This is a genomic window from Paenibacillus sp. NMA1017, assembly GCF_058895805.1.
Window position 1 is genome coordinate 57,672 of the sequence record NZ_JBZXYR010000008.1, and the last position, 115,343, is coordinate 173,014.

Consider the following 115,343-nt stretch of genomic DNA (forward strand, 5'->3'; position numbering starts at 1 on the left):
AGCAGCATAACGACAGCCAATAGTGTGAGTAATTTCAAGTTCGTTTTCATGTTGTTTTTCCGACTCATTTGATGAGGAACCTCCAAAATTAGTTGTGATCGGGAAGATAGAAATGAGTTACAATACAGCCGCTTCGCGTGCAGATTGTTCTTCCGGTCGCTGTTGAAATAGGATTCTCTCTGATTTATAACACAATTTATAGGTTAGAATCCCATTTCAAAGGCGAACGCTGACGCTTCTCTAGAACAATTCTGCCCGCTCCGCTTTTGAGGTACTGTAAAGTCATTTTTATTTCCCATAGTGGGTAGTGTAAGTGTAGCGAAAAGTTACATTTCTGCCCTATCGCTTGTCGATCCGGCGGGATATGGTGCTTCCGGTGAACTGGATCGTTTGTACGAAAATAATCATGACGACGATGGTGAACGCCATCAAGCCTGTTTCAAAACGCTGGTAACCGTAGCGGATGGCAAAATCGCCTACCCCGCCGCCGCCCACAATGCCCATCACCGTGGAGTAGGAGATGAAGCTAATGGTGGACGTGGTCAAACCCAGTACGAGCCCGGAACGAGCTTCCACGTACAGAAATTTAAAAATAAGCTGGAGGGTGGATGCCCCCATAGAAGTAGCGGCTTCAATAACACCCTTGGGCACCTCAAGCAATGATTGCTCCACCAGCCTCGAATAATAGGCGATGGCCACCACTGACAAGGGAACCGTAGCAGCCATCGTACCCAGCGCCGTCCCTACGACCAGACGTGTAAATGGAATCATAAATACGACGAGCAGCAAAAACGGGAACGAGCGGATGACATTGACCACACTGTTCAATAGGGTGAACAGCAGTCGATTTTCATATTTTTGCCCTTTGCCGCACAAATACAAAATCGTTCCGGCCGGAAGCCCTAACAGTACAGCTGCTGCGATAGAAATCCCCACCATGATAAACGTCTCTCCGATGGCTTTCCATATCTCAGACTGATATTGCGCAATGATGCTCAGCATTTCATTCATCAGCTTCACCTGCTTCCGCGGTTGAACCTACCGCAGCGTCAGCTACACGTTGCGTGGAAAGCAGCTGCCCATCCCGCATTTCTGATACACGGGTACAAATATTGCGTACCACGTCCATATCGTGCGTTACGATTACAATGGTAACTCCCAGTTCACGGTTGATTTCCCGTAACACGCCCAGAATATCCGCAGTCGTCTGCGGATCAAGCGCCGAGGTTGGCTCATCACACAGCAGCACTGCAGGTCGATTCGCCAGCGCTCTGGCGATCGCCACACGTTGCTTTTGGCCTCCGCTCAGTTGTGCCGGATACTGTTCTGCTTTATCAGCTAAACCGACGAATTGCAGGCATTCGCGCACACGTTCTGCTCTCTCTTTTTTCGCGACACCTGCCAGCTCCAACGGCATTGCCACATTTCCACTGACCGTTCGATTGTGAACAAGATGATAATGCTGAAAAATCATCCCTATGGATCGCCGCGCTTCACGGAGACGTTTTTCCGGCATGCGAGTCAGATCTTCCCCGTTCACAACCACGTTTCCCTCATCCGGCCTTTCCAATACATTCATTAACCGGAGCACGGTAGACTTACCGGCACCGCTGGCACCTATAATACCGTGGATTTCCCCCTCCTCCACTTGAAGGGACACGGATTGAACCGCATGAAATTGGCCGCTTGAGGTGGTATAATGCTTGCTTACCTGATGCAGCGAAATCATGAAACCTGGCCTCCTGATGATCCATTTCTCAGGGAAAATGTAATAAGCCCGCCAGCCCAGGCGGGTCTGTACGAGCCGTCAATTCCCATTGCATTAATATACCACAGAGCAGAAAACGGGCAAAGCCTTTTGACAACAATTAACGTACATCCCACACCCCCACATAAGGAAAGTGGATACCGAGTCCCCAAGCCAGCGTAAGTATGACAACAAAATAGAATATGAATACAACATCTACAGCCGAATAGCCAATCGCATAATAATATGTGCGTTTGGTTTCATTGGTAAAACCCTTGGCTTCCATAGCAATAGCAATGCGCTGAGCACGCCGAATACTTTGAGCGAGTAGCGGAATCGCATACCTGCGAAGCGTGGCATACATATTCCATTTGGACACATGCTGATGTAAACCTCGAATACGGTGGGCTTGTCTCAATGCCTGAAATTCCTCCACCATCATGGGCATCAACCGCATGGCTGCCAAAAAGCTGTATGCATACTTCGGAGGGAGCTTCCATTGCTGCATCAGTGAATAAAAAAGGTCCACTGGACGAGTCGTTAAACCAAACAGCAAACCTACCGCAGCCATACTCAGCGCACGAAAGCCCAGATGCATGCCTCGGTAAAAGCTTTCCTGCGTAATATGGATCAGGCCCCATGTCCACCAGGTCGTCACCCCTTTGCCGAACATCATCATGCCCGTTGAAGTTGAAATAAACACCAATATAAAGGGAGATCCATACAGCAGCAGCCGCTTCCATGGATGGCCTGACCAGACAAGCAGCAGTAACATAGCACACGCAACATTAAACATGACATTCGGATTATGGATGACTATAACGACCACAAACAGGATGGAAAACATCACGAGCTTTAGGCCCGGATTCACGCGATGCAACCATGTTTTATGATGGGGAAAGGACAGGTTCATACTGTAATTCCCCTTTCTGAATCCGCCATGTATCGGTACAATATCGACGGACAATTTCCGGGTCATGGGTGACCATCACAATGGCCGTGCCTGCCGCTCTCAGCTGCTCCAACATATCCAGCATGACAAAGGTATTACGCGCATCATGCCCAAAGGTCGGTTCATCGAGCAGCAGCACTTCCGGCTCACGAATCATAGCCGTAGCAATACTCAACCGCCTTTTTTGGCCTAACGAAAGCTGATACGGATGACGCTCGTCCAGCCGCTCCAGTCCGAACTGTACAAGCATCCGATCGACCCGTTCCCGGCACTGTTCGGCGCTAAACAAGCTCTTGGGTAACGAATACTCTAGTTCCTTTCGTACGGTGTGTGCTACGAATTGCAGCTCGGGATTTTGAAACGCGAACCCGATACGCTCTGCCAGTTGTTCCGTACTGCCTGCCTCAACTCCGCACACGCTATAACGTCCCTGTGTGCGAAGTAAGCGCATCATGGAGAGCAACAGCGAGCTTTTGCCAGCCCCGTTTTCACCGACCACGCCAATCCAGTCGCCAGACTTCACCTGCGCATGCTCCACATAAATCACTGAACTTAAACTGCGGAGGCCGCTAAAATGTTCTAGCTCCAGCAAATTAGTCCCCGCACCATTCTGTTGCGTCACTGCTTCACTCCAACGTGGCGAAGACGATTCATTCCATACTCCCGGATACCACACGCCGTACTCGGACAATGCCTGCCGATGCACATGAAATACTTCTTCGGCCCTTCCATCCGCAATGATCTCCCCTTGAGCAGAAAGCACCACAATCCGATCCACATCATGGACAATTTCATTAATTTTATGTTCCACGATCACCAGTGTCTGGTCTACCGAAATGTTGCGAATGGTATCCCACACCTGTGTAGTGCCTTCCTCGTCCAACAAAGCCGTCGGCTCATCCAGAAAAAGCACTTCTGGCTCCATAGCCAGCACAGACGCAATCGCCAGCCGCTGCTTCATTCCCTGTGACATGCTGCCAATGGGCATATGTATATCATCCGTCGATAGACCAACCTGTATCAGCAGCTCGCGAATACGGGATCGCATTTGCTCACGAGGAACCTGATTATTTTCCAACACAAAAGCCAGTTCCTCGTCTGCATAGGACATACAGAACTGCGTATCAGGATCTTGAAATACAATACCTGAGACACTTGGGATTACAGCAGCATCGCATTTCATAGGCACTTCTATCGTGCGTGGAATCAGACCACTTAACACTTGGAGCAGCGTTGATTTACCGCATCCACTCGGCCCCAGTAGCAGCAGCTTTTCCCCCTTGCGGACAGACAAAGACATATTGTGAAAAAGCAGTTCTTGCTCACCGGGGAATTTCAACCGTAGCCGGGTGATCGAAGCCACCACATCTTCGGTTGCCCGGCTCATCAATCCAGCCCCTTATAATCTTGTTCCGTTGCAGGCCTCAAACTTCGCGTGACTCCGGTTACCTCCAATGCCTTAGCCAGATAGAACGCGAATACCCCGGCAATCACAATACTGCCAATCATCCGAAATCCAATATACAAAACATAGTTCCAGGTCGATAGCTGATCAATATACCCGTAGCTGAAGTCTAGAATCAGAGAAGTGACAGCCGCCCCAGCCGCAGCTAGCGAAGCAACCCACAAGTTTGCGTTCCGATACAGAAAAGCTGCAAAAAACAGCTCCGCTCCCAAGCCTTGCAGCAGGCCATAATACAAAGTGGACATGCCCCATTCGCTTCCCAAAAAAGCACTGACCGTTGCCGCTGCCACCTCTGCCAAAATTGCAACACCCGGCTTGCGAATGATGAGATAAGCAAACGTGCCTGCCATAAACCACATGCCATACATCAGTTGCTCGGCGTGTAGACCAAATGGCTTCATCAAATCATAGGCAGGCCCCCATATTTTGTAGATCAACCCGAACACAACAGCGATCACAATCGTGACCAAAATATCCGTCAGTTTCAACCCTTTGGACGCTCTTACAGCAGTATTCATTATTGCGTGCTCCCCTTTTTCCTTATAGTTGGCCTCTTGGCCATAAAAAAAGCTTGCCTGGAGCTGAATCTCCAGGCAAGCTTTATGCGCAGTAAAAGGTAAAGCACCATACAAAACATCATTCGTCGATATGCCTTATATAACCAGTAGTCTAAACTACTACACTGATACCAAGCCAAGTCAGGGTCAAGGTAAAATGCTAGGACATACATTGAATCTATCGACAACCGCAAAAAAAAGCGGCATTCCTGTATAGTGTTCTTGGTTTCTCTACGCTGGCATTACCCAGATCAGATTTCACGGTCAGTGGCAAGGGCCACCCTCTCAGCCTGACTTTCTCAAGCTCCCGACAATGCTTTTTTAATTCACTATAATATATACCACATCTATGGCTTTGACAATCCTATAATCCGAAGAAACGCTTAGCTGTTTCCGTCGTCGCAATTTCGATCTCCATCATGCTACGGCCTGTGCACTCGGCAATCGTAGCGGCGATGTGAGCGAGATACATCGGCTCATTACGCCCTTCTTTGGGCTTCACGGGCAGATTACGCGGGGTCAGAAATGGAGCATCCGTTTCAATCATCAACCGGTCTAGCGGAATATCCCTAACCAGCTCACGCAGATGTTTGCCACGCCGTTCGTCGCAAATCCAGCCGGTGATCCCGATATACAGTCCCATTTCTACATACGTATGCAGTTCCTGTTCCGTGCCGGTAAAACAATGCACTACCACTTTATCGACAAGCCCTTGATACTCCCGCAGCATAGCGGCAAAGTCCTCATGTGCATCTCGTTCATGCAGAAATAACGGCATATTCAGCTCACCCGCCAGTTGGATTTGCTCCCCAAACCATCGGCGCTGCACATCACGCGGCGAAAAATCACGGTTATAGTCCAGTCCGCATTCCCCTATGGATACGACCTGTGGCTGACTCGCCAGCTGGCGGAGCTGCTGAATCGTATCTGCGCTGCAGTCTTTGGCATCATGGGGATGCACGCCAGCCGTCGTATACAGCTTGCCCGGATAACGGGCCGCATACTGAGCAGCCTCCCGACTGCCGCGGACACTGGTTCCAGTAATAATCAAAGGTGTAATCCCTACAGCCGCGGCTCTCTCTACCACCTGTTCCCGATCCGCATGAAACGAACGGTGCATCAAGTTCACACCAATATCAATTAACGGTGTACCCCTTTCCATCTCAATCCCTCCTTCGCAAACTACAATCTCGGGTCAATCGGCTCCGATTCCAGAGATAGCGCGGCAAGGACGCATTCATGAATACGATCTACCGTATCCTTACGGACAAAACGTTCCACGCCTTCCATACCAAGCGCTCCTTCCATCAGGGCATGACGCTCCTTTTTGTTCGTTCGACGCTGCTTCAGACGCTTTAAATTCTCAGGGGCAAGATAATCCATACCGTAAATGATATGCAAATACTTGCGGCCTCTCACCTTGATTGCAGGCTGAATCATCTTGTCCCGATTTTTCATCAAAAAGCGTTCCGGCTTGATCACAATCCCCTCATGACCATCCTCTGTCATCTCGTTCCACCAGCGAATAACCGCTTCCTCGCTTGCTTCGTCCGTGATGACGCGATACTCTGTCTCCATAAACAGGGAAGACAGCCCAGCCAGTTCTCTATTTTGCTCCATATGCCAAATATGAGAATGGTCGAAAAAAGTCTTTCCGCTGTGTGCCAGCGTATGAAACGGTGCGATACGAATTTCATCCAGACCGTCCACATCCCAGCAATATTTTTGAAAAGCCTCTTGAAACGTTACGGCATTCGCATACTTCTGTTCCATTTCCTCCAACCAGTCTCCAACTTCTCGACCTGCAACCTTCGCCTGCTCCAGCTTGTCTACCAGCTTACTGCGATCCAGCAGAGCTGCTTCCCCCACATGCGCATACTGTGCAGCAATCAGTTCCCGAGCCTTGAGATTCCACGGCACAATTTCCGCATCCAGCAACACAAAATCCGTCTGGTTCCGTTCAAAATATCCAGCAGTCCGTAGATCCACATTCAGCTTCTCTAGCACTTGCTTTCCAAGGCCTGGTTCAAAGAAAGGGCGCCCGCTTCGGCTGTAGATCGTGCCCAATGTCGGGTATCCTACATACTCGACAGCAGCCTGTTCGTTCTTGAATAATAGCAAAATAGCCCGGCTACCCATATGTTTTTTCTCGGCCACCATCGTTTGTACGCCTTGCCCGCGATAATAAGCCAGCGCCTCACGTGGATGCTCCAGATATCCTTCCTCTGCAGACACCGCTGGAGCAGGACTCATCGTCGGTGGGATATACACCAGCTCCTCCATGGGTACAGTTACATGTGACACGGTATCTATAGCGGATTTGATCCATTCTCCTTGTACGCGTACTTCGCCATACGATTCCGTCAGCACACTGTAACCAGCGATTAGCTTGCGTAAATTCGGCGGGGAAAACCGTTTTCTCTGCCACCGGACAAGTGGGCTATCGGGATCATTCGCATAATTCTCATGTGCCGGAACGCTGACAAATTCCTTTTCTGGATAACGATAAGCGGTCAGCATACCACCAAATACCACACCCTGATCAATATTCACCGTCTGGTTCACAAGGGTAGGCTGCGGTCTCGGATCATGTCCCCACACTACTATTTCTCCCGATTCGTGGTCTACGAACCAATCCTTGCGGATCGGTTTTCCGCTCGCATCCTGCCCCTCCGTACCTCCATAGCGGCAATAATCAGAAATACGTGCCGACTGTTTGCCGATAAAATGATCCTTAATCCCGGCATGAGCCACGACCACGTGTCGCAATCCATTTTGGCCAAAAATAAGATGAGAGGGTGCATGTAGCAAAAAATCCCTCAACTCGCTTCTAAGCTGTTCCGCCGCTGCCTTACCCGCTTTTCGTTCATATTGGGCCAGTTCCTCTGCAAATCGTTCATCCCCATGACTGAGAGTCACCTTTCTCCCATCGAGGTAACGGCCGATTTTCCAGCCATGATTGCTGTCAATCATATACGCTAGTCCGGCATCCACGTGCTTTTTCCAGAACTGCATCGCTTGTAACGATTCAGGGCCACGGCTCATTACATCCCCGACAGATACCAGCTTTCTTCCATCAGGATGACGGTATAACCCTTCCGCATCTTCGGTATATCCAAGCTGGTCGATTACTTCCATCATCTCGCGGTAGCATCCGTGTATATCGCCAATGATATCAATTCCTGAGCCAATCTCATGAAACAGTGGCTGCACACGGCGAACAAAATTCATTTCTTCTACATCCTTAAGGACATAGCAAGCGTTAAAGCCTTCCTCACGGATACCGCGCAGGTTCCGCTTTAACAGCTGTGCCTGCTGTTTGACCCGTTGGCGTCCACGGGGATGCTCCCTGCCTAAATCACGTTCCAGCAGCACAGCTTCGGGTACATCCAGCACCAAGGCCATAACAGGAACGTGCGCCTTGGCTGCCAGCTGTACATATTTTTGGCGGTCCTCAGCATACAAATGGGTGGCATCCACAACCGTCAGTTTATTCAAGCGACAGCGCATAGCCAGAATCGTATCCATCGCCTCAAACGCCTTGGCTGACATTTGCTGATACTCATAGAACAGTACATCCGATTCCAGCCTTGGAAGTCCACTCCAGTCTATAAATTCCGTATCTCCGACCAGCTTGCGAAAATGATCCGAGGATACCACTTCTGTCTCCAGTAGAATACCTTCGCTCACCAGCCTGTCCAATAATGTGGTTTTGCCACTGTTGGAGGCCCCCACCAACACAACCAGTCCAGCATGCGGTAAATGAATCGTACGTTTGGATGAATTGCTCATGCTTCCTTCTGCTCCTTTCTGCGCGTAAATATAGCCATTTGGGTCGGTTGTCCAAAGCCTTCGACCTCTTCTCCGATCCCCTTCAGCGCTACCGAATAAGGAGCTTCCACAATCCACTGCTCACATCGTTCCTGAAACTCGCTTCTACTCCACTCAAAACGGTGATCGCCATGCCGCATCTCTTGCTGATTCATACGATACACTTCATTATATTCACGATTGGGAGTCGTCACGATCAGCACGCCCGGCTGATACTCCGTCACAATCGTCTTCATCACCCGGTTCAGACGATGCTCATCCACATGCTCAATGACCTCACATAGAATCATCACATCTTTGCCCCGCAATTGTTCATCATAATAAAAGAGAGAGCCCATCATGGGTGTAGGACTGATCGCGTCGGCATGCCTTTCCAGCTTGGCAAAACGCTCCATGGCTCTCACTTGTGCATACGCAGACGGCTCGACAGCCCAAATCTCTTCAATGCCCGTCACTCGGGCCAGCCGAGCCGAAAGCTTCCCTTCTCCTGAACCAAAATCTACGATTTTCTGTCTGCGAGGCAGCTTGCGAATCACGTCCATAATAGCTTGATATCGCAGTTCATTCAGCCGTACTGCTGGCTGTTGCTTCCCTTCCTCCCGTAGCTGTTCTTGCTGTTGAATCTGTTCGTGCTTATCCTTTTGAGCTTGAACAGTATCCTTTTCAATATGTTTTTCAGTACCTGTTGTTTCAGCAGAAGCAGAATCAGATTGCTCAAATTGCTCAATCAGATTGGTAAAACGCAGCGTGCGTCGAATGATGAGCTCACGCAGCGGATGCTCTTGCAGCCAACCTTCACCATAGCGTCTCAGCTTGTCAAACTCTTCTTCACTAATATAGTAATGCTTATAATTATCCAGCACCGGAATCAACAGCAATAACTGACGTAGCGCATACTGCACCGTCTGATGACCGCTTAACGTGATATATCTGACGGTGCTTCGATTTTTCAGCTGAAAAGAATAATCCGCTTCCCCTCGTTCTATGGCCACCTGATAGCCCAGCGGCACAAATAGTCCCTCCACCACAGCATCCGGCAAATCCGAAGCAACAGGCCCAAACGATAACTCCAGCGCAAAAGGGTGCTTCACCCATCCTGCATAGTCTTCCTTGGGTTTACCGTTCAGGGCTGTGCCAAGCGAGCCACGAATATAGGTGCAAAATAAGCTGCTGGTTACAAACTCCCGGTCATTAATATATTGTGTAATGTCATAGCTGTCTGGACTGTTTTTGACCAAATCAATCGAATCTGGCGAAGCCTGAATGACGATCTCGGCCTCTTCCTCGGTAAAAACGGTGTACACCATGCGTACACGTGCGCCTTTTTCTGTGCGATCATACGTATTGTAAGGGTTCTTAGCAAGCAAATGCGAAATCATCCCTGCATGGGTTCCGGTTGCTTTTAGCGTGATGTGCATACTCCACTTCTCCTTCCCAGCTTATGCTTTCCATACTTCATTCACCGCAGCGCGGAACAAATCATCTAACTGCTGATCACGTCCACTCTCCATATGCTGAAGCAAGGGCGCTTTTTGTTCAAAATAAGCAATTTGTTGCTGGATAAAATCATTCACCACCGAAAGCCGTCGCTCCATATCCAGTTCCTCGCCCGCTTTTTTACGTTGCAACAAATGTTCGATCACCTGATAAAGTTCGGTATCGGCCGGAATTAATTCCTCTAGCAAGTCTACGAATTCCATCGGAGGCATGCTGTTGTAACGTTCAATCCAGCTACAGGCCAGCAACGGGCGCAGCACGTAAAAATACTTTTTAATCTTCACCTGTTCTCCCTGCAAATAATCCCGATAATTTCCCCGCGCCATATTCAGATAATGGTACATACAGGACTTCGGAGAGAAGGTTAACGGCGAGATCGCACGAATCTGATCAGCCACTGAATACTGCTCCAGATAGGGAATCGGAGATTGTAGCCATTCCAGCAAAGGCGGATTGGATTTGCGAAACAAATGGAGAGCCTTTTTCAAATCCCAGCCGTTCATATCCAACAAATCGCTGATTGGCCGCTCAATCACATCCCGCTTATCAAAAATAGATAAATACCATTCTATGGGTCTTACATAGATAAATCGTACATCATAGTCACTGTCCTGTGAAGGAAACCCCCACGCCCGACTACCTGATTCACAGGCGTATACAATGCGCACCTGCTCCGCTTGCTCCAACGCGCGCAGCTCACGCAAAATCGTCTCACGCATTTCCGGTTGAATGAAACCCTGCCCATGCTTCACATCTGTCATGTTGTTCCCTCCCTTATCATTAAAGTATTTCCCGAATCTGTTCTCTAATCGACTCCTCCGTTTCAGCTACCGATAAGCGGCAAAGGCGCTCCATCGTCTCCTCTCCCCACATCTCAGAAGGCCATACCTTGAGCACATGAAGCGCTGCACGGCGATTGGAGGTCATCGGACTCCAAAGTCCGGCAGCAACAAGCTCTTGTCCCATTCCGTCGTAAGAAGACAATAGTTGCAACAGCATACCCAGACATTGATGCGCTTCATACTCCGGTCCAAAGCCCGGCACATCAGCAGGACCGGAAGTAATCTCTCCCAGAGGCAAGTGCTTTTCTGCAAAAGTCACCAGCTTACGAGCCCGCTGTTCATCCTCTGTCTTGATGAGTTCAAAGTACAGATTAGGCTTGACTGGGTATTTGCTTAATTGATCAAATAGCACAGGCCATACATCTAGCGCTAACATTCGAGCTGCGCGAATGGCACAGTGAAGATGCGGTGAATCTGCATGCTGCATCTCCTGCTCTACCAGCTTTACCCACTGCGGATCGTCCATCATCTGCTGGCAAATCGATGCGTAACGTTTACGCAATTCCGGCGTCCATTCATGCTCATAACGTGCCTCCCATGAATCGTCCTCTTCATCCAGAAAGTCTGCTATATCCATAATGATCGTAAAATGCTGCACAGTCGTACACATAGCCTTGGCATGACGAAGGTAGTTGCCTATGACCATAGCGGCATGCTCATAATCGTCTATACTTTCCGCAGGTCCACCTGCGGCCAGCAAGGCCGACAGAATATCGCCTGCTCCGTCAAATAACTCCTGATCAATGTGCGGTACAGCCATGGCTGTATGTAGCTCGCCTTTATGAGCGCACTCATAAGCAAGATATTCATACATAACATTATTGCGGAATCCTTCCCGCAGTAGCCAATCACGTATTTCCTGACGCGCAGACTCCAGCCGTTCTACTACGTGAATACGTCCCCAACCATGTACCTGAGAGGCTAACCTATACAACTGCTCATTGGCTTGCTCCGAAATATTACGGATGGCCACAGCCGCATATAGCGTGAATTCATCATGTTTGGCTAGCGTTAAAATAAGCTCGTGGTGCTGCTCTGTCTCTAGCAATCCAAGCAGCGCAATACCGATCTTCACCACATTGCGGTGTGCTCCATGTTCAGCCAGCCAACGCGCTTCCTCATACAATCGATCCGGCTGAATTGCTGGATGCTCGCGCACCGCATCTAGCAGCGGATCAATCAGGCTGAGCGCATTTTCCTCCATCAAACGTACATACGTCTCACGTCTCGTCTTCATCCCTGGCTTGCGGCATTGTCTGGACAATAACTGCGCCAGCTCCTTAATTTTGTCAGTCTCTCCATCTCCGCCAGCGCCATGATGCCCAAACGCTCCATCCAACCCTCCTGCCACCCAACGCATTGTGTGACCTGCCCAATATTCTTCATCATCCGGTAAATGATCATCCGTAAGTCTGCCCTGAGTATCCATTCCCTGCATAATCGTTTCATAAATCGAAAGCTTACCTACCCATGGATATAACACTTCATTTTTGTGTCGTCCAAACATGTTGCATCACCCTTCTGTTATGTATTGCTTCTTATTTCATCGTGCTATCTTATATCCCTATGATGCTTTATTTTGGAAGTCGTGAACATGGTGAAAGTATTACAAAGAAGAATAAATTCCCTTTTTCCTGTTTCCCTTACCTGTTAGAATAAAGGGATACTTGCTTTCGGAGAACGGCAACAGAAACGGGGAATGCATCATGGCGAGAGAGAGTTTTGATAAAGAAATTCAATTCCTGCGCATGCTCACACTGACCAGCGGCGCTTATAATCGGCAGCAATTTGCAGACAGACTGGGCATTTCGGTGCACACCTTTGATAAAACAATCCGGCGTCTCAAGGAAATTGTCCAATCCGTACAACAGCAGTTGCCTGCGGAACAGGGACTAGATTTTAATGAGATGCTCCGCTTTAATTATTACGAATCCGCTGATCCCTTGCTGCTATTCCTGTTTAGGGCCAAATCGCTCAAGGAATCAGAAAGCGTCCGCTTATCCCTTCTGCTGACAGCGCTACAGTCACAACCTCTGACCACTATGGAATTGCTGGATGCTTGCTGCAACGGACTGCCTTCCGACAGTTCGCTACCGGATGAGAAGACGATCCGTTCCGACCTGAAATATCTGGTCGAAGTCGGCGTAGTTCGCAAGGAACCCGGCGGCAGACCTTACCGCTATGCTGTCCGCAACGATCTGGTGACAGGACTGACGGACGGGGAATTGCTGGACTTATATGATTTTGTAGACATTATGGCCAACACCCAGCTTCCCTCTGTTCAGGGATATCTGTTGCGAGATCATCTAAAAAAAGCCATGCGCCGTCAAGCCGGAGATCGGGATATGGCCGAACCTTTTTTATATAAATACCACTATTATTCACGCATTCTGGACGAAGCCCATATTCATCCGCTTCTACACGCCATTCGGCAACGTCGCTGTGTAACTTTTTTATATTTTTCGACATCCAAACGAAGCATGTACGGGTCACAGAACACAAACCCGCTGTTTGAAAAAGAGACCGAAGGCCGTGAACATACCATTTTACCCCTGCAAGTCATCTATGATCATCAATATGGGCGTTGGTATGTTCTTGGTCATGTAGGCGGTAAAGGAATCATGAAATTTCGTATGGAGGGCATGACTCAATTGGTGGAGGGCAAGCCTGTGCCAGAGCAGTTTCATGCCGACCTGCTAGCGGTGTTGGAAGAAAAAATGCGGTACAGCTGGCTTGTTGATACCGGTCGTCCTGTGAAGGTACGGGTACGTTTTTTCAATCCCGAGGGCGCGAAGCGCAACTTTATTCGGGAACGTGTGCTGTCACAGGGACAATGGGGTACGATCGCGGAGGAAGAAAGTGAATCCTTTATCTATGAAATCACAGTGAATGGAATCACTGAGATTAAACCGTGGATTCGCAGCTTTGGATCAAGCTGTGAGGTATTGGAGCCTCAGCGACTGCGCAAGGAATTCAGACAGGAATGGAAGGAGCTGCAAGCCTATTATGAGCCTGTTCGAGAAAATATTTAACTACCAGATCGTCTCTCGGCTGGATGAATCGGGCGCTTTTGCTACCACATCGCAGGAAAGAGTCTGGCTCCAATCTATGCTGGCAGACTCGGCAGCAATAGAGGCTTTCACCCCGTCTACGCTTGATAAGCTTCGGCAGATGCTCGCAGACGACGAGCCGCTGCAGGCCGATGGAAGTTTGCGGGAAAAAGCAGGTATCCCTGCTGTCTCGGTATATCATCCACTCCTGCGTGAATTGCGTCCCATTCTGCGATCCCGTTCAGGCATCTGTATGACCTACAAACTGCGCAACGGGCGCATGCATGAGCGAATGTCCGGTTTTCCATATAAGCTGGAGTTCTCCATGGTCAAAAAAGAATGGAGCCTGCTGTGGTATAACCGCAGACACCGCGCGCTCATGTCTACCAAGCTATCTAATATCGTGAACATCACGGAAGATGAGCTTCTACCCGAAGAGGCCGAAAAATTCACCCAACGTATACTCGGTATACTGGAGTCACGCAAAGAACAGGGCATCATCGAAATTATTCCTATATACAACGGGGAAATGTCACGTATTCTATATGCTTTTTCCTGCTTTGAAAAAGAGGTCGAATATGTTCAGGAAGCAGATACCTATCGTATCACGCTCACTTTCCAGGCAGACGAATGTGAATATGTGCTATCCAAAATCCGTTTCCTTGGCAAACGTGTCAAGGTCGTCCAAGGCTCCCGGCTGATCTCACGAATGAAGGAAACAACGGCCAAGGCCCTTGCACGCTACGAAGAGGAATAGCTACTGAGGCAATATGAGATGCATCCATGTAAATAGGCCCTCCCTCCGTCTGTTAATGAGACGAAGGGAGGGCCTATTAAACGAGTTACGGCAAGGCTTGTCCGCGCGCACTGACATACAATTCATACCATTCCTCACGGGTCATTAGCTCGCTCTGGCGTTCCGCATCCTGACATGCCTTGATTCGTTCGGGATTGGCGCTGCCAATGACAGGCTGAATCCGTGCCGGATGTTTCATAAGCCAGCCAAGGACGATCGCTTCACGTGTCGTTTCCTTTTCAGAAGCCAGCTTCTGCACCAGGTCTGCCGTCTTAACGACATGCTCAGGCTGCCCTTCCAAAAGACCTCCGCTAAAACGTCCCTGCGCCAGCGGTCCCCAGGCTTGGAGCTGAATATCCTCGGTTTGGCAATATTCCAGCAACCCTTCGCCAAAATGTACATTCGTCCCCGCCTGCTGGTTCACATGTACGGTCTGATCTACAAAATGCAGATGCGCCAGGCTCATCTCCAGTTGATTAGCGATCAGCGGCTCCGTTAGGCTACGCTCCAGAAAACGAATTTGGCTTACATTCATATTGGAAACGCCAAAATGCCGTACTTTGCCAGATGCCTTCAGCTCACTGAATGCCTTCGCTACTTCTTCCGGTTCTAACAGTGGATCGGGGCGATGCAGCAACAGAATGTCCAAATATTCGGTACCCAAGCGCTTCAGGATTCCATCCACGGACTCCATAATATGAGCATATGAGAAATCAAAACGACCCGGGAGCGTACCATCCGGCAGAAAAATGCCGCATTTGGACTGAATAACGATTTGTTCACGCAAGCCGGGCTGTCCCTTTAAAACCCGACCGAAAATCTCTTCCGCTTTCCCCATACGATAGATATCCGCATGATCGAACATCGTAATTCCGATGGAACGTGCCGCTTCTACCGCTTTTTCTGCTTCAACGACATGCTCCTGCGTAAACGGTGCATGGCTCCATTCTCCACCAAAAGGCATACAACCGAGCGCCAGCCGACTATCTGAGATTCCACGTTTCTGTAAAGGCATAATCTTCATACTCCTCCTCCTTCAACCCTCAAAATATTCCCTGCTTCATCCACATCTTTTTATCCGAATATCCCCATGCTCAGATATCGCTCTCCGGTATCCGGGGCAATGCAAAGTACCCGTTTGCCTGCTCCCAAACGCCGAGCTTCCTGAATCGCCGTCCATATCGTAGCTCCGCTAGAGGGGCCAACCAGAATCCCTTCCTGGGCAGCAATCGCCCGTGTCATTGCAATCGCATCCTCATCGGAAACCTGCACGATTTCGTCATAAACCTCCGTATTCAGTACGGCGGGAACAAAGCCTGGACTGGTGCCAACCAGCTTATGTGGACCGGGTTTTCCTCCAGATAGCACTGGCGAACCCTTCGGCTCAACTACAACAATCCGCAGATCCGGCAAATGCTGACGCAGCACTTCACCTGTTCCCGTAATGGTACCGCCCGTTCCCGAAGAAGCGACAAACACATCCAGCTTCCCTTCCGTCTGTTCCAAAATTTCAAGTGCCGTCGTCGTACGGTGGATATCGGGATTTGCCTCATTTTCAAATTGATGCGGGATAAAGCTCCCTTCAATTTCAGCCCCCAGTTCGAGTGCCTTGCGAATTGCTCCTGACATCCGTTCTTCCGCTGGTGTCAGTACGACCTCAGCCCCGTAGGCTTTCAAAATATTGATCCGTTCCTTCGTCATATTCGAAGGCATCACCAAAATTGCACGGTAACCTCGGGCTGCCGCATTCATCGCAAGGCCAATTCCCGTGTTGCCACTCGTCGGCTCAATAATGGTGCCTCCCGGCTTTAGATGTCCTGCCTTTTCCGCCTCGGCAATCAGGTTGCCCGCCGCCCGATCTTTAACACTGCCGCTTGGATTAAAATACTCCAGCTTCACATACACTTCCGCATCCTGCGGTCCTGTGAGCCTTTGGAGCCGTACACAAGGTGTATCTCCTATTAACTCTGTAATACTATGTACCACTTTAGGTGCCATCGTTATGTCCTCCTTGGATTGTTCCTTACAGCGTCATTTACGATCTTAATATCATACTACCAAAATAACATACTTTCCTCCTTCTCGCTTTTGTAAATTACATAAAACTTATCAACTTAGTATGTAAAATTCTTGCAAAATGGGTCGCCAGATATCGTCTGTAGTGATATACTCGCATTACTATTTTTTCAGGAGGATACAAGACACTTATGAGTACTCTAGAAAATATGACAGCAAATCGCTTTCCCCCCTCCTTGCTATGGTTGACCCTTGGTGCCTTCGCCATCGGCATGACCGAATTCGTCATTATGGGACTTCTGCCCAATGTAGCCCATGATCTTCATGTTACGATTCCGCAAGCCGGGCAGTTAATCACCAGTTACGCGCTTGGTGTGGCCATTGGCGCACCTGTGCTTACTGTATTAACCCATAAGGTTCCGCAGAAAAAGCTGCTATGCCTACTAATGACCATATTCATTTTAGGCAATCTTTTTTCCGTCATTGCTCCCAATTACGAACTTCTGATTGCCGCCCGTATGGCTACTGCATTATCGCACGGAACCTTTTTGGGAGCCGGTTCCCTGATCGCTGCCCGACTGGTTCGTCCTGACAAACGTGCGGGTGCTATTTCTATGGTGCTGACCGGTTTGACCGTGGCGAACATTATTGGCGTGCCCTTTGGTACCTTTATCGGACAACAGCTCGGCTGGCGTGCTTCCTTTGGAGCCATTGTGGTCATCGGCTTGATTTCTCTCTTGGGTATCATTCGTTATATTCCGGTGATTCATCAGGACAAGCCTTCCAGCCTCAAACAAGAAGTCAAAAGCCTGTTTAATCCAAAAGTGCTGCTGATGCTGCTCACAGGTGCAGTCGGTTGTGGTAGCCTGTTCACTGTCTTTACGTACATTACGCCTTTGCTTACGGACACTAGTGGCTTTGCTGAGCATAGCATTACTTGGATTCTCGTCCTGTTTGGCCTAGGGGTAACGATCGGCAACATCGTTGGCGGCAAGCTCGCAGATTGGAAACTGCTGCCATCCCTGATCGCAAACTATGCTGTGCTGGCTATTATTTTGGCCATTCTGACATTGACGCTTCAAAGCAAGGTATTGGCCGTCATCACAGTCTTTATCTGGGGCATTGCTGCGTTCGGCATCATGCCGGGTATTCAGGTTCGCATCATGAATCTGGCCTATGAGGCTCCTTTGCTTGCCTCTACCTCCAGCCATTCCGCATTGAATCTGGGCAACGCAGGCGGCGCTTTTATCGGGGGAGTTGTTATTAATCAAATGGGGCTAGCCGCTATTCCATGGGTTGCATCGCTCATTACTGTCGGCGGTCTGCTACTCATGATAGTTGGCTACATTGTGGATCGTAAGACGGCTCATACTGAAGCGATAGCTGAGATACAATCATAGAATCGTTTAGCAAGTTGGACGTAAACGAATGGTTCATTTTTCATAGATTGAGAGACATTGTCCACTCTCTTCTTCCAAATCCCTCATAGTATGACATTGTAATACCAATTTATGAGGAAAGAAGTGTGAATGATGAGCCTTTTTTTTACAAACAACACGAGTAACACGATCTATGCTGCCTATGCTTATCCTGATTCCGACTGTCATCCCATGAATTATTCTAAAATGGGCTGGTATCGGATAGAACCTGGTGATACGAGAGAAGTATGGAGCGGTTCTGTAGGGGGAACCACATTCTATTATTATGCTGAGGATCACTCCGGAAATACATGGCGTGATTCGTATCGCACACGGCTTCCGAGAAATACTAGCCGTGATTTTCATTGGTGCTGGAACTTTAGCAGCGGATCATCCAGACGAGTGAGGATGCGCAGACTTCCCATTGATTCATCTGTAGATAATTACACTGTCGATTTCAGCAGAACCAACCAAAGCCAACTGTCAACAAAGACTAGTCGTAGAGCGTTACCTTCCAAATCGAAGGACTCCGGCATTAACAGAATTCCGAGAAGACCGGTTCGCTTTAAAAAAGGAACTCCAGTTCCAGTAAAGTCCAAACGATAAGTCAAAGAACCGTAACCCGCAAGATGGACATTTTGAAAAAAAAGTGACCCCCTTGCGGGTTATTTTTATTTTCACTCTGGATACTCAGACGCGAGTTGCAACCACAGTATTTTGCCTCGCCGCTCAGCTTAACCAATGATCAAAAAAGTCCCGATAACCCTGCTTCATCACCTGACTTGAAAACTGTTCCATGGCGTATGCCTGATTTTCTGTAGAAACCCGGCGCGGTGAAGCGGCAGCCATATTGACCAGCTCAAACCAGTTTTTCTCATTCCCTGAAAAAGAATGCGTAGAGCTGATATGTCCATAGCAAGGATGCTCTGGCTTCACGACGATTTTACCCATAGCAAGCGCTTCGGTCAGCGGCATCGCAAACGTATCAAATTTGGAGCAGCTCCAATACACCTTCGCCGTGTTCATCAGTGCAAATACCTCATCTTGCGTCAACGCAAATTGGAGTTTAACATTGTCCGGGATATCGTACTTCTTCATACTTTCCTTGTAGCGTTCACCGCCAAATACCATATAGACATCCTTGTCAGGATTATGCCTCGCATACTCCAGCACCAAATCCGGACGTCGATTCTCTTCATCTCTACCAATCCACATCACCCGGTTCTCTACCACTTGCGAGGGGTCAAAATGCTTTTCCACCAGCCGCTCATTAAATCCGATCGGGATGACCGTTACATCGGTTACGCCAAACTTCGAAGCCATCTCCTGCTTGAGAAAGGCAGTCTGTACGATAGCCTTGTCCACGATCTGATAAAAAGGCTTCATCATCTCATAGCCTGTAAGTGCCGGATCAGGAAAACTATGCGGAAAAAGCACGCTGTTTTTAAAAAACATATTCAAATAGGTAAAGCCAGATACCGTATAAATAACGTGCTCAATCTGCTGCTCATGGAGTTGGTCCAGTACGACGTCATAGTTGACCAGGTCGCCCTTTTCGTGCTCATAGCCCGGAAGCCAGTCATGGCTGCTCACATGGCGCTCCGGTGATACAAATACGATGTCTACCCCCAATTCCGACCCGATCTGCTTCAACCGTTCTGCAAAAATACGAGGACCCTGTGCTTCAGAAAATTGTATTTTTCTCATGACCAAACCGACTTTTTTCATGGATTTATTTTCCCACCTTTTTTTGCTAACTAAATACAGTCTATGTCTAAAGCTACTATCTACATTGTTGGGCTTGTCCCCAATCCATCATCGCAGCACATTGGTTCAAACAGGCTAACGTTTCATCCAACTGGGACTCTAATTGCTCTTTTGACCATTTGTCACCGTTTCTATGCAGGTTCGTTCCAATCCTTTGTAAATCACTTGTGATTAACAACAGCATCCAGAGCGAAAATACTACCGCAAACATGCCATATTCCAGCATAAATGCCGTTCGAACCACTCTTATCCCCAACAGCTCCAGCTGCTCCACGTATGTGTCCAGTATACGAATACGCAATTCGGACGTCATGCGTCGGGGAAACAACGGATGGGACATGTCGATCAGGTGATATACATCCCACAGTGGTGTGTTCAGATGAGCATGCTCCCAATCCAGTACCATAAGCCGTTCCCCGCTCAGCGCATAGTTCCCCGGATGAAGATCACCATGAGACAGTACAAGCTGCTGTGAAAAAGATACATGCTCCAGCTGTACATATATACGCTGCATCTGTTGCTTAGATAATCCCAGTGAGCTGCAAAGCTGTAACACATCCGGCTTGCGCGTGTATAGCTCGGACACCATTTCCTGAATGAGTGGCTTTGGTCCCCGCAGCGGCATCCCAGCAAAACGATCCGTCGGCAAAGCATGCCACCATGCTACAAGTCCAACAGCTCGCAATAAAGTTTCGTCTGCGTGTAGATGATGTAACGGACCAAGGTCCTCAAAAACCATCCATTCTCCTCCGCCATCCGCGTCTGCATCAGACCAGGCTAGCAATCGGGGATAGATCGGGGATAGCGCAGGAAGCACATGCTCATACACCCATCTCTCCCGCCCCTCCTGATCATCGTTGGTTAGCGGTTTGAATATATAACTTTCAGAGGAAGACACGTAAAAACGTTCCACATGCCGACCATTCGTACCTGTATATAAAATTTCACGATTCCGCACCAGCGTATCATTCAAAGTGCCGTCAACATTCACATATTGATGAAAAGGATTCATAGCTACCCAACTTTTTGTATAAAATGTAATAGCACGATCATATCACAGTCCTCGTTCCGAACGAAGCCTAGATCATCTTTGGGTATCTCGACGTACCAAAAAAGGGGCTTGTCCAATCAGATCCACACGACCTGTTGGACAGCCCCTTTTCATATCCGTACTCCTATCCTATTCTCCGATTAATATTTAGTATTGCCTGACTCGCTCGTATTACCGGATTTAAAGCCTTTGAAAAATTGCGGCACATTGTGATAACGAGTGTTCGTGATTTTAGCCTTGCTGTTAGGACCATCTGTTCTCAGGATCGCTTCCTTTACGTTGGAAATATCCGAGTTATCCACAGTCATATTCGTATTAAATTTTGAGCCGCCCAGTTGGCGAACCAGCTTACCGATATCATCGGCTCTAAAGTTTTTAATGTTAATCGTGCCTTCGGCATTTAATTGGAATACTTTGTCACTTGCATGGAATGCTCCACCGCCCGTAATGTTTACCGTACCTTTTTCTTTAAGCGTCAATGCATCTTCACCTACATCCTCCCACGTTACGTTGGAGATTGTGCCGTTGCCATATACGTGCACACCATCCGCAGCAGGTGCAGCGATAATCACATTTTTCAGAGTTGCATTATTCTCAAGCTTGAAAATAGGCTTTTGGTCCTCATCCTGGCTTCCGTCACCCAGGGTTTTTGGGTCAGCGACTACAGTCTTCCCCTTACCGTCGTATACTTGTCCAGCCTTAACAACGATGGTTTTACTAACGACTTCTGGAGCAGCATGAGCGGAATAATTGCCGACAAATAACGCGACCAACATTCCTGATAAAGCGATACTGATTCCCTTTTTCAATACTTTAGCTGTGTTTGTTTTCATTTCAATTCATCCCTCTCGTAGATATTTTTTTATTCTTGTCAATTCTTCGTTGACTAGAGCGCGTAGACCGTATCACCACCTTCGTACAATGAACCCATTGACCGATACACGTCTAAAAGGATTATTAAACTATTTACATATGTATACTTGGTTTTTGGTTCAAAGCAACTTTATCCCATAAATAATATAAAGCACAAATTGTAAATAGAGCGATTACATTTACAATTTGCATAACTCTATTATAATCACACTTCCAGTAATTTCAATATATTTTTCGGCAAAATATGTCCTTTTTTTCAATTAAGTACACAATATTGCCTCTTTTATACTTGTACAAGTTTATTTTTTGACAATTTACGCATCAAATTGCTGAATATCTAGTCTCGTATGCGTGCTCTATGTCACTACAATGGTAATCAGAACCTTATTTCGTTCTATACCTCATTTTTGATGTGGTCTATACTATTGAATGACACGTTTGATGAACGTATAATGTATTTAGTGCTTTGAAGCGTCACATCTCAACATTACTGGTGAGAAAAGAGTGGTTATCGTGCAAAACAATAGTGAGATCCCATTAAAAGAACAAAATATTGTGCTCATCGGCTTTATGGGAGTAGGCAAAACAACGATAGGTTCCCATCTAGCGCGCAAGCTGTATCGCGATTTCGTGGATATTGACCAGGAGATTGAACAAGAATACAACATGCCAACAACCGAGATTTTCAAGACTTATGGAGAGAAGCGTTTCCGTGAGATTGAAAAAGAGCATATTTTGAAGCTGTGCAGCAACACACGCCTTAAAATCATTTCCGTTGGCGGTGGTGCATTTTTACAGGAAGAGGTGAAGCAAGCTTGTTTGGCTTCATCGATTGTTTTCTTCTTGGATTTAAATTGGGATTCCTGGAAAGATCGGCTCAAGATGCTGATTGACACCCGTCCTAATCTACAAAACAAGACTTTAGGGGAAATTGAGGATCTCTTCCGTTCCAGACAGAACATTTACGCGGTGAATCACTCCAAGATCGATACGGATCAGTTGGATGCGGAAGAAGTCGCAGACTATATTATTCAAACGCTGAATCTAGGTTGGGAGTTGTATGAACCTACTCGGGGATTGAATTAAGAGTACACAAAAAGGAGGGCTCCAGCATGCTTACCGCATGGGGGCCTTCCTTTTTGGTTCACTGCGGATATATTACTGACTGGCGAGTAATGCCGTCCGTCTTTTAAGAATGGCTATGCAGCACCGTCAATATCTCTCTCAGTTCAGTGACAGGAATCTGCCCCGGTGCGGAAGCTTTCTTAGCGGCACCAAAGGTCAGAGCCGAACCAAACAATTCTCCGGTCAGACGGCTCACGACACCTTTTCCCGCCATCGACATCGTAATAATCGGCCGATCTGCATGCTCTTCTGCCATCGTACGCGTGGCATCCAGCAAAGTGAGTACATCAGCTGTATTGGTTGGCATCACTGCTATCTTAGGCAGATCGCCTCCCAATTCCTGCGCCTTACGTAACCGGGACACAATCTCCTCCTTGGACGGCGTCTTATGAAAGTCATGATTAGATATAATTACATACACGTTATGCTTATGTGCTGCTTCTACCAGTGTCTTCACATCAGCTTCCTCATTGAAAAGCTCTACATCAATAAGTTCGACTTGCCCTGTTTCGGCTACCATGCGGTTCAATTCCACATAACTCGCCGCACGAATTTCCTTTTCTCCGCCTTCCCGAGCGCTACGGAACGTAAATACGAGCGGAACATTTGCTAAAATAGACCGAATTTCATGTAAGGCAGCTTTAACCTTTGCCAAATCCTCCACATGTTCGAAAAAATCGACTCTCCACTCCACGATATCCAGGTCGAGCGTACGCAAATAGGTAGCTTCTTCCTTCAACTGCTCCAACGTTTCTCCCACCATGGGCACACAAATTTTTGGCGCTCCTTCGCCGATCAGAACATCTTTCACCTTTACGATTTTTGCCATCTCTATCTCACTCCCAAATTACAGTTTCAAGTCGAACATGTACAATAATTCATAGTATAACGCATTCTGAATAAGCATGCAGATGATTAGATCCAGTCTTCATTTATTTGGTTTCAAGTACGATTTTAGGCGACAATTTGCGACTTGCTGGAAAAACTAAACTGTACCGAAAATTAACAAATACCGCCAGTACGATCCCTAGCACATTCACAATAATAGCTAGCATAAAAACACTCGATATCTGAGAATGCTTCAACATAAAGCCTGTAAACACAGGAATGATCGTGTATGACAGCGAGGTTGCTGTATAAACAAACCCGGTAATCTGTCCTTTTCGTTGACTAAAAAATTCACTCATTACGGTTAATGTCAACTGAAGTACACCTGATATCGAAAACCCAATGATACTCGCACAAATAATGGCCGCAGCCCCTGACTTGAAAAGGAGAAGCGCTCCAAAAGCCAACAGGGAAATACATGGATAAATAAGAATAATGTGAACAGGTTTAACCCATTTTCTTAGCACAATTACCAATACAAACACGGAAACTAGTGAACCGACATTGTAATAAACTAATAATCTGAGAGACTCTGATTCGTTCATTCCGATAAACTGTTGTCCAAAAGTAGGCAACCATAATTGCACAATATAAAGCAAGGTAGGTCCCGTAAATCCGAGCAAGATAAGGCATACCCCTTCCTGCCAAAACCGCGGCTTACTCCGTTCATTTGCCTCCAATTTCACCGGTTGCTCAGCGCTTGATACAGAAGTATCACCAACTGGCTCCTTCTTGGGTGGCTGAACCCGCGTGTCTGGGAACTTCATTTTGAACAAGTAAATTGCATTTAAAGCAAATATAAGGGCTGGTAAAAAGAAAGAGAACCCGTAGAAAATATCGTGATTCATAAAAAAGATAATCATTAACGGTAAAAATGCCGCCCCGACGGATATAAAGCCTCTCACCAACACTGTAGCCGAACCAGAGGTTTGGGGGAAAGCTTCGATCAGCGCTGGATAAGTACCTGAATCAAGAAAAGAATTCGCTACACCTGCCAGCACTGCCAGTACGATCGCCATCCCAAAGCTGGGACTCAGTGGTATACCGACCAAAAATACAGCCATCAGTAACCCTGCTGCCACAATAAACGGCTTACGACCATAACGGTCGGAGAGCACCCCGGATATGTACAGGGTAAACAGCCTGCCAAATCCCATCGCAGAAACCAAGAGACTGATGCCCGCCTGATCTGTATGCAAATGCTCTGTTAAAAAGGACATGTGGGACGCCAGCATAATATTAAACATGCCGAACAAAAGATAGTTTACATAAAGCCCTGTCGCCACTGGAAAAGAAGAACGTTTCATCATGAATTCACCTGCTTTTGTAAGTAAGTCTTGTAGTATAAAAATGTGAATCATTTCACATTACCTGTGTCGATGATGAAGTATAGAACACATTTTAAGATTTATCAAGTTTAAATATTGCGGGACCTCAGCCTAGACGCGCTGATGCGTTTTCAGATAGAACTCCTTGCCGTAACTTAGTGCAAAGTTCCGAAAGTCCACTACTGCCGGGGATAAATATCTATTTTTGATGCTGGCCAGGTAGATAAAACGCTCGTATTCTGGATTTACAATAGGCAATGTTTTGACGTTAAAATAATCTAACGATGAAATGCGAGGCATAACCCCAATTCCGTAATTGACAGACACCAGTCCTGCCATTGCTGTATCCTCTTCAATCTCGCAAATAATCTGTGGCTCAACGCCCGCTTTGGCGAACAAATTTTCAATAATGGGCCGGACCCCACTCTTTTTGTTAAAGAAGATCACCGGATAATCTGCCGTATCCTTAAGATCAATTTGGTCTAGAGTCGCCAGTGGATGATCAGGCGAAACAATGACAACCAGTTCCTGCTGAGCCAACGGAATAAACTCCACATCCGGTTCATTTTCCATGTGAGAGCAGAACGCCACATCATAATGTTCCTGCTTCAGTCCCTGGATAATATCGTTCGTATTCCCTTGGTGAAACGAAAAGGAGATATCTTTACGGGCATCCAGAGCTGAAAAGGCTTGAATGATCGCTGGAATGAAGTGTGAGCCTAACGTGTAAATGAACGCCAAATCTATATTTCCATGGCTTGGACTCACTAACTCTCGTAAATTGTGCTCTCCCTTTTCTAATTCATCCATCGCATGCTCCACATACTTCAGGAAAAATCGTCCGTATTTGTTTAACCGAATATTTCTCCCCTGCTTCTCAAACAGATGAACTCCCAAGTCTTTTTCTAATTCTGAAATCGCATGACTTAAACTGGGTTGAGTAATACATAGTCGCACTGCTGCCTGGGTAAAATGCTCCATCTCCGCAAGTACACGAAAATATTGTAAGTGCTTCAGGTTCATAATTATGTAATCTCCTTCTTTAATTCATATTTTAAATTATAGACCCAAACTATGAAAAACGATAAAAATATGCATTGGATTTATAATAACACTCCTTATATAATAATGACATAGAAAGAATGTGAATAATTTCACTTATCTGTAGGCGTAATGTAATACAGCTGGACGATGCCTACCTAGGCCATTGATCTAAAATTTAAGTTGGGAGTTACACTTATGAAAAATCCTTATATCAGAATGGCAGCAGGGCTTTACATCAACTATTTTCTTCTGGGTATGATCAATGTTATTCTCTCGTCGAATATGAGCTTCCTGACCGTTCAATTGAACACGGATAAAGCAGCCATCGGCTATCTGGTGTCCGCGATTGGGATCGGTAAGCTGCTCGCTCTCGGGGTAGCCGGAAAAATGTCAGACAAATACGGAAGAAAACCACTCATTGTTATTGCATCATTTGCTTATTTAATTTTTCTGATCGGCATTCCGCTTGCGCCTAACTATTCGTTGGCATTCGTGTTTGCCATTATCGCAGGCCTTTGCAACTCTATGATGGATGCGGGAACGTATCCTGCACTAATTGAAGGCTTTGGAAAAAAGGCCGGCTCTGCAACAGTGCTGGTCAAAGCATCCATCTCGATCGGTGCTATTATGATTCCGTTCATGATTGCATTCTTTATTAATCACGATATGTTCTATGGGTATTCCTTCTTTATTCCAGCAGGGATTTATCTGCTGAACGGTATCTTCTTGTCGATGACAGCTTTCCCCAACCACAAAGCAGAGGAACAAAAAGCTTCAACCGAGGCTGCCCAATCCACAAATACTTTCCGCAGCGAGCCTAAGTTTTGGCAAGAAGGTTTATCTCTGATTATTATCGGTTTTACTTCTACTGTATTGTTCATGATCGTGCAGCTATGGCTTCCTACCTTTGGACAAGAGGCCCTGGGCATGGACAAAGCCAGTGCCATTAAACTGCTGAGCTACTATAGTATAGGTTCATTGGTTTCCGTTATCTTGTTAGCCGTGGTACTTGGTAGATTCATTAAACCGATTACCGTCATGATAGTCTATCCGCTTATTGCCCTGCTTTCTTTGCTGGCTTTAATTACATGGCACAATCCAGTCGCTACTTTGATCAGTTCATTCCTAATCGGCTTGTCTACCGCAGGCATATTCCAAATTGCCCTCACGGTTATGACGGAATTTTTCCGCAAGAACAAAGGAACTACGACTTCTCTCGTGAACATAGCAGCCAGTCTTTCGTTCATCCTGATGCCTTTGGCTACCGGGGGCATGTCCAAAAGTTTGGGAATTACCTCGGTATTCATTCTGGATATTGCGATTGCTGTAGTTAGTATTTTGCTGGCCGTGTTTGTTGCTTATCGATATAAAAAAGTGTTTCATTAAACTACACAGATTATTTGGAGGCTTATATCATGAAAAATGCTGGACGTATTGACGGAAGAACACAATTAATCGGACTGCTTGCTACACCTATCGGACACTCTTTGTCCCCGGCTATGCATAATCTTGCGTTTGAAAAGCTGGGCCTGAATAACGCGTATATGGCCTTTGAAGTAGGAAATGAACAACTTGAAGAAGTGGTACGGGGGATGCGCGCTCTGAACATACGCGGTTATAACGTGTCCATGCCTAATAAAACAGCTATTTTACAGTATCTTGACGAGCTGGACGATAGCGCTAAATTTACAGGTGCCGTCAACACCGTCGTGAATACAGATGGTAAACTGAAAGGCTACAGTACAGATGGATCTGGTTATGTTCGCAACTTGCGTGAACACGGCATTGACCTGAAAGGTAAGAAAATGACACTTGTCGGCTCTGGCGGCGCAGCTACACCGATTGCTATTGAAGCGGCTCAAGCAGGTCTGGCTGAAATTTCAATCTTTGCCCGTAACGATCAGTTCTTTGCTCGTGCAGAAGAGAATGTCCGTATTATTAATGAAGATATGAAACACACCCAAGTCAAGGCGAACATCTATCCATTGGAAAATCAAGAACAGCTACGTGAAGAGATCCGCACAAGTCATATTCTCGCTAACGGTACAGGTGTTGGTATGAAACCGCTGGAAGGTAAAAGTGTGATTGAAGATGTGTCCATGCTTCGTTCCGACCTGATCGTAACCGATGTAGTGTACAGCCCAGCTAAATCCAAGCTGATGGAGCAAGCCGAATCCGTAGGTGCAACCGCCATTAATGGTCTGGGCATGATGCTGTGGCAGGGCGCACTTGCCTTCGAACTGTGGACAGGCCAAGAAATGCCAGTCGCTTATATTAAAGAACAACTTTTTGCTGACAAGCTGTAAATATAAAGCTACTAACAAACGCATCAAGCAATGAATTCTTTCTATTATATATGCATATATGTACTTTAAAAACGATGCTCGGCGAATGAACACTTCTGCCGGGCATCATCTTTTTTATGGGTACAGCACTATTCCGTCTTCTCTTTTCACTAATCCTTATAAGGGTCAAATTCATTGGCCCCAGCCATGCACACCCCAATAGGCTTCAGTTCATGCATAACTTCCACGGTCTCGGAATGAGCGTCCAGTACCTCGCGCAGCTTACGGTAGACGAACGGGCTTTCATCTGTACCGGCTCCGCGCAGCTCGACACCATAGTTCCGAACAGCCTCCTTCATCTGTACGTCCGTGACCTGTCCACCACTCCGTGTGCGGGTTTTCCAATTCATTTTACCAGCTGCCTGGGTACGACTCATAATACGACCTGCCCCATGAACTGTACTATAGTAGGACTCCCGGTTTTCTACCGTATCTTTTCCACGTACAATCACCGAAATATCGCCCATGCTTCCTCCAATAAAGCCCATCTGGCCAGGTGCCGAGGGAGTAGCACCTTTACGGACCACAATGGTGTCACGCCCATCATGCTGTTCTTTCCATGCGTAATTATGGTGGTTATGCACAGTAAAGTCCGCTTCGGTCCCCATAATACCAAGCACTTGTTCTATCACATAGTCACGTCCCGCATACGCATAGCGTCCGGCAAGGCGCATCGCACGGTAGTACATGTCCCCCAACTCACTGCTCATATCCAGCAGCACAGGCGGCTGATCCATATGTTCTCCCGGCGCCTTTCCGAGAAACTCTCGTCCAGCGGCCAAGTTTAGAAACCCGCTTGCTGTTTTGTGTCCAAAGCCCCGACTGCCAAAATGATTGGCAATCCAGACCTGTTCTGTCGCTTCCTCCACAAATACATCAACAAAATGGTTACCACTCCCTACTGTGCCCAGCTGTTCTCTCGCCAAGGACTTCAGTTTGTCATGTTCTTGTTTCCCAATCGCCGCATATACTGCCCAATCCGGGTCATCGAACAGCTCATGGTCTACCTGAAGTGCATTCACACGACCTACGCCAAACGAAATATGACGTGCAATCTCATCCATCACGGTTGAAATACGCGGCATAATATCTGCTGCAAACAGCTTGGTTCTTACCGCCTTATTTCCACAGCCGATATCATACCCAACACCTGAAGGCGAAATTTGTCCGTCATACACCATCACACCGCCAATCGGCTGACTATAGCCTTTATGATGATCTGCCATCAGCAGCGCTTGAATTACATTACCGTTTTCGGCACATGTGCGGGCTTGAGATAATGCCCCTGGATCAGGTGCTCCCCATACGCGTACTCCATTGATTTCTTGATAAGCCATCGTCGTTTCATCCTCCTGTAAGTGGCTCCATGTCCAAACTTATAAAGTCGTTAATTGCATTATGTACGGTTTACCAGCTTCCGAACAGGGCGTAAGTATTACAAGCACAACATCAGACGTCCCCATAAGAAAATGAAAAAGGACATCCTTGCAGCCAAACAGGCTGTAGGATATCCTTTTATGATCACTTAGAAACCATTAAATCAATTATACTAATATTTTTTGATGATTCCGAATTGATCCACAATAAAAGGTTTGGCATCATTTTTGTTTTGATCAATTTCATAGATTACGGCTGTAAGTTTATTTTCGTCTACGGTGATGCCAACAAAATTCTGTACCTGTCCTCGTGTAGGTCTACGATTGTCACTCGGATCCGGTCCATATACTGCCGCATGATTCTCTTCAGCTAGGTCAAAGAGATTATAGTACTTATCTCCAAGCTTTTCACTCGGGTTTTTGTAGTAGACTTTGGGGCCAGCGGTTGCTGGGATGACATAGATACTTCCATCTGGATTCACACTATACTCAATCGTCTTATCATTTAATGTATCTTTTAATTTGGTTGGCGTTGTTGCTTTACCCTCTTGGTTGATTGGTTTCGTACGAGCGTAAATATGATCGTGCCCCTGCACGACAAAGTCGATATCAAGTTCGGCCATTAGTGGAGCGATTTGGTTACGAACTCCATTCTTATCCATGATGTCAGAATCTGTTGCATGATTAGAGGTAGTGTAAGGACCTTTATGAATGTTAACAATGATCCACTTTGCACCTGCCTTTTTGGCAGCCGCAGCATCTTTTTTTAACCATTCGACTTGATCTTCAGAAAAATTGGCATATTTCTCTGAGTCCTCATTGGAGTTCAGTACGATAAAGTGAGCATTGCTGTAATCAAAGGAGTAGTATGCTCCTGTTTTAGTAGCAGAACCAGCTGGTTGGTTAATATTAAAGTGCTCATAAAAAGCGTAGTTCTCATCCTCATGATTACCTGCTGAAGGAACAATCGTTGTATTCAAAAGACTTTTTTGTGAATGCCCCAACAACCAGTCCCACTGCTCTTCTTTGGTACCGGTGTCTACGATATCTCCGTTGTGAACTACAAACTGAGCATTATTTACGGTTTGAAGTGCTTTTTCGAGCGTCTGTGAAGACAATATGGCTTCATCTTCGCTTTTTGCTTGTGTATCAGCTAGATCAATGAAGGTAAATTCACCGCTCTTAGGAGCTGTTTGAAACGTACCTGTTTCGCTCCATATCCCGCGCGCTGCATCACCCACACGATAATAATAAGCTGTGTCCGCTTGAAGACCTGTAGCTATAGCTTTATGGACAAGCTCTTCTGCAGAATTGGTTGATGGAGAGGAAGTGCCTTCAAATGTAAGAGCACTCGTAAAATCAGCTTCAGAAGCTGTTTTCTTGATTACTTGAACAGTGCTCTTCGTGGAAAGTTTTGAAGTATACCAGGTAAATCCTTTGGAGCCTTTTGTGTCTCCATAAAATGTAGCTGTAACTTTACTAATACCATGATCTGTATTCCCTGATGACTCAGCATGGACAGGCAAGGCTGACATGCCAGTAATCAAACCTAGCGTAAGAGCAACAGACATAGATGTTGCTGACCATTTTTGAAACTTCTTAAACATGTGTACACTCCTCTGTGTAGTTAATATGTAAAAATTATAAATATGATCATATCAATCAAATGTTAATACGTTGTTTTTGGAAATATAGTAATTTGTAAAAATGAAAAAGGATATCCATGCAGCCAACCAGGCTGTCGGATATCCTCTTCAACTATAACACTCATATTAGACGGCTCTGCTATGCCCTGCGTGGATTTAACTTACTGTGCCGCTGAATGCGTACGCTTAAAATCTTCCTTCACCGCAACCAGTAGTGCTTCATTCACCAGTAGCTCCAAGCCTGACAAGGCTAACACTTTAGCTCCAGTCACTAAGGCTTCCTCACCCTTCTCAGAGCCAGCCGCTTCCCTGAATTCCACCGTATGAGCGATGAGATCATCCGGACCTATTTTAATGTAAGCATGTGCAGTCGGGATAACATGGCTCACATTTCCCGCATCCGTCGAACCCAGTCCGGCACGAGGGCCACGATCCAGCTGTTCTCCCTGCGCTTCCAGTTCCCGACCTACTACTTCGTCCAGCGTATCGTTCAGAATGAAATCACGCACTTCATTTTGAAAACGCTCGATTTTCACAGTGGCTCCTGTTGCCAATGCAGCGGCTTGTGCAATATGGCGAACTTTCGTAGAAACCTCCTCTGTGCGCTGCCAAGTGCTGGCCCGAATGAAAAAGCGTGCCGCCGCATAATCCGGAATGATATTGGGCGCGTCTCCTCCATGCGTGATGATGCCATGAATACGCACATCGGTCGGCAGTTGCTGACGCAAAGCATTGATCCCGCTGAACAACTGCAGCACCGCATCGAGCGCATTGATTCCCTGCTCTGGCGATCCTGCGGCATGAGCCGCTTTGCCGTAAAAATGAAAATCCAGCGGGTCAACTGCCAGACTCGGTGAGGTCAGCCGGGTCACACCAGATGGATGAACCATCAGTGCAGCATCAATCCCTTCGAACAGCCCGTGCTTCACGAAGCTGCCTTTTGCACTGCCATTAGGGCCGCCTTCTTCCGCTGGTGTACCGAACACATACACCTCACCTCCCGTTTCGTCAATCACCTGCGCCAAGGCGATGGCTGCTGCCGTGCTTGCGGTTCCGATAATATTGTGGCCACAAGCATGGCCCAGACCGGGCAATGCATCATATTCAGCCAAGTATCCGATTTTCGGACCTGTTCTAGCAGAAGCCTTACGAGCAACAAATCCGGTTTCGTGTCCCGCTACATTACGAGTTACCTCAAACCCCGCTTGCTCCAGAATACCCGTCAGTACCTGCGAAGCTTGAAATTCCTGATTGCCGATTTCAGGATTAGCATGAATAAACCGGCTCGTTTCCGTGTAAAGCTGACGAGACTCTTCAATCTTCTCAATAATCCGCTGTCTATGCGTATCGACCGTATTCGTTGTACTCATCACAATCTCTCCTCGTTTCGAAAATAGATTAGTATGCTCCCAACCCTACTTCTGCTCAACATTCTTATTTCTTTTGTGCTTTAACATCTGCTACCAGCTTATCCAATGTGGTCTGTAGCTCTTCGGCAGACTGGTCTACCACGACGTTAGCTCCTTTGGAATCCTGTTTTACCGCCTCGGCTACATCAGCATCATGGTACAAATCCACAATCGTTTTGTAAGTCGCATTATCCTTATCCTCCGCACGGGCAGCAAACACGTTCACATATGGCTTCGCTTCTTCGCTGCTTGCATCATCCTTGTAGATGGCTCCATCCAGCTTGAGCCCGGCGTCCGTAGCAACACCGCTGTTCACAGCTGAGGCAGCTACATCAGATAAGACGCGCGGCGTCTGTTGGGCAACAACAGGGACAATGTCCAGCTTTTTAGGATTACCTTCTATTTCATCCGTGGTCGGATACAGGCCTGCATCCTGCTTCAGCTTAATCAGCCCGGCAGATTGGAGCAGTTTTAAAGCCCGTCCCTGATTGGAGGGATCATCCGGTATAGCAATTTTGGAGCCGTCAGGAATATCCGATACGTTTTTGAATTTTTCAGAGTACAGTGCCATCGGAGCGATAATCGTTGCACCAATAGGGACGATATTCACATCATTTTCTACATTAAACTGACTGAGAAAGGCCAAATGTTGAAAGGAATTCAAATCCACCTCTTTATTGGCGAGCGCCTTATTGGGTAATGTATAATCCGAGAAACTGATCAGCTCAATTTCAATATTTTTAGCCTCTGCTTTCTTCTTGAGTACATCCCAATACGTGTCCTCAGATCCTGAAACCCCGATTTTAACATGTACTTTTCCATTTTCATTTGAGCCCGATCCGTTAGCTGAGCAAGCAGATAGAACCGCTACACTAAGAATAGCTAGTAAACCCAAGCGAAATATTTTTTTCATTTTCATTTCCCCTTTAATCGTTATGTATAATACTCTGTTCCCATTAGCGCCGTAGAAATTTACGAGACAAGTAGTTCCCCGCATATTGGGCGATCTGTACAAAAATAATCAGCAAAACAATCGTGACAATCATGACCGAGGTATCAAATCGTTGATAACCATAAGTCATTGCCAGGTTCCCAAGGCCACCTCCTCCCACCGTACCAGCCATGGCAGAGAAATCAATCAAGGCTACGGTAATAAACGTCAACCCAAGAATCAAAGGTCCCAGCGCTTCCCGAATCAACACACCCGTGATGATCTGAAATGGAGTCGCTCCCAGCGCCTTGGCAGCTTCTATCATGCCTGGATCTATGGAGACCAGATTATTTTCCACAATTCTCGCTACAGCAAAGGCCGCTACAATAGTCATTGGGAAAATTGCCGCCGAGGTTCCAATCGTGGTCCCCATGATTAAACGCGTAAAGGGGCTAATCGCCACTAAAAAAATGATAAATGGAATCGGGCGGATAATATTAATCAGCAGGTTTAGAAACAGAAACACAAATTTGTTTTCAAACAAGCTCCCTTTACGTGTCACATACAGCAGTAAACCAATCATAAGTCCTAGAATAGTGGCAAAAAACAGCGTGACAACGACCATCAAAAGCGTTTCACCCGTAGCCTCCACTATCTTGAGCCAAAACGTATCCCAATTAACTCTCATGATCGACGACCTCCCTGACTTCCACCGTCGTTCGCAGTTCTTCCACGACCTTGTTAACCTCGTCTTCAGCACCGATTAACTCGACAATTAAACTTCCGAACAGCGCTCCCTGTAGTTCATTAATACTTCCATATACAATGTTATAATCCAGATTATGCTTCCGTGTCGCTCTAGAAAGCACTGGTTCACTGGTCGCTCCACCCCGAAAAACAAGTCTGTACAATCGGCCAGCGTGATGCTCCCGAATCTTGCTCAGTAGTTTGGGTGAGAGCTGATCATTCAGTACAGAGCGAATAAAATTTTTCGTCGTCTTCGTCTGTGGATTGGCAAATACATCGAACACACTGCCCTGCTCAATCACCCTACCGTTCTCCATCACTGCCACACGGTCACAAATACTGCGAATCACGTTCATTTCATGGGTGATGAGCAAGATTGTAATCTGGTACTTCTCATTCACTTTTTTCAGCAGCCTCAATATGTCTTCTGTCGTTTCCGGATCGAGTGCTGAGGTCGCTTCATCACAGATGAGAATATCAGGCGAATTCGCCAGTGCTCTGGCAATGCCGACCCGCTGCTTTTGTCCGCCAGATAGCTGCTCTGGATAGGAATCCGCTTTGTCCTCCAATCCAACAAATTGAAGCAATTCTTTAACACGAGCATCTATCTGTGCTTTGGGCAATTTAGCCAGCTTTAGCGGATAAGCCAGATTCCCATATACAGTACGAGAGTTAAACAAATTAAAGGTCTGAAATACCATCCCAATCCGCCTTCTTAAATTTCTTAGTTCCTTGGGTCGTATCTGAGTAACATCCTGATCATTAACGATAATCCGTCCCTCTGAGGGGCGTTCCAGTAAATTGACAAGCCGCAGCAGCGTACTTTTACCTGCACCGCTAAAGCCAATCACGCCGAAAATCTCTCCCTTTTCAACCGATAACGAAACCTCTTCGAGTGCATTTACTTTACGATTGGGTAAGGTAAATATTTTGCTAACTTGTTCAAACTTTATCAAACTGCTTCCTCCTTACGTCTACAATGTATGTATTCCTCCATCCCTTTTTAGTAATCCGGTGGATTTAATCGGATTTATGTCCTAAAAAAAACTCCCTAATCTTCGTTTGACCGAAGGTGGGATTATTTAACTGCATATTGCATTGTTAACACCTTAAGACAAGAAGGAGAATCTGTCAATAAAAAATGAATATAGCCTTCTGACTCCTGTCATCACAATTGCTTACACTTTTAGGGCTACAAAGCCAAATAAGGCTAACCGTATATTTGCAAAGTTTGCAAAATCGGCAGCCCTTTGTGCATTGCAATTTCGATCATTCCACTGACTAATGTGCAGAAGTATTTTTCAAATCTGCTTCATAACGAAGGCCGAATTGTTGTCTTGCCTCCTCCATCACTTCAGCGACTGTAAGTGAACACTCCAAGGAGTTAATGGAACTGTTACGTTCACCACTCTTGATCAGATCTATAAATTCCTGAATTTCATAATACATGGGCTCACGCGTCTGAGCTTTGGTCAGATCCTCAATCGTGCCGTCCCGATAATGAATTTTCACCTCATAGGGCTGACTGATTTTGTCGATCACCATCGTTCCATTCTCACCCTGAATTTCAGCAGGCAGATAGGAATCTGTAATTTTGGAATACATGACGGTAGCATCCATATCCGGATACTTCATCACGATACTACCCTCGCCATCGACACCAGAGGATAAAAGTACACCAACCGCCCGAACCTCCTCAGGTTTGCCGAACAAAGTCACCATAGGATACAAACAATACACGCCAAGGTCCATCAAGGAACCATTAGAAAAGGCCGGATTAAACGCATTCAATACCTTACCTTGCTTAAAAGCATCAAAGCGTGAGGAGTATTGACAGTAGCTTGCAAAATAACGCCGAACCCGGCCTATTTTATACATATGATCCTTTATTATTTTAAAGTTAGGCATAAGTGTGGATTTAACGGCCTCCATCAGCAGAACATCGTTGTTGCGCGCGGCTTCGATCATGCTCTTCACCTCTGCTGCATTAGACGCAAAAGGTTTCTCACACAACACGTGCTTTCCGTGATTCATACATAAGATCGCCTGCTCCGCATGTAAGGAATTGGGGCTGGCAATATATACGGCATCGACCTGATCACTTGCGGCCATTTGCGCCAGGTCTGTAAAAACCTCCGGCTGGCTGTTATATTTGTCAGCAAAAGCTTTGCCCTTATCCTCTGTGCGTGAGTATACCGCCGTCAGGGAAAATTCGTCCGTCTCCATCGCAGCTTGAATAAACCTCTCTGTTATCCAGTTGGTTCCAACAATACCAAAACGCATCACAGTATCCCATCCTTCCCGTGAGTCATTACAATTCATATGTACCTATTCTCGCATTCCAGCCTAATCTTGTCCACTATACCGTTAGTCATATCTCGTGCTTCAACATGTTCATTCGACAAAAAAAGACTGCGGTCTATCAGCTTAATTTATACTGATTGTACCACAGTCCCTGTTATTTATTTGGGGTTATATCTCTATTTTTTTGATATCACTTTTCCTACTTCTTCCAAAATGGTATCCATGGAAGCAGGGTCGTGTACATCATACTCATCAATGTTCAGACGCAGTACAGGACAGGCATCAAATTCGTTAATCCAATTGGAATATCTGCGATGCATTTGCTCCCAATAAGAACGCTCGGTCTGGATCTCCATCTCACGGCCGCGCTCCTCAATCCGACTCAGTATGGAGGGCAAGCTGCCTTCCAAATAGATCAACACATCAGGATGCGGGAAAAACGGTGTCATCACCATCGCCTCAAACAGGCTAGTATACGTTTCATAATCGGTAGGATTCATCGTTCCCTGATCGGCATGCATTTTCGCAAAAATGCCTGTGTCCTCATAAATAGAACGATCCTGCACAAAGCCTCCACCAGACAGGAAAATATTCTTTTGTTCCTTGAAACGTTCCGCGAGAAAATAAATTTGCAAATGAAAGCTCCATCTCTCGAAATCGTGATAAAACTTCTCCAGATAGGGATTATGATCGACCTGTTCCAAAGAGGTTTTAAATCCAAGGCGTCCGGCCAAAGCACCGGTCAGCGTGGATTTACCTACACCCACTGTGCCCGCTACCGTAATCAGGGCATTCGCAGGAATGTTGTAATTATTCACTATATAAGCTCCTTTACATCGGAAACAATTTGTTTAAATTGTGCCTGATTTTCTACAAAATCAATTTCATTCCCGTTCACGGTCAATATACGAGGGGAAGGGGACTGTTCAGCGAGAAACTGCATGCCTTTATCATAATCTATGATCAATTGCTCCAGATAGGCGGGGTCCATCTCCTGTTCAAAAGAGCGCGCACGCTTGCGAATTCTCCCCAGCAAGGTATCCAAATCTGCTTTGATATAAATGATAATGTCCGGCTTAGGCATATCATCTGTGAGCAAATGATAGATTTGACGATATTTTTCGAGCTTCACACCCTTAAGCGTACGTTCTGCAAAAATCAAATTCTTGTAGATATGGTAATCAGAAATAACGGGCTGAGCTTTCTCGATATATTGCAGACCGGTATCCTCCAACTGCTTATACCGATTGCAGAGAAAAAACATTTCCAGCTGAAAACTCCACTCATCTATATTTTGATAAAATTTATCGAGAAATGGGTTCTCCTCAACAATCTCTTTGATTATCGGCAAATGTAGCTCGGTTGAAAGCATCGAAGCTAACGTCGTTTTACCTGCTCCGATGGGCCCTTCAACGGCTATAAATGGGGCTTGTTTCATGCGGTTCTGCTCCTCCTTGTACTCCAGTCCATCCTGTGGACAACTATCCTATTGTATCACAAGGTAGTACGCTAAAGGCATACCAAATCTATGGATAAAACAAAAAAACAGAGCGCTATATTTTGCTTCATAGCGTCCCTGTTTCTCATTTAAACCAACCTTTTTCATTAAAACGTGTGATCGCCTCAATCCGGTTACTGACACCCAGCTTATCAAGAATGACTGAAATATAATTGCGCACCGTCCCTGTCGTTAAATACAGTTCCCCAGCAATCTCTTTTGTGTTCTTTCCGTCAGCAATGAGCGCCAAAACGGTCTTTTCACGCTCTGTTAGCGGGTTGACTTCGGCGTAAGCATCATCGACCAGTTCCGGGGCATAAATACGCCGACCTGCCATAATACTGCGAATAGAGGAAGCCAGCTCTTCACTGGGACTGTCCTTGAGCAGATAACCGTGTGTCCCCGCCTTGATCGCTCGTTCAAAATACCCGGGGCGGGCAAACGTAGTTAAAATCAACACCTTGCAGTTCAAGCCTTTGAGTTCCTCAGCCGCATCTAATCCACTCTTTATCGGCATTTCGATGTCCATAATGCATATATCGGGCTGATGCAGCTTCACCAGTTCTAAAGCTTCTTCCCCGTTGCTTGCTTTTCCGACTACTTTCATGTCCTCTTCCAAGTCCAGCAGGGAAGCTAGAGCACCCAGCAGCATACGCTGGTCCTCCGCGATAACAATTCGAATCATGGCCCCACCTCCTCGTTCGGCTTTTCAGGGATATTGGGCACTTTAATGACCAAGGTCGTTCCCTGATCTGAACGCAGCTCCATACATCCGTTCACGAATTCGAGCCTTTCCTTCATACCTTGCAGGCCATTTCCACGAAGGGTTCCATGTTCTCTCGTAATACCGACTCCATTATCCTGAATCCGAAGAGTTAATTCCTTACGAGACGGCTCAATCGTGATGGAACAAGCGGTGGCTCCACTGTGCTTAACCACATTTGTCACCGCTTCCTTCATACACATACTAAGTACATTTTCATTCATTAATGATGTATGTTCCAGCTTCGGGTCGCCCTTCAAGGCCAATTCAATGTGAGCAGCCTTTAAAATCTGCCGAATACGTAGCAGTTCATCCTCTAGTCGCATGCCGCGCATTTGAGTAACCATTTCCCGTACCTCTTTTAACGCACTTCTCGCCGTGAGACGAACATCGTTAATTTCGACATGAGCCCGCTCCGGGTACTGATCCATCAGTTTGCCCGCCAAATCGCTCTTCAGCCCGATGAGTGACAGCTTCTGACCTAAGGTATCATGCAGATCACGCGCAATTCTTTGCCGTTCCTCCAGCTTAATCAATTCCGATATTTTCTTATTGGCATCCTCTAATTGGACTTGGAGCCGATCGCTTTTGTTGCGATTAAAATTCGTAATCGGAAGGAGAATCACACCGATCAGATTGAGCAGGATAAAAGGAATCTGTTTAATAAATACGGGATTCTCAGAAACAAAACCATAGTTGATCAATCCAATCGTAATAACCATTAAAATAATATACAGCGTCGTAAATGCAGCCTTACTTTTAATATTACCGATCAGATAGGCGATAAATATCGAAAAATACATATAACTGAACAGCAGTGTCATGGTAATCGATATGGCAATCTGTACACTGGTCCAAAAATATATGAGCCAGCCTTTCGACACAAAAGCCAGTACATAACAAGCAAAAAACACCAAAATAATAGCAGTACCCAGAATAATATGACTTGTAGATGAAGAGCTAAAATAGTAAAAGGGCAGGATATAAAAGACGACCCACACATAAGGGCTAAGTCCCGTATTTTTTTGGAATATCTGATACCATTTTTGCATCCTGCCCACCCTCTTCTACTTCACATGACTTATATCCCTTATCTTATCATACCACTGGTCTCGTCTGCTTGAAAGCACCAAAGGTGAAGCCTTTCCTGGGGGTGTACCCACTGCACCAGATCGCGCTTTGAAATAGGACTGGTCTATATTTCTGATCAGCTCGTTCATGAATTATACATACCTGACGTTATTAAATTTCTTTTCTATATCTTCAGCAAATTTTCCGCCCTCATCGGCTAAATGTTTTCTCATAAAGAATCCACCAAAACCATTTATCCATGCTGCAAAAGCCAGTAGCCGAGATGGAAAGTCCGCTCCAATCGTACAACTAAATTCGCAAGAGTTGTTATCAATAGGCGTGATCTTCATTTCCCATGGAACTCCAACAATGGCGGGTATCCATCGCCATATATATGCTTCAGTCTTGTCAGAGTAGAAACGTAAATGATCCTCTGCGTGCTCTTTTAATTGATAGTGCTGAACAATCATCTCATTCCCCATATTTTCCACATTAACCATATGGAATTCACCATTTTCAAAATAACTGCCCATTGCCTTGTGAGCTTTTGAAAATGATTCATATTCAGCTGGAGTCATCTCAGTTACCCATTTGTACAAATCCACATTTTTAGCTGCAATCTGCAATTTAAATTTCTTTGTTATTCTCATCTTCATTATCCTTCTTTCCTGTAATTTTTCTTGTGAGTTCATCGTGCCAATTCATAATCATCTGAAAATATTCTTTGCCAAACATCAACGTCGCGTGCTCATATACACCCATCTGATGAACGTGCTTCTCTTCTATCAAGGCAAGCTTGTTATATTCACAGGCAACAGTAGTTTGAAAGCTGGCAATCAATCGAACAACCTCAAGCTCGTCAAGATATTTATAGAAGAAAAGCTTATTTAAATACTCATAATTAAAGGGGGAAAAAGTACATGGTGTTTTTAACCATTCTATAAATTCACTCTTTCCTTTTTCCGTGATACCATATGATTTTTTGAATCTGCCTTCCTCTACCACTTCTTCATACGTGATAAGCTCCCCCTTTTCCATTTTTTTCAGCATAGGATATATGCTTCCGAAGCTGGCATCAATAAAGTTGGAAGTACTTATCGTCATCTTCTGCTTGATTTCATATCCTGTCATATCCTTTTCGCAGAGGAACCCAAGTATTACATAAATCAACATAAAATCTATTCCTTCTTTCCTGGCATAGTGAATTATTCTTCTGAAATCAAAGGGAACTTATCTCTGTTTACATGTAGCTAAGTTATATATATATAATCGAAATATATCGTTTCGATATATAGAATGTATAGGTTGACGATCGATTTGTCAATAGCGCTTGCTAAAACAAAAAATGAAAGTACTGCATTTTCAATATATACAAAAAAATCCAAAAGGATGTTATCCCTTTAGATTTCTCAAAGTAAACTGTAATTTTTCAACATCTCTTCAGAAGAGTTTTGTACAAGTTATTTACTTTCTGTTCCTACGACAGGTGTAGGGATGGGTTTCGTAACTGCAATACGTTTGCTGAGGAGCGGCTTCACTTGTTTAAAGGTCAAAAAGGTTTTCGTATTTTCATCCCAAAGTCGGAACTTCAAAGATTGCAGACTGCTACTCACTGTGATCGTGGTCGCCTTTTGAAGTAACGGTGTCGCTTCATGTGCTTTCTCCAAATTGTAATTTGGCACTTTAGGACTCAAGTGATGAACGTGATGAAATCCGATATTGCCCGTAATCCATTGCAATACTTTAGGAAGCTTGTAGTAAGAACTGCCTTCTACGGCTGCATTAATATAGCTCCACTCTTCATCATGCTCAAAATAAGAATCCTCAAACTGATGTTGTACGTAAAACAACCAGATACCGAGCGCACCCGATACAAAAAAGATAGGTACCTGTACTAAAACAAATGCTTGCCAGCCGATGGCCCAGCACAACAGTGCATACAATAAAACTAGAGATATATTCGTTACATGCGTATTTATTCTTTCCTTACGTTTCGCCGTTTTTGTATTAAAGCGATAGGAAATCAAAAAAGTGTAGATCGGACCGAGTCCGAACATACCCCATGGACTCCGGTATATACGATAAGCTAGTCGTGTCCATGCAGAAGCTTCTACATACTCTTCCACCGTAAGCACCCACATATCACCTGTACCTCGTTTGTCCAAATTACTGCTGGTTGCATGGTGGATCGCGTGGCTATTTTTCCATTGGTCATACGGGCAAAGTGTAATAACACCTGTAATTGTGCCCACAATGTCATTCAGCCTGCGGCTTTTGAAGAACGATTGATGACCGCAATCATGAAAAATGATAAACGTTCGTATAACAAACCCGGAAGCAATAATAGTAAGCGGAAGGGTCAGCCAATACGATACCGACAGACTGAGATAGGCGGCATACCATAATAAAATCAGTGGACCCAAGGTGTTAATGAGTTGCAGAACGCTGGATTTCGTGTTTATCTTCTCGTAGGGAGCCATATTTTTTTTCAATTGGGCTAATGGGAGTTGTGTCATACTCATTATGATCCTCCTTTAAAATGACGCCTATACCTTGATTCTGTTAGGCGTACATGTTGATCTAATCTCAGTATAAGGAGAACGCTGTAGGCGCTGTAGTCATAAACGTCAGTTCGTGTATATGACATTTGTCATATAGACAAGTAACATAACCCGTTTTCCAAATGTTCGCGGGTTTCTTTTCTGATGATTGTTTGTTAAAATATAAGGTATAATAACGCTGTATGTGACTGGCGAAGTCAGTGGAATGAACCACGAGGGAGCATACAAAAAAAGCGTACCGTTCGCCTGGGAGAAGTATTTGCAGAGGATTCGTCTGTCTTGACGACCTTGTGCAAATACTTTTTTTCGTTTTACAAGACCATGACACCCTGTTGATTTCATTATGCGATAAATTCAGAGGAGGCTCGGACTATGGCTATTATCATGAAATCCAAAGAAGCAGCTGAGCAAGTATATGCAACGATCCGTTCACAGGTAGAAGAAATGAAGCAGCAAGGACACCGTCCCCATCTGGCAACCCTATTGGTAGAAGGCGATCCGGCATCTGCATACTATGCACGGACCAAGCAAAAAATAGCAGAGAAGCTGGGCATCTCATTTCATCTCCATACGTTTGATCGTCATGTTAGCGAAACCGAGCTACTGCACCTGATCGGCAGCCTGAACGATGCATCCCATGTACATGGCATTATGCTGGAACTGCCGCTTCCCCAACATCTTTCCGCCTCCGTTATTAAACAATCCATCGCCCCCTACAAGGATATTGATGGAATTACACCTGATAACAAGCTGGCTACCGTAACAGGTGACGCCGGACTATATCCCGCAACACCTCAAGCCTGTATCGAGCTACTTAAGCATTACGGTCACACATTGGCAGGCAAAAATGTTACACTCGTGGGCATCGGACAGACAGTGGGACTTCCCCTTTTCCACATGTTGCAAAGAGAAAATGCCACCGTTACCGCCTGTCATGCAGGTACACGTGATATTGCAGAGCATCTAAGCCATGCAGACATTGCCTTCGTCGCAGTCGGATGCCCTGATGTGATTACACAGGATATGGTTCATCCCGGTCTGATTTTAGTAGATGCGGGAATTAATGAGACGCTAGAGGGAAAAATAGTGGGAGATGCCGCTTTAGACGTTGGGGAAAAGGTGCATGCCATTTCTCCGGTTCCCGGCGGTGTGGGCACCTTAACGACTGCGATTTTGTACAAAAATCTGCTCAAAGCAATTCATCTGCAACACTACTCCAGAGAGGTGGTCTATTCATGAGTGAACTGTCGTGGAATCATTCCATCGGACATTTTCTGAAAGAAGCTGCAAGTGCAGCGCCTACCCCCGGCGGAGGAAGTGTATCCGCACTGTCTGCGGCCCTAGGCGCGGCTATGACCTCCATGACCGCCAACCTTTCACAAGGAGAAAAATACGCGCACATCCATGAACAAATCACGAACGTCATTAGCAGCATGGAAAGATTGTCTACACATTGTGAGGAATTAATGGTCGCAGACATCCAATCCTTTGAACAGTACATGACCGCGCTGCGTTTGCCCAAGGAAACAGACGAAGAAAAGCGCTATCGTACTCATTCCTTACAGACAGCGGTGATCGCTGCCATTGAGGTACCCATGCGCCTGCTGGAAGTATGCCGAGACGGATTGTCGCAAGCGTATAACATTGTGGAAATGTCCAATAAAAATGTGATTTCGGATCTCGGCATCGGCGCGATTCTGTTCGAAGCCGCCGCTCAATCTGCCCTGCTTACCGTTGACATTAACCTTGCCTCGTTAAAGGACTTGGATGTCAAACAATCCTACGAGGCCAAAACGGCCGCACTCATCCGTGAAATCGGACAAATTAAAGAGCAAACCTTATTGACCGTGCGCAGTCGAATCGCAAATTAATCTGATTATAGCCGTGTTTAACCTGTTCTAACCAACATATCTGCGTACTTGCAAAAGAAATAGCTAATTGGATACAAAAAGAAGATACTATCAAAATTACGACGAAACAGCAAATAAAAAACCAGTCCAAACATGATTCATGATGGACTGGTTTTTTATGCTATATACTGCGTATAAATATGCGATCTCTTATTCGTTTTGGTTGACGCTTATAAATCCATTCTGCTTTCCATCTAGATAACCCCTACATATCTGCTAATAAGTCAGGCAGAACTTTATAATTTCTAGCAAGCCAGTTCATTTCTTTAGCGAATCGGATAGGCACAGAATGTTCGTCCATGTTGGCGTTGATCCACCAAACACTTTCCATATACCACAGCCATTGTAATGATCTTGTTAAACAGCCCTCTACCATCGTATGCTCTTCCCTGTACCCCACCATAAATGCTGAAACAAGGGGAAGTTTTAACTGCTTATCCCAGGCAAAAGACATAACTGCTCGGGCAATATCCAACTGTGGATAGTCATAATCCAATCGGTCAAAATCCAGAATTGCACTGAGCTTATCATCGTTGAATAGAACATTGTCCGCCCAAAGGTCACGATGGGCCCAACCAGGTGAATGTGCATCCATCATCTCGATATGTATCATTTCTGTTGCTTTACGCTGGGTTTCGATATCAGCCAAAAGCTCTTTTTTATCGGCTTCCTCCGCTTGTTTCCATACTGAATCCCAATGGGCTAAACGTTCCTCACGGCTGGAAAGCACAAGTTTCGTGGTACTTTTGCTTCTGAGCGTCCCGTCGTTTAACCAGCGATGCATTTTTCCAGTTGCCTTGCCAAGTTCATATAATTGGTGAATATTAGCCTCTCCTGGTGAGACCAACGTCCCTGAGCAAAATTCCATCACTAGGAAGCGTTCTCTCCGCTCAGATTCCATAAAGACTTGCCCCTCATGATTAAATAACCGTGGACACGCCAGACCAAGCCCATGCAATCTTTCTTGTTGAGAAAACGCTCTCAAAAGATCATCAAAATTATAATCCTTATATCTTTGTTTATTATATTGTTTCAATAAAAAAGTCCCATTGTTCGTGGTGATTTTCCATTTTAGATTTAACCACCCTCGTTGGATGGGAACAGATTCAATTATATTTAAACCGAAGAATTGATGAAATGCTTCCATTAGGTCAACCTGAATGATTTCATTTGTCGAGAATGTTTCCAATAGACTCCCTCCTTGTTAATCTCCGCATTACTACTCTCTTGAAAAAGATTAGAAAGATCACATATTGGCTTATTATACTTCGTATTGTCATTTTTTTGTTATTCAGTTATTCAGTAATCTAACAAAAAAAGCACCTCACCCCGGTCAGCTGTCCGTGTAGTGAAGTGCTTATCCATGTGAATCTCACACCTATTATTTAGCTTTATTCTCTTTTTCTCTTTCGACCAGCATATCTACGATCATATCAATCTGTCCTGTAATAGCGATTGGATCGTAGCGATAGTACGTATCAAAATCGTTAAAGAACACTCTATTGTTCTTCACCGCAGGAAGATTCCCCCACACAGCAGACGACTTCAGTTGTCTGAGTGCGTCACCCTTTTTCTCCGGGTCATACGTAGTCAGGAACATATAATCTGCATCATACTGCGGCAACACCTCCATCGAAAGCTGCACCGTTTGTTCCTTGGAGTTAGCTGTTTTCTTTGGCATGTTCAGTTTGAGCGCATTGTACACGGCTTGTCCGCCGCGACCCGCATTGTCGCCAAAGATCCAAAGTGCGTGCTTGTCCGTCAGCTCATACAGACCGAAAGTTGCCTTTTCGTCAATCACACCTTTAAGACGTGCGCGACCTTCAGCGGCCTTTTTATCAAATGCAGCAATAAATTGCTCAGCCTTCTCCTTTTCCCCGGCGATATCACCGAACAGCTTGACCGTGTCATAGATATTAGTCGTCGTACCGTACGGAATGTACAAGGTAGGTGCGATTTTTGACAAAGCCTCATAATTCGTATCCTTCATAACCACGATCAGATCGGGTTTGAGTTCCAACGTCTTTTCCAAATTGGTCGGATCACCCACCTCTTTGGTTCCTTGTTCCTTCAGCAAATCGGTCAGAAAAGGATTTTGAAACGCAGTTGGCTCTACACCCACCACGTTAGCATCCACGGACAGCAATTCTCCACCGTAAAAATCCGTTACAATGCGCTGTGGCTTGGTCGGAATTTGAATATCCCCTTTAACCGTTTTAAAACTTCTCGTCTCTCCAGTAGAAGCCGACTCTTGCTTATCTCCTGAAGATGAAGCCGGATTACTTCCATTATTATTTCCGCCGCAAGCGCTGATGAATACAGTCAATACAAGTAACATAGCTGTCATCATAAAATACGATTTTCTTTTCAACTGATTAGCCCCCTATATATTGTGCAGATGATCTTCCGATACATATGATAATGATTATCAATATCGCAAGAAATATATCAAGCGTCGTCCTTGCTGTCAACCGAAAAACGAACTTTGCACATTCCTTTTTAATAAACCAAAAGACCTGCCAAAGTGATGGCCAGGTCTTTTTCGTGGAGCCGTCTTCAAAAACCTACACATTGGGGCTAGGTTGCTGAAGACTGCTTTCTGGTGATCGCTGTTTTGTTTTATATTCTTCTCCCCAATCCTTCATCAGGTTAATAATCGGGATCAGCGTTTTTCCGAATTCGGTGAGAGAATATTCAACCTTAGGCGGAACCTGCTGGTATACTTCACGGTGAACGACACCATCCTCTTCCAGCTCGCGCAATTGGAGTGTCAGCATACGCTGGGTGATCCCCGGACAGATCCGCCGAAAATCACTAAATCGCTTAGTCCCATACATGAGATGATATAAAATAATCCCTTTCCATTTACCCCCAATCACGTCCAGCGTGAACTCAACTGGACACGCCTGATCATTTCCAGCGGTACATTCCCCAAAGCCGCCTTTCCGATTACGCATAGGCTTTTCTCCTCCTTAGTATCATTTTATATACTACAGCACATTAATGTGCGTACTTCAAAAACGGTCATGTATATTCTAATATTAAGCATGTCACTTGGTAAGCGTCAATTTTAATCAACATCCATAAGGAGTGGAATAACGATGGAAACCTTAGCTACTACTAAAGATCAAATCTTATCTGCATACGAGTTCAGACATGCAACGAAGGAATTTGATAGTCATAAGAAAATTAGCGATTCTGACTTCGACTTTATTCTTGAAACCGGTCGTTTATCTCCAAGCTCGTTTGGCTTTGAACCTTGGAAATTTGTTGTCGTTCAGAGTAAAGCTATGCGTGAGAAGCTACTGCCTTACTCTTGGGGGGCCCAAAAACAACTGCCAACAGCCAGCCATTTTGTACTCATTCTCTCTAGACTTCCTGAAGATATGGTAGCCTCCTCCGATTATATCAAGAGTATAATGGAGAACGTGCAACAATTACCAGCTGACGTGATGCAAGGCAGAGAGAAAGTGTATGATGCCTTTCTAAAATCAGATTTTGGGCTGGAGGAAAATAAAAGAGCCTTGTTCGAGTGGGGCTGCCGACAAACCTACATCGCACTGGGCAATATGATGACTGCCGCAGCTCAAATCGGTATTGATTCCTGCCCTATCGAAGGTTTTAATAAACAGGAAATCGAACGCATCCTCTCTGAAGAAGGCATTATGGATGCCAAGCATTTCGGTATTTCTTGTATGGTGGCATTTGGCTACCGTCTCAACGAGCCGCGTGGCAAAACTCGGCGATCTGTAGATCAGGTTATTGAGTGGGTGTAAAACCTTTTCTCTAAAACAAAGGGGTGTCCCCACAGCCATTTCGATGGCTGTGGGGACGCCCCCTTTTCATAAAACCTCAGCTCTTAATTTTTTCCAATTACTTACTGATAATTTACTTCTTCTGCAAAGTAAATCTCCTTCAAACGATCCTTTACGCGTTGAATTTCATCTGCTGTTAAAGGAGCCGTTGGACATAGCTTGAAGTTCCTTCCGGTGACATAGCTTACGTCCGTGTGACCATCCAAGTTGTAGGCCAGCTTCGGAACCGGTTTTCGGGTATAATCGGTAAAGTCAATAATGGACCATGCCGCATCTCCATCCTCTTTGGATAAAATAATCCGCTGTGAGGCATTTTCGGTCCACAAGTAACGCAGATTCGACGGTGAATTATTGGAATCCATAGCCGTCTTAATACCAGAGCCCCTAAACATCAGTGTAAACTCCGTATGATCATTATTAGATCCTGCTACCGATTCATAAATCTGTTTCAGCCCGTCCACACCCACAATCTCGACCTTGCGATCAAGCGGGAAATGATTCACAAAGTTCTCCCATATTGGACCCATGTTATGGGTGTTGGCAAGTGCGTTGATGTCCAAAATAATGGACAAGTAGTTTACCGTATTTACACGTTGATAAGGGTTATCCAAATATTGCTGTACTATATACAGTTGTGGTGCCGCATCCGTCTCCGTCACATAGGGGTCAAGCGGATGAAGAGTCCAGCGTGAGGAATCTTTCGTATAGCGTGATCCAATTGGATCAATCGTAACCGAGTTCATGAATACGGTACCGCTATTATCAGCAATTCCTTGTGCGGGAACAATTGGATTGTCCTTATGGGACCAGTAAGGCATCAAAGGTGAGCCCTCACCATACATACCGTTGACATTATATTGTGTAGCCGACCATCCCATCGCGGATGTAATCCGATAGTGATCTTTTAACCATTGAGTCTGTTCGGGATTCACCGTAAAGCTGGTCAATGATTTCGGCAGATACTTCCGATATTGGTCTGTATCCATGCTTTCAAACACGGATGGTGATCCCATTGTACCGGATTGGTGCAGCTCATTGAATGCATTATAACGATACATGTATAGCCACTCATCCATCTTTGCTTCCCAAACAGGAAGCCCGGGCTCGGTCTGGTTCGGGTACCCCGCCAGAATTCCGACTTCATCTCCATACTGATCGACGAATTCCAGAACCTGTTTAAGCTGCGGGCGATTTGCTTCTGCAAAAACAAAACCGTTTTGCATCGCCCATGTCACTTTGATATTGGGACCAAAGTGGTCCATCAGCAATTGACGAGATTGCTTAATTTGGTCAACGGTAGTTACGCTTCCCTGCAGCATGATGGAGACAGCAAAGTATTGCTTTTTGCGTTCTCCCGGTACTACTGTTAATTCCGCATCGGATGTGAAGAGAATCCCTTGGGATGGTGACTCAACCGTGATCTTTAACGGAACGACCGAGTTCACTGTCGGAATCAAATGCAGGTTGGCAATCTTTCCATTCTCGTCAAATATTCCTCTGGAATCCTCTATCCGAAGTATCAAGTCTGACGGCAGCGATCCAGGAGCTATTACCTCTCCATTAGCATTATGAAATACGTAGGACATACTCCAAGCAGCAGGATCTAAAGTAGCCGCCTCTGAAATAGTATACGTGGCCAAGTATACGGACCTGATTACGTTCGGTGGTTCTGCCGGCGGAGTCTTCCCTTTCACGTTCAGCTTGGCCTGAGCTGTGAGAACCTGATAAGGTTTGGCAACGGTGACCTTCATTTCTACAGGAATGAAGCTGTCCGCAGCCGGAATATTTTCGGGATGTCTAATTTTTCCTTGTTCATCAAAAATACCTAGCCCATCACTAAATGTGTACGTAACACTTGTGACGCTGGCAGCAGGAATGCTTACGGGTCGCCCTTTATTGTAGAGCTGAAAGGATAGCTGGTATGATGGGTACGTTTCCGGTTGATTTACCAGCTCCGGCGCCTTGATTACGACTTCATCTACCAGAAAATCCGAAGAATGATCCGATGGATCTACCGGAATTACTGGTGGTTTCGGGTTAGGTCCCGGCTTCGGTTCTGGTGGTGTCACCGGCGTTTCCGGTTTTGGCTCTGTTGGTGGTACCGGAGTTACTGGTGAGTCAGGCCTTGGGCGATGCCTTTTAGGCTCCTCGATTTCCGAATTCACAGGTTGTTGACTAATTTCCGGTGTCACATCGACCTCGATCTTCTTCGATTCTTGTTGGCTGGTCGTCTGAGGCATCGTTGCAGTTCCATCTCCTAATGACCCTAGCAAACGCTTGGCACGTTCTCTCAGATCGTCACCACCTAACCATATTCGATAAGCAACCAGCGTGGCGTCCTGCCGTCTCACAGACTCTTTGGGATGGAAATAATGACTCGTATCCCCCTCGATCAGTTCCAACCGTTCCATCAGCCATACGCTCGTTTGTGCATAACCTGATACATCCGATTGATCCACAAAACTGGATATACCAGCCGATCGGGTATCTTCAGTAACACCAAAATACCGAGCATACCAAACAGCCATATCCTGACGAGTCATATTGTGCTTGGCACCGAATAATTGATCACTAATTCCTTTCGTAATGCTCTCTTCCTGCAAGGCCTGTACATAGGGTAAAGCCCACGGTGACACATCACGAAAAGAAGTTATGCCTCTGTTATTCGATGTTCGCTTTAAGGTTTTAGCGAAAATGCTTGCCCATTCCTGTCGCGAGATAAATTGTAAAGGTCGAAAGCTCCCGTCCTGATAACCCGTAACATAACCTTGAGCAGCCATGGCCTCAATCGCATCAGCTGCATAGGAATGTTCGATATCGTTAAAGGCTCTGTCCGCAAAAACAGGCGCACTATGTATACAGAACAACCAGACAGCCAGTAAACCAGCCATGTAATGCCTAATTTGTTTTAACTTTTTTTCATAATTCATTATTCGAAATCATTACACCTCCTTTACGAGATAGCACTGAGGCCACTTTCGCCTGTACCTTCATATCAACTTTGAAAATTAATCTCTCTTGTTTTCAAACGGTTTTTCATTACTGTTAACACCAAACTGTATATACTTGAATTATCGGAATATTCTCCCTAGGATTGAATAAAGCCAGCAAAAAAAGTGGTTTTGGCAATCTACTGTCCTGTTTATTCACCATGTTTTTTTAAGCCGTAATTCCCTATCACTAAACAATGGTTTTCATTGGTAATTAAATATTTATCTCTTTTTGAGTTACTATGTTGATCCCGTATACAAATAAAAAAAGAGATAACATCTGTATCCGCATTCGCTTGGAGAATACAAAATGTTATCTCGTTCTCGTGTACATATATACTTATTAAATCCTGTCTGCTCTTTTAATTCTCTTTAAACTCTGAACCCTTATAAACATAAAAGTAGCCGTTTAAAGTTCCGTTTTGCGGATAAGCAGCAGGATCTTTGTCTTTTATTTGGCCTACCAACTCTCGATTTATAAGCGTAGGGGGGCCTTCCTCAACTAGTGCTTCAGCAGACATTTCAGTGATTGGTTTTACTGTGCTGGACCAGAATGTAACTAAGTAGACATCGTCAGCATTAAAATGATAGCGTCCTTCACTTGGAGTTCCCTCATAAAACAGTTCTGCCAAAGAAGCTGCCTCAGATCCTCTCATAAAAATTCGAATCTCATCGGTTCCGTTCCATGTATTAGGAATTCCACCTTTTGGATTAACGTATTCTACAGTTTCTGGCTCCTTGTCGCTAATAAAATCAACAACTGCATATTTATAAACCTCATCTGTTACACTCTTGGTTGCAATTTCAGTTGTTTTCTCTGTTCTATAGCCACTGAACTTTCCATACACATTCGGGGTTTTGCCAATAGCAGCTAAGGCCTTTTCCTGATCCATGAATCCAGCTCTTCCAGCTACTGGTGTCAGCCTGTACGTCTTGATTTCAGTCCCCTTGTACTGATCCCAAGTGTATTCATAATAATATTTTGCATAAGATATTCCACTGTTCCAGCCTACAGATACCAGCATAATAATACCTAGCATGAATACTAACGGCCATTTTTTCAACTTCATACCCTCAACCTCTTTTCTCCAAGTACACTCAAATCATCATTAGCATTATAGCCTTTCAATAATTCTATCGACAGTTAAATATTAGAAGAAAGTGTGGATAAATTATGTCCTTGATAATTTACTATTTGTCTGTGTTTTACTGATCGGTTGCAGCGAAGGCTTTTTCATTCGCGGCGCTCTCAACCTATATAATGGGCAAATTGCCAGTTGACTTTCGGAATACTTGATCCTCGGTACTACTCCTGCCTGTTCAAGTTACATTATAGTTGGTTCCTAGTTTTCTAAAGCCGATCGTGCTGTTTTAAATCAGTAGGTTGTAGTAAATCGAATATTACAAACGAAAGCATCTGTAATTCATATAGAAATGGATGAATTACAGATGCTTTTCTATTAGTTAGTAATGAGACTCCCTATTTTATTGTTTTTATGAATATTTTCCGTTCCGGCTTCCAATGCAGTTTTGTAATATGAGCATTTATGTTCAATAACTTCCATTGTTTTTTTAAGTTCTTCCATTTGTGCTTCTACAGTAGCTTTACGTTCCATAAACATGTCATATCTTTGTTGTAGTGTGGAATCCCCACCAGAACACCAATCAATGAAATTTTTAATTTCTTTGATCGGCATCCCGGTGGATTTTAGACATTCAATTATTTTTAAAGCGTCGATATCGGATTCTTTAAATAATCTTGTTCCGCTAGACGTCCGTTCTACAAAAGGCATAAGTCCCTCCTTGTCGTAGTAACGCAAAGCGTATGCTGTAAGATTCAATTCTTTTGCAACTTCGCTGATAGAATATGTCTTCATCATGTATCTCCTATTTTTAATGACATAGACTTCGAGTTAACTCTATAATTAAGGGGGATTCTATCAAGTTATTTGTTGAATGTCAAAGTCCCCTTATAGGAAAAGTAGAATCAGGTGCTATCTAACGAAATATAATTAGCAAGAAAACAACATTACTGGATAGAGGCTTATAAATCTGCACTTGACTTAGAGTTAACTATAAGGATTAACATTGATTTGCAAGAGAAAAAGTATAAATGGAAATAAATGAAGAGGAACTTCAACCGACTTCAGCTTGTTTTCAATTTATACCGATATAACTGCATTCTCTTGAAAAATACAAATAATAGGAGGCTATTTATGATAACTGCTAAAGCACGAGCTGTCGATGGCCCAGACAAACCATTTCGATCGGCTGAAATTAAACGACGGGATCTTGTTTCACACGATGTTCTGATTGAAATTAAATATGCAGGCATATGCCATTCTGACATCCACACTGCTCACGGCGAATGGGGGCCAGTGAACTACCCCCTCGTACCTGGACATGAAATTGCAGGGATTGTCACGGAGGTAGGATCTGAGGTTACAAAGTACAGAGTTGGTGACCGGGTAGGGGTTGGCTGTATGGTTGATTCCTGTGGCGAATGTGAGAACTGTCGTAAAGGAGAAGAACAATACTGCCTTAAAGGAAATGTCCCTACCTATGCTGGTGTTGACAAATACGGCGAGCCTACACAAGGCGGATATTCTACCCACATTGTCGTAACTGAGGATTTTGTAGTAAAAATTCCAGATAACATTGAGCTTGACGTGGCTGCTCCATTACTTTGTGCAGGTATTACGACTTATTCACCGTTGAACCGCTGGGGTGCTGGTCCAGATAAGAAAGTGGCCGTTGTGGGAATGGGAGGCCTTGGCCATATGGCTATCAAGATCGCACATGCTATGGGTGCTGAGGTAACCGTTCTATCCCAAACATTAAAGAAAAAAGATGATGGCTTGCAATTTGGTGCGGATCACTATTATGCTACAAGCGAACCAGAAACATTTGAAAAACTTGCTGGGCACTTTGATTTGATTATTAACACGGTAAGTGCTGCCATCGATATGGATGCTTATTTTGCACTACTCAATCTAGATGGAACTTTGGTGAATGTCGGTGCCCCTGGAGAGCCGTTGTCACTAAATGTGATGTCCCTTATCGGACATCGCCGTTCATTTGCTGGTTCAATGATAGGAGGAATCCGTGAGACACAGGAAATGTTGGATTTCTGTGCAAAACACAATATTGTTCCTAAAATTGAAGTGATATCGGCCGACCAGATTGACGAAGCCTACAAACGAGTGTTAGCTTCTGATGTGAAGTATAGATTCGTGATTGACATTAGCACAATGTAAGCTATGTAAATCATAAGTTGTACAAGTGATTTTAATTGTGAAGGTGTCCCCAAAGTATTACTTGGGACACCTTCACTTTATTCTGTCTACCATCTTATTGTCTTTTTCCTCCTTTTGTATTTATTTGAAATACAAGGGGCTGACCTTATCACTCGCATACCCAGACACTTACGAGGACTTATACAAAGTCTCACAATTTTTTTTAGCGTTTATGTTTTTATTTTCGGGAATTACAGAGTTTAAAGCCAATCGTAAGAGTGTAGCAATAATAAACTTCTCAGTTTTCGTTCTCACTTTTTTTGTCTCTATATTTACACTTGTAGTACGAACAGGCTAACCACACGGTTCTATACCTCAGTAATAACCTTCCATAGCCCTCTCTCTCGTCATGCAAAAGAAAAGCCGAGCGAACTCAGGATCATCTGAATTGCGCTCGGCAAATGTTACATATTTAGCAATTTTTTAGTTTTCCTCTAATTCTTCAATTCTCTGCCGCTTTCCTATGCCAAAGATAAAATATCCAACAATGACGATCGCCATGAATGTTGCCCCGACAATCAACGGCAAGCGTGTGTCTGGATTAAACCACATTCCAACGATCACAAGCAACAAAAAGGTAATGGTGATGTAATTACTGATCGGAAAAAAACGAGACTTAAAGGTGTGATCCTTCATTTCGTCCTTCCACTTTTTCCTGAATTTAAATTGACTGATCGCTAATGCAAACCACGGTACCATGCCTGGGAGAACACTGGCGCTGTAAATGTACAGAAACAGTTTGGAATCAGGCATTAAGTAGTTAAATATCACTCCTACCAGCAGCAAAGAAATGGTCGTAATAATACTATTTCTAGGAACACCGCTTGGGGAAACTTTCCCGAAAAATTTGGGAGCTTGTCCGTTCTTAGCTAATGTATATAACATTCTGCCCGCACTGTAAATACCACTGTTGCAGCCGGACATCGCAGCTGTAAGTACAACAAAGTTAATGATACCCGCAGCGGCCACAATTCCTACCTTGGCAAAAGTCAGAACAAATGGGCTACCGATCTCTCCAATTTGGTTCCAAGGATAAATCGTAACAATGACAAAGATTGCACCCACATAGAAAATCAAAATACGCCAAATGATGTTTTTAATAGCTTTTCGCAGTGTCATTTTCGGATTTTCAGCTTCACCTGCCGTAATACCCACCATCTCTATCCCTTGGTAAGCCGCTGTTACAATGCAGAGTGCAAATAGAAACCCTTTCAAGCCACCTGCAAAGAAGCCGCCATGGCTGAACAGATTGGATAGACCTATCGGTTGTCCACCGTTACCGAGTCCAAAGAAGATCATCCCCGTACCCACTACTAGCATGAAGATAATAGCGACAATCTTAATCATCGCAAACCAAAACTCAAATTCCCCATAAAATTTCACAGCCGCCAAATTGGCCAATGCAATAATAATTACACCTGCCAAAGCTGGTAGCCATTGCGGAATATCTGGAAACCAGTAGCCCACATATACCCCAATCGCAGTGACTTCCGCCATCCCTACGGTAACCCATAAAAACCAATAGCTCCAGGCGGTCAAGAAACCGGCTAAAGGGCTGATGTATTTATGAGCAAATGTAGCGAATGAGCCTGTCACCGGTTCAAGAATCAGCATTTCCCCCATGATCCGCATGACAAAAAACATAATAATCCCAGCTAAGAGATAAGCCAACAGCACTGAGGGACCTGCCCATTTTATCGTACTTGCCGACCCCATAAACAAACCGACGCCAATCGTGCCTCCAAGCGCAATCAACTCAACGTGCCGTGGCTTTAGCCCTCTCGTTAATTGTTTCGATTCCAAAAGAACGCTCCCCTTCGTATATGTTCATCATCAAACGCTAATGATCCGGAAAACTGCCCCCAAACATTATTAATTTTTCAGACTGACGTGGTCGTGAGTGAACGACTACAAAGTAGTTCCACGATTCTTAAATATACAAGGAAACCACGTCCTATTTACCGTCCAAACCTTACTGTTTCTAAGACCGAGTCCGTAGCATTAGATGCATTGTATGACAAAAAACGCCTAAATACAACTGCTAATTAGCAGACATATTTAGGCATGAAATGGAAAGGAAGGTGATTCATGTTTTCTGAACAATGGTCAATTTAATGCGATGCATTAGAGTACTAAACATAACTAGTTTTTCAATGATTAATATCACGATATTAGGTCTATTGGAAATCTGTATTCAAACGGTGGAAAACATGAATTCCGAATGAAAGAGCAACATTTCAAACATTACCTTGTGATATAAATAGGCATGAATTCCAAACAAGGAGTTGAAGATCAGGCTTTTGAACCCACTTATTCAATGATGAATGAATATGTATTTATTTGAGATTTTTTATAAAATTTTTCTGATCCTTGGTAAACATATAGCCACGTCGTTCATAGAACCTGTGAGCCTGTATCCGACTTGGGTGAGATAACAGTTTGATCCCAGAAAATCCATGGGACTTTCCCCACTGTTCAAGACGCTCAATCAACATGCTACCTATACCTTGATTTCTATACTTTTCTTTAACAACAAATCCTAGTACATTTACCAAAGATTCAGAAAAAAGTAATTCATATGGGCTTCCATGAATATATCCTAACACCCCGTTGTTTTCTTCACAAACAAAGATCACATCTTTTGATTCCTTTATAATCATTTCAATTTTCTCTTTTACTTTTTCTTCAGGAAATAGATCTAGATTGGGGTTAAAATCTTGGTTCAATAAATAAATATCATGATAATCAGTTCCCCTAATTTCCCTAATGTTTTTTTCTTTCACTCTTGAATGCCCCCTATTTACATCATACGATGCTTTATGTCGAATCATTACTCCTCGCACTCTTGCCCATTAAAACTCTTCAGCATACCAATAAACGCTTCAAGTTTGGAATCCTCCCATGTTGAAATACGTTGATAAAACTCTTTTTCTTTTTCTTTTAAAGCTTCCAAGGCTTTTTCACGACCATTAGCTGTCAGGGATATCAACACTCCCCGACGATCCTCAGGATGAGTTTCACTTTTTACATAATTCAAGTGTTTAAGTTGAGTAACAAGCCGACTAACAGAGCTTCGATCCATAGCGGTGGATTCCGCCAAAAATGTAGCGCTTGCCGGACCGTATGACAGGAGACAACGTACAATCAGAAAAGCTGCAGGTTGTAATGATGGATCGAAAAGTGCCGCAGTTTTTACATTGAGTGCATGCGAAGCGCTTATAAGTGCATTAAGTTGTTCACCAAGATTCCGTTCTAATTGCTCTCTTGTAGAATTTGGATGTTGAGTTTTATGATCCATATGTCTCCACCTTATTTGAATTAGTTCGGATATATTTGACATATATCAATCAAAATACATATACTTGATATATGTCAATCATATTTTCAACTTTGAGTAAGTGTCAAGCAGAATATCTACAGTATAAAGCATCCACAACCGTAAAGCGTAGACATGAATATGAATGTAATTGGTTCGAGAATTTGGAGGATGATCTATATGTCGACATATCCGATTATAGTAATCACTGGTGCTACTAACGGTCTTGGACAATGGGTAGCAATTGAATTAGCCAAACGCGGGGCACATCTAGTTTTAACAGCCAGAAATGAAAAACGTGCTGAAACGACTAAAAATATTTTAAAAGATCTGGCGCCAAGTACAAAGGTAGACTTTTTTTTCGGGGACCTGTCTCTTATGAAAGAAGTCAAACGTATTGGGGATGAAATTAAAGCTAATTATCCAAAGATTGATGTATTAGTGAACAATGCTGGATTACATGGATTTGAACAACGCATAACCTCAGAGGGTTTGACAGAAATGATAGCAGTAAACTATCTTGCCCCGTGGTTGTTAACGCATACACTACTCAATTCACTAATGGAATCCACAAATGCTAGGATCGTCAATGTGGCTTCTGAAGCATCACGCAACCATGGTGAATTAAAATTACCGGAGGACTTAACAGATACATCTGCATTTACCGCAAGAGGTTCATCTAAGATATACGGAAAGACCAAACTTCTTAATATCATGTTTACAGAAGAACTTGGACGTCAGCTGGATGGAACTGGAATCGTAGTAAACGCACTTAATCCAGGCTTTAACGTTACCGGCCTTGGTCGCGAGTTAGGATTTTCTTCGATACTTGCAAAAATATTGAACGCTTTGCATATTGGAGACCCACGGAAAGGAGCGGACATCATTATTCGTTTAGCAACAGAAAACCAATATCAAGAAGTGACAGGCGGATATTTTAATGTTGGCACTGGTAAGCTAATTGTGCCGACTTACCCTGGTGGGGATACCGAGATGCAACGCCTACTTTGGAGTACTACAACCCAATTGTTGCGGCAAAAAGGGGTTTTGGAATGAAATAGAATTTAAAATCGAACAATGTAGCCCCGCAACGAATGGTTCATTTTGTAAACTAAATCTCTCTTTTAACCGATAAATACATATGCTGGTTCTGTACTTAAATATCTCCTCCCATCTTTACATATTCAAGTACAAACGTGTATTTTTCCTAAAAGGGGGCTTCCTATGAACTATCTAGACGAGCATATACTTAGCCTCAAAGCTAAAATGGTGGATCAGAAGACAGCTAATAACGATAATATGAAATCCATCCCAGCTCAAACTCAGAAATCGGAACAGGACGGTTCCATGTTTGAAGAAACAAAGCTACTTCATATTGAAAATGATTATCTCACGTTGGAGCCCATTACAATACTACACGGAGAGATTGGTTTCTACATCCCCAAGTCCTTTACTCCTATGCCAATGGAGCAAGCTATAATCAAATATCCTTCAGAGCATCGACCAAAGGTCATTTATACCTCATCTGAGGAGACCATCAATATCACTTTTAATCCTACAGATACCGCTCTGGAAGCGGAAGAACTGCCCGATTTTGTAGAGCAAATGGCGGATATTCTACGGTCTGTACAACCGATTCGCAACTGGTTAGGTACCGAAATGGTCACCAACGGTTCCGGACTTTCAGTTGGGCAGATTCGTTTTGTGGCGGCGGGGATCGACGGTAATCTATACAACGAAATGCTGCTCTTTATCCACAATGGACGAGTTGTCATAGGTTCCTTTAGCTGTCTGGAGGCAGATCTCGAAGTATGGTTACCTGTAGCAGAATACTGGGTTCAATCCCTTTCCGTCCTTCCACCCTCCGCCTATTCTACAAATGAGAAAGGAATGACTACACCATGAGTCTGGGATACGATCAAATTCACATTCACCCTTATGAACAAATTGATCTGGAGGAGCTTACCTTAACGAAAAAAATCAATGAGCATACTCGGCTTTATTTTACAGGTGTTATCCCCGAAGACTTGCAAGACAGTTACGTGGAAACGACAGAAAAAAATACCATCATTGAAGTCAGCCAGCAAGATGAATCTGGCGCAAGCAAACCGCTATTTAGTGGGATTGCCCTCTCGGTCGAGGTAAAAGTTGTGCGAGGTGTGTACTATCTGGAGGTGGAAGCTATTTCCCATACGTACCGGATGGACATAAAGCAACGTACTCGTTCTTTTCAGTATACGAAAATGACGATTCCTCAAATGCTGGAGCACATTGGTAAGGACTATGAAGGACTGGATGTGATCGACGGGGCTACTGGAGGAGAAGCCATCGGACGGCTTGCCATTCAGTATCAGGAGACAGACTGGGCGTTTTTAAGACGCATAGCCTCCCGTTATCATACGAGTCTGATGCCTGTAGCCCGTTTTGACAGTCCCAAATTTTATTTTGGTATCGAGGACAGCCCTGCACAGGCGATACTGGATCATACCCGTTATACCGTACGTAAGCAATTGCTTCCTTTTCGTTATTTTCAGGAGAATGAGCAAACCAAGCTGAGTGAACACGATTTTATTTTTTATGAGGTAGAAACGGATGAGGTACTCGACTTGGGCGCTCAGTTGAATTTTCAGGGGCATAACCTGTATGTGATGGAAGCCTACACCGCCATGAGTCAAGGACTGCTGCGGCATCAGTATGTGTTGGGTTCTTACCAGGGCTTTCGGCAAAAAAGCTACTACCAGGATAAGCTGGCAGGAGCCTCATTAAGCGGTATTGTGCTGGACGTACGCCAGGATCAGGTGCGCATCCATCTGGATTGTGATGAACAGCAGGACGCAAGCAAAGCACATTGGTTCAACTATTCTACTGTGTACAGTGGCGGTGGTCATACCGGCTGGTACGTTATGCCGGAAAAAGGCGATTCCGTTTCCCTCTATTTCCCCGGTAGTCGGGAAGAAGACGGCGTGGCAGGTAGTGCGGTGAGAAGGGCAGATCGCAAGAGTACGCATAACCATTTTTCCAATCCTCAAATGAAAATATGGCGTACCCCGCATGGCAAGGAAATTCGGCTGGGACCGGATGAACTGGTCGTTACAGGCAAGGACGGCGCTATTTATATCAAACTGGACGATAAAGAAGGCATTCATATTGCGAGCAGCAAACAGGTGAATATTACGGCGGGAGGCAATCTCAGCCTGTCTGCGGGCAAGACGATGAGTCTGTCCGCAGGTAGTCAGCTCCGTATGGATTGTAATGGCAGTCATATTGAATTAAGCGGATCGGCGGATATGAAAGGCAGCGAAGTGAAGTCGAATTAAGGATGATTAGAAATGGAAAAGCAAACAGATGTGTTAGATCAGCAACAAGAGGCTCTTTATCAGGCATGGTCTTTCATTCGCAAAGAATGGGCGTTGAAATGTAAATCAACACAAACACAAAGATTACAGCATATAGTAGAACATTTTCGCGCCTTTTGTGAGCGGGTTCGGCAAAAGCAACTCACAGGTCGTAAAGGTCATATTGGTTACATCACCTACTCTATGCTGCGCACCACCTGGCTTGAACAGAAGCCCGCTTATCTTGTTGAAGCTACGGATGCCTTATGGATGCTTGATGCTGAGCCCGTTCAGTTGGAGTACGATGCAAGTTGGATTTTTCATTATTGGACTCAATTACGTGAACAACTTGGGGCTGAAACCTTGAAGCAGCAAGTCTCCCTTTCCGAACTTGAATTGGAACAGATCATGCTGGAAGCAGCAGGATATCTTCATACGATGATCGTTAGTCTGGTTCGTCAGGCTATGAAGCAAGCAGTCGACCTACCAGAGTTTGAGGCGTTGGATCGTGAAGAAGTTTTTGAGATTCGCGTCGGGGAGTATATGGATCATAGTGTCTCCGTGTACCGGGAAGATCGAAGAACCATGGATGCAAACATCATAAAGTCTTGGCTGGAGGAAAAAGAAGAATCGGCCTACAGCTACCAAGCACTGTCTCAAGTTCAACTGTCGAATGGAGATTACAGTTCCTTGGATTTTCGCTATACAGTCTTTCGCCAGATCGAGATGCAACAAAGTCGATTGCATCAATGTATCCTCGTAGGCACGGTATGGCAAGAAGCTCAGCTAGATGGAACCGACTTTTCGCACAGTCTGCTTCACGGAGCCGATTTCCGTGGCTGTTCCCTACAAGAGGCTATACTGGACGAAGTTATAAGCAATAGCGAGTATGGATCGGATGCTTGGCTGGATTGGGAACCATTAGGATTGGATGGAGTGGATTTTACAAAAGCGAATTTACAAGGAGCTAGTTTTCAACATGCACAGCTTCAAGGAGCTGCTTTCCAAGATGCCGCGCTGCAAAGAGCTTTATTTAACGGTGCGGATCTAACAGGTGCCTGCTTTATAGGAGCCGATGTTACTGACGCTTCGTTTATAGATGCATGTTTAGTAAACGCTAATTTTACAGGAGCAAAACTACACCGGGCAATCTTTACAGATGACCAACTAAGCCAAGCTATTGGCCTTTCTGTTGTAGAAACGCCACTGGCTACACAGATAACAGATGCAGTGAGTAAAGGGGAGTGGATATCATGAGATATTTTCGACTCATGGTGGACGAGCGCGTAAAGCATCGGGTAGAGACTGCGCCCCTGTCTCCCTTGCAGGTGGAAGAGCTTCTTTCGGGTCATACCATTCAGGCGGAGGACACTCCCCTGTTTTTAGCAGTACATACAGATCCACGAACCGTATATCCGGATTTTCTGGAGTTCCCTTTGCCGCTGGTTTCAGACTCCGTGAAAGCCCTGTTGGAAAAATATATGCCGGAGCTGGAATGGAAGGCTGCTATACTTACCGATTTTCAGCAAGCCAGGCAGGATGTGTACTGGATACTGCGCCCACCTGTGGTGGAATGTCTTTCCTCGCAAACCGAGTGGTATCCCGACCACACCTTGAAGCAATTGGTACTTAAACACGGGAAAATCAAATCGTCTATATTTCGGATCGCCGGCTTGTTGGAAGCACATATTTATATCAACCTCGCGGTAGCGGAAAGTCTGCTGCGTCGTCCATTTACAGGCGTTCGTGTTCAAAAAGTGGAGATGGCCACAAAGGAGGAATAATCCGTATGGAAGAAGCAAGTGTGCAGCCTGGAACAGGTGCGAAAAAAAGCTACGTCGTGGCAGGCGCGATTTTAAGCTGTAGTTACGGTACACAGCCTACGCGTTTGAAGCGCCCTTTTAGCCACGGGGTGTATGTCAAAAATAAAGCACAGATGAATATTGGAGATTATGTACCTGGAGTGAACATAAAATCTTTTGGGAATTGCTCCAGTCCGCTGAATCCGGCTGTACAAGCCAGTGAGATGGTCGATATTTATGGGGTGAAAAAGGCCCCGTGTATTCCTGTCCTTACGATGCCTTGGTTGAACGGAAAAAGCGACATGCACATCGAAGGCCAGCCTGCTCTTACACAGAATTGTACGCATCAATGTCTTTATTGCGGACACATACAGATCGAAAATGACGGTCAGGAGCTGGATTAATCAGTTGCAACCTACCACTATAAAAACAAAATGCGTTGGTGAGAGAATGGCCATCTTCTCCACCAACGCATGATATAGGTTATCATCGAGTTGTTCAACATGATTACATTACATTAGGTACCGCAAAAGGTTCGGTATGAGCAGTTGGATTTCTCAGGCAATGTAGAGTACATTTCCTGTTCGGTAGAGTAGGCATATGGGTTCGAAAGAACTTCAAGAAGCTGCTCCATCACACGGTAGTCTTCTCGTTCCACCGCAGCTTCCAGTGCTTCTTCTACCCGGTGGTTGCGTGGAATGATTGCAGGATTGCTGCTGCGCATCAGCTGACGCGAGGAGGCTTGTGATTCCTGCTGTCTGTCCAGCCTCGTCTGCCACTGCTCGTGCCACTGGGCAAAGTCCTCAGTGCCGAACAGAACTGTATCCTCCAGCTTGTCCAAAGTTAGGACTCGGAAGGTATTGGTGTAGTCCGCACGATGCTTCTGCATGATATTCAGAAGATCCTCAATAAGAGATTCATCATCCTCCTCTTCGTTAAAGATCCCCAGCTTCGCGCGCATTCCTGCAAGCCAATGATGGTGAAATATTTTTACAAAATCTGAAATTGCATCCTCAGCCAGTGTGACAGCCTGCTCCCTGTTGTCATGCAGCAGTGGCAAGAGCGTCTCAGCAAATCTCGCGAGATTCCACGCAGCAATATGCGGCTGATTGGCATAAGCATAGCGGCCCTGCCTGTCGATGGAGCTGAATACCGTCTCAGGATCATAGGTATCCATAAAAGCGCAAGGACCATAATCAATGGTTTCTCCGCTAAGGGTCATATTGTCGGTGTTCATCACCCCGTGAATAAAACCAACCAGCTGCCATTTGGCAATCAGCTCGGCCTGACGCTTAATCACTTCCTGTAGCAGTAAAAGGTAACGGTTTTCGTCATTGGCAACTTCCGGGTAGTGTCTTTCCAATGTATAATCAGCCAGAGTACGGAGATCTTGGGACGTGCCCCATGCTGAGACGTATTGAAAGGTTCCGACCCGAAGATGACTGGCAGCCACACGGGTCAGAATGGCACCGGGCTGCTCGGTTTCCCGGATGATCGACTCACCCGTGGATACCACCGCCAAGCTGCGGGTGGTAGCAATACCCAGCGCATGCATCGCTTCACTGATGATGTATTCGCGAAGCATCGGACCAAGTGCCGCACGACCGTCACCACCACGGGAGTATGGCGTTCTGCCTGAACCCTTGAGCTGAATATCAACCCGCTCACCCGAGGGAGTGATCTGTTCGCCAAGCAGCAGAGCACGCCCATCTCCTAACATGTTAAAATGCCCGAATTGATGACCTGCGTAAGCTTGAGCAAGAGGTGCGGCTCCATCTGGAACCTGGTTGCCGGCCAGCTCTGCTACGCCAACATTCCTTTGCAGCTCCATGCCGCTCAACCCCAGTGATGTTGCCAAAGGTTGATTAAGTATAATCAGCTTTGGTGAGCGGACAGGAGTTAGGTTGAGCTTTGTAAACAATGATTCCGGCAGACGAGAATAACTGTTGTCGAAATTCCATCCTATTTTATCGGCTATTTCTTTTTTCTCCGTCATAGTGTCTCCTTTTCTGCTGTGTATCTTGGATTTTCCCCTTTTAGTTTTTACTTCTGTCCATTTATTATCCACTTTTCACCATGCTATTGTGCTTTTTAGCTTTTAACATACTTTTTTATTGTAATCGATTATCAAACATTAATTGTATTTGAATGCCGAACGGGTCTTCAATAATACCATAGGCTTGGCTAAACACATTATTAGATAAAGGCACAATAATTTTCACTCGATCATCTGTAATTAAGCTATGATAAAAATGTTTAATTTCTTCTAATTCAGCACTTTGAATACATAATGAAGTGTTATTACCAACTGTATATTTTTCACTGGGATTCATTGTGTCTTCTGCTATCATTATTTTTGTTTTTCCGATTACTAAGACTGAATGAGAAATATAATTTTTATTTTCATCAGTAAGCTGTATGGAGCTGTCACGTTGGGCCATGTCTTGATAGGTAACCAGAAACAATTCCTCTGCGTTGAAGTGTTTTTTGTAAAAATGTATAGCTTCCTTTGCTTTTCCGTTCATGGATAAGAAAATAGCTACTTCCAGTGTTGTACTCATGGTATCAATCTCCTTTTATATATGCTGTTAGTAAGGATTTTTGTAAAATCCTCAGGTAGATATCTTATGAATTTGATATATTCCCTTGAACTTATTATCATATAAAAAGGTATCAAAACGTGACACCTTTATAAGGAGACCTAGATGAAGAAATCGGAAAGATTAAATGACATGATAAGATACTTAAACAGTCGAGAATTCTTTAATTTAAATGATCTAATGGATAAATACCATATTTCAAAAAGTACAGCTCTACGTGATATTAATTCATTAGAACAATTAGGTATGCCTATTTTTTCGGAACATGGCAGACATGGACGATATGGTATCTTAAAAAATAGATTGTTATCCCCCATTATTTTTACGATGGATGAGGTATATGCTCTGTACTTTGCAATGTTGACGTTAGAAGCTTATCAATCTACCCCCTTTCATTTAAGTGTTAATCAACTCAATGAAAAGTTTGAACACTGTCTTTCTAAAATACAAATAAACCAGATTCATAAAATGAAAAAGGTTCTACAATTTGAAATATATCAGCATAATCATGTTAGTCGTTATTTAGATAAAATTCTAACAAGCATTCTTAATGAGAGTACGTGTAAAGTTAAATATGTAAAAAATAATCAGAAAAAAAGTTACTATGTTCAATTTTTCAAAATTTCCGCTAAGTTTGGCCAATGGTATGCTACTGGAATAGAGTTAAAAACGAATAAATATAGAGTTTTCAGATGTGATCGAATAACCTTTATAGAAGAAGAGGAGAACAATTCTCGCTTTTCTATAGATGAACTCCTGAGTCGTTCATTAGAAATGTATCAATCTGAAAAGAGCATTGACTTTGAAGTAGAGATTTTAGAACAAGCCAAGGATATTTTTTATAAAGAACATTATCCTTCTATGAAAATAGAAAATGGTGATAAGACAGTCATTAAGGGATTCTATAATCCAGGAGAAGAAGAATTTATAGCTCATTATTTGATGAGATATGGTCATTATGTACGATCAGTGAAGCCTGAATCTTTAAAACAGATTATTAAAGATAGAGTTGAGCACCTCTTAAACCACTATCAAAAATTATAAGATTATCGAAGGTTTGTTTAAAATTTTCTCTGCATTTTAGCAAGGAAAAGAAGGCTCAAGCTCCTTTTCCTTGCTAACGATGACATTTGAATTATGGCTTCCGTTTGGCGATAACAGCATAGGATACCGTTCTTGTGAACCCAGTTGGATTCCATGCAGTAAAGAACCATCTGTCTTCAGCCGCAGAATAGTTATCGAGAAGAAACCCTTGCTGATTCCCAGAAAAAATCCATGAACCGCTAATCAGATTGTAGTCGTTACCGTTAATCGTAGTGCTTCTAAAGCTATTTGGCGGAATAGTGACCGGAGAGAAAGTGAAACGTGCGAATCCATCCCCAAGTTGAGTTACACGAATGGCTTTTTTAAGATTCATAATCACGTGACTACTTTTTTTCAGTTTTTTCCCCAACTTTGCCTCCGTTTTTTTAATTTTCATTAAGGTGGCCTTTCTCAAAGAAATCATCTCCTTCATTGTTATACCTATAGTTAATGATGGAGTAAATACTTTTGAATGGACAAAATCCCCGGTAAATTGGCTTGATTTTCTGGAGGTGCTGAAACAAAAAGCCCTTCCTTAAAATAAAGGAGGGCTTGATACCGTTACTTCTCATTATTTTCTGTTCCTATACCGATTTTATTAATCGCCAATATGAGTGATCTTGGTGTCATACGGGTCTAATTCTATGGTTTTTTTGCCATAGTCCGTTTCAATCGTCGTTCTTTGAATTTGATCGCTATTGTTGATAACTACCAACATTTTACTTTCTGGATAATAAGCACACTCTGTGTATAGGTTATCTGTAATGTACTTCGTTTCATGTAACTCATTGCCCGCAAAGCGAATTATATTCAGCAACAATCTTGTGTTTTCCCAGCTGAATTCGAATGAAGGAAGGTAAACTCCCTTTCCTTTACCGAAGGCATGCGTAGACAGTGTTATCATACCACTCGTTTCCTCAACTACCGCCGCTGACCCATCGGTAAGATAAATGCTATTCTTTGGCGTTATACTGGCTCCTTCAGGCACCAAACCATGCTCATCGCTAGCCTCGTATGCCCATCTTCCATGACCTACTCTGGAGCCTGTATCCTCATCCAGTCCGAGAACATGCGCCATTCTGAAAAAGCTGTCATGGCCTTCGACCGCAGAGGGCTGGTTGATGCCAATAAAGGTACCACCCTCATAAACCCATTGGGTCAGTAAGTCCACACACTTGTTGTCATTCCAGTACTCTCCACCACTCCATGCTGAACCAGCAGAGCCAGCATTGATCACTACATCACAATCCTGTAGAATTCCCTGACGGATATCTTCAAAATCAATGAACTGCACTTCAATCGGCAATCCGGATAAAGCTTCATTGACATGAATCAAATCATGCATATACGTTTCATGGAAATGGCCGGACAATGTCCACGATCTCCATTTTCCCCAGCTATGCAGAATAGCTACCTTCGTCTTCATGTGATAGGGTTTGCCTTCATGGTGCAGTTCTTTAATTTCTCTGAATTCATTGGCAATCTTTTCGATATAATCACAAAAATCCGGGTAAGGCTCTACAAGATGCAAATATCCGCCCAGTCCAATCCGGTCAATCGGCTCCCGCAGCAAGGCACGCCGGATATTAATCCAATACTTTTTGGCATCCAGTGTGGGGTTTCCCCCTTCCATAAAGGTAGGAAGCCCGCCTAAACCAACCGGAAATAAGTATGGATGCAGCCGAATCTCATGCGTATTCACTTTTACACCTGAACAAAGGCGCGCCTCGTAACCTGAAAACACACATTTGATCAACCCGTCAAATCCAAACTCTTGAAAACGGTCATTGTAAGGCTCCATGCCAACCCAACTGTCATCATAGAAAACATAGGCCAGCTTGTCGTGCCTATGCACAATGTCAATTAATTTCTTGCCAAATTCGATTACAAAATCATTGATAAATGCCATCCAATCCAGCTTGCGCTGCTCAGCCGGGATATGACTGACGCGGTATTTCCCGCCATTCACAAAATCCTCGGCAGTCATCGAATACCCGTATTTCTTGGCAAACAGATCAAGCGCTCTTGAACTTACCGTAAAATCGTATGAACCCCAGTCAGAGAACAGATGGCGATTGCGCTCATTACTGCCCCAGATCCAGGCGAAATTATAAAATAAGGAGGTAAACCGAACAACCGTGGTTTCCTTATGATGGAGACACCAATCTTCCATCCAATCCAACAGATACTTTTGCGTTTCTGCATAGATGGGATCAATCTGCATCAAATGCTCTTTGTCCCAGTGATTCGTGGTGTGATTGTACATGGAAATCTCTTCCCAGATCCGGTAGGCCATAAAGCTTACCGTGTATTTATGCCAAGGAGCAATTCCGGTAATGACCACATTTCCGGATTCCCTTTCATAATTCCACTGTTCTCTTGGAACTTCCTCCCCAGTCGTTCTGTCAAAAACCTGCCAATAGTTTAACGCCTCTTTGGAATCATTCACTTTGAATTGTTCAGCAAAAAAATCCTCCATCAGATAGATGGATACATAATCTTGTACAGCTACCTTCGGATTTGTAATTAAAAAACACTGCTGCAGCTTGTCAAGATGGTGGGACGCCCACTCGTTATGATCTCTAATGATACAGATTGTTGAATAAATGCCGTACCCAGCGTTTATAATCTCATCGGACAATTGCGTGCCGTCACTGTCACGGATGACATCGGCACCCCACCGTTCAGCTAATTTCAGGGTCAGCGCCTCATAACCGGATTCTCCCGGTAGTGTAAAGGCCCCCGTTGTTTGTTTGGACAACTTGGTTCCCTCCTAATTCAACATATCGGATAGAAAAGCCAATGCCAGGCCTTGACCCCAGCCCTGAATCCAGTCTTTTGGAATATTGCGATACCCATCCCGATCTTTCATAACCGCTGTGCCGCCCGACACACCTAGTACCCGTCCGTCCTCGCTAATATGGTTCAAGACGCCCTCCAATGCCTTATGCACGTATTTGGTATGCAGCGGATTGCCGTTATTGATCATGGCCGCCGCGATACCGCAAGATGCAGACACTTCTTCGTAGGACTCCTCGTCATCCAGTACCGTCCGCCACAGGCCGTTCTCCGTTTGAACCCCCTTCAGTGCCGCTAGTTGGTCCCGAAGGGAACACTCTATGTCCATGCACTGCGGATACAAGTACCAGTCTTTCAAATGAATTTTAACTTGAGACATGGTATATGCTCCCCAAGCATTCGCTCTCCCCCAGAAAAATCCGGACATGTGATCCTGCTTGACATTATTGTAGCCATGGTACCAGAAACCGCTACTAGGGTCTTGCAGGTATTTGATATGCCAGTAATATTGGTTTAAGGCGTCCTGGATCATTGCCTCATCCTTTAATTTGGTTCCTACACGGAGCAGAAAAAATGCCGCCATAAACAACGTGTCCGCCCATGCCTGTTCTGGAAAATCATTAGCCACGGATACCGTATGCTGCAAAACATGGTCTCCGAACCTGAGAGCATTGTTTTGGATGTAATCCACCTTGCTCATCACAATATCCCAATATTTTGGGTCTCCTGTTTCTTCATACAATGTGATTAGCATATGACCCATAGCACATGTGTTTACCGTCCAGTGTGGCAGACCCAGCTCGATATATTCATCCGCCCACTGCTTAAGCATATTCAAATAGTCTTTATTTCCTGTTTTTGTATAGGCCGTGGATACACCATAATAAGCCACACCGCAAGGCCAGTCCCACGTCAAATCCATCGCCATTGTTTTTCTGACGACTTTGTCGATAACTTTTGATATCTCTTCCTTGTCATAATTCAATTGAAGCATCTTTATTCCCCTCTCCTAGCGCACACGCCCCCAAAGGCGCTTGAGAGCTGTTCGTCGCCGTTTTGAAAACGCTTTACTTATTCCATTGTACGCAGTAAAATAGTCTCCATCTAAGCATATTCGCAACAAAACTGCGCAATTCCAATCATTTATGTGAGGATTTTGAAAAAATCCAATAAGCGACTTCCAATAAACAATATATAGGTCTAGTTCGTCTATATATTGCACCTTGGAGCGATTGGAATCGAATTTTGCAAAATCCTGATGTATATGTGCTGGTTAAAATCAAAGTCATGGGAGTATTGAATATGCCCAGAAAAAAGAAGCCCATTATAGAATACCGACACTACAGTTTGCCTATAAATTTCCCTGTCTTGCTATTAAGCGGTGAGCGTTGGAAGATTTCAGATATTAAAAGTGAACATCTCCATTTCCATAACCATTTGGAGATTGGTATATGCTATTCAGATAGCGGTATCATGGAGATCAAAGGAGAATCTGTACCCTTTAAAGCCGGAGACGTCACCTTCATCCCCAGGTATCTTCCTCATACCACGTACAGTTCGCCAAATACAGCCAGTCTTTGGTCTTATATCTTTTTTTCGCCAGAGGACCTCTTTCAACATTCATTTAAAAGTGCTTACAGCAACTTCGAGCCAAATTTGTGGGTGGTGAAGGGGAAAAACTGTATATTGAATAAGGAGCAGTATCCCAAGGTGTATACACTTGCGACTTCAATCGTAGAGGAATTAAAACAGCAGAATCCTTACTATCAGGAAAGTGCCTACGGCTTATTGCTATCCCTTTATATAGAACTCCTTAGAATTCATTCCAGGAATGAACTGTTGGCAGATCAAGAAACAGAGCATAGCCTGAAAAGCGATTTTGTCATTTCTCCGGTTCTGGAATACATCACGAAAAACTATATGAACCCCATTACGATGGACTTTTTGGCCGATCTGTGCCATTTAAGTACAACTCATTTCCGAAGAAAATTCCATGAAATTATGGGGACGTCGCCTCTCGATTTCCTAAACAGCACCCGAATCGAAGAGGCCTGCAAACAGTTAAAAAGTACGGAGGATTCTATTCTTTCGATCTCCGAACAAGTCGGTTTTCACTCCATTTCCAGCTTCAACCGATGCTTCTCCAGGCTTATGGGAAAGCCGCCCAAAGAATGGCGTAAAGGGGCGCAATCCGAAGCGCAATCCGCAAAAGCGTCTATACTGGAGTTTACGGGGTGGGTTTAATATCTATTTTACCAAACCGAATCAAGCAGCTCGTCCACTTCTCGCCAAATATCATAGTGGGTGACGTAGGACATTGCGGCAACCAGGAAAGACCCTTGAATAATGATAACCAATCAATTTCATTTTTAATGAAAGAGACATATTTATTATCAGTTCTCTTCCTCCAGTCGAAAATGCTCCGTAAGGCGTTCAATCGTAAACTGGTTTCTCAATTTACAGGCAGAATTCTGATTCGCAAACATCCCTTTCTCCCAGATCGCCTCCTGTTTAGAAACAGTCTTGACCCATTCCACTTGTACAACGTATTCGCATAAATCGGGGTCATCGACATCTGTATCCATTCTTACATGTATATCAGCATCAAGCAGTGGTATATTTACTCCATTTACCATCACTTGAAACTCCTTGATGGGTACCACTTCCTCTTGCACGATTCCGACACCAACATACCCCACTTTAGGAATACATGCAAAAATCCTGGCACCCGGCTTCAGAAGATTCAGCGATCTGCTGTACCATTTTCCTTGGCCAGCCGAAATAAAACCGTATCGTCTGCAATCCTCCCAGTTCCGATAATCACCGTCTCCCAAAGAGATATAAAAATCTTTCCCGTTCCATGGAGCCTTTCCTGTTTTATTTGTCGTCACATTAGATGTTTTAACCTCAACTTTGTTGGGATCAATGAGCCAGTTTCTGGCCAGATATTCATTATCTCCGTCTTTAAAATAATGAAAAAAGAGTGCATTAATCGGGACACCGAAGTTCGTTAAGTAGTTAATGATTCGTTCTGTTGCTGGATCCAGTTCTGCTGACACGATAATCAATTGATGGAGTTCGTTCAAAGTTTCAGGTAAGTCGGTTTGAAAATAGTCTACAAAATCTTGTTCCAATTGCTTTCCCGGATTTCTCTCACTATAGATCTCAATGATATTCGTATAATTCAACTGTTGAACCCACGAGGCATAATCCAGTGTCTGTGCAACTACTTCTCGTGGCGTTTTATTACGTTTTAATTCGATAATGACTAGATTCCCTTCCGAGTTCATTGCAAGGATATCAATGAATTTACCAAAGGCTGTATTGATCTGTCTCCCAATTAACAATAACGAAGGATCGATGATGCTAATATCATGTGTGATAACATCTTCGAGCTTACGTTCGGTCTCCATACTAGAAAAGTGAATTTTCTCGACAGCTCCATTAATCTTCCAAATTCCTAGTTCGATCGGCATTCCAGTTCTCTCCTTGTTTGCTAGTCTAAAGATAATTCTAAAACATCATACATCCTAGTAATCCATGTTTTTCATTTTCTCAGCATCTGGATAGAAAGAATTAATGCTTCCTCACTCCTTAAGCCGGACCCCCAACACCTTACTAGCCAAGTCTACCTGCTCATGATTCAAATCCACTTTAACTGTACCTAAACGTCTCTGCTCGCGCCACTGCACCAGGTCCTCTTCTGTTTCCAATTTGAGTTCAGCAATCTCTGCTGCACGGTCAAACATATATTTAGATGTGTACAACACCGTATAAATCCCTCTCCCTCCAGATACAATCGGCTTGTCCCTCTTCATCCATTTTTCTACCGTAAATTTCACATATAGCTTATCTTCCGTACCTCGCCTGTAAGGACGTTCGGTGATTTCTTTACGCCGCATTACCTTCCAGTCAACCACTTTCCCATACCAATGAATCCCGGTTTCGCCTGTGGATAAAAACTGACTTCGTGACTGATAAAGAGCAACATATTTTATCTGTGTTAATAATTTGTGATCAGAGATATTCTCCAATGGTATATGGTAAAACTCGTATTTTAATGCTAAATCTAACTGCGCCTTTTCCCGCAACGAACCAACCATAATATTTTTGCCGCTCATTTTGTTCTGATAATAACTCTTCGTCCCCCGCGGCCGGGTAGAACGCTCATAGGCTTTCTCAGGACTGTCCATGATAATCTCATCCAAGAAAGCTTCCATCAGCTTTGTTGAGTTCGGTAAAAATGGAAATGCCCCAACATTAATTAACTCAATGCTTTTGTAAAATTTATGTTCTTGAAACCGCTCCTCATCATGATATGGGAACAATACATAAGCACCAAACATGCTTCGTTCCAGCTCCCGGCTATGTGCATCTGTGTACACTATAGCATCCCGATAGCGATGCATCGTGTTGATGTCATCTTCCTCAGGACCCGGCATCTTGTAATTTCTGAAATACGACGTTCCCTCATACCCAGGATTCAAGCGATATTTGGCATCAAAAATATACTTATATTCCACCGCCGCTTCATTTTTCTTCAGTGTAAGAACATTGTCCGGCTGTTGCCCCAGTGTTTGGCTATGATCGCCTTTAGGTAATGTGTTGTAGTAAAGGGTGAATACCTCCCCATTGACCGGGTTTCGATATACCATCTTGGCCTTCTGTGTCCTATCCAGGGTTACAAACAAGCCCCTGCGATCAACCTTAATCATATCTTGGGTGAGAAGCTCATACTTCCGGCTAAGAAGATCATGGATTTTAAGAAAACACCAATATTCATATAGCTGTGCTAAGTCCTTCATGGAAATACGGAAGAGGTCATTTTGAATGGACAAGCCCTTCATAAGCATCAAATAATTCCGGTACACTTCCCGATACCCCGATGCCATTTGTAACACCAAAGAGATCGACAATTGCTTCATTTCGCCAACCTTTAGAAAATCCAGGTTCAATAGACGCTTTATTTGTGTTTGCATAAATTCCAACCGCTTCGCTAGCAAGGGATCTTGTAAGCGACCCTTTTTCATCAAACGTGCTTTTATATCCTTCAACTTGCTCGAAATACGGAGCAGCACCCAACGTACAAAGCGATTCTCCATCGTGTTGTAGCTAATTTGCCGTTTCGTCTCCAATACATGACTTGGGTAATAGCCTTGGTTGTTTAACGGTACAAAGCCAAGCCTCTCATCCGACACTAACAAATGGGGACGTTTAGTTATAAAAGGAACGTTCTCTTTGCCCACCCTCTTCGCTCGGGCAGCTTCTACAATTCGCTCCTCTTTCACTAGCTTAGTATGCGGAGAAGCCTTAATCCGCTCCACAGATTGAACAAGCTGCTCGAACACATGCTGAAGGATGGTAAAAAACTCAGTTAGACTTTGATTACGTGTCTCTCTTAAACCCGTCAAATTGTAGGTTTTTCGCAAAAAGTCAAAGGATAGATTATAAATCTGTTGGTTCACATCTTTCAGGATCATTTGGTAATCATTTTTGTAGTCCATCTTTGCTGGAAATATCTCGAGCTGAAGCTGACAAATCGGCTGCCCATTAAATCTTAGCTCCAAAAGGGATAGTCCGACTTCATTTTGAAAGTTCAGAATACCGGATAAAATCGTTTTACCGAGGGGCTTAATCGCTTGACGCAAGTTTACATTCTCATGGTGAAAGGTTAACGCTATATCCTGCCTTTTCTCAATAATTAGCTCATAAGACTGCGTCTCGAAAAAGATCGGGTAGCTTGGGTCACCTGTTTGCCATGGTGACAATTCGCCTAATTGAGGAGTAAATACAGATACCTTTTCAATAGATAGAACCGTGGACAGAGTAGACACCTGCAGTGAGGTATCCACCCACTTCCCTTCCTCAGTGCGGTGAAGCTGCAAAAACTCCACGGTCGGATGAAACGGCTTGCCTTGAATATATAAATTAAACAGATTCGTCTCGACACGAAGAAGCTCAACGCTCTGACTAAGAGAGCCAATATGAGGTAAATCCATCTTCCTCCAACCTCCGTAACATGAAGGCAATTTTTCTACCAGTTTGAGGATGCCTCGCATCTTCTTCTCCTTGACTGGAGCTCCATTTCTGGTAGAGGCCTGAAGCATCTTCAATAAGATCATTTACTACTAAAGACTTCCCTAGCGCTCCTTGCATCAATTGCAGTAACACCCGTTTCACAGATAAGCTACTACCCTGGACACGCGGAAGTATTTTCTGAAGAAGCTGCAAATCAAACGCCTCATCCTCAGTAAGTAATTGAAACCGTTGATTATATACCATATAAAAACAAATGGAGTCCCTAATCCGAAATCCGACCTGGGCATGAATCTCTTCTAGGATATGGTTGATCTTCACGAGCTTCTCTGTCGTTTTATGTACCAAATCACTATAATCCCTGTACACGTCCACTAACTGTAAATACTCGCTGCGTAAAAATTGATTTTCGGCCACTATCACTTCTTGGTGCTCTACCCGATGATCGTTTGGATACTGCTGTAAATTGATGTAGTTAAATTCAATCGTATTGGCACGATCTAACACTTTTTTGCTAAAAGGATGCGTAGTCTCATCCATATTGACTGTTCCAATCAAATACACGTTATCTGGCAAATATAGATCCCCATAGATCGACTGATCCTCTGACCTTAAGGAATCTCGGTTAATCAGCGTTGAAGTCACAATTTGATTGTTATTCCATTCTTGGGTTTCGATGATACTAAGCAAATCACTAAAATAATACTCCACCCTAGCCAAATTCATCTCATCGAGACAGATAAAATAAGGCTTATGTTGGTTTTCTGGCTGTGAAGCATCCACCAACACTTCCGCTAAACGACCTGGACGAAAAGCTCCTGATAAATCTTTGTAGCCCAAAAGATCGGACGGATCACTCCAATCCGGCCTTACTGGAATCAACGTGAATTGATGGTTACTCCCAGTCGCACCAAGTGCCTCAGCAAATAGCTTAACAAGCTTCGTTTTGCCCGTACCCGATACTCCAGCTAGAATGACGAATGGTTTAGTCTTCAGAGATAAATACAGGTTCTCAATTAGCCCCGTTGGATAATGAAATCCTCTTTGCTCGATATAAGCTTTGATTTGCTCAACTCGCGGCGACACCGTTAATGGATCCAATGGCTCTAGCTCCTCATATTCGAAAGTAGGCTCATTCTCTTCTACTGGCTCTTGTATCAGGCTGTCCACATAAAGCTTATAGTTGTTCATAACATTTTCTAAATCGGCCAATAGTTGATCATCATCTGGGATAGAGTCCCGATCATAACGCACATAAGCAACCGTGGATACTTGATAATCCCGTCCTAAACCGCTTGTTGTCAGGTGGATGTTATCATCCTTTTGCATGCTTTCAAGCGGAAGCTGATCTCGCATTTCGGTGACCTTTTGTTCAAGGTATCGGTAACCCTCTTTTTTGCCACGTTTTGTAGGTTCAGTCACCCCTTGAGCCAATGTAAGATATACACTGCTCATGTCCTCTGAAAATAAATAAACGATATATTCTCCTTGCTGTGTTGTCCTTGTAATTCGCTTATCCATAATCGCAATCCACGGAATGTTAGCCCATCTGCCCTTGCCCACAGACCCTTCGATTTTATTGTTCTCATCAATAAAGGGCAGCTTCCTTAACTGTTCCGGTATAGTTTGTCTAAACAACACACCTAATGGATGATTCGCAAAAGTTTGTGTTTTGGCGTGTAGGTAACTATTTAAAATTTCAGTTAAAGTATTTTGCAGTGAAAAGGCGGCTCCTATCTCGTTAGATGTCGGTTGATTATTGTAGCTGTCTAACTCATTTAGCGCATATGCTTTTAATTCCTGAATTACATTGTCATTAAGCTCATTCGTAATGGATAACTTAAAAGTAATGGCTTGCTGAGCGTTGTTGAATTCAAGTATCGATGATAACGCATCTATCGGTGTTTTAAGCAGTGTCTTCGTCTGGGCTAACGTATAATCATTCCAGCTTGAAGCTTCTCTCTGCGGCGGGGCATCCACTGGGTTCTCTGCAGTGCTATGATGTCGGTAATAAGCCAAAAAACGCTCAGCAATTTTGTTGAGCGGAAATACTAGATTGTGGTTCTCTTCATATTCGTCGATGAGGGACAGAATAAGAACCATCTTATAGGATTTTTGTTTGTTTCGGAAAATGGTAGAAAGCTCGTTGGGTAACATGGTGTTCCTCCAAGAATGTGCATTAACTTTTATTAGATATAATTCGAGAAAAAGTACCTTTATCCTTTCTTTATCGGCATGATAGGGAAAACTTTAAATTCCAGATTAAAGAAGTAACTAAAAAGCAAGACCTTTCCTTTTATGCATATCCTTTGAAACATCTTTCGCATTCAGCATCTTGGGAAGTTACTGCAACCCCAAACGCCGTGGCTGATGCCACCTATAAGATCATTAAAACGGAGTTTTGAACCAGATGAGCTTTCAGAGCCTTCGTCATTTAGATTTGGAATTATACGATTACGTCAACTGGTTCAATAAGCATCGCATTCATGGAACTTTGGGCTATTTGACGCAAATAAACGTCGTCTTTTGTACACTCTATATCAGAGGAACCACTTTTTGAATCTCACCGATTCATTTTTAAACTTTCATCCCATATTAAATATTGAAGTAATGAAGAAGAAAAAAACATACGGTCTCCCAACTTCCGGTCCATATATTTATGCATCCTTTCCCGTAGGAAACTTCTAATGTGAACCATTTTGATATGTAAGCAATCACTTTTGGGATTATCAAGTTTTCTTGTTACTAGCAGCTTGGCTATCTGATAATCTCCAAAACTAACCATAGAGTTATCAAAAATTTCTTGGTAATCTAACTCGTTACTCGTAAATCCAATTCTTTGTACAGACTTATTCACATTATAATCTTGAAAAATTTTATTGGTGTTAAAGTTGAGACCTGTTTTTACTTCGCAAATAATCCCTATTGTTTTCCCTGGCTCGAAGTAAGAAAGTAACAACGGATCCCAATCCTCTAACCTACCGCCTGTTTCTTCATATACATATGGTAATCGAACAGCTAACAAATCTGCGTCGGATGTCCTTCCCTCACTATTTTGATGTAAAACAAAATTATTAATAAGAAAGAAGCCATTTAATCTAAGATACCAATACACCAATTCTTCTCCGAAATTTGCATTCATTTGTTTTCTCCCGCACACTACATTAAAATTGATAGGATTATTAGCCTATGCGTAAATAATATCATTTTAAGGGACTGAAAATCATTAACTTTGATGAAATTTAAAAAGGACTCCTCCTAAGGAATCCCCGGTATCTTCTCGATTATTATTTATGATTATCTTGGTATTTAATAATAAGGTAAGAATAAACTTAATAACTCATTCATCTGGTTATCGTTTCCGTTGTGTTCTTTATAAAAACAACTTAACATACTGCCTAAAGAATAATGAAGAGTTTTTAATCGTTTTCAATTCAATTATTAGTTTAGGAATAACCATTATTGTCCAATACTACGGTAACCTCTTATCATATTACCTTTATTTTCAGGGGGAATCCGGTTTTGGCTAAAGAATACTTTTTCAATAAAAGTTATTTATTTTCATAACGTACTACGCCGTAGTTCATAAAAATACTGCACCATTGGATGCTTTAACTTCATCTTCTCGGTCATGTTTAAAATTCGCTTTTTTCCAACTCGTCTGTCCACTAAAGCTAGAATATTCAATAAGATATCATTACTCTCTAAGCTGTCCTCTATAGAAGTAGTTAAAAACTTATTAGCTACAACATTAAAATTAGACTTGCTTAATGAGGCCTGTGCTGACAAAAGCTCCTTTGCATGCTCTGATATTTTTCTACCTCTTGCAATTACTTGTAGACGATCCTCCGGAACGTTCCCATTAGTATCTTTTCTGACCGTTTCAATTTCTTCATTGCTGATAGGAACTTGGATATCTGGATCATTCTTGATTTCCAACTCCGTCTGATACCATTTGATCGGACTAGTGATATCATTCATATTGAGTATGTTCTTCTTATCTACAGTTATATAACAAATTCCAGACTTATCAGGCAAATAACGGTAACTGGTAGCTCGGTATTCGACCCTTCCGTCTAACGCAGGACAGCGGAAGCTCTCCAGTTGTTGCTTCAATTTACTCCAGGACATATATCCTCCTATGTTTTCAATGCCTACTAACAGCCCGTCTCCCAACTTGGGAATTTAATTTCCACGTTCCTCTACCTCATCATGATCCTTGCTTCCAAACTCATCAAGCAATGTACGCACTTCACTTGTTGATTTGGCGTTCATTAAGCTGTTTCTGAGTTCACTTGCCCCTCGGAATCCACGGACATATATTTTGAAGAAGCGGGCGAGAGGGCTGAACGAACGTGGCTCCTGCGCTGAATAATGATCATGGAGATCTAGATGAAGCCGCAGCAGTTCAAGCAATTCCTCACTGCTGTGTTCCTTCGGCTCCTTCTCAAACGCAAATGGATTCTGGAAAATACCACGCCCAATCATAATGCCATCCACTCCATATTGCTCAGCGAGCTTCAAGCCGGTCTGACGGTCCGGAATATCTCCGTTAATGGTCAGCAGTGTGTCTGGTGCCACCTCATCACGAAGTTTCTTAATCTCCGGAATCAGTTCCCAGTGAGCGTCTACTTTGCTCATTTCCTCTCTTGTCCGCAGATGAATGGACAAATTCACAATGTCTTGTTTTAAAATATGGGTCAACCAGTCGCGCCATTCGTCTACGGTAGTGAAACCGAGCCTTGTTTTTACACTGACGGGCAGTCCCCCGGCTTTGGTGGCCTGAATGATATCCGCTGCGATTTCTGGACGGCAGATCAGACCGCTTCCCTTCCCATTCTCCGCTACATTCGCTACAGGACAACCCATATTAATATCAATGCCTTTAAAGCCTTCTTTCGCCATACCGATGCTCATTTCACGAAAGTATTCCGGCTTATCTCCCCAGATATGGGCCACCATGGGCTGTTCATCCGCTGTAAAAGCCAATCGCCCGCGTACACTTTTATTCCCCTCCGGGTGACAATAACTCTCTGTATTCGCAAACTCCGTAAAAAACACATCCGGTCTGGCTGCTTCACTTACGACATGGCGAAACACAACATCCGTCACATCTTCCATCGGTGCCAGTATAAAAAAGGGTCGTGGCAACTCACGCCAAAAATTATTCGTCATATCAAAAACTCCTCTATAAATACCAGGACAAATCTTTGGTCCCAAAATGGTAAAGCTAACCTGTTCATGTCCTTGCTTCTTCTTCACATATAACATGTTTAAGCAACGTAGTTCAAACGGCAGTATATGTTAAGCATAGACATCTAAATGAGTATATCATACCCAAGAGAGGAGCAGACTCCCCAAAAGACTCGCAAAAAAAGGAAGAGCGCCGCCCCTCCTTGCCATCTTCTATAACGTACTGCGCCGCAGTTCATAGAAATACTGCACGGCTGGATGTTTTAATTTTATCTTATCAGACATGTTTAATATTCTTTTTTTACCAACTCGTTTGTCCACCAAAGCCAAAATATTCAATAACTTCCCCCAGCTTACGCCGTTCCCAAGCGAATGGCTTAAAAAAAGAGCCGAGGAATAATATCCTTGACCCTTTTCGTCAATTTCTACACATGAATACCCAAAATTTTCAAAAGTGGAGTAATACTCTATGTGCTGCTGTACTGCATTTAATGCGTTACTATAGAATTTCTCGCCAAAATCTTGCCTAATACTTTTAAGTAAAAATTTATTGGTAGCATTATTGGAAGCTCGCTTATATACTTTCCCGTTCATCATAGCTAAAAAAATAGTGATAAAATCCTGTGCTGAACCTTCATTCATACCCGTAAGCCTGTTGATTTCAATTTTTCCTTGATTTCTTGTTAATTCTCCAGAAAATACTTTTTTTTGCTGTTCTTAATGCACCTTTACTCATTTCTAAAGTAATCTTCATTCAATCCCCCCTTAAACTCCCTTTAACTGGGTTTAAATTGTCGCTATATGATTAAATCGTGTAATAATTGCTGCGTTTATTGCCGAAATATTACCGTGTTTTACCCAAGCCACACTAGACAATTTTACTCTCTAGGTCTAGTCATTCGCCTATACAGGTCAGGATTTAATTTTTTCCCTTGCTGCCAGTGGTTGTCTAAATAACTAAACCAAAATTGAAGAATATTCCTTAAATCAGTTGTTGACCGCTTTTGCATCATTTTTATAAAATATGGTGAATTACAAAGTAAACCTGCCACAAGTCGTTTAAAGTAAGCAATGAGTCATCACTTGGGGATACACCTGGTGATTTAACAAGTCTTGGAATCAAGAAAGATAATCCTGCTCTTTTATGATCCTGGTTTTCTAATAAAATAGTTTCAGCAGCTATTGTTAAATGGAACAAAAGCAAACCAATGCCCTCAAAAATATCTTCTCTTTCTTCAGACTCAATGGCTTTTTTAAAGAACTTTAATCCTTTATAAAACCTTAATGTCATTGCTTCTGTGATTCCATTACGAACCAAAGTATTATATATTTTAACAAAAAACCGCAATTCTTTTTGTCAAGCCAATTGAGGTTAATTTTACATTCAGCATTGTATCGAAAGGGTATACGTCTTATTTGCCAATCTTCTTTTCCGTAAAGCATCATATGGTTGGATTCATGTTCGTAATCATAATGAAAGTTAATAGGCATCTGAAAATGGGGATAAATTCTTGCCCAATAAATTGCTTGCAGTATACAATTTGCATAAAAAGCGACTCTACGAGCATTTTGTTCAACATTTCGATGCTGACCACGTATTCTCACAGCTAAAAGTGGGTGATTGAAAAAGCCTGAAGACCTGCTCAGTGTTGTATACCTCATCCTCTCCTTGGCTTTTTTTAGGATGTTTCACCTAACAATCTCAATATTTCTGCTTTTTCTTCAAAACTTCCAGCAATAAAGACAAAATCTTTAAATCTAATTGTAGAGGTTAAATATGCATTATTTAATGGGAACAATACCCATTGTCCAGTGATATTCGCCTGTAAATTTTGTTGAAGAGTAAGTAAAAGATTATCAGCATCAGCATTGTTATAACTAGTTTTACTTTTAACAGTTGGATCGAGTACATAAGAACAAAGAAGATGTTCAGCCAGTTCCGGCTCAAAGATATTATTAAAGCTAGAATGCATCGCTAATTTCTCGAGTAGATTCTGTAAAGGTTTATCTTCTGTCATATTCATTTCATATGGATCAGTTAAATTTTTCCTTTTACTATAATAAAGGAATGCAGTTGCAAAGGGTCTTAAGGTTACCATATCTCAATCCTTACTTGAATTAATATTATTTTTGCTTTTAACTCACATTAACCAGCTCCACAAGTAAAGGTTTAGGTGGAGTCCCATCTTTCCCTAATGATAGATGGAATATTTTTATTGTTTTTATTTTCATCGATAAGTCTTTGTATAGAGAATCTGTTGATAGAAAAACCAACGTATTCGAGTATATCCGATAAAATAACTGTGGCTTCAGAATAGCCTCCTAGTTCCTGAAGCATACTCATTGAAAACCGACCAAAATCATCATAATCACCAAATGAGAGGCGACGATCTCTTAAATCAGCAAACATATCACGTAGTAGACCTTCAAGTTCATGTTCGTATTGTATACTAAATACCCCAAAAATCTCCAATGCAGCTGGGTAGTTAGTCAGAATTAAATCAGTCAGAATGGCTCCAGCATTCCTTCTAGTAAAAATATTATAAATTTTCTCAGTTATTATACTTTTTTCTTTTACCATTTGAACTAATTTTTCTATGGGATCGTAATTTATTTCAGTATTTTTTAAATTTACAAAAGCATCAAATAGTTCATTAACAGTCTGGTATCTTCTGGATAAGTCTCTGTTAGTAGCTTTCAATACAATACTGCTGTATTTATGTTCCCTACTAACAACGCTTCCGTTAAAGATAAAATCAATTATTCTTCCTAAAGAAAAGATGTCCGTTTGAACATTTGCATCCTTGACATTATTCAACTGAATAGGGTCAGTAAAATGAGCTGTACCAACACCTTTTTCAGTTACTGTTTTATATGAGTATTTTTTGTGCTATCCTTTCCAAGACCAAAATCAGCTAATTTCGGCTCATTATTAATTATGAGAACATTATTATAGCTTAAGTCCCTATGAATTGTTTCAGGATGCATTTCTAATAATCCCCGGATAATTCCTTCACATATATGTTCCATCCATTGTTGATTCATGATGTGATAGTGATCATTAATATATTCTTTTAATGTATGGTCAGCAAATTCCATGTTAAACGAGTGATCAGCCTCGTTAAACTCATATACTGTTATCGTATGTTGGCATGAATTATACTTTCTCATTAATTCATATTCTCTTTTAAACCGATGTAAAATCTCAGGATCTGACCAAAACTCTGCCTTCAATTGTTTTAATGCATACTTCTTGCCGTCTTTAACCAAAGGATATACTTCAGCAAAAAAACCTTCCCCCAATGGCTTTACTTCTTTCTTTTTCATAAGCTTAATGTTGTTATCTATCTTCACAACATGCTGGTCTGTTAAATTTAATATATTACTATTTACATATTCAATTATATCAAGCTGAAGTCGTTCTACCCCACCAAGACTAACTTCATTAAAAGATACTAACTCATCAACGGATAACGCCGTTTCTATTACATTTTCAATTTTACCATTTAATATGAGTTCATTCAGTCTTTGCTCTGCGTATCTCCATCTAGTTGGAAATCCTCTTCCGTATACATCGTTGTAACCAAATTTACTAAAGAAAACCACAAGATTGGGTCCACTCCTACGAGGAAAAGGACCTTCATCACCTGAAATGCTCTTAGCCAACATTTCAATTATTTTCGGATGGCTGATTTTTACATTCATGCAAGCAATCTCCTTGACTAATATGATCCTTTGCTTTCAGCAGCAATGGAATGATTGTAGTAGCTTGTTTTAGATTCATACAAATTGTATTTCATCTGCAACTCAGCTTGCTTGATCACAAGTTCTGTAGCTTCTGGAATTTCATCCGGTGGATACTTATACTGCTTCAGCAGTCGCTTAATCAGAGAACGCATGTTGGCTTTCGCATCATTGCGTTTGTACCAATCAGGAGTTTTATTTTCTGCTATAAGCTGGAGTAATTTCTTCGCCATTTCCCGGAGGACGTCGGACTGGCAATGTACCTTTACCAATTCTGGCTTTGCAAGCGCATCATAGAAAGCTTGTTCTTCAGGCGATAATTGCAGATCGACGCCTTCATTGATTGCTGATTCGATTTCTTTAGCGATATCAATCATTTGCTTAATTAGTACATCAATGTCTTCAGCTTGATTGTACCGCTCAACAATGTTTTTTAACTTCTCGGAAAAGAAGCCGGAGCGAACTATATTGGTTTGCTCGAACCACTTAATTTTATCATCAATTAATTTCTTCAAAATTGTAGCGGCTACATTTTTACGTTTCATTGCCATAATTTTTTGCAAATTCTCAACGGAAAGGAGGCTTTTTTCCTTCTTGGCTGTAATTGAAACAACTTCATCTCCGTCTTTTATAATCGCTTGTTCGATCATGGCGGTTATTTTCTTCTTGAAAGCCTCTACATCAGGCATTCCGTCACGTTCGATTTTAACGATAAATGACTTCACAGCCATGAAGAAGCTGACTTGCACCCGAGCTGAAAAATCCAACGCTGTGGCACAGATGTTATAAGCGCTTTGTAGCCTTGCCACATGCTTTAAGAATACTTCCTTCGCCCGTTCTTTCAACACGTGTTCAACGCCGTCTTGAATGAGTTCGAAGCGTTCTTTGGGTGTTGCGTTTATATATTTGCTGAAATCGAAACCGTGGAACATGCCTTCCAGTATTTCAATTTCCGTCATGAGGATTTCTTTGGCTTTCTCAATCTCGGGAATACTATTTTTATCACGGCTTGTGTAGGTATTGAGCGCTTCCTTTAAATATTTACTGAGCCCAATATAATCAACGATTAATCCGGCTTGTTTGTTCTTATACACCCGATTAACTCGGGCAACGGCTTGCATGAGGTTATGTTCTTTCATGATTTTATCAATGTACATCGTGTCGAGGCAGGGAACGTCGAAACCAGTTAACCACATATCGACTACGATTACGATTTTAAGCGAGCTATTCTCATCCTTAAACTGGTTCGCTAGCGTCTGTCGATGCTGCTTGTTTCCAACGATATCTCGCATCTCTTGCTCGTCTTTGTTACTGTCCGTCATGACAAGCTCAATATTATCAGCCAGTTCAGGCGACTTTTCCTTAATAAGCTGATACATGCGATAAGCTATTTTGCGTGAGTAGGCAACAATTATTGCCTTTCCTTTTAGCATGTCTTTTCGGATGTCATAATGGGCTAAAATATCGTCTACGACGAGATTAAGTCGATCCTCGTCACCAATGACTGCTTCCATCGTAACAAGGTCTTTCTTTAACTTCTCGATTTTTTCAGGAGTAAGCCCCTGAGCTTCAATGCTTGCAACTTCCTTATCGATTTGGTCGAGAACACCTTCATCCAAATGTACTTTTGCAAGACGATTCTCATAATGCAAATCAACTGTAGCTCCATCCAGCTTAGCTTGAGTCATATCATACACGTCTATAAGTTCGCCAAAGACACCGATCGTTGATTTATCATGTGAATCAATCGGCGTACCGGTAAATCCGATGAAGGTCGCGTTCGGCAGCGCATCACGTAAGTATTTGGCATACCCATAAACGAGCTCGGCTTCGAGTGTCTTTTTATCAATTTTAATATCTGGGTCAATTCCATATTGTGAACGATGCGCTTCGTCGGCGATGACGATAACATCAGGGCGATTCGAGAGTAGACCTGTCTCTTCCGTAAACTTTTGAATCGTCGTAAAGATAATACCGCCAATAGAACGATGTTCTAGCAGTTCAATCAGATGTTCTCCGGATTCCGCACGAACTGGAGCCTGACGGAGAAAATCCGCCGCGCTGCTGAATGTACCATGTATCTGCTCGTCGAGATCGTTGCGGTCTGTTACTACAACTATGGTTGGGTTATTCAATCGAGCAATAAGACCAGCAGATAAGAATACCATTGAAAATGACTTGCCAGAACCTTGCGTATGCCATACGACTCCGCCATGTTTGTCGCCATTCATAGCATTAACGACACTATCAATAGCTTTATTCATACCAAAATATTGATGGTAGCCAGATATAATCTTTGCCTTTCCACCTGCAAAGAAGCTAAAGTTATGGATTATATCCAACAACTGTCCCTTATTCAGCATACCTTTAAGCAAAGTACCGATTTGAGCGATATGAGGCTTATCTACAATTGGAGAGTGCCGATCTATCTGTTTCCATTGCATAAAACGGTCATAATCCGCTGTAATGGAGCCGAAACGGGCATTTACACCATCACTAATAATGCTGAAGGCATTATAGTGAAAAAGCGGCTTGATGACATCCTGATACGTCTTGATTTGCAAATAGCCGTCATGGATCGTTGCATCCTCACGAACCGCTGATTTCAATTCAATGACAACAAGTGGTAATCCGTTTACGAATACAACGACATCCGGTCGCTTCTCAGCTTTATGGATAAACGTAAACTGATTAATCGCCTTAAAGAGGTTATTATCCGGATGTTCGAAATCGATGACGCGAACGATACGGGAAGGAACGTCCTCTCCGTAAACCTCAATCTTCACGCCTTCAATGAGATAGCGGTGAAACAACTGGTTAGCTCCGATTAGGCTGGCATCGTCGATGTATTGAAGCTTGCGAAGCGCTGCTTCGATTACTTCTTCTGAAAGAGTGGAGTTGAGAGTGTACAGAGCATCACGCAAGTCATCTTCCAACACTACCGTATGAAAGTCTCGATTAAGGTCATATCCGTTTAAAACTTGATAGTTAAGGTCGTCTTGAAGCAATTCAAGAACGACCGATTCAAGGCTTTCTTCCGTGAACATCGTTTCACCGCCAATCGTTATATTCAAGCTTGGACACGTCAATTTCCCCTGACATGAGTTTGGGGAGTAATGTGTCGCGAAGTATAATTAAACCGTCACTTTCTTTGTTCAGCAATTGAATTTTTCTTTCCAACACTTTAGAGAGCTCATTGTAATGCTTCAAAACTTTAGCTTCTGGAAGTGTAATTTTCAACTTTTTAAAATCTGTTTTATTAAATTTCATTTGAACCGAACCAGCAGTAATTGATTTAATTAAGCCCTGACCTAAGTCAGATTTGAATAATCGATAAAGATAAATATTTTTTTTTTGTCCTGCACTATTCAACATTATTAAATTATTACCTAAGCTCATTGGCTTGTCTAATTTCGGGCATAAATAAATACTACCAACATCACCAACATTAGAAATTATTAATTCTCCACCAAATAATTGTGACTTTTTCAAAAAATCATAACTGTGTTTATTAATATATCTTCTTGTTTTTAACCCATCCTTCAAATCTGTGTTTCTAATAAATACAGCGTAATTTTCCTCTTCGAATATAGTGACATTTTCTTTTAAAGCTGCAAAACTACCATTTGCTACAAAGTCGGTTAAAGAAATCTCAAGATCGCCAATTGAACTTGATAACCAGTCTACTGGGATTTCTTTTTCAAGATCCTTGCACCACTTCATCTCACCACCACTCGACTTATAAGGTTTACCATTTTCATTCGGAAACTCAAAATCAACGAACCATTGCTTAAAGATCGCCTGAGACATTTTTTCGAGCACTTTGTTCATCTGATTGTTGAATTCAATCTTTTGATCGAGACGCTTAACCATCTTCCCGATCTTTATTTGAATTGCTTTCGGTGCAAGCGGGAATGGTACACGTTTTAATATTTCTTGATTTAAAGAAGCCATTGTTGTTCCCTGAGCATTTTTTAATATCCAATTAATATAAGTTGTTGTACCGAAGTAATACGATAGATATACTGGATCGATTTGATCGGAATTTATTCTCAGTCGAATACAGTCACTGCCCTGTAACCAGCCTTCTTCTTCCGAAGTAACTAGTGCTCGCCTATCAACAGCACCTTTTCTACCGAATACAATATCCCCAGCCCTTAATCTGTATTTACCGAGTCGGTCTGCATCATCATTGGATATCATGACCATCTTCTCAGTTTTGAATCGATTCGCACCGATATCTTTTACTGCTACTACTGGAATCCCCTCTGTGACATAGGAATCAGCTTGGAGCATGGTTCCGAAGGGTCCGGTTTGCATTTCTGCCCAACCATTATCAATAATCTCGCCAATTGTTAACTGGCTAATCTTTTCAGAGCTCATACCCAATAGCCCCCAGACTCTTCTTTATCTTCTCGTCCAGAACAGAAGACTCTAGCATTAGATCGGCAAGCTCGGATACGAGTTTCTCCATCTTTTCTTCAAATGGCTCGTTATCCTCAATCTCTTTCACACCAACGTACCGACCTGGGGTCAGCACATTATCATGCTTTTGGATTTCCTCAAGACTTGCCGACTTACAAAATCCGACTTCATTTTCGTAGCCGTCGTTTTTTAACCATTTATGGTAAGTATCCGCAATCAACGAAATATCCCTGTCTTCTAATTCACGTAGCTTACGGCTGATCATCGTTCCTTTATCTCGCGCATCAATGAACAGGACCTCGCCTTTACGCTTTTTACCGCGGCGAAGGAACCATAAACAAACCGGAATACCAGTCGTGAAGAACAATTTATCCGGCAGTGCTACAATGCAATCAACTAAATCTTCTTCAATAAATTGCGCCCGAATATTGCCTTCACCCGATGTTTGGGAGGACAATGACCCGTTCGCTAGCACGATACCGGCAACACCTTTTGACGGTTTTAGCTTTGTTAACATGTGGGACAACCATGCGTAGTTTGCATTACCTTTCGCCGGAATGCCCCATTTCCAACGGGCATCCGTTAGCAAGCTTTCTTGTCCCCAATCGCTAATATTGAAGGGGGGATTCGCCAGAATGTAGTCAAACTTCTCGTCTTTAAACTGATCCCCATGAAAAGTATCATCATGGGAACTCCCAAGATTAGCTTCAAGACCACGAATCGCAAGATTCATCGTCGCCAGCCTACGAGTTTCAGCGTTCAGCTCTTGCCCGTATACAGAAAGATTGAAGGCATTGCCTCCATGAGCTTTAACGAATTTCTGCGCCTGAACGAACATACCGCCAGAGCCACAGCATGGATCGTATATCGTACCTTCGTATGGTTCAATCATCTCGACGAGCAATTTCACGACACTGCTAGGCGTATAGAATTCTCCACCGCCTTGACCAAGCATAAATGCGAATTTACCGAGGAAATATTCGTATACCCGACCAAGCGCATCTTCTTCTATAAGGAGCGTATCCGAGTTCTCAAAAACCATGATGACTTCGCCAACTCTGCGCTGGTCGATATCTGCACCAGAATAGATTTTCGGCAATACCCCTGCGAGATTTTTGTTCTCATTCTCAATCGCTATAAAAGCCTCATCTATCATCTGACCAATATTCGGCTTGGTCGCATGCTCAATTATGTATTTCCAACGAGCTTTTTCTGGCACGTAAAATACATTGAATCGTTCATATTCGTCTCGGTCATTTTCAAATCCATCACCTTCAGCAACGAGCTCGTTATAACGCTGGTTGAATCGGTCTGAAATATATTTAAGAAAAATGATGCCCAGTACGACATCTTTATATTTTGACGCAGCAATACTCCCTCTGAGCTTATCTGCTGCAGCCCATAATTTATCTTCCATGCTGGTAACTAAGTTTTCTTTTGCCATTGATACTTCTGCCTCCACATCTGTTTCTCTAATTGTAATAAAATTACGCGACAACTACTTGTCATAAAACCATGTGTTAGTTAATATTTTGTCAAAAATAGTATCCTAACAAATTCGTCGCACGAATTGTTATACCCTGCATAATATAGTGAAAAAGCCCTACAGTAAGAGGGCTTTAAGTCATACGGCCTCAAATGTCATCCGACATTTTATTTATATTCGTCCTTATTTTCCAAATAAAAATTATATAGCTTTTTCATGCGTTCAAACGCGTTTTCCTGTACAAATTTAGGCAAATCAATCGCTGCCCGCCCCCACTTATACAACCCATCAACATACATTGGAATGTTCATTTGTTCAATTTCACTCCATACACCATAGTGAAGTTTACCATTAATATCATCGATGTAATAGCAGTAGTTTTCGTTGACATGCAACATATAGTTTATATCGGTTCCAGTATCTCTTTTTTCAAAGTGAAGCATGCTATTCCCCTTTTCAATACGAATGATTTCATTTGAAAGTAATTCTATCGTACCATAAATCTGACTATTACTACTATCTGCAAGATTCTAATTAACAAAATAAACGGGATAGTCAATTAGCGACTTAATTTCTGTTTTGCCTTGTATCTCAAATGCTTTTTTTGCCTTATCGTGTATGAGCTGCTTTTTCTCTCGCAGCAACTCCAAACTATTATAAATTCTGCTTAATTGAACGCGATCATAAATTTGTCCAAAATTGGGGAATAGCTTTTCTTTAACCGGATCTACAAAGTATCCAGGTTTGAAGAACGTATTTATTAGTTTCGTTAGTTTTTCTATTGGCTTCCATTTAAGGCATCGTCCTTTGAATCAAACCTACTTTCAAGTGTTTGGCTATGTAAATATGCACGACAGCGTTCGATTTGATTCTCTAGAGAAGCTATCATTTGAACCGTTATTACATACTCTTCTTCGTCCATTTCACTAAAAATACGTAGGAGAAGTGTATACGCCTTGATGTTTTCCAATTGACAATCAAGGTAATAAATATACTCTAAATAATCTAAATGACTTGGTTCGTTATCCAAATGGAACCTTTTTGTGCACTGGACACGGTTTATCCAAAAATCGTTATAAAAATCATAGAACAGCCAAATTAATTCAATTACGGGTTCGCTTTCTTTAACCTTCAAGAATAGGTCACGGGAGCATCACAACTACAATGAACATATACGGACATGCCCTCCGCTCCGCCGATCAAGCCGCTGCCGATAAGTTTGAAAATCTGTTCACAATGGATTCCAAGCAAGCAGACAAAAAGACGTTGGGATAATATTTACCCCAGCGTCTTTTTCTTTTCCTTATGCTATGTTATTCTGCCTCCGCATGTAGTTTTACGGCAATTTTACGAAAAATCATTGAAGGCATTTCTGTTATACCAATTTCGAAAACACTGTATCACCTTATAAAACCTTGTACATCAAGGGATTCAGCGCCTGTTCCATTCCTTCCAAGCAACGCCACGCACTCCACATGAACCGTATGCGGGAACATATCTACGGGTTGTACTTCCACTGTACTGTACCCGCCATCCTCCAGTATCCTTAAATCCCGCGCCAGTGTGCTTGGATTACAGGATACATACACCACGCGCTCTGGCTTCATCTCCAGAATGGTGTCGAGCAGGCGTGGATCGCAGCCCTTGCGGGGCGGATCGACGACGATAACGTCGGCGGTGATGCCTTGCTCTTTCCACGCAGGAATGACGTCCTCGGACGCGCCTACCTCAAATTTCACATTACGCATTTCGTTCAACAGCGCATTGCTCCGTGCATCGTCGATGGCTTCTTTGACGATCTCCACCCCATACACCTGGTCCGCATGCTGAGCGAGGAACAAAGAGATCGTGCCGATGCCACAATACGCATCAATTACCGTTTCTTTGGCCTGTGAGTCCAGCATATTCGACGGTTTTACTATACAGCACTTCCGTTTGTACGGGATTCACCTGATAAAAGGATCGCGCGGAAATCACAAATTGGACGTTTCCAATATAATCGTAGATCACATCACGTCCCCACAGTACACGAGTCTCGTCGCTAAAAATAACGTTCGTTCGCTTCGTGTTCACGTTCTGACATATACTTGCCACGTGTGGGATGTGCTCACGAATACTGCCGATTCGCGCGTCTGCGTGCGGAATATCTCGTTCATTCGTGACGAGCACCAGCATCATTTCACTTGTGCGAGAAGCGGTCTTCACCACGACATGGCGCAACAGCCCGCGTCCGGTTTCTTCATTGATATGCACTGATGCCCAGCATTCGGCCAATCTCTTTGACACGTGCGACAACTTCGTCGTTGCGCTCGTCCTGAATGAGACATGTGTTCATATCCACGATGCGATGGCTGCCGCGTGCTAGAAGCCGCCGACAAGCCCGCCCTCGGTGACACCAATCGGCACCTGGGCTTTGTTGCGGTACCGCCACGGCTCACTCATACCGAGTGTAGGATGCACCACTACGCCTTGTACGTGCGGCAAATCAACGGATGTGCCGTCGTCACCAGCCACACTCAGCTTTCCGATACGTTCCAGCACATCCACCACATGCTGTCGCTTCCAGCTGAGCTGCGCAATGAGGCCTGTGCTGACAAAAGTTCATTTGCATATTCTGATATTTTTCTACTTCTTGCAATTACTTTTAGACGGTCCTCAGGAACGGTCCCTTTGGTATCTTTTCTGATCGCTTCAATTTCTTCATTGTTGATAGGAACTTGAATATTGGGATCATTCTTAATTTCCTGTTCCGACTGATACTATCTGATTGGGCTCGTTATATCACTCATATTGAGTACGTTCTTTTTATCTACGGCAATATAACAAATTCCAGATTTATCAGGTAAATAACGGTAACTGGTTGCCTGGTATTCGACCCTTCCATACAACGCAGGACAGAGGAAACTCTCCAGCTGTTGCTTCAATTTGCTCTTGCCATCGGATTCGAGGCGATTCCAGGTAGATGCTTTTCTAAAATTTTCGCCGCCTCTTTATTTTGAGCAATTCGCCTAGCGTGGAATTTTCGGTGTACATAATGTCGTTCTCCTTTCGAGCTATATAATTAGATTTACGAAAAAGTATTTTGAAAATATGGTTATAGAATCAACAAATGCTTCTTTGCTTAATTGTTAACTACCTTTATTCCTTCGGGCGCTCTGACCATGAGATCGATACTTCCGTCATCTGCCTGCTTCCAGCTTATCTTTATTATTCCTTGCGGCGTCACAACCTCTCCTTTGGCCCAGGATAAATAACCAGGGTTCGGGCTTACCCGAGTGCTCCGGTAACCAGGCTCTGCCGGCTGCACTCCCAGAATAACGGCAGGCAGCTCATGCAAAATCAATGCTCCCCAGGCATGACAATCACTTCGTTGCGTTACCTCGTCTTCCACGCAGGTTGTTAGCTTATTCGCGATCATCCGTCTCCATGGATTCCATAACGAATCCGTTCTATGATACAGTCCGACTTTCTCTACCGCCCGAAACAGATAGTAAGCCATGGCCACAGAGCACTGAGCCATTGTTCGATCTTCCAAAGCCAATTCCATGACTTTAACCGCATTGCTTCCGGTAACCACATCGGTCAACACAGCAAACACCTGTGCATGCTGACTATACTCCTCTACTCCTGGACCATCCTGAATCAGTCCGTCCCTTCCGACACAGCATGCAAGTACGGCGTGCTTGATCTCTTCCGCTCTCCTCAGAAAGTTCGCAGCCAAATCCGGACGATCGACATAACGGGATAGATCCGCAGCGGCAAGAAGCCCCATCCGGTACAATAGTGAATCAAAAGTTACGGTTCCTTTAGAAATGGCATTTGGAACACCCACATTCCACTCGGCCACCCAGTCGACAAATGACCAGTAAGGGTTGCCCATGCCGCCTTCCGATGTTCTTGCCGTAAGTCCTCTATCGTCCATACGATTGTCAAAGAATTGCAGCACTCTTTCCACAGAGGGCAGATATTTTCCAACCAGTTTTTGGTCGCCGAAATACATCATATGATCGTGGATCATAAGAATGTAATAAATCGCAAATCCGGGGATAACGTTGGGCCCTATTGACGGATAACAGCTATTGGTCAGGCCGTCATAACGCTGGGAACGAAAGAAATCATCGATACATTGTCGAGCCAATCGGTCATCGGCAGCCACATTGTACGTAAAGAGGATCTGGGACCGTGCATCCATGGCATATTGCAATTGTTCATAATAAGGACAATCTTCGTAGGTCTCATGCATGCAAAGACGCAACGTTCGCTCACTGATCTCCCATATGTCCCGAAGCGACTCGTCCGACGTTTCCACTTTGGTTTGGACCACAAGCGGATATCCGGTCTCCCGGTAACTCAAACGCGCGAAGCGTAACGGTTCCGCATCCGTTTCCACTGTGACTTGAATAAACCTGAACGTTCGAAACCAAAAGGGTTCATATGTCTCGGGATGCTCCATGGAACCAAACCCTCCTACCCGATACGTATCCGGCGTCCCCTCCAGATAGCCATCGATGAAGTCGGTCCGATCCCCTTTTATCGGTGAAAATATACTGTGGGTTCCATCTACGCTCGGATAAATGTAGGACTCTGAGCTGAGTATGGAAACTTTGGCTCCGGCGCCTCCCGCAAACGCCGTCTCAAGGAATCCGGTTACCTCATACCCCGCCGACAGTTCAATCACGGTTTTGGAATAAGGCGGGACGATTACTTCACGTTCTTCACAGATTAACTTTTCCCATTCGTTCGTGTCCGTATCTGCCGTTCGGGCGCATACAACATGATGAAATCGACTCGGTTTCTCATAAAGAAAGGGGATCGGTCTGGGAGATAAACCTCCCGGACTTATCGTTTTTTGAACCTGATTGTTTCGGTAGGCTATCGTCCCACTCCAATGACGATCGTCAAAATCAGCTTGCTTCCATCCGTGCGTGAGAATGTTTCCTTCAGCAGCTTCAATAATAGACAGCGGGTCGAACTCGGAGTTGGCTTTTCCCAGCGTAATGCCTGCCTCGTAAAAACTTGTCCAAGTCTCGTCCGCTTCAAGGGGCAGTTCAGCTTCATTCTCCATCACTATTCGGCCAGACAAATACAATCCCGGCATATCCGTGCTCCAAACCGAATGATTTCCTCTACCATGATGCCGAGGGTAACGCAGAACGACCACGGCCAACACATTTACTCCCGCATGAAGCGCCGTGCTTATATCCACCTCGTCATAAAACCAGACCTGATCGTCGCCTTTGCAAGGTCCTTGTATAATAGAAACACCGTTTACATAAAGCCGATACCTCGAATCTGCGCTAACCTTCAGAATCGCCGATTGGACGTCCCGTTCAATCCGAAGCTCTTTGCGGAAGTAAAAAAATGTCGCGCGATCACGATCGTAAGGGCTGGTGCTCCAGATCCAATTACTTTTTTCGTTAACGGACATAGATATGCTCCTTTCCTCTTTTTACAACTGCAAAATAAATCTAGCCTGTCTTTTGGTTATTTTCAGTCAGGTGATTTTATTGCTCCGTTGCTTTCTTTAAATGAATGGCCGTCCACTCCCGAATGGGAAGCAGTTGATTTTTATTTATCGTCTTCTTCTCAATCAATTCACAATTCCACACATCGTATATGGCGGCTTCGTACTCCGGCTCGCTTCCGTCGAAGGGTCCGAACCAGAAGTTCTTGCCAGGCAAATCGTAACGGCAAAAAAACAAATATTCATCGGTGCCTCGGTGCAAAGCGAAATAATGGTGCCCTTCCGTATTACGGGTATCCCTGTCCATCTCCTGATAGGAACAGCTTTCCAGAATCTTCTTCATAAAGTTCAGACGGGGAGCACTTTCACCTATAAGCGTCCCTCCGTAGGACCAGAACAACGCCTTATCGTCGCCTTCCTGCCTGTATACTTCACCATGAGAGGCATATCCGCCTGCCATGGCCGACAACCAGTGACGGAGCACTGTCGTTTGCCCGTCACTGTTCCCCCAGTCGTACTTGGCGTTTCCTTCATATTGATATTCATCGTTAATCACAGGCTTATTGTAAATATTTTTTAATTCAAGAAGCAACGTGTACGTATCGGGGTGCTGGTAAGATACATGCGTCATCCAGTCCCGGTCCGGATAAATATCGCCCAGCGGGATATTATGAATCGATATGGGATGATGGTGAGGGTCGTTCGTTTTCACATAACTCCCCAACAAATCCCAATCCTTTTGCTCCATGCCAATGCCCATCTTGCCGTCAGCCGTTTCGATGACGTTATACTCATTGGCAAGCGACCACCAGACATTTCGGTAAGCCGCCAGCCGCGCGATCATATATTTTATATACAGCAGATCATCCTCTTGGCGCATGCCCCGGTGGATGCCCCATCGATCATAAGGGTGGAACAGGATGACATCGGCTTCAATCCCCAAATCCAGTAATTCCTTGACCCGTTCCTCATAGTTGCGGAAGTACTCAGGCAACAGCCTCTGAAAATCCAATTTATCGGCAGTCCCGGCAAAAGGAAATACGGACGGAGTATAGTCAATAATGATATCGTCTTCCCCGTCCCCGTAATGCTTCGGAAACACAAGCATTCGAATCTTATTGAAGCCGTATCCGGTGAAGGATTCCAAGGTCCGCTGTCTGATCGTTTCCGGCATGTATGTCCATGCGTACGCTGTTGTACCCATTGCAAAGAATGGTGTTCCGTCAGCGTAGCTGAAATGTTGTCCGTTTACCCTTATCGGGCCGTGATTGCCTTCCTGGGCCTCCGTGCATTCGAAGTTTCCGGATAACCCGTCGAACTCTTCGAGATTAGACGAGATTTGGAAGGAATAAGCCCCTTCTTCTTCAGGCATGAACCGGATTTTCCAGGTCGTTCCGCCGTCATAGAAACCGGACACTTTGATTGCGGCTCGATCTTTGCTGAAGCAGGCTTGCAGCCGTACCTCCTGAAACGGCTTTTCAACAACTTTCGAAGACAGTAATTCAATCTCAAAAATGCACCAGCGTTCAACCGATCTCGAAAACTTCATCTTCAACCCCCGAATCGTGGAATCTGATTTAATGAATCAGAACTTGCAGGCAGAGTTATTGCCTCGTATGTCTAGCCGATTACAGCCTTTGAAGTAAATACCTTTCTGTCCACAACAACTTTGTCTCCGGTGATTTCAAAGACTTCCTGCAGACGAATATCCTGCGAAGAAGCGCCGATGAACACTTCCATCTTTCCGGGCTCCACCACCTGCTCCATATTCAAGTCGTGGAAGGCCAGCTGTTTCATGCTTACGCTGAACGCAACTTCCTTCGTCTCGCCAGCCTCAAGGCCTACTTTTACGAAACCAACCAACTGCTTCACAGGTCGGGCGACACTGCCAACCTGATCTCTTATATACACTTGAACCACTTCGTCTCCCGCGCAAGACCCTGTGTTCTTCAGCTTGAAGTCCAGTTTCAACTCGCCATCGGGCCGAACGGTGCGGCTCCAGTTCAAGTCGCTGTATTCGAACTGGGTATAACTGAGACCATGTCCGAACGGGTACAGCGGCCTGGTCTTGTCGTGGCCAATATACTCCGCCCAATCATCGATTTCGACATAGAGCGACAATCTGCTGGTGTACATCGGGATCTGGCCGACTTCTTTTACAATAGTCACCGGCAGCTTTCCGCTCGGATTGCTTCGTCCGGTAAGAATATTTACCAACGCCTGCGCTCCGGCTTGCGCCGGAAGCCAAGAGTACAAGACCGCCTTGCTGTGCTCGCTGATCGAAGGCGTCGCCAGAGGACGGCCATCTACAATTACGGAAATGACCGGTTTATTCAACTTGAAAACCTCGTCCATCATTTCCAGTTGAGGCTGTTCCAGCTCAATGTTGATATTATCCCGGTTTTCCCCGCAGGTGGCCTGCGGATCAATCATGCTCTCTTTGCCGCCCAGCACCGCAATGACGATATCCGCTTCCTCAACGGCTGTCCTTACGGCCTCTATTCCTCCATCTATAGCTTCGCGAATAGCACAACCTTTGGCGTACAGTATCTGCTCCTTGCCGAACTCTTCTTCGAGAACATCTTTTACCGACTTGCAATCCGGATAATATTTCCGAGCAAATTCTTCTGTTGTGTCATACACTTTATTCGTTGTACTCCCTGAGCTCAGGCTCTGTTTGATTAAATTGATAATCATTGTTTTTTGTTCAGGGGATGGCTTGTCTTCAAAATCAATTCCTAAAGCTTGATAAGACGCCTTATGCTCCGTGATGGCGCCGGAATAGATCATCTTCAGGAAATTATCCTCTTCGGATTTGTCGAAGTCACTGCTTGTGGTGCTCGCCGAATTCACGGAGGAGTATCCTCCGAAAAAGTTCGTCCTGTCATCTGCCGAGGGACCGATCAGCGCGATCTTCAGCTTCTTTTGAAGCGGCAGAATATGGTCTTCATTCTTTACCAGCACGATGGATTTCTCGGCGATTTCCTGAGATAATTGCGCTGATTCCGTCTTGGCGATTTCAGCAAAGAAATCACCCGTGCCATACGGATTCTCGAACAGACCCAGCTTGAATTTGGTTTCCAGCACACGTCTAACGGAACGGTCAATGTAGTACTCTTCGATGTCCCCGGCTTCAACAGCTTCCACTAAATACTTATAGCAATAGTTGTTCGGCTGCTCCACATCCATGCCGGCGCGAAGTGCCAGGATAGCGGTCTCCTTCGGATCTGCCCCCACCCGGTAACGAGAATAGGCATGGTGGATACTTCCGTAATCGGCGACGACCAGACCGTCAAAGCCTAATTTGTCCCTCAGCACATCGGTCAGCAGCCATTTGGAGGTGGAAACGGCCTCCTCGTTCAAAATGCCATAGCTATTCATTACACCCATTAATTTGGATTCATGGATGGCCGCTTCAAACGGAAAGCAGTAGGTATCGAACAATTTCCTGTCTGCGATTTGCTGTTCCCCGCCGTTTCTGCCGCCTTCGGCATTGCCGTAACCGATAAAATGTTTGGCGGCAGCCATCACTTCATTCTCACCTTGGATTCCTGTGACAAAGGCCATCCCCATCTGTGCTACCAGGTATGGATCTTCTCCGTAAGTCTCACCGATTCGACCCCATCTAGGATCTCTGCCCAGATCAAAAAGGGGAGAATGCACAACTCTGAATCCATAAGCGATCAGTTGTTTTTTGACGACCTCCCCCATTTTGAGTGCCAGCTCCGGCTCCCATGTGGCTGCAAGGTTTAGGGATTGCGGAAAAGTCGTCGCTCCCGGGATTTGCGCTCCGGCGATCCCCTCATTATGAATCAGCACCGGAATCCCCAAGCGGGTTTCTTCCACCAGATATTGCTGAAGACTTCTCAACTTCTCGATATCCTTCTTGTTGTCTCCAGTTAGTGATGCGTTCAGGCAGCCCAATGTGCCGATCCCATCCTTCATCTCTTCTTTCAGCGGGGCCACGCTCTCGTCGCTGTCGGAGACATTGGCGCAATACAGCTGGGCTACCTTTTCCTTCAAGGTCATTCTTCCCAGTAAATCCTCGACTCTGTCTTGAATGGACTTGCTTGCATCTTTATAGCTCATCTCTCTGCCTCCCAGTGGTTTTTAATTAATCTTACAAAAGTTCGAACGAAGCTTCTTTCACTTCACATGAGCTTGATCCGATATATACTTTGAATGCTCCCGGCTCTGCTCCGTACTTCCGCTCCGGATTCCAATACGCCAAATCCGCTTCTGTAATGCTGAATTCGACGTCCTGCGCTTCGCCTGGAGCCAGATTTACTTTCCGAAATCCTTTTAGCTCCTTCACCGGACGAACCACGCTGCCATACAGATCGTGAATATACAGTTGAACCGTCTCTTCTCCGGGTACCGTTCCGGTATTGGTAACTGTCACGCTGGCCATGATCGATTCCGAAACGTTCATCCGCGTATGGGATAGACGGATGTCCGAATAGGCGAAAGTCGTATAGCTCAGCCCGTATCCGAACGGATACAGCGGCTCGTTCGGACCGTCGATATACCGCGAAAAGAACTTCTGTCCCTGATTGCTTGCCGTGACCGGTCTTCCAGTGTGAAAGTGATTGTAATAGACCGGCACCTGGCCTGCATGGGCCGGGAAACTCATGGTCAGCTTGCCGGACGGATTGTAATCGCCAAAGAGCACATCGGCAATGGCATGACCCGCCTCGGATCCCAAGAACCACGTTTCGACGATCGCATCCACTTCGTCCGCCAACTTATCCAGTACCAGCGGACGACCATTGGTCAAGATCAGAACGACCGGCTTGCCTGTCCGGATCACCGCCTCGGCAAGCTCCTGCTGCACCTTCGGCAAATGAATATCCATTCGGGAGGCCGCTTCCCCGGACATGTCGCTGCTCTCTCCCAGTGCCAGAAGCACGACGTCCGCTTGCTCCGCTGCGGCGCTTGCCCGCTCAACTCCCCCGGCAAGCGCCTTTTCGACCTTGCAGCCTTCCTCAAACAGCAGTTGCGTTTCGGAAATCCCTTTGTGCTCCAGACCTTCTCTAAGCGTTACGGTTTCCTTTTCGTACCGGGACCACTGCCATGGCCCAAGCATGTCCTTGCTGTCGCCGAACGGACCGATTACCGCAATTTTCTGTTTTTTTTCCGCCAGCGGAAGAAACCCGTTATTTTTCAACAGCACGATTGACTTCCGCGCAAGACTTCGACTGGCCTCCAGATGCTGCAGATTGAAGTGGTATTCCTTTTCCTTCTCCGGACGTACATAGCGGAATGGGTCATCCATAATGCCGATCCTGTATTTCAGGGTCAGAATGCGCCGGACCGCTTCATCGAGCTGTTCTTCCGATACTTGTCCCTGTGAGATCAACGACTCCAGATGATCGTACGACCGGGTCACCATTTCAATATCCATCGTGGCATCCAGCGCTTTTTTCGCCGCTTCCTTAGTGTCCTTCGCGTTTCCGTGTGCGACGATTTCATCAATGGACCCGTAGTCGGAAATCAACACACCTTCAAAGCCCAATTCCTTGCGCAGCATATCGTTCAGCAGATAACGACTGCCTGCCACCGGCACGCCTTGATACGTATTGAATGAATTCATCACTGACCCGGCACCCGCGTCAATTCCCGTCTGGAACGGCGGCAGATATACATTTCGGAGCGTACCCTCCGAAATATCGACCGTATTGTAATCCCGGCCGGCTTCGGCGGCGCCATAGGCGACGAAATGCTTGAGACAGGCAATCATCGTCTCCGGATCGAACAAATTGTCTCCCTGCAGCCCTTCGACCTGAGCCTTAGCAATCTGACTACCCAGATACGGATCTTCTCCGGCCCCTTCCACCACTCGGCCCCAGCGCGGATCCCTTGTAATGTCGACCATCGGGCCATGATTATAGGTATTGCCGGAGGCAGTGGCTTCTTTTGCGGCGATCGCGCTGGCTTCACGGATGGCCTCCATATCCCAACTGCAGGAAGCGGCTAGCGGCACCGGAAAGACGGTCTGAAATCCATGAATCACATCAAAATTAAATAACAAGGGAATCCCATGGGGGGACTGCTCGACCGCGATTTTCTGCAGCTCGAATACGCGGCGGCTGGTAATCGCCGACAGTACTGAGCCGACCCGGCCTTCCCCAATCAGCTTCTCCGGCGAATCGGACTCCACATCTGAGCCGAGAGAGATGTTCGTCGACATACATTGGCTCATCTGACCGATCTTATCGGTGATAGACATTTTGTCCAGCAGCGCTTCTACGGCCTGGCGGATTTCCTCCTCATCGCGCTGCTTCACTTCGTTCTTCCGATAGGGAACGAGCTCTGAAATCAGCATATCCTGGAGGGAAGGTCCCGGACCTCGAGCCCCCTTCACGAGAAAGGCTTCCTGATGGGGCAGTTTGACTCTGCCATGAAATTCCTCGTTCTCAAAGGTCAAATCAAATTCGATTGGTTCATCCGGCACGTAACGGGACGCTCCTCTAGCTTGCAGCACATTTCCTTCCACCATCACTGTTTGAATTTCAATAGGAAAAGGAAAAGGCTCGGCAATAACAGACAATGTATAAGTTTCCTTTTGTTCGATGAAAAACTGCAGTTTTATATTTGATTCTGGAGTCTGCATCAAGAAATGCCACGTCCCGATCATTATACTTCAACTCGCTTTCTATACTGTTGGAATAAGCTTTACCTACACCGATGGTTAGATCCTTAACATATTTCTAATCGTAATCTTCGATGCGCCACTCGTCTTTCCAGTCCAGGTAAGCCTTCTCTCCCTCAAAGCGGAATGGCAGCCATACATAATCAGCTTTATGTGTGTTCTCCTCTGTATTATAAACGTGCTCCAAAACAGGTAACGGTTCATCCGCTCTTTCTGGATTGAAATAACGATCGTATCGATCCCGAATAATCTCGTAAGGAACATTTCCCGCTTCATCGGTAATCCAGCGATCCCCCATTGCAATATAGAGATCTTTCTTGTTTGGATGCTTGAATACCGATGAAATCTGGGATCGATAAGACGTTTGCGTAGTGTCCTCTTTATGAGGATTGCCTTGAATCTCGAATGGGCCATGGTATGTTCTCGCACATGCAACTTCTGACGGATTCGGATAATAACTTGTCGTTCCTGATGTCACCAAATAATGAAGACCTCCCCGTTCGAAATGGGCTGGGGCTTCACGGACAAACGGTGGGTGGTTATTCGGGAAATGAGTGGAGTAATATCCCGTGACATCAGTGTAATCAGCGGTCAGGTCCGCACAGATCAATTCACTATGAACTCGCTCGAAATAGTAATACGCCTTCCCATCCGGTGCAATAACCAAGTCGAAATCCCCGGCGCTCATATTCAAGGGGCGGAATTTCGTCTTTACAATGGTATACGGTCCCAATAACTGATCAGAAGTCAAGATGGTTAAGCTCTGCGTCTGATCCCTTTCCATGATTTTCAGGAAACACACATACTTTCCGGTTTCCTTGTTAAAAATAATATGGGGCCGATCCATATTACTCGCCGGATGAAGAGCAGAGTCGGGATCATTCTCCACTGGAGGAATGATAAGACCTTCATCCTTCCATTGATATAGATCCCCTGAGGAATAACAGCGCACGCCCCAATGCCAGATTCCGCTGCCGGGAGTCGTCTTCTCCTTGTTCTCTCCGTACCAATAGAAGGTGTTGTTCTCATAAAATATGGAGCCTCCATGAGCATGAATCCGCTTTCCTTCCGTGTCTAGCCATACCTGACCCGGCTTAATCGCCCTCTCTGTCCTACTGGACTGAAGACTAGCCAAGTCATCCACGATCGCATGGAAGGCCCCTTTGACAATCCCGCTTGTAGGAAGCCAGCGAGCTGTAAATCTCATTCGAATCCCCTCCAATCCTTGGCTGAACCGTTAATCTAGTGAAAACGAAGCAAAACTTACACTTCCCCACCCAGTGTACTTAAAGTACAACGCATGAATGCCATCCGGGATGCTTATATTTGCTGAATGTTCCTTCCATTCGTTCGTAGCCGTTACTGGAATGCTCCCAAGCGAAGGCCCGTTCCACGTAGTCATGAGTTCAAATGCTCCCCCATATCCTCCGCGAGTCCTTATTGAAATTTCCTTTACACCTTTGCAGGTAAAATATTTAAAACCCGCTATGGCACCCAACTTCATATTTGCGATATACCCCGGCTCCTCATCCCCGTCTCTGCCTTCTTGTGTAATTTTGGGGAAGCGGCAATCCGCCCATTCTCCAGGTTCCAGCAGTGTAAACTCCTCATCAGCAAGCAAAAGATTGCAGGCGAGATACGCCGGATATTCTCCCTTACCGATCAACGGTCCGCCATTGGCTCCGCTGGAGGTCATTTCGACTTGAGGTATTCGGCCATCCTCCAGGATCTGAATAGGTTCTATGCAGCCTTGTCTGCTAAAGCATGTTCCGTTGGTATGCCGATGATAAAACACATACCAGCTATCTTTGATTTTTATCATACTTCCGTGGTTGTTCCCTCCGTAATACATCGCGGTATCAGCAGGTTTATAGGAATCGATATAGCTGTCGTTATTGCTGACGATCGTTCCCCGAAATTCGAATCCCTGGAAAGGCGATTGGCTGGTTGCATAACAAAGTTCGTGAAACTGAACAGAGGAATAAATAAAGTAGTAGAGGTCTCCGACTTTTCTTAAGGAAGACGCTTCAAAAAATTCATGACCTTCAAAGCCTGTACCCTGACTGTATGTATCACTGGGCACGATGGTTTTCGGCCCTTCTTTAACTGTAATCATATCGGTTTCCAGGCTTGTGACCCTTGCTCCTGTTCGGGTTGCATCACCTATCATACAGAAGCCGGTGTAGAGATACACTTCATCCCCTTCTACCCAAACCGCCGGATCGAACTGCGGTTCGTCTCCGGATTTGTTTCCAAGAGGTATCCCGTCCGGATAGCAAACATCGCCATAATATTTGTACGGTCCGGCAGGCATATCGGAAACGGCAACAGAGACGATTTGTTGTTTGTCCAGAACGTAATACAAATAATATCTTCCGTCTGATCCCTTTGCGACATCCGGTGCATACAGACACATATCTCCGTCAGCGTTTTTCGGATCGTCCGTCCTTTTGTAAATGACTCCTTCGTACTTCCAATCCGCGAGATCGTCTACAGGTGCCGACCAGCACACGTAATCGTTCAGACAAAAAGCATATCCGTTAAATCTGTCGTGAGAACCGTAAACATAGACTCGGTCGCCATACACATGCGGTTCTCCGTCAGGAATATATTCCCACGGCGGAAGATACGGATTCAATCCCTGCTTCATCAAAGATCAGCTCCTTTCTTAAATCCTCGATATACAAACGAGCAAACAACTCAAGCATCGACATTCACTCTAAAAAAGCAACTGCTCAGCAGCACATGCCGCTGAGCTTTTGCTTTGTTTTTTTGTACCACTAACCTGTACTTCAATACTTGTAAAATGATTATTTTTTCTTACTCGCCAGGAACGCATCTGCCTGGGTTTGCACCTCAGCCTTTACCGTATCCAGACCGGCGCTGTTCAGATTTTTGATCAGTTCGTCAAACGCTTTATCTACATCCTTGACTGCACCGATGTAAATCGGGTTGGCATATTGCGTCGAAGCATTTGCCAGGTTGGCAATCTGCGTCTTGACTTTGTCCGAATTAAAATTGAAACCATTATACGTAAAATCTGTCATGTGATCTTTTAGCTTTTCGTAGTGTTCAACATAAGATTCCGGCCAAGTGTTCATCGGCTTGAACAAGCCCTTGTTCACGAACCAGAAGCCTGAAGCATCCGGCGGATAGGTATTGTTATCGGACGTTACTCCTTCCGGCAAGCCAATTTTATCATCTGCCGTAACGATATAATTCTTCCCTTCAATGCCAAAATAAGTAAGATATACGTAGGATGGGTCATCCATAATCAGATCAAAGGCCTGCATGACGCGTTCCGGATTCTTGGAATTGGCCGCAATGGAAATCCCTGCGCCAAGATATCCGCCTTTTGGCGCTTTCCCATTTGGCATCAAAGAAGGAATGATGTACGTCTCAATTCCTTTCGCTTCGGCGGCTTCGACGGTAGCCGCAATATCAATCGTGTTACCAAATGCTACTGCGGATTTACCTTCCACGAAATTATCCTTGGAACGGATTTTGTTTGAATACGGGTTTTTATTGACATACCCTTTGTCATACCAATCCTTCATGATATTCGCTGCGTATTTTTGTGCGCTGAGATAAGGCTCCTCCACCATGCTGTAAATCTTGCCTGTTGGATCGTCAAAATCAAACGCGACCCCTTGTGCCAACGGACCACCACCAAGAGAGCCCCCCGTGTAGCCGATTTTATCACGCATCAAATGTTGATAAGGAGTCGGCAGGTCCACTTGGGAATCCAGGTTAAGACCAACCATGTCTGGGTGGTTCTTCTTCACAGCTTCCAGATAAGGACCAATATCAGAAAGACGATCTACCTTAGTCAAGCCCGCTTCTTTCATGATATCTTTCCGGAGCACTGATACGAATACCGAACTGTCAGGGGTGGTTTTCGGCATCATATAGATTTTGCCGTCCACCTTGGCTTCTTCCCAAGCGACCGGATCAATGGCAGCCGATTTCTTCGGCATATATTTGGCGATATCTTCCGGCTTCAGCTCATAGAAAGCCCCTTTATTCGCTTGTTCAATATAATAGTTCCAATCCGCTGAGAAGATAAAGTCAATATCCTCGCCTGCGGCCAGCAGTAGTGGATATTTCGACTGCACATCACCCCAACTGATATAATTCAACTCAATGGTGGCATTGATGTCTTTTTTCAGTTTTTCATTGAGTGCGCTGAGCACTTCGGGCATTCCCTTCGGCGCTTCACCGAGCAGGTATCCTTTTAATACTACTTCTTTCTGATTGGTTGCTGGATCGCTCTCCGCATCCGAGTTATTGCCGGAGCAGGCAGACAGCAGACTCAGCGACAGCAATAGGGTAAGAATGAACAGCGCATTTTTCTTTACTTTCTTCATCTTTATTCCCCCCTCATTTTATGAAAAAAATATATAAACCCTCTATCTTGTAGGACTTATAACGGAAAAATCTGTATTAATATAGCAAATTCAACCTTTCACCGCGCCGATTGTGATGCCTTTGACGAAATACTGCTGAAGAAACGGGAATAGAATTACAATCGGGCCAGTGGCAACTACCGTCATAGCGAGCTTGAATGTTTCCTTCGGTGTGTCCAGATCCGACATATGCTGGGCCATTGCTGCAGACATGTTCATAGAAGACAGCATTTTATAGAGCATATATTGCAAAGGTACGTATTGCTCTTTGTCAGTAAACATCATCGGAGTCCACCAGTCATTCCAGTAAGCCAGAATCGTGAATAATCCGATTGAAGCAAGCGCAGGTTTACATAGTGGCAGTACCATCTGCCAGAAGATTCGGAAGTCACCTGCTCCGTCGATCTTGGCGGATTCCACCAGAGGCTCCGGTACAGAGCCCTGAATGAAGCTGCGCAAAATCAGTATATACATTACATTAAACATGGGGAGCAGAATGAGGACGGCAAGTGTATTTTTCAGATGCAAGTAACTGGTGACCCAAATGAAGAAGGGAGCCAGTCCACCATTGAACAAAGTGGTGAAGAACAGGAAGAATGCGAGCTGATTGCGATATCGTACTTCCTTGCGGTACATAACATAGGCAGCCATTGTAGAAATTAACAGCGACAGCACCGTTCCGACTACTGCCACAAAGATTGAAACTCGATAAGCCGAAAGAATGTCGCCGGGATTACGGAAAATAAAAGCATAAGCATCCAGCGAGAAGCCTCGCGGCAGAAAGGAATACCCCTTCGCCAAAACCTGTCCTTCATCGGAGATGGAACCGGAGATCAGGACGATAAAAGGCAGAAGGCATATAATAGCGACCAAAGCCACAACCGTGTAAGAAAATGCCTGAAATAAAGGCGCAGAATTCAACTTGTTTTCTTTCATAAATCATTTCCTCCTTTCTTATGATCAGCTTAGAACAGCGCGCTATCCTTGTCGTAACGACGCACCAGATAGTTTGCGAACAGGATAATAATTAGCGTAAGCACGGATTGATAGAAGCCTACCGAAGAAGCCATGCCAAAATCTTGTGTACCTACAAGAGAGCGGAACACCAGGGTATCAATAATATCCGTAGCATTCATCAGCGCACCATTGTTACCAATCAGCTGGTAGAACATATCGAACTCGCCTCGCATGATCCTTCCCAGCCCCAATAATACTAATATCACTACCGTCGGTTTGAGTAAGGGCAGCGTAATTCTCATGACTTTTTGAAAACGAGTGGCTCCGTCTATCGTTGCCGCTTCGTAAATTTCCTGATCGATCCCGACAATCGTCGCCAGATACAAAACGCTGCCAAACCCAACCCATTTCCATATATATAAAAATGGAAGAAGTAAATACCAATAACCGCTCGTCGAATAAATATCCATGGCCTCTAGGCCGATATTACGTAAGAATACGTTTACAATACCGAATTCATAATTCAAAAAGTTATAAACGAACGCAGACACCGTAACCCAGGAAATGAAATAGGGTAGGAACATAAAAGTTTGGGCGGTCTTTTTGAAAAACTTGTTATAGGTTTCCGAAATCAATACCGCTACCAGAACCGAGAAAAAAGTATAGGTTCCCAAGAAAACTAAATTATAAAGAATCGTATTCCTTGTTACGAGCCATGCCTTGCCGGACTGAAAGAAGTATTCGAAATTTTCCAATCCGTTCCACGGGCTAAAAAAAATGCCGTCTCTGTAGTTGAATTCCTTGAAAGCCATGACGACACCTGCCATTGGAATATAGGAAAAGATGATAAAAAAGATAGCAATCGGTAAAAACATCGTATACAGCACCCGATTATTTCTTAACTCCTGCATGAAAGACAGTAGTTTAGATTGTTTTTTGGTTTGCGTCGCAACCCGCTCCAGCTTGGTGCCCATAAGTAGCCTCCTTCAGTATGTGTTCTCTTTCTCTCCATTTATTGTAGTAGGCTTTAAGTTTCTCACATACAGGACAAAGCTTTTATTTCCTTCAATAAATTATGATAACGCTTACTTTTCATTCGACGCGGGAAGCCGTATTTGTACAACAGTCCCTTTCCCCGGCAGGCTTTTAAAAGACAACCCATACTCCGGACCATAGTTCAGTTGAATCCGCTCTTGAATATTCCGAATCCCAAAGCCACCTGTCCGTTTACTTACAGTCCCAGTCAGCAATGACAACAGCACTTCTTCCCCCATGCCTATGCCATCGTCACAGATATCCAGGATCAATGCCTTATTCTCGGTCGTAGCGGATACCCGAATTATCCCCTCTTCTACTGTCTTTTCCATAATGCCATGCAGAATTGCATTCTCGATCAAAGGTTGCAGCATAATTTTGGGCACCTCGCAGCCCAGCAACGATGGCGGAATCTCTGCGATCAGTGTGATCGCATTGCCAAAACGCATATTCTGGATAGACACATAGGATTCAATATGCCGAATTTCACTCTCCAGGGTGACGATTTCCCGACCGTTTGACAAACTCAAACGGTAGAATAACGCCAATCGATCCACGACTTTCGATATTTCCACATTGCCGGATTCAATAGCCATAATATTGATCAGATCCAGAGTGTTGTAGAGAAAATGCGGATTGATCTGTGCTTGCAGCGCCTTGAGTTCCTTGTTTTTCACTTCGCGCCCGAGCGTATAAGTCTCCTGCATTAGTTTTGATATATTTTCCACCATAAGGTTGAAATTGTTGGTTAGCTCACCGATCTCATCCTTGTTGGCGGGAAGTGGGGCAAGGTAGAAATTGCCGTTTTTGATTTTGCGCACATGCCAAATGAGTCGCCGCAAGCGTTTGGTTGCCGAACCGGCGACAAGGAAGGATAGTATGAAAGTCAATGGAATAATAAGCAGAAAAATCAGGATTAGCCGACTACGCATCTTGTCGCTGGATTTCTGAATGTCGGAGAAGGGGACGATCATCGCTATATTCATATCCGTTTCCGGAATAGACTGTACTCCCAGAAGGATTCGCTGTCCATTGAACTCCAATGAATCCGTCCAGTAATCCTCTTCCTCATCGCGTAGAGACTGCGACAATATTCCTATGAATTCATTGAACGTATATTGAAAGCCTACTGAGGTGCTGATAATATCGCCACGATCATTGAACAATGCTACAGAGGTGGTCGGAGTGGCGATCGCATGATCCAGCACCGAACGCAGTGTGCTCTGTGAGATCTGAGCACGTACAATGCCGTCGTTCTCCTTCATATTGTGGGCATTCGGAATGACTCGAAGCACGGATACTTTTTCATTTCTTTTTTCCTGATCGAAAATGGAAGAAGGCACCCAGGTGGAAGCGGCGTGCGAAGCGATAAAATGAGTGAACCAGGGGCTACGCTCCAGGTTGTCCATGCTCATGTAGTCGAAATTTTCCGCAGTTGAAGCCGGTCCCTGCTTCATATAGAGCTGAACGGTTTCAATATCGGAATTGTATCGGAATTGCCCCAGCACCCGAGCCAGTTTATTAGTGTCCGTCCCCCAGACATTGACATCCTCATAACGTCTGGGATCCTCAGCTACCAAAGTCTGCACCGTATCGTTGAAAGCAATGAAATTGAGCACCTCTTTGACTGATTCCGCACGATATTGAATATAGGATTTCGTTTCCTCCAACATCTTGCGGGCGGTGTACATGGCCTGCTGCTCATTTTCATTTGCGGTTAGGTGGAGATGCAAAAAGAGCAGCATAACAAACGGGATAATAACCACCAGCATATAGGAAGCAAAAAGCTTATAGCGAATACTGAAATTAGTGAATCGTCCTGAAAACTTTAATTTCATTTGACTATCCTTTCACGATACTCCGAAGGTGTGCATCCCACATTTTTTTTGAAAAATGTAGTGAAGTAATTGGCGTCCGTTAAGCCAGTCCGGTCTGCCACTTCATACAGCTTTAACTCTTTGACAAGCAGCAGCTCCTTAGCCTTCTCTATTCGCAGCGAAGAGATATACTCTTTGATGGTACCTCCCTGCTGTTTTTTGAACAACGAGCAAAGATATGTCTCGCTTAGCGCCACATGGTTGGCGATGTCCAGAATCGTTAACCCCTTTTCCTGATAGTTCTTTTGGATATAATACATGATATCTCTCATTTTGGAGGTAATCCCTCCGGATTCAGGCGATATCATGAACAAGTCAAAGAAAGAAAGAATATAATTCTCCATGCTTTTCAGATCGGGAATAATATCTATTTCTTCCCATATATATCTCCTTTCCGTATCCTCATCCGTTCCCATGAATCCCAACTGCACCGCCACATCCAGAATCACCAACAAAAATTGGAAATAGGAGTCTTTGAGCCGGGCAATATCCAAATCGCGAACCGCCCTGGCTTTCACGGTCCAGCTTTCAATAAGACCCCTGGCCTCTTGAAACTCGCCCTGCTTCAGCAGTCTGTGAAGACTGCGCACCACGTTCCAATCTATGGCCAGTTTCTGACCGGCACCAATGGCATCTGCAAAGATCAACGAGCTGCCTTCGATGTAATAATGGAGATTACACGCGTCCAAAGCGGTTTTGTACGAATTCGGAATCTGTATCCGTTCTCGCGCCAGCTCACCCACTCCCATACGAAAACGGATATTTCTTCCGATGATTCCAGTTAACTCGGTATATAGCTCTTCCAATATGCCACGCCGGTCTTTATAGCTATTGCCGAAGAATCCGGGAAGAATGACAATCAGATAATTTCTGGAATCAAAACCGCAAATGCCTTGCAACGAAGTAAGCATGCTGTTCATGTTCAGATCCCTCAGTAAATCCTCCTGCACATGCTTGGGGTCTTCGGGATATTGGGTGGGTGGCCAGTACAGCGATGACGCGATTACAGTGAATGTCCCATCTGGAGGCAGAAGAAAAGTCTCTCTGCTTTCCAAAGCTTTCTTCGCATTGAGCGAATCAGGATCGGAAATCAGTTTACGAACCATCTCTTGTCTCAAATAAGGCAGCCCTTCATCATATGCATCCTGCAATTGGCGTTCCTCCAACCGCTTTTTATTCTCCTGCTTTCTGGACTCTACCGCAGCTTGAACAGCCTTTCGGACCTGACTCGGGTTGATCGGCTTTTCAATGTAATCCAGAGCGTTCAGTCGAATCGCCGACATCAAATAATCTTTGTCCGAGAACCCGCTCAAAAACAACAGTTTACACGAGATAGCGCTTTCACGTAATCGTTGCGCAAACTCTATGCCATTCATCTTCGGCATCCGAATATCGCAAAGTACGATGTCGGGATGGAAACTCTGGCAAAGTTCAAGTGCCACTGCACCGTTGCGTGCCGTTTCTACTTCTTGAATACCTATTTCCCCCCACGCAATATGCTTGCGCAGCATTTCTCTCGTTCTTTCTTCATCATCTACGATCAGCAGTTTCATGAGCTACCCCCTTTACGTAGTTCCATTACGCTATATTTGCAAACAACAAAAGCAGACCACCGAAGCGGACTGCGATTGAATTTGAAATGTGGACAACTGAATGATTGCTTCATGTGCTATATCATAAACCACAAAAGACTGTCCGACAACCATGCTGATATTGGTTTCCAAGTAAATTTTATGCTTAGGCAGTGCTGATTTATTTTGGTTCAACTATTTTGAGAGGCTTATCCTCTTCATTATAGAGCACACTTTTTCATAGACCTACCTGTTAAACCGTCTTTTTTCTTTAAAAATCTAAGATTGAAGACTGCCATTTCCAATTTCTTCTCCCGAGGGAGCCAACAATCCATAATCCTTGTTAAAATCGTACTTTTTTAGCGCTAAAAATTGTTTATATAGCAGATTCCCCAATAAAATCTGAAGATTGACTGGTATCGTCCCTGAATAAGTAAAGTTAAAATCATTCTGTATACGTTATTTTAGAGAGAAATTCATTCTACCGAGAACGTCACTTTACAAACGGAGGGATTAAAGTTGGAAACTGACAAGATCCATTATTTTAAAGATCAAGGTACTTCATGTGTAATTACAGAGCCTAGAACTCCCCGGTACTGGTACAATTATTTGTGGAGCGAGCAAGGGTACTGCACACAGGTATCTCAGATTGGACACGGCCGTAGCTATTATATCAACTCCAAAGCAGATATGTGCATGATTAATGGTCAGGATGCAAAATATATGTACCTGAGAGACGATGACACAGGTGAATACTGGAACATCGGTGAAGGACCGCTTAACGAAGCAGTGGATGACTTTACTTGTGAGCACAGTATCGGATATTCTGTCGTTCAATCCCAAAAGGATGGCATTCGTGCTTCTTGGAAACTGTTTGTCCCTCATGAGGGTTACAATGAAGTATGGGTTGTAACAGTTAAAAATCAGACAAACCAAGAAAAAAATATCAGCCTCTTTTCTGCAGTGAGCTTTGAGTTAGAAGGTTTTAAGTATCCCCGTTATTATGAGATGTACAGAAGTTGCGAAACTTTATTCGATTCCGAGCTGAACGGTGTTTACTGTCAGTCGAGGCATCCGTTTGCACCGCATGCCCGTTATAACGGCTATATTGCCTGCTCGGAGACTGTACACGCCTACGATGGCGATCTTGGAGAATTTCTCGGTCCGCTCGGGTCCATCACCAAGCTCGATAACATACCGGCCCCCTTGTTCCAGCGTCCCGATGTCCTCATTCAAGGCAGGGATTGCACGAATTCAACAACCACGCTTTCCAATCTGGGAGGTGTATTGCAAAACAAACTTGTATTAGCTCCGGGCGAGGAGAAAGAGATCTACTTCGTTATGGGAGTCAGCGAGAACCTTGAAGAAGCCATTCAGACTGGAAGAAAATATTTCAATAAGGAGCGGCTTGAAACCTCATTGCTCGAAACCCAGGCTTTTTATAAATCCAAGTACCAAAGCTTAAGCGTTACCACACCGGATGATAAACTCAATATCATTATGAACGAATGGGTAAAGAAGCAAATCGATTTTTGTATCGTCGGCAAGAAAGGCGTCCGGGATAATCTTCAGATTGCCGTTGCCCTGCTGAATTATCGGCAGGATCGAGCCAAGGAAGAAATTATTGAATGTCTGAGACATCAATTCAAGGAAGGTCATGCCGTACTTACCTGGTTCCCTTATGATGACACACGGTACTCGGACCAACCTTTCTGGATCATATGGTCAGTCGTTGAACTCATCAAAGAAACTGGAGATTATTCACTTTTGGACATGGAGATCGAATACCAGGACGGCGGCTCCGGAACGATGCTTGAGCATGTGAAAGCAGCCGTAAACAGATTGATTGAGGATAAAGGTGCAAATGGTCTGGTTCGCATCATGTTTGCGGATTGGAATGATGCCCTGAATATTACAACCGATCCCCAAGCAGAGTCTGTCATGCTCTCGGAACAGTTCTGTTACGGCCTGAGAGAATTGAGTACTCTAATGCGAGTTGTCGGAGATCAAGATTATTCGCACTACTTAACCACTCAGTACGAACTGCTCCGGGACGCGATCAATGAGGCGGCTTGGGATGGAAATTGGTATATGCGCGCTTTGAGCAAAGTGGAAAACATCGGTTCAAAAGATAGCAAAGGCAGCAAGATCTACATCAACGCTCAATCCTGGGCTATTCTTGCGGACATTCCGGATGATGAAAAACTCCCAAAAGTGCTGGATTCTATGGATAGCATGGAGCACGCGTTTGGTTTTCCAATCAACATGCCTCCTTATCCGGAATATTCCCCTAACGTCGGAAGAATGTCCGGCATGCTTCCGGGATTATTCGAGAACGGCGGAGTTTACTGTCATGCTACAGGCTTCAAGATTATTGCGGATTGCAAAGCTGGACGCGGTGAAGAAGCTCTTCGGACATTGAAGAAAATCATTCCAGACAGTGAAGCTAACCCGTCTACACAATCCGGGGCAGAGCCATACGTCTTTACCAACTGCTATTCCATACACCCCAAGTTTTATGGGAAATCCTATCAATCCTGGACGACCGGAACTTCCGCGTGGGGACTCATGAGTCTTTACGAAGGCATACTTGGAATTAAACGCGATTATGATGGCTTACGGATAGATCCTTGCTTCCCGCCAGAATGGAGTT

General features: G+C 44.3%; 92 protein-coding genes, 4 pseudogenes and 2 riboswitches (2 of these 98 cut by a window edge). Of the genes and pseudogenes, 21 read left to right on the forward strand and 75 right to left on the reverse strand.

Going from position 1 to position 115,343, the window contains the following annotated elements; all coding sequences use genetic code 11:
• The 11 genes from AC5ELV_RS18650 to AC5ELV_RS18700 form a co-directional block, all read right to left on the reverse strand.
• Window positions 1-68: the start of a MetQ/NlpA family ABC transporter substrate-binding protein gene (locus AC5ELV_RS18650; RefSeq protein WP_493431367.1), read on the reverse strand. Its footprint begins 790 nt before the window's first position; only the first 68 of its 858 coding nucleotides appear in the window; its start codon is at window positions 66-68; the stop codon falls past the left edge of the window.
• A 271-nt stretch (window positions 69-339) separates the two neighbouring features.
• Window positions 340-1,011 carry a methionine ABC transporter permease gene (locus AC5ELV_RS18655; RefSeq protein WP_013308947.1) on the reverse strand — a complete coding sequence of 224 codons (672 nt, stop codon included), beginning with the start codon at window positions 1,009-1,011 and terminating at the stop codon, window positions 340-342.
• On the reverse strand, window positions 1,004-1,729 hold the full coding sequence (locus AC5ELV_RS18660; protein WP_493431368.1) for a methionine ABC transporter ATP-binding protein: 726 nt from the start codon (window positions 1,727-1,729) through the stop codon (window positions 1,004-1,006). The genes AC5ELV_RS18655 and AC5ELV_RS18660 overlap by 8 nt, the downstream gene beginning before the upstream one ends.
• Before the next feature lie 139 nt (window positions 1,730-1,868).
• Window positions 1,869-2,660: an energy-coupling factor transporter transmembrane component T family protein gene (locus tag AC5ELV_RS18665; RefSeq protein WP_493431369.1), complete on the reverse strand. Its 792-nt coding sequence runs from the start codon at window positions 2,658-2,660 to the stop codon at window positions 1,869-1,871.
• On the reverse strand, window positions 2,635-4,086 hold the full coding sequence (locus AC5ELV_RS18670; RefSeq protein ID WP_493431370.1) for an ABC transporter ATP-binding protein: 1,452 nt from the start codon (window positions 4,084-4,086) through the stop codon (window positions 2,635-2,637). The genes AC5ELV_RS18665 and AC5ELV_RS18670 overlap by 26 nt, the downstream gene beginning before the upstream one ends.
• Complete coding sequence (locus AC5ELV_RS18675) at window positions 4,086-4,682, reverse strand: ECF transporter S component (protein WP_307353921.1); 597 nt, start codon at window positions 4,680-4,682, stop codon at window positions 4,086-4,088. Before AC5ELV_RS18675 ends, AC5ELV_RS18670 begins: the two co-directional genes overlap by 1 nt.
• A 249-nt stretch (window positions 4,683-4,931) precedes the next feature.
• Window positions 4,932-5,041, reverse strand: a riboswitch (TPP riboswitch).
• A 44-nt stretch (window positions 5,042-5,085) separates the two neighbouring features.
• Window positions 5,086-5,883: a TatD family hydrolase gene (locus AC5ELV_RS18680; protein WP_493431371.1), complete on the reverse strand. Its 798-nt coding sequence runs from the start codon at window positions 5,881-5,883 to the stop codon at window positions 5,086-5,088.
• Between the two features lie 20 nt (window positions 5,884-5,903).
• Window positions 5,904-8,513 (reverse strand): polynucleotide kinase-phosphatase, encoded by a 2,610-nt coding sequence (locus AC5ELV_RS18685; protein WP_493431372.1) that lies wholly within the window; start codon window positions 8,511-8,513, stop codon window positions 5,904-5,906.
• Window positions 8,510-9,970, reverse strand: a complete 1,461-nt coding sequence (locus AC5ELV_RS18690; RefSeq protein ID WP_493431373.1) for a 3' terminal RNA ribose 2'-O-methyltransferase Hen1 — start codon at window positions 9,968-9,970, stop codon at window positions 8,510-8,512. Before AC5ELV_RS18690 ends, AC5ELV_RS18685 begins: the two co-directional genes overlap by 4 nt.
• Window positions 9,971-9,991: 21 nt before the next feature.
• Entirely contained in the window at window positions 9,992-10,810 is an 819-nt protein-coding gene (locus AC5ELV_RS18695; protein WP_493431374.1) for a nucleotidyltransferase domain-containing protein, read from the reverse strand.
• A gap of 19 nt (window positions 10,811-10,829) precedes the next feature.
• Complete coding sequence (locus AC5ELV_RS18700; RefSeq protein ID WP_493431375.1) at window positions 10,830-12,398, reverse strand: limonene hydroxylase; 1,569 nt, start codon at window positions 12,396-12,398, stop codon at window positions 10,830-10,832.
• A 199-nt stretch (window positions 12,399-12,597) separates the two neighbouring features.
• Between AC5ELV_RS18700 and AC5ELV_RS18705 the strand changes: the two genes are divergently transcribed.
• Window positions 12,598-13,923: a helix-turn-helix transcriptional regulator gene (locus AC5ELV_RS18705; protein WP_493431376.1), complete on the forward strand. Its 1,326-nt coding sequence runs from the start codon at window positions 12,598-12,600 to the stop codon at window positions 13,921-13,923.
• Entirely contained in the window at window positions 13,898-14,698 is an 801-nt protein-coding gene (locus AC5ELV_RS18710) for a WYL domain-containing protein (RefSeq protein WP_493431377.1), read from the forward strand. Before AC5ELV_RS18705 ends, AC5ELV_RS18710 begins: the two co-directional genes overlap by 26 nt.
• Before the next feature lie 85 nt (window positions 14,699-14,783).
• Here AC5ELV_RS18710 and AC5ELV_RS18715 read toward each other — a convergent pair whose 3' ends face one another.
• Together AC5ELV_RS18715 and cysK are read right to left on the reverse strand one after the other, a co-directional pair.
• Complete coding sequence (locus AC5ELV_RS18715; protein WP_493431378.1) at window positions 14,784-15,761, reverse strand: aldo/keto reductase; 978 nt, start codon at window positions 15,759-15,761, stop codon at window positions 14,784-14,786.
• A 50-nt stretch (window positions 15,762-15,811) separates the two neighbouring features.
• Entirely contained in the window at window positions 15,812-16,735 is a 924-nt protein-coding gene (cysK, locus tag AC5ELV_RS18720; RefSeq protein WP_493431379.1) for a cysteine synthase A, read from the reverse strand.
• A gap of 209 nt (window positions 16,736-16,944) precedes the next feature.
• Here cysK and AC5ELV_RS18725 point away from each other — a divergent pair, with 209 nt between their 5' ends.
• A complete protein-coding gene (locus AC5ELV_RS18725) occupies window positions 16,945-18,153 on the forward strand; it encodes an MFS transporter (RefSeq protein WP_493431380.1) in 1,209 nt (402 codons plus the stop codon).
• A 129-nt stretch (window positions 18,154-18,282) separates the two neighbouring features.
• The gene (locus AC5ELV_RS18730; RefSeq protein WP_493431381.1) at window positions 18,283-18,777 is read left to right on the forward strand and encodes a DUF1036 domain-containing protein; all 495 of its coding nucleotides are present in this window, start codon (window positions 18,283-18,285) and stop codon (window positions 18,775-18,777) included.
• 123 nt (window positions 18,778-18,900) lie between these two features.
• On the opposite strand, the gene AC5ELV_RS18735 is transcribed toward AC5ELV_RS18730, so the two are convergent.
• From AC5ELV_RS18735 to AC5ELV_RS18745, 3 genes are all read right to left on the reverse strand, one after another.
• Window positions 18,901-19,899, reverse strand: coding sequence for a glycosyltransferase (locus tag AC5ELV_RS18735; RefSeq protein ID WP_493431382.1), 999 nt, complete (start codon window positions 19,897-19,899; stop codon window positions 18,901-18,903).
• 55 nt (window positions 19,900-19,954) lie between these two features.
• Window positions 19,955-20,950 (reverse strand): aminoglycoside phosphotransferase family protein, encoded by a 996-nt coding sequence (locus AC5ELV_RS18740; protein ID WP_493431383.1) that lies wholly within the window; start codon window positions 20,948-20,950, stop codon window positions 19,955-19,957.
• A gap of 179 nt (window positions 20,951-21,129) precedes the next feature.
• Window positions 21,130-21,822, reverse strand: coding sequence for a pectate lyase (locus AC5ELV_RS18745; RefSeq protein WP_322157500.1), 693 nt, complete (start codon window positions 21,820-21,822; stop codon window positions 21,130-21,132).
• A 553-nt stretch (window positions 21,823-22,375) separates the two neighbouring features.
• Here AC5ELV_RS18745 and AC5ELV_RS18750 point away from each other — a divergent pair.
• Window positions 22,376-22,948, forward strand: coding sequence for a shikimate kinase (locus tag AC5ELV_RS18750; protein ID WP_493431384.1), 573 nt, complete (start codon window positions 22,376-22,378; stop codon window positions 22,946-22,948).
• A gap of 103 nt (window positions 22,949-23,051) precedes the next feature.
• Here AC5ELV_RS18750 and aroD read toward each other — a convergent pair whose 3' ends face one another.
• From aroD to AC5ELV_RS18765, 3 genes are all read right to left on the reverse strand, one after another.
• Window positions 23,052-23,816 carry a type I 3-dehydroquinate dehydratase gene (gene aroD / locus AC5ELV_RS18755; protein WP_493431385.1) on the reverse strand — a complete coding sequence of 255 codons (765 nt, stop codon included), beginning with the start codon at window positions 23,814-23,816 and terminating at the stop codon, window positions 23,052-23,054.
• A gap of 103 nt (window positions 23,817-23,919) precedes the next feature.
• Window positions 23,920-25,185: an MFS transporter gene (locus tag AC5ELV_RS18760; protein ID WP_493431386.1), complete on the reverse strand. Its 1,266-nt coding sequence runs from the start codon at window positions 25,183-25,185 to the stop codon at window positions 23,920-23,922.
• A 129-nt stretch (window positions 25,186-25,314) separates the two neighbouring features.
• A complete protein-coding gene (locus AC5ELV_RS18765) occupies window positions 25,315-26,226 on the reverse strand; it encodes a LysR family transcriptional regulator (protein ID WP_307353952.1) in 912 nt (303 codons plus the stop codon).
• A 216-nt stretch (window positions 26,227-26,442) separates the two neighbouring features.
• Between AC5ELV_RS18765 and AC5ELV_RS18770 the strand changes: the two genes are divergently transcribed.
• Together AC5ELV_RS18770 and AC5ELV_RS18775 are read left to right on the forward strand one after the other, a co-directional pair.
• Window positions 26,443-27,633: an MFS transporter gene (locus AC5ELV_RS18770; protein WP_493431387.1), complete on the forward strand. Its 1,191-nt coding sequence runs from the start codon at window positions 26,443-26,445 to the stop codon at window positions 27,631-27,633.
• 29 nt (window positions 27,634-27,662) lie between these two features.
• Entirely contained in the window at window positions 27,663-28,553 is an 891-nt protein-coding gene (locus tag AC5ELV_RS18775; RefSeq protein ID WP_023987138.1) for a shikimate dehydrogenase, read from the forward strand.
• A 149-nt stretch (window positions 28,554-28,702) separates the two neighbouring features.
• Here AC5ELV_RS18775 and AC5ELV_RS18780 read toward each other — a convergent pair whose 3' ends face one another.
• The 14 genes from AC5ELV_RS18780 to desA form a co-directional block, all read right to left on the reverse strand.
• A complete protein-coding gene (locus tag AC5ELV_RS18780; protein WP_493431388.1) occupies window positions 28,703-29,929 on the reverse strand; it encodes an RtcB family protein in 1,227 nt (408 codons plus the stop codon).
• A gap of 212 nt (window positions 29,930-30,141) precedes the next feature.
• Window positions 30,142-31,575, reverse strand: a complete 1,434-nt coding sequence (locus tag AC5ELV_RS18785) for a purple acid phosphatase family protein (protein ID WP_493431389.1) — start codon at window positions 31,573-31,575, stop codon at window positions 30,142-30,144.
• A 200-nt stretch (window positions 31,576-31,775) separates the two neighbouring features.
• On the reverse strand, window positions 31,776-32,984 hold the full coding sequence (locus AC5ELV_RS18790) for a M20 family metallopeptidase (protein ID WP_493431390.1): 1,209 nt from the start codon (window positions 32,982-32,984) through the stop codon (window positions 31,776-31,778).
• 64 nt (window positions 32,985-33,048) lie between these two features.
• A complete protein-coding gene (locus AC5ELV_RS18795; RefSeq protein ID WP_493431391.1) occupies window positions 33,049-33,936 on the reverse strand; it encodes a MetQ/NlpA family ABC transporter substrate-binding protein in 888 nt (295 codons plus the stop codon).
• Between the two features lie 43 nt (window positions 33,937-33,979).
• Complete coding sequence (locus tag AC5ELV_RS18800) at window positions 33,980-34,642, reverse strand: methionine ABC transporter permease (protein WP_493431392.1); 663 nt, start codon at window positions 34,640-34,642, stop codon at window positions 33,980-33,982.
• Window positions 34,632-35,657, reverse strand: a complete 1,026-nt coding sequence (locus tag AC5ELV_RS18805; protein WP_493431393.1) for a methionine ABC transporter ATP-binding protein — start codon at window positions 35,655-35,657, stop codon at window positions 34,632-34,634. The genes AC5ELV_RS18800 and AC5ELV_RS18805 overlap by 11 nt, the downstream gene beginning before the upstream one ends.
• Before the next feature lie 325 nt (window positions 35,658-35,982).
• Entirely contained in the window at window positions 35,983-36,984 is a 1,002-nt protein-coding gene (locus AC5ELV_RS18810) for a Gfo/Idh/MocA family protein (protein WP_049827624.1), read from the reverse strand.
• Between the two features lie 197 nt (window positions 36,985-37,181).
• Complete coding sequence (locus AC5ELV_RS18815) at window positions 37,182-37,823, reverse strand: deoxynucleoside kinase (RefSeq protein WP_493431394.1); 642 nt, start codon at window positions 37,821-37,823, stop codon at window positions 37,182-37,184.
• Window positions 37,823-38,443, reverse strand: coding sequence for a deoxynucleoside kinase (locus AC5ELV_RS18820; protein WP_134903866.1), 621 nt, complete (start codon window positions 38,441-38,443; stop codon window positions 37,823-37,825). Before AC5ELV_RS18820 ends, AC5ELV_RS18815 begins: the two co-directional genes overlap by 1 nt.
• Window positions 38,444-38,588: 145 nt before the next feature.
• On the reverse strand, window positions 38,589-39,188 hold the full coding sequence (locus AC5ELV_RS18825) for a response regulator transcription factor (RefSeq protein WP_025683815.1): 600 nt from the start codon (window positions 39,186-39,188) through the stop codon (window positions 38,589-38,591).
• Complete coding sequence (locus tag AC5ELV_RS18830) at window positions 39,185-40,318, reverse strand: sensor histidine kinase (protein ID WP_493431395.1); 1,134 nt, start codon at window positions 40,316-40,318, stop codon at window positions 39,185-39,187. Before AC5ELV_RS18830 ends, AC5ELV_RS18825 begins: the two co-directional genes overlap by 4 nt.
• Window positions 40,319-40,489: 171 nt before the next feature.
• A complete protein-coding gene (locus tag AC5ELV_RS18835; protein ID WP_493431396.1) occupies window positions 40,490-40,987 on the reverse strand; it encodes a hypothetical protein in 498 nt (165 codons plus the stop codon).
• Window positions 40,965-41,510, reverse strand: a complete 546-nt coding sequence (locus AC5ELV_RS18840; RefSeq protein ID WP_493431397.1) for a PadR family transcriptional regulator — start codon at window positions 41,508-41,510, stop codon at window positions 40,965-40,967. Before AC5ELV_RS18840 ends, AC5ELV_RS18835 begins: the two co-directional genes overlap by 23 nt.
• A gap of 287 nt (window positions 41,511-41,797) precedes the next feature.
• The gene (gene desA, locus AC5ELV_RS18845; protein WP_493431398.1) at window positions 41,798-42,859 is read right to left on the reverse strand and encodes a Delta(5) desaturase DesA; all 1,062 of its coding nucleotides are present in this window, start codon (window positions 42,857-42,859) and stop codon (window positions 41,798-41,800) included.
• Between the two features lie 213 nt (window positions 42,860-43,072).
• Window positions 43,073-43,157: riboswitch (ZMP/ZTP riboswitch) on the forward strand.
• 113 nt (window positions 43,158-43,270) lie between these two features.
• Between desA and AC5ELV_RS18850 the strand changes: the two genes are divergently transcribed.
• Together AC5ELV_RS18850 and AC5ELV_RS18855 are read left to right on the forward strand one after the other, a co-directional pair.
• The gene (locus AC5ELV_RS18850) at window positions 43,271-44,137 is read left to right on the forward strand and encodes a bifunctional 5,10-methylenetetrahydrofolate dehydrogenase/5,10-methenyltetrahydrofolate cyclohydrolase (protein WP_029517626.1); all 867 of its coding nucleotides are present in this window, start codon (window positions 43,271-43,273) and stop codon (window positions 44,135-44,137) included.
• Complete coding sequence (locus tag AC5ELV_RS18855; RefSeq protein WP_493431399.1) at window positions 44,134-44,769, forward strand: cyclodeaminase/cyclohydrolase family protein; 636 nt, start codon at window positions 44,134-44,136, stop codon at window positions 44,767-44,769. Before AC5ELV_RS18850 ends, AC5ELV_RS18855 begins: the two co-directional genes overlap by 4 nt.
• Before the next feature lie 244 nt (window positions 44,770-45,013).
• Here AC5ELV_RS18855 and AC5ELV_RS18860 read toward each other — a convergent pair whose 3' ends face one another.
• The 3 genes from AC5ELV_RS18860 to AC5ELV_RS18870 all read right to left on the reverse strand — a co-directional run bounded on the left by AC5ELV_RS18860 (window position 45,014) and on the right by AC5ELV_RS18870 (window position 47,765).
• Complete coding sequence (locus tag AC5ELV_RS18860) at window positions 45,014-45,997, reverse strand: phosphotransferase (protein ID WP_493431400.1); 984 nt, start codon at window positions 45,995-45,997, stop codon at window positions 45,014-45,016.
• A gap of 192 nt (window positions 45,998-46,189) precedes the next feature.
• Window positions 46,190-47,179, reverse strand: a complete 990-nt coding sequence (locus AC5ELV_RS18865) for an ABC transporter substrate-binding protein (RefSeq protein ID WP_493431401.1) — start codon at window positions 47,177-47,179, stop codon at window positions 46,190-46,192.
• A gap of 193 nt (window positions 47,180-47,372) precedes the next feature.
• Complete coding sequence (locus AC5ELV_RS18870) at window positions 47,373-47,765, reverse strand: winged helix-turn-helix transcriptional regulator (protein WP_068938572.1); 393 nt, start codon at window positions 47,763-47,765, stop codon at window positions 47,373-47,375.
• A 144-nt stretch (window positions 47,766-47,909) separates the two neighbouring features.
• On the opposite strand from AC5ELV_RS18870, the gene AC5ELV_RS18875 reads away from it, so the two are divergent.
• On the forward strand, window positions 47,910-48,584 hold the full coding sequence (locus AC5ELV_RS18875; RefSeq protein WP_493431402.1) for an NAD(P)H-dependent oxidoreductase: 675 nt from the start codon (window positions 47,910-47,912) through the stop codon (window positions 48,582-48,584).
• Between the two features lie 101 nt (window positions 48,585-48,685).
• On the opposite strand, the gene AC5ELV_RS18880 is transcribed toward AC5ELV_RS18875, so the two are convergent.
• The 3 genes from AC5ELV_RS18880 to AC5ELV_RS18890 all read right to left on the reverse strand — a co-directional run bounded on the left by AC5ELV_RS18880 (window position 48,686) and on the right by AC5ELV_RS18890 (window position 53,490).
• Entirely contained in the window at window positions 48,686-51,553 is a 2,868-nt protein-coding gene (locus AC5ELV_RS18880; protein WP_493431403.1) for a DUF3863 domain-containing protein, read from the reverse strand.
• Window positions 51,554-51,975: 422 nt separating this feature from the next.
• Window positions 51,976-52,683: a hypothetical protein gene (locus AC5ELV_RS18885; RefSeq protein WP_493431404.1), complete on the reverse strand. Its 708-nt coding sequence runs from the start codon at window positions 52,681-52,683 to the stop codon at window positions 51,976-51,978.
• A 390-nt stretch (window positions 52,684-53,073) separates the two neighbouring features.
• On the reverse strand, window positions 53,074-53,490 hold the full coding sequence (locus AC5ELV_RS18890; protein ID WP_023987117.1) for a MerR family transcriptional regulator: 417 nt from the start codon (window positions 53,488-53,490) through the stop codon (window positions 53,074-53,076).
• A gap of 339 nt (window positions 53,491-53,829) precedes the next feature.
• Here AC5ELV_RS18890 and AC5ELV_RS18895 point away from each other — a divergent pair, with 339 nt between their 5' ends.
• Window positions 53,830-54,870 (forward strand): NAD(P)-dependent alcohol dehydrogenase, encoded by a 1,041-nt coding sequence (locus AC5ELV_RS18895; RefSeq protein WP_071559260.1) that lies wholly within the window; start codon window positions 53,830-53,832, stop codon window positions 54,868-54,870.
• A gap of 462 nt (window positions 54,871-55,332) precedes the next feature.
• On the opposite strand, the gene AC5ELV_RS18900 is transcribed toward AC5ELV_RS18895, so the two are convergent.
• The 3 genes from AC5ELV_RS18900 to AC5ELV_RS18910 form a co-directional block, all read right to left on the reverse strand.
• Entirely contained in the window at window positions 55,333-56,712 is a 1,380-nt protein-coding gene (locus tag AC5ELV_RS18900) for an amino acid permease (RefSeq protein WP_493431405.1), read from the reverse strand.
• Window positions 56,713-57,245: 533 nt separating this feature from the next.
• Window positions 57,246-57,692 carry a GNAT family N-acetyltransferase gene (locus tag AC5ELV_RS18905; protein ID WP_493431406.1) on the reverse strand — a complete coding sequence of 149 codons (447 nt, stop codon included), beginning with the start codon at window positions 57,690-57,692 and terminating at the stop codon, window positions 57,246-57,248.
• 47 nt (window positions 57,693-57,739) lie between these two features.
• Entirely contained in the window at window positions 57,740-58,207 is a 468-nt protein-coding gene (locus AC5ELV_RS18910; RefSeq protein ID WP_493431407.1) for a MarR family winged helix-turn-helix transcriptional regulator, read from the reverse strand.
• Window positions 58,208-58,405: 198 nt separating this feature from the next.
• Here AC5ELV_RS18910 and AC5ELV_RS18915 point away from each other — a divergent pair, with 198 nt between their 5' ends.
• The 6 genes from AC5ELV_RS18915 to AC5ELV_RS18940 all read left to right on the forward strand — a co-directional run bounded on the left by AC5ELV_RS18915 (window position 58,406) and on the right by AC5ELV_RS18940 (window position 63,766).
• Window positions 58,406-59,281 carry an SDR family NAD(P)-dependent oxidoreductase gene (locus AC5ELV_RS18915; RefSeq protein WP_493431408.1) on the forward strand — a complete coding sequence of 292 codons (876 nt, stop codon included), beginning with the start codon at window positions 58,406-58,408 and terminating at the stop codon, window positions 59,279-59,281.
• Between the two features lie 168 nt (window positions 59,282-59,449).
• Window positions 59,450-60,130 carry a hypothetical protein gene (locus AC5ELV_RS18920; RefSeq protein WP_493431409.1) on the forward strand — a complete coding sequence of 227 codons (681 nt, stop codon included), beginning with the start codon at window positions 59,450-59,452 and terminating at the stop codon, window positions 60,128-60,130.
• Entirely contained in the window at window positions 60,127-61,542 is a 1,416-nt protein-coding gene (locus tag AC5ELV_RS18925; RefSeq protein WP_493431410.1) for a phage baseplate assembly protein V, read from the forward strand. The genes AC5ELV_RS18920 and AC5ELV_RS18925 overlap by 4 nt, the downstream gene beginning before the upstream one ends.
• Window positions 61,543-61,554: 12 nt before the next feature.
• Window positions 61,555-62,817, forward strand: coding sequence for a pentapeptide repeat-containing protein (locus AC5ELV_RS18930; protein WP_493431411.1), 1,263 nt, complete (start codon window positions 61,555-61,557; stop codon window positions 62,815-62,817).
• The gene (locus tag AC5ELV_RS18935; RefSeq protein WP_493431412.1) at window positions 62,814-63,344 is read left to right on the forward strand and encodes a hypothetical protein; all 531 of its coding nucleotides are present in this window, start codon (window positions 62,814-62,816) and stop codon (window positions 63,342-63,344) included. Before AC5ELV_RS18930 ends, AC5ELV_RS18935 begins: the two co-directional genes overlap by 4 nt.
• A gap of 5 nt (window positions 63,345-63,349) precedes the next feature.
• Window positions 63,350-63,766 (forward strand): DUF4280 domain-containing protein, encoded by a 417-nt coding sequence (locus AC5ELV_RS18940; protein ID WP_250272992.1) that lies wholly within the window; start codon window positions 63,350-63,352, stop codon window positions 63,764-63,766.
• 113 nt (window positions 63,767-63,879) lie between these two features.
• Here AC5ELV_RS18940 and AC5ELV_RS18945 read toward each other — a convergent pair whose 3' ends face one another.
• Together AC5ELV_RS18945 and AC5ELV_RS18950 are read right to left on the reverse strand one after the other, a co-directional pair.
• Complete coding sequence (locus AC5ELV_RS18945) at window positions 63,880-65,358, reverse strand: protein adenylyltransferase SelO (RefSeq protein WP_493431413.1); 1,479 nt, start codon at window positions 65,356-65,358, stop codon at window positions 63,880-63,882.
• A 115-nt stretch (window positions 65,359-65,473) separates the two neighbouring features.
• A complete protein-coding gene (locus AC5ELV_RS18950; protein WP_493431414.1) occupies window positions 65,474-65,923 on the reverse strand; it encodes a VOC family protein in 450 nt (149 codons plus the stop codon).
• 144 nt (window positions 65,924-66,067) lie between these two features.
• On the opposite strand from AC5ELV_RS18950, the gene AC5ELV_RS18955 reads away from it, so the two are divergent.
• Window positions 66,068-67,006 carry a helix-turn-helix transcriptional regulator gene (locus AC5ELV_RS18955; RefSeq protein WP_493431415.1) on the forward strand — a complete coding sequence of 313 codons (939 nt, stop codon included), beginning with the start codon at window positions 66,068-66,070 and terminating at the stop codon, window positions 67,004-67,006.
• Between the two features lie 91 nt (window positions 67,007-67,097).
• Here AC5ELV_RS18955 and AC5ELV_RS18960 read toward each other — a convergent pair whose 3' ends face one another.
• The 3 genes from AC5ELV_RS18960 to AC5ELV_RS18970 form a co-directional block, all read right to left on the reverse strand.
• A complete protein-coding gene (locus tag AC5ELV_RS18960) occupies window positions 67,098-67,469 on the reverse strand; it encodes a hypothetical protein (protein WP_493431482.1) in 372 nt (123 codons plus the stop codon).
• Between the two features lie 174 nt (window positions 67,470-67,643).
• Window positions 67,644-69,806: a 1,3-beta-galactosyl-N-acetylhexosamine phosphorylase gene (gnpA, locus tag AC5ELV_RS18965; RefSeq protein WP_493431416.1), complete on the reverse strand. Its 2,163-nt coding sequence runs from the start codon at window positions 69,804-69,806 to the stop codon at window positions 67,644-67,646.
• A gap of 12 nt (window positions 69,807-69,818) precedes the next feature.
• On the reverse strand, window positions 69,819-70,838 hold the full coding sequence (locus tag AC5ELV_RS18970) for a glycoside hydrolase family 88/105 protein (RefSeq protein ID WP_493431417.1): 1,020 nt from the start codon (window positions 70,836-70,838) through the stop codon (window positions 69,819-69,821).
• Window positions 70,839-71,146: 308 nt separating this feature from the next.
• Here AC5ELV_RS18970 and AC5ELV_RS18975 point away from each other — a divergent pair, with 308 nt between their 5' ends.
• Window positions 71,147-72,088: a helix-turn-helix domain-containing protein gene (locus tag AC5ELV_RS18975; protein WP_493431418.1), complete on the forward strand. Its 942-nt coding sequence runs from the start codon at window positions 71,147-71,149 to the stop codon at window positions 72,086-72,088.
• A gap of 149 nt (window positions 72,089-72,237) precedes the next feature.
• Here the strand turns inward: AC5ELV_RS18975 and AC5ELV_RS18980 are convergent, their stop codons facing one another.
• The 3 genes from AC5ELV_RS18980 to AC5ELV_RS18990 form a co-directional block, all read right to left on the reverse strand.
• Window positions 72,238-73,320, reverse strand: coding sequence for an endonuclease NucS domain-containing protein (locus AC5ELV_RS18980; protein WP_493431419.1), 1,083 nt, complete (start codon window positions 73,318-73,320; stop codon window positions 72,238-72,240).
• Between the two features lie 111 nt (window positions 73,321-73,431).
• Window positions 73,432-75,843: a DUF2357 domain-containing protein gene (locus AC5ELV_RS18985; RefSeq protein ID WP_493431420.1), complete on the reverse strand. Its 2,412-nt coding sequence runs from the start codon at window positions 75,841-75,843 to the stop codon at window positions 73,432-73,434.
• A complete protein-coding gene (locus AC5ELV_RS18990) occupies window positions 75,815-78,037 on the reverse strand; it encodes an MrcB family domain-containing protein (protein ID WP_493431421.1) in 2,223 nt (740 codons plus the stop codon). The genes AC5ELV_RS18985 and AC5ELV_RS18990 overlap by 29 nt, the downstream gene beginning before the upstream one ends.
• A 200-nt stretch (window positions 78,038-78,237) precedes the next feature.
• Here AC5ELV_RS18990 and AC5ELV_RS18995 point away from each other — a divergent pair.
• Window positions 78,238-78,440: pseudogene (locus AC5ELV_RS18995) on the forward strand (IS3 family transposase); the annotation flags it as partial.
• A gap of 3 nt (window positions 78,441-78,443) precedes the next feature.
• On the opposite strand, the gene AC5ELV_RS19000 reads toward AC5ELV_RS18995, so the two are convergent.
• The 25 genes and pseudogenes from AC5ELV_RS19000 to AC5ELV_RS19120 form a co-directional block, all read right to left on the reverse strand.
• Window positions 78,444-79,022: a hypothetical protein gene (locus tag AC5ELV_RS19000; RefSeq protein WP_025677352.1), complete on the reverse strand. Its 579-nt coding sequence runs from the start codon at window positions 79,020-79,022 to the stop codon at window positions 78,444-78,446.
• A 419-nt stretch (window positions 79,023-79,441) separates the two neighbouring features.
• Window positions 79,442-80,011 carry an SF0329 family protein gene (locus tag AC5ELV_RS19005; RefSeq protein WP_493431422.1) on the reverse strand — a complete coding sequence of 190 codons (570 nt, stop codon included), beginning with the start codon at window positions 80,009-80,011 and terminating at the stop codon, window positions 79,442-79,444.
• A gap of 54 nt (window positions 80,012-80,065) precedes the next feature.
• Window positions 80,066-81,055 carry a tRNA dihydrouridine synthase gene (locus AC5ELV_RS19010; RefSeq protein ID WP_493431423.1) on the reverse strand — a complete coding sequence of 330 codons (990 nt, stop codon included), beginning with the start codon at window positions 81,053-81,055 and terminating at the stop codon, window positions 80,066-80,068.
• A gap of 231 nt (window positions 81,056-81,286) precedes the next feature.
• Window positions 81,287-81,421: pseudogene (locus AC5ELV_RS19015) on the reverse strand (SF0329 family protein); the annotation flags it as partial.
• Window positions 81,422-82,088: 667 nt separating this feature from the next.
• Window positions 82,089-82,364: a hypothetical protein gene (locus AC5ELV_RS19020; RefSeq protein ID WP_493431424.1), complete on the reverse strand. Its 276-nt coding sequence runs from the start codon at window positions 82,362-82,364 to the stop codon at window positions 82,089-82,091.
• A gap of 388 nt (window positions 82,365-82,752) precedes the next feature.
• Window positions 82,753-83,172, reverse strand: coding sequence for a hypothetical protein (locus AC5ELV_RS19025; protein ID WP_493431425.1), 420 nt, complete (start codon window positions 83,170-83,172; stop codon window positions 82,753-82,755).
• A 71-nt stretch (window positions 83,173-83,243) separates the two neighbouring features.
• Window positions 83,244-83,774: a hypothetical protein gene (locus tag AC5ELV_RS19030; RefSeq protein ID WP_493431426.1), complete on the reverse strand. Its 531-nt coding sequence runs from the start codon at window positions 83,772-83,774 to the stop codon at window positions 83,244-83,246.
• 161 nt (window positions 83,775-83,935) lie between these two features.
• A complete protein-coding gene (locus AC5ELV_RS19035) occupies window positions 83,936-84,778 on the reverse strand; it encodes a protein kinase domain-containing protein (RefSeq protein ID WP_493431427.1) in 843 nt (280 codons plus the stop codon).
• 17 nt (window positions 84,779-84,795) lie between these two features.
• Entirely contained in the window at window positions 84,796-87,864 is a 3,069-nt protein-coding gene (locus tag AC5ELV_RS19040) for a type I restriction endonuclease subunit R (protein ID WP_493431428.1), read from the reverse strand.
• 4 nt (window positions 87,865-87,868) lie between these two features.
• Complete coding sequence (locus AC5ELV_RS19045) at window positions 87,869-89,200, reverse strand: restriction endonuclease subunit S (protein ID WP_493431429.1); 1,332 nt, start codon at window positions 89,198-89,200, stop codon at window positions 87,869-87,871.
• Window positions 89,190-90,686, reverse strand: a complete 1,497-nt coding sequence (locus tag AC5ELV_RS19050) for a type I restriction-modification system subunit M (protein WP_493431430.1) — start codon at window positions 90,684-90,686, stop codon at window positions 89,190-89,192. The genes AC5ELV_RS19045 and AC5ELV_RS19050 overlap by 11 nt, the downstream gene beginning before the upstream one ends.
• A 209-nt stretch (window positions 90,687-90,895) precedes the next feature.
• A complete protein-coding gene (locus tag AC5ELV_RS19055) occupies window positions 90,896-91,171 on the reverse strand; it encodes a hypothetical protein (protein WP_493431431.1) in 276 nt (91 codons plus the stop codon).
• Between the two features lie 957 nt (window positions 91,172-92,128).
• Window positions 92,129-93,305, reverse strand: a pseudogene (gene rlmD / locus AC5ELV_RS19060) (23S rRNA (uracil(1939)-C(5))-methyltransferase RlmD); the annotation flags it as partial.
• A pseudogene (locus AC5ELV_RS19065) lies at window positions 93,296-93,652 on the reverse strand (SF0329 family protein); the annotation flags it as partial. The pseudogenes rlmD and AC5ELV_RS19065, both read right to left, overlap by 10 nt.
• 197 nt (window positions 93,653-93,849) lie before the next feature.
• Window positions 93,850-96,156 (reverse strand): alpha-L-rhamnosidase-related protein, encoded by a 2,307-nt coding sequence (locus AC5ELV_RS19070; RefSeq protein WP_493431432.1) that lies wholly within the window; start codon window positions 96,154-96,156, stop codon window positions 93,850-93,852.
• A 76-nt stretch (window positions 96,157-96,232) separates the two neighbouring features.
• Window positions 96,233-97,741 (reverse strand): DUF5060 domain-containing protein, encoded by a 1,509-nt coding sequence (locus AC5ELV_RS19075; RefSeq protein ID WP_493431433.1) that lies wholly within the window; start codon window positions 97,739-97,741, stop codon window positions 96,233-96,235.
• 71 nt (window positions 97,742-97,812) lie between these two features.
• Window positions 97,813-100,281 carry a glycoside hydrolase family 3 N-terminal domain-containing protein gene (locus AC5ELV_RS19080; RefSeq protein WP_493431434.1) on the reverse strand — a complete coding sequence of 823 codons (2,469 nt, stop codon included), beginning with the start codon at window positions 100,279-100,281 and terminating at the stop codon, window positions 97,813-97,815.
• 31 nt (window positions 100,282-100,312) lie between these two features.
• Window positions 100,313-102,742 carry a glycoside hydrolase family 3 N-terminal domain-containing protein gene (locus AC5ELV_RS19085; RefSeq protein WP_493431435.1) on the reverse strand — a complete coding sequence of 810 codons (2,430 nt, stop codon included), beginning with the start codon at window positions 102,740-102,742 and terminating at the stop codon, window positions 100,313-100,315.
• Window positions 102,743-102,902: 160 nt separating this feature from the next.
• Entirely contained in the window at window positions 102,903-104,051 is a 1,149-nt protein-coding gene (locus AC5ELV_RS19090) for a family 43 glycosylhydrolase (protein ID WP_493431436.1), read from the reverse strand.
• Between the two features lie 30 nt (window positions 104,052-104,081).
• Window positions 104,082-105,497, reverse strand: coding sequence for a family 43 glycosylhydrolase (locus AC5ELV_RS19095; protein WP_493431437.1), 1,416 nt, complete (start codon window positions 105,495-105,497; stop codon window positions 104,082-104,084).
• A 157-nt stretch (window positions 105,498-105,654) separates the two neighbouring features.
• Window positions 105,655-107,211, reverse strand: a complete 1,557-nt coding sequence (locus AC5ELV_RS19100; protein WP_493431438.1) for an ABC transporter substrate-binding protein — start codon at window positions 107,209-107,211, stop codon at window positions 105,655-105,657.
• 90 nt (window positions 107,212-107,301) lie between these two features.
• Entirely contained in the window at window positions 107,302-108,186 is an 885-nt protein-coding gene (locus AC5ELV_RS19105; protein ID WP_493431439.1) for a carbohydrate ABC transporter permease, read from the reverse strand.
• Window positions 108,187-108,215: 29 nt separating this feature from the next.
• Window positions 108,216-109,181, reverse strand: coding sequence for an ABC transporter permease (locus tag AC5ELV_RS19110; protein WP_493431440.1), 966 nt, complete (start codon window positions 109,179-109,181; stop codon window positions 108,216-108,218).
• Window positions 109,182-109,292: 111 nt separating this feature from the next.
• Entirely contained in the window at window positions 109,293-111,080 is a 1,788-nt protein-coding gene (locus AC5ELV_RS19115; protein ID WP_493431441.1) for a sensor histidine kinase, read from the reverse strand.
• Entirely contained in the window at window positions 111,077-112,672 is a 1,596-nt protein-coding gene (locus tag AC5ELV_RS19120; RefSeq protein WP_493431442.1) for a response regulator transcription factor, read from the reverse strand. The genes AC5ELV_RS19115 and AC5ELV_RS19120 overlap by 4 nt, the downstream gene beginning before the upstream one ends.
• 537 nt (window positions 112,673-113,209) lie before the next feature.
• Here AC5ELV_RS19120 and AC5ELV_RS19125 point away from each other — a divergent pair.
• Window positions 113,210-115,343 carry the 5' portion of a GH36-type glycosyl hydrolase domain-containing protein gene (locus AC5ELV_RS19125; protein ID WP_493431443.1) on the forward strand. It continues 179 nt past the right edge of the window, so only the first 2,134 of its 2,313 coding nucleotides appear in the window; it begins with the start codon at window positions 113,210-113,212; the stop codon falls past the right edge of the window.

What these genes read in the sequence shown, in the direction of transcription:
- AC5ELV_RS18655 (WP_013308947.1), bottom strand. Translation starts at nt 1,011, where the DNA reads ATGAATGAAATGCTGAGCATCATTGCGCAATATCAGTCTGAGATATGG.
- AC5ELV_RS18660 (WP_493431368.1), bottom strand. Translation starts at nt 1,729, where the DNA reads ATGATTTCGCTGCATCAGGTAAGCAAGCATTATACCACCTCAAGCGGC.
- AC5ELV_RS18665 (WP_493431369.1), bottom strand. Translation starts at nt 2,660, where the DNA reads ATGAACCTGTCCTTTCCCCATCATAAAACATGGTTGCATCGCGTGAAT.
- AC5ELV_RS18670 (WP_493431370.1), bottom strand. Translation starts at nt 4,086, where the DNA reads ATGAGCCGGGCAACCGAAGATGTGGTGGCTTCGATCACCCGGCTACGG.
- AC5ELV_RS18675 (WP_307353921.1), bottom strand. Translation starts at nt 4,682, where the DNA reads ATGAATACTGCTGTAAGAGCGTCCAAAGGGTTGAAACTGACGGATATT.
- AC5ELV_RS18680 (WP_493431371.1), bottom strand. Translation starts at nt 5,883, where the DNA reads ATGGAAAGGGGTACACCGTTAATTGATATTGGTGTGAACTTGATGCAC.
- AC5ELV_RS18685 (WP_493431372.1), bottom strand. Translation starts at nt 8,513, where the DNA reads ATGAGCAATTCATCCAAACGTACGATTCATTTACCGCATGCTGGACTG.
- AC5ELV_RS18690 (WP_493431373.1), bottom strand. Translation starts at nt 9,970, where the DNA reads ATGCACATCACGCTAAAAGCAACCGGAACCCATGCAGGGATGATTTCG.
- AC5ELV_RS18695 (WP_493431374.1), bottom strand. Translation starts at nt 10,810, where the DNA reads ATGACAGATGTGAAGCATGGGCAGGGTTTCATTCAACCGGAAATGCGT.
- AC5ELV_RS18700 (WP_493431375.1), bottom strand. Translation starts at nt 12,398, where the DNA reads ATGTTTGGACGACACAAAAATGAAGTGTTATATCCATGGGTAGGTAAG.
- AC5ELV_RS18705 (WP_493431376.1), top strand. Translation starts at nt 12,598, where the DNA reads ATGGCGAGAGAGAGTTTTGATAAAGAAATTCAATTCCTGCGCATGCTC.
- AC5ELV_RS18710 (WP_493431377.1), top strand. Translation starts at nt 13,898, where the DNA reads ATGAGCCTGTTCGAGAAAATATTTAACTACCAGATCGTCTCTCGGCTG.
- AC5ELV_RS18715 (WP_493431378.1), bottom strand. Translation starts at nt 15,761, where the DNA reads ATGAAGATTATGCCTTTACAGAAACGTGGAATCTCAGATAGTCGGCTG.
- cysK (WP_493431379.1), bottom strand. Translation starts at nt 16,735, where the DNA reads ATGGCACCTAAAGTGGTACATAGTATTACAGAGTTAATAGGAGATACA.
- AC5ELV_RS18725 (WP_493431380.1), top strand. Translation starts at nt 16,945, where the DNA reads ATGAGTACTCTAGAAAATATGACAGCAAATCGCTTTCCCCCCTCCTTG.
- AC5ELV_RS18730 (WP_493431381.1), top strand. Translation starts at nt 18,283, where the DNA reads ATGATGAGCCTTTTTTTTACAAACAACACGAGTAACACGATCTATGCT.
- AC5ELV_RS18735 (WP_493431382.1), bottom strand. Translation starts at nt 19,899, where the DNA reads ATGAAAAAAGTCGGTTTGGTCATGAGAAAAATACAATTTTCTGAAGCA.
- AC5ELV_RS18740 (WP_493431383.1), bottom strand. Translation starts at nt 20,950, where the DNA reads ATGAATCCTTTTCATCAATATGTGAATGTTGACGGCACTTTGAATGAT.
- AC5ELV_RS18745 (WP_322157500.1), bottom strand. Translation starts at nt 21,822, where the DNA reads ATGAAAACAAACACAGCTAAAGTATTGAAAAAGGGAATCAGTATCGCT.
- aroD (WP_493431385.1), bottom strand. Translation starts at nt 23,816, where the DNA reads ATGGCAAAAATCGTAAAGGTGAAAGATGTTCTGATCGGCGAAGGAGCG.
- AC5ELV_RS18760 (WP_493431386.1), bottom strand. Translation starts at nt 25,185, where the DNA reads ATGATGAAACGTTCTTCTTTTCCAGTGGCGACAGGGCTTTATGTAAAC.
- AC5ELV_RS18765 (WP_307353952.1), bottom strand. Translation starts at nt 26,226, where the DNA reads ATGAACCTGAAGCACTTACAATATTTTCGTGTACTTGCGGAGATGGAG.
- AC5ELV_RS18770 (WP_493431387.1), top strand. Translation starts at nt 26,443, where the DNA reads ATGAAAAATCCTTATATCAGAATGGCAGCAGGGCTTTACATCAACTAT.
- AC5ELV_RS18775 (WP_023987138.1), top strand. Translation starts at nt 27,663, where the DNA reads ATGAAAAATGCTGGACGTATTGACGGAAGAACACAATTAATCGGACTG.
- AC5ELV_RS18780 (WP_493431388.1), bottom strand. Translation starts at nt 29,929, where the DNA reads ATGGCTTATCAAGAAATCAATGGAGTACGCGTATGGGGAGCACCTGAT.
- AC5ELV_RS18785 (WP_493431389.1), bottom strand. Translation starts at nt 31,575, where the DNA reads ATGTTTAAGAAGTTTCAAAAATGGTCAGCAACATCTATGTCTGTTGCT.
- AC5ELV_RS18790 (WP_493431390.1), bottom strand. Translation starts at nt 32,984, where the DNA reads ATGAGTACAACGAATACGGTCGATACGCATAGACAGCGGATTATTGAG.
- AC5ELV_RS18795 (WP_493431391.1), bottom strand. Translation starts at nt 33,936, where the DNA reads ATGAAAAAAATATTTCGCTTGGGTTTACTAGCTATTCTTAGTGTAGCG.
- AC5ELV_RS18800 (WP_493431392.1), bottom strand. Translation starts at nt 34,642, where the DNA reads ATGAGAGTTAATTGGGATACGTTTTGGCTCAAGATAGTGGAGGCTACG.
- AC5ELV_RS18810 (WP_049827624.1), bottom strand. Translation starts at nt 36,984, where the DNA reads ATGCGTTTTGGTATTGTTGGAACCAACTGGATAACAGAGAGGTTTATT.
- AC5ELV_RS18820 (WP_134903866.1), bottom strand. Translation starts at nt 38,443, where the DNA reads ATGAAACAAGCCCCATTTATAGCCGTTGAAGGGCCCATCGGAGCAGGT.
- AC5ELV_RS18825 (WP_025683815.1), bottom strand. Translation starts at nt 39,188, where the DNA reads ATGATTCGAATTGTTATCGCGGAGGACCAGCGTATGCTGCTGGGTGCT.
- AC5ELV_RS18830 (WP_493431395.1), bottom strand. Translation starts at nt 40,318, where the DNA reads ATGCAAAAATGGTATCAGATATTCCAAAAAAATACGGGACTTAGCCCT.
- AC5ELV_RS18835 (WP_493431396.1), bottom strand. Translation starts at nt 40,987, where the DNA reads ATGAGAATAACAAAGAAATTTAAATTGCAGATTGCAGCTAAAAATGTG.
- AC5ELV_RS18840 (WP_493431397.1), bottom strand. Translation starts at nt 41,510, where the DNA reads ATGTTGATTTATGTAATACTTGGGTTCCTCTGCGAAAAGGATATGACA.
- desA (WP_493431398.1), bottom strand. Translation starts at nt 42,859, where the DNA reads ATGAGTATGACACAACTCCCATTAGCCCAATTGAAAAAAAATATGGCT.
- AC5ELV_RS18850 (WP_029517626.1), top strand. Translation starts at nt 43,271, where the DNA reads ATGGCTATTATCATGAAATCCAAAGAAGCAGCTGAGCAAGTATATGCA.
- AC5ELV_RS18855 (WP_493431399.1), top strand. Translation starts at nt 44,134, where the DNA reads ATGAGTGAACTGTCGTGGAATCATTCCATCGGACATTTTCTGAAAGAA.
- AC5ELV_RS18870 (WP_068938572.1), bottom strand. Translation starts at nt 47,765, where the DNA reads ATGCGTAATCGGAAAGGCGGCTTTGGGGAATGTACCGCTGGAAATGAT.
- AC5ELV_RS18875 (WP_493431402.1), top strand. Translation starts at nt 47,910, where the DNA reads ATGGAAACCTTAGCTACTACTAAAGATCAAATCTTATCTGCATACGAG.
- AC5ELV_RS18880 (WP_493431403.1), bottom strand. Translation starts at nt 51,553, where the DNA reads ATGAATTATGAAAAAAAGTTAAAACAAATTAGGCATTACATGGCTGGT.
- AC5ELV_RS18885 (WP_493431404.1), bottom strand. Translation starts at nt 52,683, where the DNA reads ATGAAGTTGAAAAAATGGCCGTTAGTATTCATGCTAGGTATTATTATG.
- AC5ELV_RS18890 (WP_023987117.1), bottom strand. Translation starts at nt 53,490, where the DNA reads ATGAAGACATATTCTATCAGCGAAGTTGCAAAAGAATTGAATCTTACA.
- AC5ELV_RS18895 (WP_071559260.1), top strand. Translation starts at nt 53,830, where the DNA reads ATGATAACTGCTAAAGCACGAGCTGTCGATGGCCCAGACAAACCATTT.
- AC5ELV_RS18910 (WP_493431407.1), bottom strand. Translation starts at nt 58,207, where the DNA reads ATGGATCATAAAACTCAACATCCAAATTCTACAAGAGAGCAATTAGAA.
- AC5ELV_RS18915 (WP_493431408.1), top strand. Translation starts at nt 58,406, where the DNA reads ATGTCGACATATCCGATTATAGTAATCACTGGTGCTACTAACGGTCTT.
- AC5ELV_RS18920 (WP_493431409.1), top strand. Translation starts at nt 59,450, where the DNA reads ATGAACTATCTAGACGAGCATATACTTAGCCTCAAAGCTAAAATGGTG.
- AC5ELV_RS18925 (WP_493431410.1), top strand. Translation starts at nt 60,127, where the DNA reads ATGAGTCTGGGATACGATCAAATTCACATTCACCCTTATGAACAAATT.
- AC5ELV_RS18930 (WP_493431411.1), top strand. Translation starts at nt 61,555, where the DNA reads ATGGAAAAGCAAACAGATGTGTTAGATCAGCAACAAGAGGCTCTTTAT.
- AC5ELV_RS18935 (WP_493431412.1), top strand. Translation starts at nt 62,814, where the DNA reads ATGAGATATTTTCGACTCATGGTGGACGAGCGCGTAAAGCATCGGGTA.
- AC5ELV_RS18940 (WP_250272992.1), top strand. Translation starts at nt 63,350, where the DNA reads ATGGAAGAAGCAAGTGTGCAGCCTGGAACAGGTGCGAAAAAAAGCTAC.
- AC5ELV_RS18945 (WP_493431413.1), bottom strand. Translation starts at nt 65,358, where the DNA reads ATGACGGAGAAAAAAGAAATAGCCGATAAAATAGGATGGAATTTCGAC.
- AC5ELV_RS18950 (WP_493431414.1), bottom strand. Translation starts at nt 65,923, where the DNA reads ATGAGTACAACACTGGAAGTAGCTATTTTCTTATCCATGAACGGAAAA.
- AC5ELV_RS18955 (WP_493431415.1), top strand. Translation starts at nt 66,068, where the DNA reads ATGAAGAAATCGGAAAGATTAAATGACATGATAAGATACTTAAACAGT.
- AC5ELV_RS18960 (WP_493431482.1), bottom strand. Translation starts at nt 67,469, where the DNA reads ATGATTTCTTTGAGAAAGGCCACCTTAATGAAAATTAAAAAAACGGAG.
- AC5ELV_RS18970 (WP_493431417.1), bottom strand. Translation starts at nt 70,838, where the DNA reads ATGCTTCAATTGAATTATGACAAGGAAGAGATATCAAAAGTTATCGAC.
- AC5ELV_RS18975 (WP_493431418.1), top strand. Translation starts at nt 71,147, where the DNA reads ATGCCCAGAAAAAAGAAGCCCATTATAGAATACCGACACTACAGTTTG.
- AC5ELV_RS18980 (WP_493431419.1), bottom strand. Translation starts at nt 73,320, where the DNA reads ATGCCGATCGAACTAGGAATTTGGAAGATTAATGGAGCTGTCGAGAAA.
- AC5ELV_RS18985 (WP_493431420.1), bottom strand. Translation starts at nt 75,843, where the DNA reads ATGGATTTACCTCATATTGGCTCTCTTAGTCAGAGCGTTGAGCTTCTT.
- AC5ELV_RS18990 (WP_493431421.1), bottom strand. Translation starts at nt 78,037, where the DNA reads ATGTTACCCAACGAGCTTTCTACCATTTTCCGAAACAAACAAAAATCC.
- AC5ELV_RS19000 (WP_025677352.1), bottom strand. Translation starts at nt 79,022, where the DNA reads ATGAATGCAAATTTCGGAGAAGAATTGGTGTATTGGTATCTTAGATTA.
- AC5ELV_RS19005 (WP_493431422.1), bottom strand. Translation starts at nt 80,011, where the DNA reads ATGTCCTGGAGTAAATTGAAGCAACAACTGGAGAGCTTCCGCTGTCCT.
- AC5ELV_RS19010 (WP_493431423.1), bottom strand. Translation starts at nt 81,055, where the DNA reads ATGACGAATAATTTTTGGCGTGAGTTGCCACGACCCTTTTTTATACTG.
- AC5ELV_RS19020 (WP_493431424.1), bottom strand. Translation starts at nt 82,364, where the DNA reads ATGACATTAAGGTTTTATAAAGGATTAAAGTTCTTTAAAAAAGCCATT.
- AC5ELV_RS19025 (WP_493431425.1), bottom strand. Translation starts at nt 83,172, where the DNA reads ATGGTAACCTTAAGACCCTTTGCAACTGCATTCCTTTATTATAGTAAA.
- AC5ELV_RS19035 (WP_493431427.1), bottom strand. Translation starts at nt 84,778, where the DNA reads ATGAATGTAAAAATCAGCCATCCGAAAATAATTGAAATGTTGGCTAAG.
- AC5ELV_RS19040 (WP_493431428.1), bottom strand. Translation starts at nt 87,864, where the DNA reads ATGTTCACGGAAGAAAGCCTTGAATCGGTCGTTCTTGAATTGCTTCAA.
- AC5ELV_RS19045 (WP_493431429.1), bottom strand. Translation starts at nt 89,200, where the DNA reads ATGAGCTCTGAAAAGATTAGCCAGTTAACAATTGGCGAGATTATTGAT.
- AC5ELV_RS19050 (WP_493431430.1), bottom strand. Translation starts at nt 90,686, where the DNA reads ATGGCAAAAGAAAACTTAGTTACCAGCATGGAAGATAAATTATGGGCT.
- AC5ELV_RS19055 (WP_493431431.1), bottom strand. Translation starts at nt 91,171, where the DNA reads ATGCTTCACTTTGAAAAAAGAGATACTGGAACCGATATAAACTATATG.
- AC5ELV_RS19070 (WP_493431432.1), bottom strand. Translation starts at nt 96,156, where the DNA reads ATGTCCGTTAACGAAAAAAGTAATTGGATCTGGAGCACCAGCCCTTAC.
- AC5ELV_RS19075 (WP_493431433.1), bottom strand. Translation starts at nt 97,741, where the DNA reads ATGAAGTTTTCGAGATCGGTTGAACGCTGGTGCATTTTTGAGATTGAA.
- AC5ELV_RS19080 (WP_493431434.1), bottom strand. Translation starts at nt 100,281, where the DNA reads ATGAGCTATAAAGATGCAAGCAAGTCCATTCAAGACAGAGTCGAGGAT.
- AC5ELV_RS19090 (WP_493431436.1), bottom strand. Translation starts at nt 104,051, where the DNA reads ATGAGATTTACAGCTCGCTGGCTTCCTACAAGCGGGATTGTCAAAGGG.
- AC5ELV_RS19100 (WP_493431438.1), bottom strand. Translation starts at nt 107,211, where the DNA reads ATGAAGAAAGTAAAGAAAAATGCGCTGTTCATTCTTACCCTATTGCTG.
- AC5ELV_RS19105 (WP_493431439.1), bottom strand. Translation starts at nt 108,186, where the DNA reads ATGAAAGAAAACAAGTTGAATTCTGCGCCTTTATTTCAGGCATTTTCT.
- AC5ELV_RS19110 (WP_493431440.1), bottom strand. Translation starts at nt 109,181, where the DNA reads ATGGGCACCAAGCTGGAGCGGGTTGCGACGCAAACCAAAAAACAATCT.
- AC5ELV_RS19115 (WP_493431441.1), bottom strand. Translation starts at nt 111,080, where the DNA reads ATGAAATTAAAGTTTTCAGGACGATTCACTAATTTCAGTATTCGCTAT.
- AC5ELV_RS19120 (WP_493431442.1), bottom strand. Translation starts at nt 112,672, where the DNA reads ATGAAACTGCTGATCGTAGATGATGAAGAAAGAACGAGAGAAATGCTG.